Raw genomic sequence first — 115343 nt, forward strand, 5'->3', positions numbered from 1 at the left:
AACGCAATTCCGCCGATGCGACGGGCACGTCGGCCCGCAAAAGCGAAAGCTCGAGAACGTGCTCTCCAGCGCCCTGAAGAGGCAACGTGAGCGACAATTCCTTGCGGCGGCAGACCTCGATCGTGTCGCCGACCGGTTCGAGAGCGATCGTGTTTCCTTGTGGTGTGTGAAGCGTTCCTCGGACGGTGAGTGTGCACGTTTCGCCCGAATCATTGCGCGGTACGACGACCAGCCGGTTGCGCGGCGGTTCGGGACCGTCGAGGTAAAGCTCGGAAAACCCGAGCTCCCAAGACTTGGCGGAAATCTCGGCGAATTGGGTTTCGCCGAACAAAACGGCTTCGGGACCGTCGAATTCGGCCTGGAATGCCAGTCGATCGACTTGAAACGAAGCCGATTCGCCGACCGACGCAAGTCGCACGAAGACGGTCGTCGCGGGGAAGAGTTCCGCGGGCAACTCGGCCGTTCCCGAAGCGACCTCGCTCGTGTTGCCGACCACATGCCACGTGCGGCCGTCGGTACCGACCTCGACGCGGCAGGTACCGCGAACGTGATAGTTCACGTTCCACGCGAGAACGGCTTTTCGGAACGTGCGTTCCGGCAGCGCGAATACGTAGACGACTTCGTCGCCGACGCCGAACGTCCAACGGGTCGAATTGAACCCGGCCGTGCTGCGGACGAGTACCCGGTGAGCGTTCGTACCGGCCCAGTTGTACGTACCGTTGAAGCGATACGTGCGCCCCTCGATTTGTTCGCCTTCGCCCAACACCAGCGTGCCCGACCTCACGTATACCGGCTGAACGGGCACGAGCGAGACTTCGTCGAACCGGACGGGGCCTTTGTGCTCCCAGCAACCGAGTCGGAACGGTGTCTTGGGTGAAGCGTCGTCGGGGACGCGAAAGACGTGCGATACTTCGCGCCACTGATCGCCCAACTTGTAGTCCTTGTTGACGACGGTCGGTCCGCAAACGATGCAGCCGCCCGATCCGCCGGGCGCTTGAGCCTTCATGGTCAGTCGGTACATGCCGCCCGGTTCGAGGCGATAATCGGTCGTCGTCCATTGCTGCGAACCGGTTCCGGTCCCCTCGATTTCGAGAATGCTTCGGTCGATCCATCGTCCCCCGCCCTGGGCCTGCCAGCCGGTCGGCGCATCGGTGCCTTCGGTGAAATGCGGATTGGGCAACACGTTACGATTGTCGACAGTCGACAACCCATCGGCATCGCTCGCATCTTCCAGCGAGCAGGGGAAGGTAACGTGCGCGATTTCGCCGATCGACTGCGACGTTGCAATCGGTTGCAGGGAGGGATGCGCATCTGCCGGGGTGTCGAAAGCCGTCGGCAGGTCGCCGCTTGCGGGAAACACGTACAGGGCGGTTGCTCGCGGCGCCAGGTCGATCGTCCAGCCTTCGGCGGCGTTACCTTGTGCCGCGGTAATGTTTCCCGTTGCCGGATCGAGAACAAGCCCGGAGAACGCATCGCCCTCGCCGAGTTTGTCGGCATACGAAGATGCCACGTGCAAACGACCTTGGTACGGTTCCGAACCGACGTTCACCAGCAGGAGGATGTCGCGATCGTCGCGGTGAAAACGCCCTAGGCAGACCGTGTCGGCCTCGGGGGTTACAAACCAATCCGGCGAGAGCCGCGCCACGGCGTTATCTTTGCCGAGCGGTTTCTCGGGCGAGTCGAAAAGAACACGACCGCCGGCCTCGGTGAATGCTCGGATTTTTCGTGATGCGGCTTCCGGCAACCGACAACCGTCGGGAACGATCAAGCGATCAAACGTCGCATTGCCGACGCGAAGTTCGGGGCCGTGTTGTTCGGCCTGTTCGATAAACCGGTGATCGACCAGCACGAAGGGGATTTGTCGCCGCTGAAGACTTTGGCCGATCCGCAAGAAAGAGCCGACGATGCGCTGCATGCGCGGCGACTGCGATTCGAGCGTGAGCCGATCGGCCTGGGGTAAGTATTCCTCGGCCATGTCGAGTGCGGGGTAATACAAGGCGACTCGTCGGACGGGGAGAGCCTCTTTCAGAACCGCGTTCAAACGCCCCACGAAATCGCCGTAGCGGCGGTTGTCGTCGATCGAGCGATCTTCGACGCCGTAGTACAAAGTGAATTCGGTGACGCCCCAAGCCGCTTGCCAGGCGGCCGTGGCCTGCATCGCGTCGAGGCTCACCGGACCTTGGCCGCCCATCTTTTGCTGGAAGTCGCTGACCTCGGTCATCACGCGGCGTCCTCCTCGCAGCAAAGCAGCCGACGAAGGCATTGCCGCGGTCAGCCACCCGCTGTAGATCACCGCCCGCGGATCGGAAGAAAGCATATCCATCCCCGGAATATGCATTCCCGCGATGGCTTGCAACGCGTTGCCGTAGTGCGGGACGTGATGCAAGAGGGATTCTTCGGTGAGATTGTGGCCCGACGAGGCAAGCCCGTTTTTTTCGCACCACCGGGCCAGACGGCCGAAATAGCGATCCGCGATGAGATCGCCGACCAACGTCCAATAGCGACGGCGAACGAGTTTGTCTTGCGGTGTATTGCCGCCGAACAGACTTGCGAGATTCGGGGCGAGGTCTTCTCCGTAGCGATTGCGATACTGTGCTTCGAGATCGTAGGCCCACGGTACGACCGGCAACGGTCGGACGGTCGGATCGGGGCGGTCTTCGACGGGTACGCGGCTGCGGGCGGGTTCGGGAATCGGTCCCAGGTTGACGTCCATCAACGACGGTTCGTCGGTGAAGAACGCGCGAATCGTTTTCCCGAAATGTTTCCCCACGCGCTGCCGATAGGCTTCGTGGGTGACGCGGATGAACTTGTCGACGGCGCGATCGTCGAGCAGATTCACGTAACGGCGGACGGCGTGATAGTTGTTCGCCGCATGCATATGTTCAAACGCTGCACGCAGAAAGATGTGTTCGGGGCGATCGGGGGCGTACGCCCATACGCGGGCCTCGAATTCGGGATTTCCTCGCAAGACGAGCCCTCCTGCCGTCCCGCTGGGATAACCCTTTTCGTCGTAGATCCACACGACCATTCCCAACCGGGCGCAGGCATCGACGCCGTCGACGAACGTGTTCCAATGATCCTCGCTTTCCAGGTATTGATCGAAGGCGACATTGCACACGATGCCGCCGCGACCGCGTCGGAGGAAGTATCGCATTCCTTCGCCGGTTCGTCGTGCGGCAGCCTGCGGATCGAGAACGTCTTCGACGCCGTCTGCAAAGGCGAATTCGGGGCGAATCCCGTGGACGATTTGCAGCGGCCGATCGTCAAGCGGCGGATCGTTCCAGCGGGAAAGCCATTCTTCCGGCAGCGGTGGGGTGGATTGCCCGGCGGCGAATCCGGCAAGTGCGAAGCAGTTGCTCAGCAAAACCGCGATCGCAACGAAATTCGGGTGAGGGCGTCGAATCGCCGGCGAGCTGCAACGCGGGCGAAGCAGGGAAGGTTGGTGGAACATGGTAAGGCCTCCAAGTGTGTGGGAGTCGCTGGCAGACGGGGGCGTTTGCCTGCCGCGCTCGCATAGGATAGTAGGCTCGTCGGTGGATGTCACGCAGCAATCCGAAGAAGCGGAGTGACGACGACATTCGATCGGAAAACAATTCGGCACGACCGGCGGAATTCGGGGAACGGCCCTTGATCGGACCGGGCGAAGAAAGCGACAATCGAATCGCAACGACGGAACACGACTTGAGACCGCCTCGCGACGGTATTCGCCTCGTGGCGGAACACGGAAACGAAGGAGACCGGGCATGCGATTGGTCGTCTTGGGAACCGGCGGTTACCATCCGAACGAACGGCGGCACACGTTGTGTTGTGCCTTGCCCGAGGCAGGCATCGTGCTCGATGCGGGAACCTCGTTCTTTCGCTTGCCGAAAGAAATGACCGGCCCGATCGACATCTTCCTGACGCATGCCCACTTGGATCACGTGATCGGGCTGACCTACTATTGGAGTTTGTCGCGCGATCGCGACTTGGGCCCCATTACGGTGCACGGCGAAGCGGCAAAGCTGGAGGCTGTGCGGACGTGCATGTTTTCGGAACACTTGTTTCCGAAGTTGCCGCCGTATCGGTTTTGTCCGTTGCCCGCAGAAGGACGCTTGGAGACGGCCTCGGGAACGCGCGTGCGGTGGTTTCCGTTGAATCATCCCGGAGGAGCCGTCGGATATCGGCTCGATTGGCCGGATCGTGCCATGGCCTATGTGACGGATACCATCGGTGAGGATCAGCCCGGCTACCTCGACGCGATCGCCGGAGTCGACCTGCTGTTGCACGAGTGTTACTTGAGTGATGAACACGCTGAACTTGCGCGCACGGCGGGCCATACGTGCACGTCGCAGGCGTGCCGTATCGCCGCGCAGGCAGGCGTGAAGCGGCTGGTGTTGCTGCACATCAATCCGCAAGACGTCGGCGACGATCCGATCGACATCGCCCGCGCCCGCGAAATCTTTCCCGCTGCCGAGGTCGCCGAAGACGGCAGCGTCTACGAATTCTAGCCGAACAACCCCGGGCGAAGGGTTGTTCGTGTGCGGCATGCGCTTTGATCTTCTAGGGAAAACGCCCTATCTGGGCGATTCGGTTCGGCAGCATCGTTACGATCGGCACAATCCGCGCGATCGCCGCGGGCCTTTTTGACGATGCCTCGACCGTAACCTATAGCTTTGTAGATGGGATGCTATTGGGAGCCCGTCACGGACGGCCTGCCGCGCCGCGGGCGAAGTCGTGCGTCTCATCTTCTTCTTCACGAGACATCATCTGCGTATTCGGAAAACCGACGTGTCCAAGGACGAACACTCAAGCACGCTGGAACACGAACAGTGGAGCAGCGAATACGTCGATTCGCTGCGGGAACAGCGCGCGCGGCTGGCCGAGTTCCTCAAAGCCCAACGGGAACGCTTCGCCCGCTTCCAGCAAACCCTTACCGAGCAGACGGAACGCATTGCTACCGAGCTGGCACGTCACGAAACCGATCGGCGGCAAACCGAAGAAGAACTCGCCAGACGTCAGGCGGAACTCGATCGCAGGGCACAGACGCTCGCCGAACTCGAAGAAGAGATACGCCGACAACAGGAAAGCTGGCAGCGTCTGCAACGCGAATCGACTGAGCGGTTGGAAGCGTGGGAACGCCGCATCGACGAGAAGCAGCAAGCCCTCGACGCCAAGGCGGCCGCGCTCGAAGCGGTACGCGACGAAGTGCAGGCTGCGAAGGACGAAATCGCAGCCGAACAGGCCCGTTCGGCCGAAGCGGCGGCAACGCTCGAACGGGAACGCGCACAGTGGCTGGCCGAAAAGGAAGCCTGGGAAAAACGACTGGCTGAATGGGAGCGAGAGAAGGAATCGTTCACGCAGCTACGTGCCGAGCTGGAATCGCAGCAGGCTGAGCTGGAACGCGAGCGAGAGACGCTGGCCGAAGCGCGTCGCGCACTGGATGAGGAGCGAGAACGGCTGCGTACCGAAAAGACGCGCACCGAAGAACAACGGCGGCGCATCGCTGAACACTTCCGCACACAAAAAAAGTCGCTTCTGCAAGAGATCACCCGTCGCGAGGCCGAGTTGGCTTCCGGCGCTTCGGACGATACCCGCCGGCTTCAAGACCAGATTGCCGTCTTGGCGCGCGAGCGAGACCGTCTGCAAGAGCAAATCGCACATCGGGAACAGCAGTTAGAGGAACTCGGCAACGCACGGACACGCCTGGCGAGCGATTTGGCCGAGACGCGTTCGCAGCTCGAAACGCTGCAATCGCAAGTCGAATCGCTCTCGGCTCGGTACCGGGAAGCGACCGCTCGAAACGAAGAACTGGCAGCCGAAAAGACCGAGCTGGAAGCCCGCTGCCGGGCGATTCAAGATCGCTTCGCTACCTTGCAAAGCGACCGGGAAAAGGCCGAGGCCGAGTTGGCCGAGTGGCCCATCCGCCTGCAAAAGGCGCAAAGCGAGGCAGCCGAACGTATCGCTGAACTCGAGTCGTGTAAACAGCGTCTTGAAGCCGAGGCCGAACGGCTGCGCAAGCAATTGGAAGCGACTGAATCCAGGATCGCCGAACTCGAGTCGAACTTGCGGTCGGCGGCCGAAGAAAAACGCGTCCTCGACGAACGGATGTCGGCGGCACAGGCCGAGAACCATTCGTTGCGGGAAAAGGCCGATCGATTGTCGGCCGAATTACATGCCGCTCGGGATGAGTGTGAAGCGTTGCGCCGAGAACCGAAGGCCGACCCCGAGCTGATCGAAACGCTGCGCCGGCAGATCGCCGAAAAGGATGAAGAAGTCGTCCGGCTACAGGAACGCTGTCGGACCTTGGAGGAACAACTGGCCGACGGCGGTTCGGTCGACGAGGCGCTACGAGAGCAAAACGAGCGACTGAACGCTCGGCTCGAGGAAATCCAAGCGGCGTTACAGGAGCTGCGCAGTGAAAACGATTCGTTACGACTCCGGCGGGGAGAACTCGAAGAAGAAAACAATCGCCTGGCTGAGCAGCTCGCCGACGCCGAATCGGTACAACAGCGTTTGACGGCCCAACAGGACGACCAGCAAAGCCGCACCGCCGAGCTGATAGCCCGCATCTCACAATTGGAAGAGGAGCTCGAGACGGCTCGGGCGGGAACCCCGTCGGAAGGCGGTGACGAGGAATTGCGGCGCCGCTACGAAATGGCCATGGAAGATATCCGCGAACTCAAAGAGCGGAACGCCGAACTCGAACGAAAACTCGCCGAACGCGGAGGCGACACGGGCGAGACGTCCACCGGTGCGGGCGGCCTCGATTGGGAGGCCGAAAAACGCCGTATCCTCGCGATGCTCGAGGCCGAGGAAGAGGACGAAATTGACGAAGAACGCAAGGAAGAACGCTTGCGGATTCAGGAAGTCGTCAAACGCACGCAAGCCGCCATCAGCGAAAAAGAGCAAGAGATCGAAGAACTTCGCCGCTTGCTCGAGAATCAGTCGTCGAACATCGGTTCGGTCGCCGTCGGCGCGGCCGCGTTGGGGCAATTGCTCGATCAGGACGAAATCATTCGGGAACAACGCGAGCATCTGGCCGAGTTGCAGAAACAATGGGAGGAGAAGCTACGACAGGCCGAGTTGGAGATTTCGCTCGAGCGGGCGAAGATCACGCGCGAACGTATGCAACTCGAAGAAAAACTCCGCGAATTGGAGAATATCGTTGCCGAAAGCAATTCCTCAACGGCACCGCAAGACGGCGAAAAGGCGGTCAAGTCGACCCGTCGTTGGCTTGCGCAGCTCGGCTTGACGGACGACGACCGGGATTGAGGACGCAAGCGAAACTTCCGGGTGCGGTAAGCGGTTGCTCCCGCGCGAACTACTATTCTTGACCTCGCGTTTCGCTGATGTTGACCGGATCGGCTTGCACTTGCCGGTAGAATCGCTCGATCACGTCGGCGAGCAGGTCGGCCAGATCCGTTTCCATGACGACGGCGACTTTCTGTTGGAGTTCTCGCCGTCGATTCATCCGCTGCACGGCTTCGCTGATGCCGATCGTCGTCATCGGACCGCCCGTTCCGACACGGCTGACCAGCTCGTCGAACTCGGCCGGCGACCAATCCTTGAACCAGTCCGGATGAGTAGTGACGAACTCGGTAAGCAGCGGGTTCGTCTGTCGATCGAATCGCCGGAACAGCAGTTGCGACGGTTCCAAATAGAATTCATCGACGGCGACACCCAAGCCTTGGGCCAAGCGACCGATGGTTTTCGGATGCGGCTTCTTGCTTCCTTCCAGGATTCCCCGGATGGTGCGCTTGTCGAGGCCCGTTTTGCGAGACACCTCGGCAATCGTCAGTTCCATTTGCGACATCAGGCGTCGCAAGTTTTCCCCGACTTTGTTTTCCATGACGGAACCTCACTGGCCGGTGGGCCTGCCGCGGGGAAGATCGTTTCCCCTAACAAAGGCTAACATGCAAGCTCCTTGTGCTGCGCCCGATCGGTTCGATCCGAATGTATCCATCTTGCACCGCCAAGCCCGAGCTTGTCGGTCGCAACGAAAAGAAAGGCCTGTTTGGGGGGAACGGCTTTCGAGACCAGGGGGTCGGTGTCCCTGGCATTTCTCGTTTGTGTGCCGAACCCCGACAGCGTCTATGGAAACGCACGAAGCGGTTGAATTTCTGCTGAATTGGTCGAATCGCCCACGAAACGTGTATCCTCTGCATCAGGTTTTCGTTTCCGAGGCGACGCCTTTCGGCATCGAGTTCGCTAATCTTCCCACGGATCGGGCCAGTCGCCCCAGTGTTCGAGGTAGAGGGCGTAAGCTGCACATTGGTCTGCCCGCTCCTCGAGCCACCGCTTCGTATCGGCCACCAGTTGTTTTTCCTCCGCCCGCGTGAGGAGGCCGACCAGGACTCGCGTCCGCAGAAAGATGAAGTACGTATCCAGCACGTCGCAGCGGCAATAGTCGTTGATCTCGGCCAACCGCCCTTGGTCGTACATGTCTTGGACCATGTGGCCTTCAACATCCATTTTGCCGGGCTTGCCCAGCAGGTTGGCGGCGAGGTTCAACCCGCCGGTGAACCGCGTGGCTCCGAAGTTCGTCAGCAATTCGCACAAATCGAGGTGGAATTGCGTGTTGTAGCGTCCACGCGGCTGTTCGTACGACCGAGCCCCCGGCGCGAACCAACCGGGAACGGCAATTCCGTACCGAAAGGCCGCCAACTCCAGCAGGGGAACATCGAATCCCCGGCCGTTGAAGGTGACCAGCGTAGGATGGCCGTACCGCTCCCAGCCGCGCCAGAAGTTTTCGGTGATTACGTGCGGCCGAAACTCCGGCTCGTCAAGGACGACGACATCCAACAACCGGAAGTCGACATCGACCTTGCCGACGACGACCGAGATCGGAACTTGGTATGTATAGGGAATGAAGTCCGTCTCGTACCGTTCCATCAATTCGGCACGGTACCGCCGGACGGCATCTTCCGGATCGATTTCTTCTTTGGGGTAGCGAAGTTTGGCGACCAAGTCGGGATCGGCGACGCTCTCCACATCGAAGACGAAGTACCGAACATCGTTCGTGCTCATCGGTCGAATCCGTCGAAGTGCCCGTTCCGTGGAGCCCGTCGGCCGGGACGTTTCTCGCTCATCCCGCGGAAAAGCCGATCCGCGATTGCGCGGCTCGGTCTCGCGCGTCGATAGAGCATGAAAGGCATTGCCCGACTGACGTTATTGTATACGTTTCAACCAGAAAGGATTACCCATTTGATGGGCAAAAACACCATGTCCTGTAAGGATTGAACACCGAAACAACACTCCCGGTTGCCCTTTTATGGCTGGCAGTGCATGAATGTGGCTGTTTCGAGCGAATCCGAGAGCCGCAATCGCGCGGCAAGTTCGGTCGATCCCCCCAGATGAATGGCCGTTCGCGCACCGAACATTTTCCGCACAGGGTGGCCCGGCCGGGGTACGCGAGGGTTGCCTATCTTGTGACAAAAGGCCATCATGATGTCATTTTGCGGGATCTTCCCGACACGATGCCGACTGAGGCACGTGGGGCGAAGGCTCTTCGAATGTGGGCTCCGATTCTCGTCGCGAGTATTGCCGGTGACTGCGTTACGGCAGGATGGGGCATCATCGGGCGGTTCGTGTTCTCGCGGATCGGTTCGAGGCCGTCGCCTTGGGGGAGGAGTGAAGCGGGAGGGTGTCGATAGCCACTGGGAAAGGACGTTGAGGCCTCATGAATACGGAACGCCTGCTGGAACGTTTTCTGGAGTACGTGCAGATCGAAACTACGGCCCGTCCCGAGGCCGACACGTATCCGAGTTCGCCCGGCCAGCTCGTCCTGGGAAAGCGTGTTTGCGAGCATCTGGCCGAAGCCGGAATCGAAGCCCGGCAAGACGAGCACGGAATCGTCTGGGCCGATCTGCCGGCGAATATCGATCACGACGTTCCTCGCATCGCCTTTTGCGCCCACTTGGATACGTCGCCGGAGCTGCCCGGCGCGAATGTGCGTCCCCAGGTGATTCGAAACTATGCCGGCGGTGATATTCGGCTTCCCGGGGCGGCGGAGCGTGTGATTCGGTTCGACGAGACTCCCGCCCTCCGCCAGGCGCTGGGCTGCACGATCATCACCAGCGACGGCATGACGCTTTTGGGGGCCGACGACAAATCGGGCGTGGCAGCCATCGTCGAGGCGTTCACGTACTTGGCGGAGCATCCGGAGATTCCGCACGGACCGTTGCGGGCATGTTTCACCTGTGATGAAGAAATCGGCCACGGCGTCGACCACATCACGGCGTACAAGATGGATGCGGTGTGCTGTTACACGCTCGACGGTGTGGGGATCGACACGATCGACGTCGAGACGTTTTCGGCCGACGAGGCCAAGGTGGTCATCGAGGGGGTGAATGTCCATCCGGCGATGGGTAAGGGAAAGCTCGTCAGTGCCTTGAAGGCGATGGCGTCGTTGGTCAACCGGTTCCCGCGAAACCAACTTGCCCCCGAAGCCACCGAAGGTCGCGAGGGGTTCCTGCATCCGCATCGCATGGAAGGGACGGTCGAGCGGGCCGAGGTGCGCATTTTGCTTCGCGACTTCGAGACGGGGCAACTCGTGCGTCAGGCGGCGATGCTCGAACGAATGATCGGCGAGGTGCGCGAGGAGTTTCCCGGGATCAAGGTCGATTTCGAGGTGCGCAAGCAGTATCGAAACCTTCGCGACGGTCTGAAGGGCGATCCGCGAGTCGTCGCCTTTGCCGAGGAGGCCTTGCGCTCGCTCGGCCGCACGCCCCGCCGCGCGATCGTTCGCGGCGGGACGGACGGGTCGCTTCTTACTGAAAAGGGCGTGCCGACGCCGAACCTCAGCAGCGGCCAACACACCCCGCACGCCTTCACCGAATGGACCTGCTTGGAACACGTCGAACTGGCCGCCCGCTGGATCGCCGCCATCGCCCAACGGTGGTGCGAAAGCGAAGCGGCGCGCTGAAACACACGCGGTCAGCCGCCGACCAAGCGTTGGACCAGATGGTTTTCGTAGGCGCCCAGATCTTTCCAGCGCAGGGCACAGCGGACGGGCCGTCCCCGATCGGGATCGATGCGCGTGTAACCGTCGTCGGTGACTACCAGCGGGACGGTTTCCATCTCGCAGAGGGCTTCGGTGTAGCCGAGGTACACGGCAACCGTGTCGAACAACGTTGAACTTCGGTCGGGCGGAGGCAGCTTTTTCTTCTCTCCGGCTTCGCGCCAGGCCTGGTAGTTCGCCATCAGGGCTTGAATCACGGGATCCTGGCAGTTGTACACCTTGGCGAACTTTTCGCCCGTCAAGTGGATGATGCCGCAGGTGTCCAACGGCGTGAGCGTGATCTCCCAATCGGCCTGAAAGACTGCTTGCAATGCCTGCGGGGCGGCGCGAACGTTGTACTCGGGCGAAATCTTGTCGCTGTTCCCGTAGCCTTTGTAGACGCTTCCGTGCATGCCGACGAATCGAGCACGAGAGGCGATGTCCGGGGCACGCTTGAGTGCTTCGGCGATGTTGGGAACCGGACCGATGCAGATGAGCGTGACCGGTTCATCGCTCTTGCGAATCGTATCGATCAATGCGGCGACACCGTCTTCGTGCACCGTGCCGGGGTAATCTTCGAGACGGTAGTCACCCACCCAAGCGCTTTGGCGACCGGGATTGTCGCCGGGCCGACAGCCGATTCCGACGGGAATGTCCGTCCGCTTCGCGATTTCGAGCATCTTGGCGATGATCTTGGCCCGGTAGATGTCGTTGCCGGAATCGGAGACGATCAGCTTGATGTCGAATTCCGGCGAATTCAGCAGCATGACCAGTGCCCACGTATCGTCGATATCGCTGCCGATGTCGGTATCGAGAATGACGGGAATCTTCTTGCCGGAAGCGATTCGCTTCATCGCCTCGGTTGCCGTAAAGCGTTCGGCTGCTTCGGCACGTCCCATACGCGACGCCGCCAACGCGGCCAAACTTGCGGCAGTGAAAGTGCGGCGGGTGATGGAAATGCGATCCATGGAAGCCTCCTGGTGGGATGAACAACGAAACGGGCGCATCGTTCACCGATTGCGCAGTCTCGACTTAGGTTGCCATTCTGATTACACAAGCGGCAGTTTTCCAGCGCCGCAGTGTTGCGGCGGGTACGCGATCTCCTTCAGTCTCCCGACGATTGTAAACGCACCGGACCGAACAACCCCGAGGGCATCAGATCGGTATCGGCCGTCAGCTTGCGGACGTTCGTGTGCGTCCGTCGTTCGTCGGGCGGTAGCGCGGCGTCGCCGATGATCCGGTTCGGCCAAAAGTTGACCACTTCGACGGTCAGCTCGTTTTCCCCGGGCTTCAATGCTTTGGTCACGTCGACTCGAAACGGCGGCGCCCACACGATGCCGCAGGGCCGGCCGTTCAGTTTGACTTCGGCCAGCTCACGAACGGCACCTAGGTCAAGGTACAGGCGGTGCTGCGAGGCGAGCACGTCGGCGTCCACGTGAAACGACTTGCGATAAACGGCCGTTCCGGAGTAGTAGCGGATCCCCCTCTCGGGACGCGACGTCCAGTCGACCAATTTGTCGAAGACGACCGTACCGGGACCGCCCCAGTTTCGGGCGAACGTGACCTGCCAGGGGCCTTCGATCGATTGCCGATCGACGATGCGCGGGCCGTTTTTGCCTGCCGCGGGCGGATGCTGCGTCGTCGGCTCTCGAAAGACCACGAACCACGAACCGCAGGGGGACAAGTCGAGTTCGACTTCGGTGTGTGTTTCGGTTTCGTGATAGGTTGCCGCAAACTTTCTTTCACCGGTGACCGGGTTCCACAGTTCGGGGGCTTTACCATGAACGCGGAAGGCACACCGCAATCGCTGGGGCTGTTTGCCGCGGTCGGCCACGAAGTAGATATCGGCGTCCGGCGTACGGCGATGAATGTAGTCGATGTCGGCTTCCTCGCTTGCTCCGGTATACATGAAGTCGGGGGGAACACCGAGGCTTGCGAGAACCTCGCGTGCCGAGACCGTGCGAACGCGGCCGGTGTCCCAAAGTTCCGCGGCTATCGATCGGATCTCCTCGTCGTCGTCTTGCAATCCTTCTCCCGCGACGGGACGCGGTCCGACGACGACGGCGCCGTCGCGGACCAGTTCCGCAACCTTTCGCAACGCGGCAAGCGAAATGCGATCGCGCGGAGGCAGCACCAGAACGCGATAGGACATTCCGTCGGGCAGCACGATCCGGCCTTCGCGGACCGATGTCCGTGTGAGGAGTGCTTCTTCAGTAATCACGTCGTAGTCGTAGCCGGGCAGGATTCCGGCCGGATCCGTTCGCTTGTGTTGCGCGAAGTTCGGCACGTGATCGCCGTAGTAGTAGAGGACGTCGGCGACGAAAAGGCCCTGTTGCAGCATGAATTGGCAGCGGTTGATGTAATCGAAGAACGGCTTCGATTTTTCCCACCAGGTGACGTTCGGGTTCAAATGCGTTCCGGCAAAATATTGGATGCCGGGCAAGCCGCATTCTCGCGGAGAGCACACGAAAGCGTGCCAGAAAAGCATGTTGAACCCTTCGCAACACGCCTTGTCGAACGAGGGTTTGAGATTGTCCCAAAGAGTTTCTTGCCAATGCGGGCCGATTGTCGTGAACCCTTCGGCCGCCACGCGAATGCGTCCGTAGGTGTGCGCCGCCGAAGCCGGTTGTTTTACGAAAAAGCGGTTCGCATCACCGATGCGGTGTCGCCACGACCACGCCCAGAATTCCGACATCGGAATGTCGTTGAAGCCCAAGCAGCGTTGGGCGTCGATGGGGACTGCATGGGGGCCGCCCGATTCGGGGTGAATCTGCAGGCCGTGCCGATGGGCCCCTTCACGAAACGGCCGGTAATGATGATCGATCGCCAACTCGCCGATCGTTTTCCGAAAATCGTGAAGGAAACGATTCGACGCCTCACGGTTCTCGACGATCTTCCCCGCCAAGACCGGCATCCAGGGCAGCATCGAGTAGCCGCGGCGTCTGCGGAACTCGTCGGGCAAAGTCGGCGTCCAATTCAACGGCTCGACTTCCCAACTGTCGGTGTGCAAGTAACGCAACGACTTTCCCGCGTAAGGACCAGCTTCGTCGATCAGCTTTGCGACGACCGCGTCCCAGTAACGGCGGAAAGCACCTTCATCGAGCACGTCGATGGCGAATCCTTCCCAACCCTCACTGCACGTCGAGACGTACGCGCGATCGCTGACGGTGTAACCGAATCGGAGCACGTTCCACGTACCTTGGGGGACGTCCCATCGCAATACCCCGTTTTCGTCGACCCGTTCGCTCAAATCGACGACTTGTTCGGCGAGCGTGTCTTCTTCGTCGGGGGCGGCGGATTCCATCTCGAACAGTAACGACGTGTCGGGTGCCGAAAAGTGCAACGGCTTGTAGCCCGCCTTTTCGGCCCAGTGCCGAATCGGAGGTCGCCGGTTCGACGGAAACACCCCGTCGGGACCGGCCATCCGCAGCTCGGCGATCTGGACGTTTCGGGGAGCCTCGGTCGAGCCTCGATCGAAGGCGCCCATGATGACCAGACGAACCCGTTTTGCCTCGTGCGGTGCGAAGGTGATCTGCGTTTCTCCCGCTTTTCGGCAGGTGAACTCGGTCACGACTTGCTCTCGGTCGTGGGCGTCGACGAGCTCCAAGCGGCAGGCGTGCGGGCCGTAGTTTTCACGCGGCAGAACGATCACCTGCCCGATGCGGACCGGTTCGGCAAAACGGAATTCGATCCATTGCGGTCGGTCCGGAGCCGGCCCGGTCGCCGGTGAAGTGCTGTCGGAAACCCAAAACGTGCTTTCCTTCCCGTCGAGAATCAGCGACGCCGGATGGGAAGGTTGCGCCGATGACGCAACAACGTCGAACGCTTTCTCAGCCTGTTCGCGTTCGCCCAAAGGGTACGCCACCACGAAAGCATCGCGGTAGAAGTCTTCGCGCAAAGCAGGTTGCGGCAGGGTGACTTCGATCGTGCGCGGACCTTCGACACGGAATTCACTCCAGGTAAGCTTCTTGGCGGCGTCTTCGGCCGAAACCATCGGGCCGCCCAGATTCCAACCGCTTTGGATGTTGAGGCTGATTTCCAGCCCCAGTCGATCGGCCTCTTGCAGCGTGTGGCGGTAAAGCGCGAGCCACTGGTCGGAGAGGAAATCGGGACCGTGCGGTGCCCGCTCGTTGCCGTCTTGGGCCGAACCGTCCGCATCGCACAGCAACGCGCCGGCAAAGCCTTTGGCTTTCATTTCTTCCAAGTCGCGGGTGATTGCCTCTTTGGTGACGTAGCCGTTCAGCCACCACCAATACGCGCGGAGGCGTGCTTCCGGAGGCGGGGCATTCCACCCATCGACCAACGGGTCGGAGGCGTCGATCCGCCCGCTGCCCGCACACAAAAAGACGACGACCGACAGAGTAACTAAGAATCGCAAGATCATGGTCAGCCCTTGAAGAAACGATACGAAAGACGGCGACGGTTCGAGGAATCGATTCGTCGGTTTGCAATCACGAAACAAAGGCGACGAACCCCAACGTGGGATTCGCCGCCTTATTGTAATTGAACGCCGAGGCATTTGTGCACGCTCCGACGTTCAACGAAACGGGAGGGTGTGCCGTAGTTACCGGTCGACGAACTCGAGCCCGTGTCGCCACCGCATTTCGGTGGCGCGCCAGTAGTCGTAGAGTTCGCTCGTCAGGGTGCGAACGACGTCTTCGTATTCGGGTTTGCCGCTTACATTCACCGATTCCATGGGATCGACCGTATGATCATACAGCTCGACGGCGATCGGCGGGCCGAATCGATCCCGCACGTCGACCCACAAAACGAGGCGATAACGGTCCGTCCGCAGGGCATAACCGGTGACGTACGTTTCGTACAATTCCCGGGAAAAGCGGGGGGATTCCTCGGCCAACCGCTGTTCGATGTCGCGAATCAGGGGGCCGAACCATGTTTCCCGCATCTCCGGTGAGAGGGGACACGCCGCCCATTCTCGCAGTGCAGGGCAGGGGAATTGGCTCAGTGTCCATCGTCGGGCGGGTGATTGTGGATTGTCGACACACTGCGCAAAACTCTGCCCGTCCAATTGGTCGGGAAGCGGCAAGCCCGCCATCTCGCACAACGTGGGGTAGATGTCTTCCAGTTCGACGAGGGAGTCGCACGCGGCACCGGTGCGGCCGCCCGGCGGAGACACGATCAGCGGCACCCGCGTCGCCACTTCGTAATTGGTGGCTTTCCCCCAAATTCCATAATCGCCCAAGTGCCAACCGTGATCGCCCCACAGCACGATGATCGTGTTTTCTCGCAAACCCGAGCGATCCAGTTCGTCGAGAAGTTTTCCGATTTGTGCGTCGATGTAGCTGACGCAGGCCAGATATCCGTGTTTCAGATGACGAGCCAACGGTTCGTCGATGGGGCCGTACTTGGGGACGCCTTCGCGCGTTCGCAATTCGAACGAGGCGTGCAGGCCCAACGAAGGTGCGTTTTGGGGGGGCTCTTGAATTGCGGCCAAGGGAAGCTTGGCGGGCTCGTACAAATCCCAGTAACGCTTGGGAGCCACAAAGGGCAAATGCGGCTTATGGAAACCCACACCGAAGAAAAACGGCCGGTCGCTTTTCGCAAGTTCGCGCAGCGTGAGAACGGCACATTCGGCGTTGTAGCCGTCGGGGTAACCGGCGTCGGGAATGTCGGCGTCTTCGGTGACGGGCTTCGAAACCAGGCCCGTGCTTTTGATCTCGGGGCCGTACTTGGCCACCATCTTTTCGGTGTTTTCCGAAATGATCTTCCAGCTTGAAGGCAGTTGGTAACCGCGAACCGGGCAGTCGGGCAACTGCGGCGCCCGTTTCGGTGTGCGGCTCCACGAATTTTCTTCGTCGACGAAATTGCCGTGAAACACCTTTCCGATGTACAGCGTCTCGTAGCCGTGCAGCCGAAAGTGTTGCGGCAGCGTGATTACATCGGGCGAAGTTTCGCGGAAGTACTGGTAATTTTGCAGCACGCCCAGCGAATCGGGACGCATGCCGTTCATCAGGCTCGCCCGCGACGGACCGCAAATCGCTTGCTGGCAATAGGCTCGGCGAAAGACGACCCCTTGTGCTGCCAGTCGATCGATGTTCGGCGAGTGGACGTAGTCTCGGCCGTAGCAGCCCAGTTCCGGCCGCAAGTCGTCGACGGCGATGAACAGGACGTTCGGCCGCTTCGAAGGCGCCTTTTCAACAGCGGCAACCTGCCGTGCGACGATTACCGAAAGAATGGCGACAATCAGGCCGACGCCGGCTCTCGTGCGTGAACGGGACATCATGCGGTTTCCTCGTGGAGTCCAAGGGGGGTAGCGATTGCCGCGTTCAGTCCTCGTGAAGCCCCGACTTGGAGAGTGACCGCTCGCGGCGATATTGCCATATTATAATACAAATGTGCGCGACGCAAGCAAACGCACGGCCGAGCGCCATTTTGCTGCGTTTTCAGCGGTGGATCGGGAAGCAGCCGCATCGTCGTACCGTTTCCGATGCGGCGCGTTGCGTTCAGGGGCGGTCGAATTCGTCGGCGCCGATGTCCGTCGGATCGTCGCGTTCCGCGCCGTCGAAGTCGTCGAGGACGTCCTCTCGTCTTCGGCAACGGTCGAAAGCCTGCGACGCGGCGGCGGTCAGATGCAGATCACCTTCGACGGGATTGCGAAACCAGTGCGGTACGTCGGCGATGAGGTTGTCGTGAATCTGCACGGGCGAGTCCGACTCGACGACGATTCGCGGCCCGCAAAACAGGTTGCCCGCGACCTCGAGGCCGTCGTTTGCGTGCACGATGCGCAGTAGTCGCCCGTTCTTGCTATCGGGATCGAAGACCGCGTTGTGCAAGATTCGGCAGTCGCGGGTATGGTCGGCCAAGATGTTCGATTCGGAACATCGGACGACGAAGTTGTTGCGCACGATGCAGCCGTTCGCGTGACGCCGCTCGCCGCGTGCGCTCGAATTTCCCAGGCAGATGCCCGAGTCGCAATCGATCGCGAGATTGCCTTCGACCAGGCAATCCTGGGCGTTGTGCCACAAGAAGACGGCGCCGCGACCTTCGCCGCTTGCACCGCGGATGCCGCGGAAGACGTTGTGCCGGATCATCCAGCCGCGCGCGTTCATCGCATCGATGCCGCCCACGTAGTTGAACCGAAACTGCTCGGGGTGTTCGTCTTCGTACGGCTCGTCGCCGGGGCGTTTCGGTCTGTCGTTGACGAACAGGCAGTACTCGATCGTGCAGTTCTCGACGAAATCGGGTTTGCCGTCGCGGTCGGGAACGCCCGGCCCTTTCACATGCCGTTGCCACACGTTGTGTGAAATCACGTTGTGGATCAGCACGTGATCGACATCGAGATTCGAATTGATCTTGATCCCGTTTTGGCGGACGTTTTCGATCGTCAGGTCGGCCAGCACCACGTCGCGGCAATTCGTGAACGTAACCCCCTCGTGATGACTGCTCGCCGAGAAATCGAGGATCACGTCTTGGCGGTTGCCGGTTTCGCCCCGCAGTTGCAGGCCGTCGGTACGGACCTGAAGACTTCGCGGCAACAGGTAACGCCCGGGAGCGAGCAAGATGGTCGTTTCGGGGGTTGCCTCTTGAACGGCCTTCATCAGTTCGGCGGCGTGCTGCACGTGGACGACTCGCCCCCAGGGTGCGGGAAGCGCCGGTGCCTTCGGAAACCAGTCGGGTACGCGAAAGGGATCGTTTTCGACCGGCGCGGCGGCTTCTTCGGGAACTGTATTGCGGGAAAAGGGATCGGGGCCCAAGATCGCCTCGATGCGGGGATCGGGCGCCTTCCCGTCGAACACCGTGCGAATCACCTCGGCGCAGGCGAGTAGGGCCAGGTAGTTGCGCAACACGAATCCGCTGTGGCGTTGTCCTTCGGCGGTGTAGTCGTTGCGCCATGCCTGCGGGTTACTGGGGTGGACGCCGTCTTTGCAGATCAAGGTGGGCACTTCGTAAGTGTCGAAAGCGGCAAATTGAGGCAACGTGCCGTCCCAATCGTCGGGCCGGCGATGAATGACATGCGCATAGAAGTCGATCAAGGGTAGGTGGAATTCCTCGGCCAGCTTTCGCTGACGTTCAACCGCGAGGCGGACGGCGTCGTCGTGTCCGTGCATCGGCGGAATAGTGCTCAAGATGACGACCACGCCCCGATCGAGACAACGCCGGGTCAGCGTGCGCAGGTTCGCTTCGTGTTGCTCGACCGAACCGCGTCGGACGTCGTTGGTGCCGAACATGACGATCGCCAATTCGGGTTTGTGTCGTTCGAGCCATTCGTCGATGTGTTGAACCGCCCAAGCGGCTGTTTGGCCGCTCGCATTGCCGTATTCGCCGCCTTTCCAGCGGTAACACTCCTTGCGAATGTAGTTTTGCAGCACGGGCAGGGCATCGGCGGCTTCGGGAGGCAGCTTCGCCGTGGCGGCGTATTCCAAAGGAGCAAAGAACGCCATCGAGTCGGTGATCGAGTCGCCGATCTGGAGGATGACACCCGGGCGGCCTTCGCATCGGGCGTGGACCGCCCGCATCGCCTCGATCCAGTCGGCCGGAACGGACTGCTGCGATTGTCCCGAACACGGAACCGGGAGGAAAAGAACTCCGGCAAGTAAGCCTGCGATCGACAACCAGCGAGACGGCGAAATTCGAGAAACCATCGGCGTACCTCGGCAACCGGCTGGGAACTTACGAAACACGTCGCACCAAAATCGTTCGGCACGAGCCGTTATAGTCGGCGCGCACGCCGATCACAAGAAAAGAACGTGTGCCGCAAAGGCGGTGTTCGTCGGCAGGAGTACCGCGCGGTCGGTGGTCACATCGGCTTACCGTCGAGATAGATCGTGAATCCGCCGAAGGCAACCGTGAGGGCGACGTGATGCCGTTTCTTCGGCGTGAGCACGTCGGCGACGACTCTGCCGTTGTGTCCGATGATTGCCCGCAAGCTGTTGCCCGGCCAGGTATCGAACAAGAATCCGTCGGCGCCGCCGGGAGTCACCTTGTCGGCAATGCGTCCCGACTCCTTCTCACCGGGTTCAATGATCGCTTCGATCGTGAAGGGCTTGTGGAAGACCTCGTTGCGAATATCGAGAACCGCGCCGACTTTCGGCGCCACGTCCGAGGCGACAAGGCCCGAGATGCGCGGTTGTGCGTCGGCCGGCGATTCGGCCAATTGCCGAATCTCGTCGGCGGTCAGCAAACGCCCGAAGACGGACAGTCGCAAGATCTTGCCCGAAAACCGACTGCCGCCGGAGGCGTCCATGCCGATATGGAACGGATGCGCGTTGTCGGGAACCAGCGGCTGCTTCGGCTCGACCTGCGGTTCGTGTACGACGACGTCCTTACGACGTTCGGGCGGCGTGATCGACCAACGGACGAGCTTCCCGTTCTCGACGGTACCCTCGACGACCGTATTGCCTTCGGCGTGCAGCTTGAAATCGACATCCCATTGAGCCGGCCACGCCGGGAGCAAATGAATTTTTCCCGCATGTTCCTGGACGAGCATTTTTTCCAGCGCGACGGACCCCGAACCGAAGTGATCGAAATCGGGACACGAGTCGGGCCCCTCGCGGCCGTACAGCGGAAATCGGCACAGCGGCGAGGCCGTTCGGAAACGACGCACCAGCCCGGCGGCGGCTTCGTGCGCGTCGCCCGCACAGGCCCAGTGGATTTGGTCTTGCGTCCAACACGCGTTTCGGAAGCCGTCTTTGACCGTGCGAACCGTCATCGTTCGTGCAACGATGTCGGCGTTGCCCTGAGCGACGCCGAACAGCCGGAAAGGAAACGCCGGATACAGCTCGCCGTTTTCATGGTTGTGTTGCAGCTCCCACGAAGCGGCCGGTGCCAACGCCGGTTTCCCGTCGACTTGTTGCATGGGGACATCCGGCAGTTGCTCTCGAAGATGCATCCAGCGACGGCGATCGGCATCGGTGCCGACTCCCAAGGCGAGCAGCCGTTCGGTGCAATAATGCAACCCGGCGACATCCGGTGCGGGATTCACTGCGATCCACCACGTTTCGAGGACTTGGGCCGGATCGAGTCGCAGCCGTCCGTCGGGCTCGCGAGGGTAATGCGCTTCGTAGAATCGCAAGATTTCGCGGGCGAACGGCACGAGGACCGTATCGCGAAACGCCTCGTCGCCGGTGTGTGCGTAATAGTCGATCATCATGGCCGTCGTTTCGAGGCCCGAGGTGAAATAGTAGCTGTGGTAGTAGCCGCTGCCGTCGTTTTCTCCCGGCGGCGTTTTTCGCGGTTTGGCCTCCGATTGGTCGCCGCCGCGCTTGCCGCAATCCCGTTCGCCGCCGGTCGGCTCGATGTTTTCGCGGTAGTAGGCGCCCTCGTGGCCGAACCATGCTTTCGTGATCGCCTTGCGGATCGGCAACAGGCGGAAGTAGTACCGGAAAAACGGTTGCATCAAGTCGAAATCACCCGAGGCCAAGAGCGGCCAATAAAGAAGACGTTGATTCTGGAACGTAAAACGCCTTCCCCACAACCGGGCATCTTCGTGGCTGAGCCACGTGCCGTCGGGTTGCTGCACAGCGGGGATACGCGGTCGGCTCGCATAACGCAAGGGTTGCGTGAAGAGACCGCCGTTGAACTTCGTTTGCACGGATCCGCGACTTTGACAGGCCATCAGGTACCGGAAGACGTTGAATGCCTGCGATGCCAGCGCGGCGCCGTCGGGCTCGGTGCGATATGACGTGTATCCTTCGCCGTCGAATTTTTCCCGCAGCTCCCGCGGCAGCGTGTTGTCGCTCGCCATGATCCACGATCGACCCCAGAACGTTTCCCAGAAGCGGCAGTGCGATTTCCAATCGGCGGCGGTGTCGATCGGTCGCTTCGCTTGGGCCTCGATCGCGGCGATCCAGTCTTCGGCACGTGGCGCTTTCTTCGTCAGGGCGTGAATTCGAATATCGAAATCGGTGCCTTCGCCGTGCAACGCGTCGTTTTCGAGCGTCAGGTTCGGGCTTTCCAACAGATTGCCGAACGTGTTGAAACGGTAGGGATCGGGGACGACTTCGGCCATCTGCGGAACGTCGTAAAAGGCAAGTTCGGTCGGGTACACGCTTCGATCGCCGACCGCGTAGTACCACACGATGTGCCCGTCACGCTGCACGCAAACGTCTTGCGTGGGCGGATCGATCGGTTCCGAGGTGACGTTATACAGGCAACTGTCGAAGCGTTGCCAGAACTCGGGTTGTGCCCGCACGCGAAGCGGTTGCGGAGAATGAATTTCAACGTGGTAAACGGGCTTGTTCGCATCGGCCCACACGCGAAAGGTCACGCCGTCGGCTTCGATGCGAATCGAACCGGTCGGCAAATCGAGCGTTTGGATGAACGGTTTGCCTTTTTGGAAAGGGTTCGGTTCGAGGTCGATTCGGACACGTCCCGTTTTGAACAGGTCGCCGTTGTACGTGTAAGCGTCATTCTTGGAGAGGAGCAGGTACAGCGAACCGTCTTCGAGGGCATAGACGCCCGCTGCAATGTCGCCGTTGCCGATCGGCATCTGGCCCGAAGGATCGGTCGAGGGGGAATGCCATATCACGTTGTACCGGGCGACGGCGGATGAACTCGACTGCGGGCCGTTCGCCGACGAGACAACCGGCACGAGGCACAACACGAACGTCGAGATTGCAAGAAGGTAACGCATGGAAAGACGCTCCGTGGAATCGTCGGTGTGGGGAAGACGGCGAGCCGCTGAGGCGGGAACAGAAGACGGATCGTTCGCTGCGATTGTACTTCGCACCTTTACAACGGCAAACGTGAAGCCGCGGAGCCGACCCGTTTGCGTCGAAATCGAAAACCGCTAGCGGCTTTTTCCGCGTGACTGCCGAATCGCGTCGGCAACAAGGAAGGCAAACGCCGCTGATCGACCGGAAACGGCCGATCGACGTTCAACCGCGGCGCGATGCCAGCAGGTTTTTGAGAATCGGTTGTTGCGACCAGATATGTTCGGCCAGCACGTGCCGCGCTTCGTCCCATTGCTTGGCGATCAGTGCCCGCAAAATCGCCCGGTGTTGGCCCGCCACCATCGTGACCACGTCGGTTTCCGGGGCTGCGTAATCAAACACGGCCGTGTAGTAGGTCGCCGTGTACTGACGGAAAAAGTTGCGAATGTAGCGATTTTGCGATTTTTCGATCAGGTAGGCGTGCAGCCGGTTGTCGAGCGGTTGCGGTTCGCCGGGCGGTACCTCGCGGTTGCCTTCGAGCATCTCTTGAAGATCGGCCTCGATCAGGTGGGGACGGGCCAGGTCGAGCGCCTTCAATTCGAGCGATTCGCGGATTTCGAGGTACGCCCGAATGTCGTCCTCCTGCAACGGATGGACGACCCAACCTCGCCGCGGCATGTGCTCGATCAGTTGCGCCCCGGCAAGTCGGTTGAGTGTCTGCCGGATGACCGACCGGCCTGCCGAGTATTTGGCAGCCAGGGCTTCTTCACGCAGATACACCGGGTGCTGCTGGAGGCTGGCGAGCATGACCTCTTTGACCAGCACGCGGTCCCAGTCGGCCGAGGTCCGCGGGGGGGCCAACTCGGTGATCTCGGCAGCGTCGGCCGGTGGTTTGCCGGGCCGACACGTAAGCCGCCCGTTTGGTTGCTTGACGAGCAACCCTTCCTCAATCAGGTCGCACACCGCCGTGCGCACCGGAGTGACGCTGACGCCGTAATGGGCGGCCAGAGCGGGCAAAGTAAGCTTGCATGGAGGACCGTTTTCCGAGACGATACAGCGCCGGAGGTCTTCCCGAATGTAATCCGACAGACTCGAGGCATTCCCCGCTTGCGGCATGAAAAAACCTCCCTCCGGTTCCGGAACGCGGCCGCCGGGCACGTTCCCAACCCGTTACCGTTTCGTGAAAAGATGAGACATCCTCTGTATGTCACAATATTAGCATTGTCGACAATAGACAAGGCGCACGGCGGTCGGACACCGAAAAAAAGAGATGCACCGGTGCCGCTTTGAGGTCGCTGTGGAGCAGAAACCTTAACGCCTATCGTATCACGGGCATGCAGGTTTTCGGAAGGGGGATCGCTACATCTGGGGGGACAGGTCTGAGTTGTCTTGGGGGAGTTGTTTTCCCCGCATCGACCGAAGATGATGGCAGCGTGAAAAGATCGGCCCTCCGGAAGCGAAAAGCGCCGACGAGTCGGACGTTTATTCCCGCAAAGGGAGGAAATCGTCGATGAAAGTCGTTTGTCCCCGTTGTCATCAAACGGTCCCCTCGGAGGACGTGAGCCTCGACACCGGCTGGGCTCGTTGTCGTCCCTGTGACGAGGTGTTCGTCGTTCCCGAGTTGGCCTCCGTGGCGGCTGCGCACGCAAAGCCGGAATACGGCGACGAGGGGGACGAGGCCAAGACGCCGCCCGAGCGACCCTACGATGCGAGAATTCAGATTCAGCAGGACAACGAAAAACTCTTGTTGCGCGTGCCGGCGACCGGGGTATTCGGGCCGCAGATCGGCATCTTTTTGTTCTCGTTGTTCTGGCTGGGGTTTGTCACCTTTTGGACGTTGGGGGCCTTGGGAATCTTTTTCGGCGACGGCCTGAAACCCGAAAACATCGCATTTGCCTGTTTTTCAATTCCGTTTTGGCTGGTCGGGTTCGGTATGCTCGGCGGGGCGATCGTCGTTTCGTTCTTGAAGCGAGACATCTATTTCGATCCGGCGGTCGTCGTGATTCGAACGAGTGTGTTGCTTTTCCGCAGGACCAAGCGTGTTCCCCGCGAAAAGGTCCAAAAGGTGCGTCGCGTGTCGATGGCGCAGATGGTTCAGCAGGCTCACCGGAATGCCGCCCAGGCGATGAATGTGTTCACTCCCAATCTCGAGCTGGTGTACGAGGGCGGCACGGTCCGGATTCCGTGTCGAAACGAAGACGAACGCCGCTGGATCGAGGCGACGGTCAACGACTACTTGAAGAAGTACCCGGCCGATCCGCGATATTTCAGCGACGATACCTTCGGCGTGCCGAGGCGTGACGATGAATTCGCCCCGCGACGTGAACGAGACGATCCTCGAAGCTGGCGGCGGGATGATTTTTGACGTGCGACGTTCCTCTTGAAATTGCGCGGCGTGTTCGGGGGCCGCGTGGGCGCAAAGAAAAACTCGGACGCGAATCGTCCGAGTGAGAATTTCGAAAGGACTTCTCTTTCGTCGGGAAGCCGATCAGGTTGTCCGGACCGGTGACGGCGTTCCCGATCGCCAAAACGGGGGAGCGATCACGTCCGGTTGTGCTTGGACGGTTACGCCGCCTTTGGGATAGGGCGGACTGCCGTAATCGGCCGTTTCCAGGTACAGGAACACGCAGCCGATGATGATTGCGAACAAGGCGATTGCAAGCAATACGGCGTAAATGTCGGCCGCCCCTCTGCGGGTTCGCTTAGTTGAGTTTGCTCGCAACGCGATCTCCTTCTTCCATCTGACCACGGCTGAATTCCGGCAACACCTGGCACACGGCACGGTCGGCGGTCGTGCGGATGACTTCGACCCGTCCGAGATACTTGCTTTGGCCGTTTGCCATGCGGTACACCTCGAGGCGATGGCCCTTGATGAGGCCGTCGTCGGCACCGATCGAGATTTCGATCAGGCCGTTGCCGGGCGTGGCGACGACGACGCCGTCCACTCGCGGGGCAACCTCGTTGTACAGTTCAGGCTCGGGCTTCAGGTCGAACTTTTCGAGGACCGCCTTGGCCTTCGCGAAATCGGCTGCCAAGGTCGCCGATTTCTCTTTCAACAGACGCAGCTCGTTGGCCGTTTGATGCAATTCGTCGGTACGAACGACCAACGTATTGAACGCTTGAGCCTGGGCTTGCTGGGCCGCCTGAAGCTTGTTTCGCAGGTCGGTAACCTCGGCCGTTCGAGCGGCCAGCGTGTCGTGGGCTTGTTTCATGGCCGCGACGGCGTCGCGCTCTTGCTGAGTCAGCGTGGCCAATTCGGCCGTGCGCTGGTCGAGTTCGCGCTTCAGTTCGTCGCGTTCGGTTTGCAGCTTGGCGAGTTGTTGCCGCATGCTGTCGCCTTCGGCCTGAAGACGCTTCGTCAGCTTGTCGAGCTGCGCTTGCAGCTCTTGGACTTCCTTGCGGGCGTCCTGGAGCTGGTACTTCAGGCCCAACGGCTTGTCGGGAGAGACGTTGCCTGGTGCATTCTCGACGACGTCGCGCCAGTTCGTGTGCGCGGAATAGACCGCGACGGCAAACGACATGAACACCAAGCTCATCACGAAGATGAGAACGACAAAAATCTTGCCGATCAGGTTCATAGGATGGACCTTTTCCTGCGACTAGAAATCAACAGTCGACTTGAGTCGAAGACGATTCCGGCGAAGCTCCTCCGCCGGCGTTTCGGTCGACAAGTCGAACTGAGCGTCCGAAAAGACTCATCGGCCGAGAGCCGCCGCCCGAAAAAGCGGCAAACTCCCGAAGGTCATGGGCTTAGTATAATCTCTCCCAAATTGCCCTGTCAAACAGAAACACCATCTGCTGGAGAGGTTAGGAAGGCTAGGAAAACCTCCTCGCGTCGTGTTTCTCCGACTGGATCGTTCACACCGAACGTGTCGATTTTGACGCGCTCGGGCAGCCGGGGTCGCGCTCGCGCCACCATAGCGATTATCCCGCTATCAGGGGGCGTGGTTTCTCTTGTGGCGGGAAACCATGCCGAAGATTCCAATCCCGATTGCCATCGCGACGCAAAGCGCGGATTCTACCCACCCAAATGTAGCATACAGCGAATGGGATGTGTTTCGGCGGACGGTTGCTTGGATCACTTTTGGGGCCCGTCGGGGGCCCTCGGCCATGATGCGACCGGAAGGGGTCAGGGCGGCCGAAATGCCCGTATTGGCCGCGATCAAGAACGGTTTGCGAGTTTCGATGGCGCGGAAGACCCCGCATGCCAGATGAAGATCGAGTTCGCTCGAACCGAAGAACCAGCCGTCGTTGGTCAAATTCACCAGAACATCGGGGTCGCGATTCTTTCCGCGAAGTTCGGCCAGTTGGTCTCGAATGACCCTCGACAAGACGCTTTCGTAACAGATGTTCGGGGCGACCCGCAGCGGTGGCGATTCTTCATCGACGTCAGCCGGCGGCGGGAGCTCGAACGCCCTGGCGTGGGTGCCGGGCGTCGTGCTGGTGCTCAGCGGGCTGAAGTCCTGCAACCAGGGGAGGTGTTTGACCAGCGGAATGTATTCCCCGAACAATACGAGGTGGCGCTTGTCGTAGCGGCCGACGTAAGTCGCCGTGCCGTCCGGGTTGCGGCGAACGAAGGCCGCCGAGTTGAAAAACCGCATCCGACCGCCGTCGACATATACCGTCTCCAGTCCTAACAAAAGAGACGTCTCGGCCTGGTCGGCAAACTGCGTGAGGTCGCGTAGACTGCTGCGTTTGAGACCTCGGATGCGATCGGGAAACGATTCCGCGGGCTCGTTCCATTCCTGGGGCGGTGTCAGATCGTCGCCGTAGTCGTACAAGAAGTTGCCGTAGACCGTTTCGGGCCAAATGACCAGATCGGGCTGCGGCGAATGCGCGACGGCTTCGGCGGTCAGGTTCATATACTCGCGATGAATTTCCAGGCGTCGCCCGGGCGGCGGATCCAGCACGATATCGGCCGAACCTTGAATCAACGCGATGTGATACGTCGGGCCGGTGTCGGCCGATTCGACCGAGTTCATACGCGCCAAGCCGTAAGCTGCAAGAAGGGCGAACCCGGCGGACGTAGCGGCTAATGCGACGATCCGGCGTCGTCGCGATTCGCCCGGTCGCAGTGCCAGCGCCGACCCGGCGGCCAAGGCGACGATCACGCCTCCCAAGCCCTGTTCGCCGATCAAATCGGCCGTTTGGATCCACAACGGTTGCCGATAGAGGGCATGGGGCAAAGCTCCCATGCTGAATCCTGTCAGCAGATAGGCCCGGGCCACATCCAATGCCGTCCAAAGCACACCTGCGGCCGCCGGTACGGGAATTTGTGTGCGATCGACGACGACCCGCAACAGGGCGACGAACACCGGCAGGTAACAGGCGAGGTACGCCGAAAGCAGCACGCCGCCGAGTGCCGTGGCCCAGTGTGGAAACCGAAGCCAATGCAGCGTCGCCAGCCAAAACACGAACGATGCGGACCAAATCCCGATGTATTCGCGCCGCTTCGGCGCACGGCGCAAGGCAAGGACGATCCACGGAACGGGAGCCGCCCAAACCAGGTGCGCGAGATTCAACGGCGGCAAGGCCGCCCAATACAACAAACAACCGCCGGCGGCAAGCAAGATCGACGGAACCCGATTCCGCTGCGGCGCAACGTCGATTTCGACGCGGCGGGCGGCGGAGCCCGAGGGGGCGGCGGATTCGCGAGGCTTCGCAGGCGACGTCATCCGGTTGCGGCGGCGGGGGCCGATTGTTTGAGGAACTGTTCGAGGAGTTGATGTCCCACGTGCGTCAAGAAGCTTTCGGGATGGAACTGGAGCCCGAACAGCGGAAAGCGTTTGTGCCGAATGCCCATGATTTCCCGCTCGCCGTCCGGTGTCTCACTCCAGGCGTTGACGACGAAGTCTTCCGGCAGCGTGTCGGGCTGGACGATCAACGAATGATACCGCGTGGCCTGGAACGGGTTCTCGACGCCCTCGAAGAGGACTCGGCCGTCGTGATGGATCATGTCGGTCTTGCCGTGCATCAAACGCGACGCGCGCACGATCTTGGCGCCGAAGGCCTGTGCGATCGACTGGTGCCCGAGACACACGCCCAAAACGGGAATTTTTCCCGCAAAGCGGCGGGCGCATTCCATCGAGATGCCGGCATCGTCCGGCGTACACGGGCCCGGCGAAATGATCAAGTGCGTCGGCTGCTTGGCCTCGATCTCGTCGACGGAGATTTTGTCGTTGCGATGGACCTCGATTTCCAGCGCCGGATCGATCTCACCCAGACGTTGAACGAGGTTGTACGTGAACGAATCGTAGTTGTCGACGACCAGAATCATGGATCCATCGTACCCGATCGTGAAGGAAAATGAACGCCGTGCGGGCGGCAGCGGAGAGGGGCAAAGCCTACCTCGAATGCGAGGGGGTGCCATGCCGCCTAAAACCGCTAGTTTACATCCCACCTGTCGTGGCGAATAGACGGAAGCCCGGCAATGTCCAGCGGCCAGCCTGCGAAACCCGCGCTCACCGCGGTGCCGGGGTGATCGTGGCGGTCGTCTTCTTCCGTGGACGCAGCGAGATGAAACGCTCCTCGGGAAGGACGATCTCTTGAATGCGGAGTCCGAACTTGTCGCCGACCTTGACGGCTTCACCGCGGGCGATCGTGCGATTGCCGACTTGGAGATCCAACGGTTCTTCGCACGACTTCGAGAATTGCAAGATGGCTCCCGGGGCAAGTTGTAGGATCTGGGAGAGCGGTTGGCGAACCTCTGCCAGCGTTACCATGACGGGCACTTTCACCCGCAGCAGGCTTTGTGTGAACAACGGCAATTCGCGAACGGAGCCGATGCGACGTTGTCGGCCGCCGGTCGCTGGGGCGGGTTGCGGTTTCGGCGGTGCAGGCGACGGGCTTGTCGGGGCTGCGGCGGGAGCGGGTTTCGGGGACGCGCCCCAAAGGTTGCTCGGGGTGTTGGCGGGGACGAGGACGTACAGCGTGGTTTCTTTTCCGCCGGTTTGAACGACCAACGGCACCAGCCCGGCACCGTCGACGACCCCGGCCTTTTGGATCGCCGCGCGAAGGTCCTCGACGTAGACCGACTTGAAATCGGTCGCCATCAAGTCCGGGGGGAGAACCAGCAGGCCGAGTTCCTGGCCCAGGGTAGCCAACTTCGATTCGCCGGTCGGGTCTGGATGAGCCGCCCACTCCGGCAGAATACCGGAGGCTTGGGGGATGACGACCAAAGCGGCTGTGTCGCCGACCAGCAAGGCTACCACCAGAGCGGTACCCGCGAAGGCCTCCGCGTTGTCGGGCGAATACACCCCGGGTTCACCCGGGACGACCGAGGAGCACTCGGCATCCAACGCCCGACTCAAAGCACCGGCGATTTCTTCGGCACCTTCCGTGCACGCTTCGACGATCTTGGCAGCGGTATCGGCGGAAAGGCTCATCCTGGCTTGCCGTCATTGCTTAGGAAACACGGATATCGCGCAACGTCCGACTTCGTCATTCTCCCTTATCGGCCCCGGAGATCGGCAAACTTTATGTAATCCGAAATATTTGCGCAATCGTCTAACGCGCTGAGTTGGTGGTTTAGGTGGAGTGGGGTACGCAGAAAAAATGGGCGCCGTGCGCGACGCCCGTGGGTGAAGGCCGTGAAGGAAAAGTGCCGCTACGGCGAACCCGTCGCGTCGGACGAAACGCCTTCGGACAACTCTTTTTGCAGCTCCGGCAGGGTGGTTGCCAAGAAATCCTTAAGCGGGAAGTCCTCGGGCATCGGTTTGCCCAACCGAACCAGCAACATTTGATAGTGCTGAATCGTTTCGGCGATTTCGGCTGCCGCCAACCGGTCCGACAATCGCAGGAGGCTGGGGTATTCGTCCAACAACGCCCGCAGTTCGGTTACTGCGTTTTCCAATTGCTTGCGAGCTTCCGCCAGCGATTCCTCGGAATCGGATTGAACGAGGATACTGTTTGCCCGTACCTTGGCCAACTTGGCTTCGAGCATGTGCGGCGAATGGACGACTTGCGTGTGGATGAAGCTTTCCAGCTTGAACTCTTGCGGGAAGAATTGTCCCTCACGCGCCAGAATGTCGTCGTAGTGCTCGATGTAGCCGTTCAGTTCGTCGACGGTCACCGGATCGGCGAGCAGTTGCAACGCAGGAACGGCATCGAGTACTTCATACCAGCGGTCGAAGCCTTCTTCGTAAGCGGTCTTCGCCCGGGCGAAATCGTTCGCAGCGTAGGCGGTTTCGGCCTTGAGCATGACCTCGCGCGCGTCGCGGTAAAGCGGCATCCAAACGACCTTTTCCCGCAGGATCGGCGCCAGCGGATAATCGGGCGGGAAGACTTCGTCGATGGCTTCGAGAATCTTGACGCCGCGGTTGGTGAATTCGGCCATTTCGTCGGCCCAACTCGAGTCATGCAGCAGATCGGCGTCGGTGAAGTTGTCGATAACCGCCTTCCAGTGGTCGGCCGCCCGGAAGAAATGTTCCTTCGCACGATACGGTTCGTTGCCGATGTACGCTTGTCGGGCGAGATACAGTTCCTCTCGCGCGGCGATGGCGTCGTTGGTTTGTTCCACGGCCGCTTTGAGCTTCCACGAGTTGTACGCCACGATGCTGCGTTCCAACTCGATCAGCTCGGCGATTCGTTCCAGGTCCTGCGCCTTTTGGGCCAGTTCCAGGGCTTGTTCCCGCTTTTTCGCATCCTTGATGCGACGGGCGACCTGTTCGTGCGTCACTTTGATCTTGCGTTCGGCCTCGTAAGCGGCTTCGGCTTGCGCCTCGGTCCGCTGAGCAGGTGGGATCGACAAGGCGAGCTTTTCGGCGGGCGAAAGCTGTGCCTTACGTTCTTCGATCATCGACTCGCGGAGTCCCGGTTCCAACGCGTCGATTTGTGCCGCCAAATCGGCGATTTCGCGTAGGATGCGTTCTTTGTCGTCAAGGCGAATGGTTTCTTGCTCGCGTCCGGCGGTGAACTCGCGTCGGCCGTAGTCTTCGACCCAGTCGGAGTAGGCCGTTTTCCAGGCCCAGCGGGCCTTGTCGCCGAAGGTCCCTTCTTCTTCGATCACCTTGGCGTAGTTCATTTGGGCCATGGGGCGGTTCTTGTAGAACACCAGCGGTCCCGCCCGCAGGAAAGCGCCTTCGTCGACGATCTTCTCTGATTTGGCGAACCAATCTTTGCCCACCAGCCAATTGTCGCGCGGCGGTTCACCATGGTGGACGTTGTACGGGTCTTCGGGATCGGTGAACAACCGTCGAAATTCCTTCTTTTCGTCGGCGTTGCCGATCTTGTAGGCGTAGGTCCAGCCGACGTCTCGATAAATGAGCGGTTCCTTTTCGTTGTAGCGAATTCCTTCGCGCAAGAATTCGGCCCCGCGAATGACCCAACGGAACCGTTCGCGGTAGTCGTCGAATTCGACCGAGTAGTTGTACGAGATGTCCCAGCCCAAGAATCGCCAAACGGCCACGAAGTGCGGTTCCAAGAGCATCAACTGGTTGATCGTGGCCATCGCGTTGGCCCAGTCTTTTTTCTTCTTGAAGTTTTGGGCTTTCAGCCACAAGACATTCACGGCCACGCCGCGCAGACCGAAGGTAGCCAACTTGGCACCTTCGCTGGCCGGGTCGAGCTTGCCGAGTTGACTTTCGGAAAGCCCTTCCTTTGCCCGCATTTGCGTGATGAGACCGCCGGGCGAGCCCTTGTGCCCCGGACGTGCTTGGGTCGAGGGTAACGCCAAGAAAGCCACCAAGCCGAGCATCAGCCCGATCAACACGAGGTAAACGATAATGCGGCTGAATACCTGTTGGCGCGTCCTCATGCCGCCACCTCTCGCGTTCTCATGAAGAAGTAACCGACCAACAACAGCACGACGGAAAAGGCGACGATCGTGGTGATGTCGACGGCGATGATGTTGCCCGGGATGTTGTATCCGTAGGCGACGAAGTCACCGAGCCCGAACCGCGGCAAGGGGGGAATCACGTGCGAAAGCTGAAGTAACCACCACTCCAAGGCGCGGTCGAGCGCTTTGGCCAGGTTCACGCCGGGCGAGTCGGCCAGGTCGGAAACCATGTTGGCCTGAGTCACGATGCGGATCAGCGATTCGACCGGGCCGCCGCCGTATTTCGGGTGCATGCCGATTTCGACCAGGAAATCATGGAACAAACCGCCGATCATGACGCCGCTGGTCGCCAGGATGGCGATCGGCGCCGACAGGAACGTGCTGAACATCACGCCGAATCCGATGATCAACGTCATCTGGAACCAGATTCCGGCGTAGCCCTTGATGAAATTCAGCCAGAAGGGGCGATCGCCCACACGAAGGTACAAGTCGGCCTGCGCAGCACCGAAATACTGTCCCGATTCGAGACATCGCAACCAGATTTCGACCTTTCCGTCGGATGAGACGAGATCTTCCATCAGGTCGAATTCGGTCTTTTGCGCCGACGACAAGTCGACCGACTTCGGATCTTGGTACATTTGACCCGTTTTCGGATCGACACCCGTTCGCTGGATGACGCGGGCGCTGGTGAAGTTGCGTCCTTCGTCGTTTTGGACGAACTTCTTCGGGATGGCCGTTTCGTAGATTTGGAATTCTTTGGCCTCGAAGGCGGGCATTTCCACGGTCAAGCCGGTTTCGGGATTGCGGACCGCCAAGCTTCCCATCACCCCGCGATCGATCCGGCCTTTGTGCGTGCGGAAAATGCTGATGTTCATCTCCACCGGGATCGCGTCCCCGGGGAAGTTTCGACTCCGCATGTTGTCGAAGGTCCAGATGATGGCACCTTCGGTACCGCCTTCGATGTAGCTGCGGTATTCCCACTCTTCACCGACGCTGAGGCCCTTCTTTTGGTCGGTGCCTTGTCGGCCGCGGAAAGAAATGTCGCCGTACAAGGGGACGCGTGCAACGAGCTGGTTCCGCGGTCCGCTGACCACGTAACGTCCGTCGTCGGTGACCGTCACCACGTGGGTATGTCCCGCGGCCGAATCGACCACGGCGTTACCGTCGGCATCGATGTATACACGATGCTTGTGGCCTCGCGTTTCTTGCGTGTAACCTTCCAACGCCTGCGTGTCGCCGTCGACCGGATGGAGATCGTCGGCGGTCAAGACGTGCGTATGCTGTAGTCCCTGAAGGACGAAGAGGTAACTGACCGTGCCCATCAGGGCCAACAAGACCGTGCCGACCGCCACAAAACCGAGGAAGCGGCCGAGGACCAATTCCGACATCCGCAAGGGTTTCGTGACGACGGTATAAATCGTATGTCGCCGGATGTCGTTGGGGATGCTGAAGACGGTCAACAGCAGCATCAACAAGAGGATCAAGTACGATGTCGTCGAGAAGACGAAATTCAAATACAAGCGGGCGGGCTCACTGCTTTTGGGGTCCAAGAACCACCCGGCAAACAAGAGAATCGCCGCAAACAGTAAGAAAACGAGGAGAACCCAGTTGCGCAGCGATTCGAGGGCGACCAAGCGCACGACCGCTCCTACCCGTCGCGGCGAGATGAATGCCACATCCTCGACGGCATCGCGCAGGATCGACACGATGCGCATCGTTCCGGCTCGGACGTTCCCGGATCGGTACAACGTCGCCCAAATCCAGCCGGTGATCAGCATGAAGCCGAACACGGCCAGGATTGCGCCGCCGCAGTGGAGCAACGCTTGAGGCAACCACGGTAGAAAGTCGGGAATACTATGTTCGATCGGCATTTTCCGAGCTTCTCCCATGGACACGTCGACCGGGATGGGCCTCGCTTTCCCGGATGATCGTCAGGAACAACTCCTCGAGCGTGGTCGAGGGATTGCCCCACGCGAGGACCGGCACGTCGTGTTTTTCGAGGACCGCCTTGATTTCCGCTTCGACTTCGGGCGACAGTTGCGGCGTGCGAATCTCGGTGACGTCGCGTTGCGCCAAAAGACTGTCGACGCGGCCCAATTCTTTCAATTCGCCCTGGAACAGGATGCCGATGCGGTCGCAGACATCTTGCACATCGGCCAAAAGATGGCTGCACAAAATGATCGTTTTCCCTTGATCCCGCAGCTTGAGGATCAAGTCTTTCATCTTGCGCGTGCCGATGGGATCCAGCCCCGAAGTCGGCTCGTCGAGCAGGATCAATTCGGGATCGTTGATAAGCGCCTGGGCCAACCCGATACGGCGGGCCATCCCTTTGGAGTATTCTTTGAGCGCCCGTCGCTTGGCCCACGTGAGCTCGACCATCTCGATCAGGTCGGCCACCCGCTGGCGACGAACGGCATGCGGAATCTTGAACAATCGGCCGTAAAAGTCGAGGATCTCTTCCGCGTTCAGAAAGCGATATAGGTACGACTCTTCAGGCAAATAGCCGATCCGCTCGTTCTTGCGGACATCCGAAGCCGGCTTCCCGAAGACGAACACGTCGCCGCTGGTGGGGAACAACAGTCCCAAGAGCAATTTCATGGTGGTCGTCTTGCCCGAGCCGTTCGGCCCCAACAGCCCGAACACCTCCCCGCGGTAGATTTCGAGATCGAGAGCCTTCAATGCACGGACTTTTTGGCGGCCCCAAAAATCTCGGTAAACCTTCGTCAGGCCCCGAGTTTCGACGACCACTTCTTTCGCTTGAGCCGTTGCCATGCCGTAAACCTCGTGGACTTGGTTTGGTCGCGAAGTGCGCGGTTTCGATCACGTACTTTCGGCATCCCTCTGTTGAGGGGGTGACGCTTCGCGAATGTGCTCCGTGTGTGACTCGCTACGGGGATGACCGCGGATCGGTTCGAGAGGATCTGTGTCCTCTCAACTTGTCTGTACTGCGATACTTGCGCACATTCAAGTCACCCCGACACCGTCGAATACGACGTATCGGCAAGAGCAGCCGAAGCCGTCGCCGGCCGATGCACCACGGTCGTGCGGCACCAACGGCACCGCAGCAGCTCCCGAAGACGAGTTCTCCGACCGGTTCACCGAAAAGGCGGGATGCTGTGCGAGGAACCGGCAGCATCGACGCGCTAGCACGCGAACCGGTGGGAAACTTCATCCTACTCCCCCGTCGCGTGTGGTTCCAGCAGAATGCAACAGTGGGCAGACCTCTCGCACGAGAAAACGACGCGTGGGATGGCCGATTGGGCAAGATATGCGGATTAAAACGACGAAAAGCGCCCTCGGCAGGGCCGAATCCCGTTGTTTCCAAGCCGTGGATCCTGGCCACGCCGAGTCGGTCGCTTCCCCGATGTGCGTTGTCCTCGGTCGTGACCATGTAAAGGGCGTGCAACCGCCGGGGTTCCGAACTATCGTGTTCCTTTGGTCATGATCGGTCGGAAGCCTCGCGAAGGCTCCAAAGTCGCGGTTGTCAAAAGCGACGGCCGTAGGAAAGGGATGTGTTCACCGCCGCGCCGGGTGACGGAAACTCCGGTTCGGTGGTGTGTTTCGAAAGGAGAGTGACGATGCGATCGACGGTGCAACGACGGGTGATCTGGGCCCTTCTGACCGTGGTGATGTTGGGGGCGTGCGAAGCCGCGCGTGCGGAGGCACGTTTCCCCGTGGAGCGGCTGCAAGGGTTCGTCGTCCAATTGGGATACGACGGCGGTCGATCGGCGGCGGCTGCGGCTTCGCGGCCGGGCGTGCTGCTTCAGATCGTCGAGCAACCCGACGCGTGCGAAAAGGCAAGGCAAGATCTTCTCGCGAAAGGGTTGTACGGCCGAGTGACCGTCGTGGCGGGGGCGTCGAATCGGCTTCCCTATGCCGACGGCGTCGTCAACGTCGTGATGGCTTCGGCGTCGTGGAGCACGGCGGTTTCCCAAGCCGAGATCGAACGGATTCTCGCCCCGCGGGGCCTGTTGTTGAAAGAAAAGGCGGGCGATTGGGAGGTCGTTTTCGAAAAACCGGTTCCCCAAGCGATCGACGAATGGACTCACTACCTGCATGATCCGACCAATCGCAAGGTGGCCCAAGATCACGTGGTCGATTCGCCTCGGACGCTGAAATGGAAAGCGGGGCCGGAAAAATCCCGTCACCACGATCATTTGACCAGCCTGAATGCAATGGTGACCGCCGGCGGCCGGTTGTTCTACATCTTCGACGAGGGTTCCCGGGCATCCATTCTCCTGCCCCCGGATTGGAAATTGATCGCCCGCGATGCCTTCAGCGGTGTGCGATTGTGGGAACGCAAGATCGACCAATGGGCGCCGAATCTATGGCCGCTGAAAAGCATGCCGGCAACGTTGCCGCGGCGATTGGTTGCCGTCGGTGACGCAGTTTATGTCACGTTGGGGATCGAGGCGCCGGTCGAACAACTCGATGCGGCAAGCGGTGAGACGGTCCGTACCTTCGTCGGCTCGGAGCGGACGGAAGAGATCCTCGTCGAGGGCGACACTTTGCTGGCGATCCGGTTGACGGGGAAGAGTCCCTACGAAGACACCGACGAAGAAAAATGGGAATTCGTCGATTACCGCGTCACGAAGTTCCCCTATTTGGCGAAACTCGCCGACAGCGTCATGTCGCCGTTGTGGCTGCACGCGGACCGGCGGCTGGTGGTCTACGATCGCGATTCGGGGGAGGAACGCTGGCATCTCGACGGACATTTTGCACCGTTGAGCCTGGCGACCGACGGCAAGCGAGTCTACTTCCACGACGGCGAGTGCATCGTGGCTTGCGACCTGGCTACCGGGAAACAACTGTGGCGAAGCGAGCCTGTGCCCGTTTGGCAAGAGTTTCACGGTTGGTTCGGCGCATCGTTGGTCGTGTACGACGACGTCGTCGTGTTTGCCGGGGGCGAAAACATGGATTGGGCGGCGCCCGGGATCAAGACGGGGGCCGACGATACGATGACGGCGTTTTCGGCGATCGACGGTCGAAAACTGTGGACGGCGGCCCATCCGCCTTCCGGCTATCGGAGTCCCGAAGACTTGATCATCGCCCAAGGCTTGGTGTGGGCCCCGCACTCGACGAAGACGTCGGCTGCCATCCTGCGCGGCTTGGATTTGCACACCGGCGAGGTCGTGCGGGAATTTCCCGTCGATTACCAGCACGGGTTCCATCATCGTTGTTATCCCGGTAAAGCGACCGAAGATTATCTGTTGCTTTCCAAGGTGGGGATCAACGTCATCAGCTATACCGGCGACAAGATCGACAACAACCATTGGATCCGCAGCGCGTGCGGGTACGGCTTCATGCCCGCCAACGGCATGATTTATATCGCCCCCGACCCGTGCAATTGCTTCCCCGAGGCCAAGCCGAACGGCTTCGCAGCGTTGGCACCGGCGGTCGACCGCACGAAGCTCGTGTTCCGAGACGATTTCGAACCGGGGCCGGCATACGAGGCCGTCCGTGGTGCCGAGGTGCAAGGCGTGCCTGCCGAGGAATGGGCTACCTTCCGGCACGATGCGGAACGCAGCGGTGCGACCGAGAGCACGCTCGGCGATGCCCCGAAAACTGTTTGGCGGACGCCGTTGGGCAAGAAATTGTCGACGCCCGTCGTCGCCGGAGGACGCGTGTTTACTGCCGTGCTCGATCGCTGCGCGGTGGCGGCGCTCGATGCGCAAAGCGGTAAACTGTTGTGGGAAAAGGCGGTCGGCGGATGCGTCGATTCGTCGCCGACCATCGTCCGCCTCGCCAAGGACGGAAAAACGATCGACCTGGCGATCTTCGGGGCGACCGACGGCTGGTTGTACTGCCTGATTGCCGAAGACGGGACGCTCGTGTGGCGGCGGCGTTTGGCACCGACCGACGAACAGATCGTTGCTTATGACCGGCCTGAGTCCGTCTGGCCGGTGCACGGCGCTGTCTTGGTGCACGACGGTTTGGTGTACGCCGCGGCGGGCCGGACGGCCTTCATCGACGACGGCGTGTTCTTGTACGCCGTCGATCCGGTTTCGGGCGATGTGCGCGTGCGGGAGAACCGCGACAGCGACGATCAGGCGTTGTCGGGCTTGAACACCAAAGCGGCAAAGCCCGAGATCTTCTCGGCCAAGGGGGACCGATTGTACATGCGGTCGCTGACCTTGGATACCTCGCTGCGGGAAGCCGACGGCGCGCAGCGGCATATCTTCGCGCCCAACGGCTTGCTCGACGACAGTTGGTTCCATCGGGCCTTTTGGGTGTACGGAACCGGATTCGCCGGAGGTCCCGGCGGTTTTGGTTCCACCGGCAATCAGAATCCTTCCGGCCGCATCATGGTCGTCGACGACGATATCGTCTACGGTTTCGGACGAACGCAATACGGATGGGGATCGGCGTTCCTGTACCGCCTGTATGCCGTCAAGGTGGTCGAGGCGAATGAGGCTTCGTCCGGAAAACGCGGCAAGAAGCCCCAAGACAAGTTCGAACAGCTGTGGGCGGTCGATTCGCCGATCTTCGTGCGGGCGATGGTCAAGGCCGGCGATACGATTCTGATTGCCGGTCCGAAACGGCTGTACGACGATCCGGCCGTGTTCGAACAATTGCCGTCGTCGGTTGCCGGGGAAAAGATCAAGGAGCAATTTGAGCTTCTGCACGGCGGTGCCGAATTGTACGCCGTCTCGGCGGCCGACGGTTCGGTGCTGTGGAGTCAAACGCTCGATTGGAGACCGGCCTGGGACGGTCTGATCGTTTCCGGAAACCGTGCATTCGTCGCTTGTGAAGACGGCACGATCCGCTGCCTTCAGTAGCGAAGGCTCGTGACGGAGCAACGCTTCTTGCGGCGACAAAAGCGGCTGATGAGCGGCAAAGACGCTTCGGAATCGGCGATCCGCGGGGCATGGCGAAGACGGCCGAACCCGGTAAAATGAAGGTTTGGCTCGTTCGAAGCGGGAAGCCCTGGGGACCACGATTCCGGAGATTTGTCGCATGGCCGTGCCGCAAGTCGTCATCGTCGGCCGACCGAATGTCGGCAAATCGAGCATCTTGAATTGGTTGGCGGGCGAACGATTGTCGGTCGTCGATGCCAAAGCCGGCGTTACGCGCGACCGGGTCACCAGCCTCGTTCAGATCGGAAAGCGATACGTCGAGTTGGTCGATACGGGCGGTATCGGGATCGTCGACGCCGATAATTTGAGCGAACACGTCGAGCGGCAAATCGAAATCGCCTTGCACACGGCCGACGTGTTGTTGTTCGTCGTCGATACGAAGACCGGCGTCACCCCGCTGGACGAACAAGTCGCGCAAAAGTTGCGGCGGTTGAAATGCCCCATCTTATGCGTGGCGAACAAGACGGACGCACCTTCATGGGATCCTGCTGCAGCCGAGTTCGAACGATTCGGTTGGCCGGTGGTGGGGGTCAGTGCGCAGCAGAGACGCGGCGAGTACGAGTTGCTCCAAGAAATCGTCGAGCGTCTACCACCGGTCGATGACGAAGCGGCGCCCGAAGATCCCGTCATGAAGGTGGCGATTGTGGGACGGCGCAATGCCGGTAAGAGCACCTTCATCAACACCTTGGCACAAGAGGAACGGATGATCGTTTCCGAAGTGCCGGGTACGACTCGCGACAGCGTCGACGTGCGGTTCGAACTCGACGGTGTTCCCCTGATCGCCATCGACACGCCGGGGTTGCGACGGCGAAAGAGCATTCAGGATTCGGCCGAATTCTACAGCATGCAGCGGGCGGAACGCAGTATCCGCCGGGCCGACGTCGTCTTGCACTTCTTCGATGCGTCGCAAGAAATCAGTCGTGTCGACAAGCAGTTGGCCACGATGGTGCACAAACAGTTCAAGCCCTGTATTTTCGTGGTCAACAAATGGGACTTGGTGGCCGACAAGGCCGACACGATCGACTGGGCCGACTACCTGCACGATACGTTTCGAAACATGCGCCATGCCCCGGTGGCGATCATCACGGGAAAGACCGGAAAAAACGTCAAACGGCTGATCAACCATGCCCAGATGTTGTTCAAGCAGGCGCGCAGCCGCATGGCGACCGGGCCGTTGAACCGCGCCGTTCGAGAGGCGCTGCGTCGGAATCCGCCGCCGTTGTATTACCACCGGCGAGTGAAGATCTACTACACCGTGCAAGTCGCCGTGGCGCCGCCGACGTTGGTATTCTTCTGCAACAACGCGGACGCGATCTCACCGACGTATCAACGTTACCTCGCGAATTTCCTGAGAGATTTCGTGCCGTATCCCGAGGTGCCCATCCGGATGTTCTTCCGCAAACGCGACAGCGAATCCGGATACCGCAAGGATCGATCCCTCGAGGAATTGGACGAGGCCGAAGTGGACGCGATCGGCGAGGAATGAGTCTCGATATCGACAGGCCTGAGGCTCGAGTACGATCGACTATTCGCGGAAGCGGTAGCCCACGCCGCGGACCGTTTCAACGTATTTTCCGGCCTCTCCCAATTTGCGACGCAAACCGACGATCTGTACGTCGACCGAGCGGTCGGTGACGACGTTTTCTTCACCGTGGACCGCATCGGCGATTTGGCTGCGGGTGAACACCCAGCCGGGACGCCGCGCCAAGAAATGCAGGACGCGAAACTCGGTGGGGGTGAGCGCGACCGGCTTTCCTGCGACGGTGACTTCATGTCGCCCCGGATGGATCACGATGTCGTGAACGCTCAACGGCCCCTCGCCGTCGGTCGGTTCACTGTGGACGCGTCGCAGTACCGATCGGATGCGGGCAATGAGGACCCGCAGACTGAACGGCTTGGGCACGTAGTCGTCGGCGCCCAACTCCAAGCCGGCTACGATGTCGGCTTCTTCCCCCTTGGCGGTCAGCATGATCACCGGAGCCGATTGCGTGTCGGGATCGGCCTTGAGACGCCGACAAACGGTCAAGCCGTCGATTCCCGGCAACATTAGGTCGAGCAAGATCAGGTCGACGACGTGTTCCCGCAATAAGCGAAAGGCCTCTTCGCCCGATCCGGCGACCAACGGTTGGTAGCCCTCTTTGGCCAGGTTGTAACGCAAGAGTTCCTGGATTTCGACTTCGTCTTCGACCAGCAAGATCGTTTCGCGTGCCATTGTTCCGGACGAATTTGGTGAAAAGAAGGGTCACACGCGACCCCGTTCGGACCATTGCGACCGAACGTTGCGTGCCCTGAACCGGTCGCTCGCATGTGCGCGCCCCGGCTTACCGCACCCGGTGAAACAGGGGCACAGGCTGAACGATTCGTAATCGTGTGGATGTCACTAACGGCCGAAGACGATCAGTCGCCGATCTCGAACACCGCCTCGATCTCGACCGCAGCGTTCAACGGCAGTGTGCCGACCCCGAAGGCGCTGCGGGCGGCGATTCCCGCCTCGGGACCGAAGACCTCGGCGAACAAGCTGCTGCATCCGTTGATGACCGCCGGTTGCGCGTGAAAGTCGGGAGCCGATTGGACGAGGCCCAACGTCTTGACCAGGCGAACGACACGATCGAGGCTACCCAGTGCGCTCCGCACGGACGCCAAGATTCCCAACCCGGCTCGAACGGCTGCTTCGACGCCTTCGGCTTCCGACAATTCCGCTCCGACGCGCCCGGTGATCAACGTGCCGTCGGCGGCCATAGGCAAATGTCCCGCGGTGAACAACAGGTTGCCCGAGATCGTCACGGGACGATACAGGCCTTTCGGTTCGGCTGCGGGAGGTAGTTCCAGCCCGCGCTTTTGCAGTACCGCATGCAGGTCGGCTTCGAAACCCATGTGACTTCCTGTTCGAATGCGATCGGGAACGGACGAGGCTCAGTCGATAATCTTCGACACCGGAATCTCGACGATGCCGCGTGCGCCGGCCGCCTTCAGCTTTGGGATGATGTGCCGGACGGTCGATTCGTCGATGATCGTCGTGACCGAGGCCCACTTGCCGTCGGCGAGATCGGCCACCGTGGGATTTTGCAGGGCGGGCAAGATTCGGACGACGTCGTCCAACTTGTCCTTGGGAACGTTCATCATGATGCTCACTTTGCCCTCGGCGGCCATCGCCCCGTTGAGCATCAACGCGATGTCGTCGATCTTGGATTTTTTCCACGCATCTTGGTACGCCTGCTTGTTGGCGATAAAGCGTGGTGTACTCGTGAGCACCTCGGCCAAGATCCGCAAGTTGTTCGCCCGCAAGGAACTTCCCGTCTCGGTGACCTCGACGATCGCATCGGCGAGCTTCGGCGGCTTGACTTCGGTCGCCCCCCAACTGAATTCGACTTTGGCCTCGACACCGTGTTCCCGCAAGAAGCGAGTCGTGATGCCGACGGCTTCGGTCGCGATCCGCTTGCCTTGCAAGTCTTGGACCGACTGGATTTCGGAACCTTCGGGCACGCACAATACCCAGCGCACCGGACGGCGACTGACCTTCGAGAAGACCAGCTCGGTAACTTCGATCACGTCGGCGCCGGTTTCGACGATCCAGTCGTAACCGGTCAGACCGGCATCGAGAACGCCGTCCTCGACATAGCGGGCCATCTCTTGCGCCCGAATGAGCATGCACTCGATCTCATCGTCGTCGATCGATGGATAGTAACTTCGCGATGCGTACGTGATCTTGTATCCGGCGCGGCGGAACAATTCGGCGGTGGCTTCTTGGAGACTTCCGGCCGGGATTCCCAAACGCAAGACATTTCCCATGGGACTCGATTCTCCCGATTGTGAACTCGAGGTTGGTTCGCTGTGGTTGGACCTATTGCATGCGGATCGGCGGGCGGTTGCCGCTCATTTCTTTCCGTACACCTGGTCCGGATCGAATACGCGTGTGCCGACGGTTTCAAGGCCATCGGGCGTTACCTTGCGGTAGAAGCAGGAACGGAAGCCGGTATGGCATGCGGCGTCGCCGATCTGTTCGACCTTGAGCAGGATCGTGTCGGCATCGCAATCCAGGTAGATTTCGTGAACTTTTTGGACATTGCCGCTTTCTTCACCTTTGCGCCACAGCTTGTTGCGGCTACGGCTGTAATAGACGGCACGACCGGTTTCGAGCGTTTCGCGGTAGCTCTCGGGGTTCATGTAGGCCATCATGAGGACCTCGCCGGTCTTGTAATCTTGCGCGATCGCCGGCAAGAGGCCGCCGCCCTTTTCAAAGTTGGGTCCCTGCGACTGATTCTCACTACTCACTTGCGATTGTCTCCTGCAGCATCGTTCCGGTCGGCTGTTCCGACGCGTGTGTACCCAAGGATCATCTCTTTACTGATTGGAAAGGTATTATTTTACGCCCCCGGCCGACCGGACCATAGTGGGGCGTGATGGCGGCGTGCCGAGGGCAATCGACCGCTGTTCCGGCGGGGCGTATTTCTTACCGGGGCCGACACCCGCCGAGGAAAAAAAGTTCGCTCCCGTGCGTTTCTTTCGGGTCGTTCCTCCTGCTTATCGTGAGGCAACAGCTGCCCGACGGCAACCCGCGGGCTGTTTGTTTTCGGTTAGCGACGTGATCGCCGAAAGAAGGGGGGCACTTAGTGCTTCCGGCAGGGGGGCAGCGGATTGAAAGCACGGCGTTTCGCGCGTCCTTCCCGTTACGAGCGGCGCAACCGTCCTTCGGCACGGCGGAATGGAGCCGTCCCCTTTGTTTCGACGAACAATCAGATGGGGCAGGGTGTGGTCCCTGTGGCGGTCGTTGAACGGCTGTGGTTCTCAAAGGATGTTTCCGCGGTTCGGTGATTCGCGGATCCACATAAACGTGTCTTCGGCGAAAGTGTCCAGTCCGGGATGACGCCGCTTTCGGCGGTGCATCGCGTCGGGACGGGTAGTCGGAGATCAAGACGATTCTGACTCGGGAGCAAGTCCCGATCCGGACGTTTGGCGGAAAAGGAGCGGTTCCTTGGAACGTTCGCTTTCGGTGTTGTTGGTGGTGCGCAATTGTCAACGGACACTTGCGCAGGACGTCGCTGCCTTGACGGAAGTGTTGCCCGATCTGACGGACCGCTGGGAAGTGATCTTGGTCGACGACGGGTCGACCGACGCTACCTGCGAAATCGTCGACGAGTTGTCGCACCGGTATCCGCAGATTCGTTGCTTCCGCTATCGGGAGGAGCACGGTCGGGTGGAGGCGATTCGGGCCGCATTGAGTCGAAGCAGGGGCAAGATCCTGTGTATTCCCGATCCACGCTGTCGCCTTTCGCCCAGCATGCTGGCCCGGATGTGGAAGGCGACGGAGGAATACGATGTCGTCTTGGCCGGTATTCCGAAACAGGAACGCCGCACAGGGACGCCGAGTTTCGGTTACGTGATGATCTATCGTCGTGCGATCGATCCGTTGTTGCCGTACTTGGGCAGCTTGGATCGCTTGCCCACGGCGCTCGACCGACTGGGTTACTCGTGGCGCGATATTGAGGCGACGCTTGCGGCTGCGAAGTCGGGTGAGCCGATCAAACGTCCGCATCTTCTCACGCGCGATTCCCGGCGTGACGTGTCGCAGGGCGATCTTCGGTTGCGTTCCATGCATTGATTGGGCACCAACGGCGCAGGACGACGCTTGCAACCTGGTCGTGGGTGCGTGGTTCAATGCCGCAAAAAGGGGCGGGTGAAAACACTATTGACGCATGTTGCAACCCGCTTTCGGCCGAATATAATGAATGTGCGGTCGGGAGCAGGCTTGTTCGCTCCGGATCGCCGAGCCGTCCGCATTTGCGGCGTGCGGGCGGCGAACCTCATCGAGCCGCAATCGTTCATCGCATTCGGTGATCAGCACCATGCAGCGTCCAGTCGCTCGACCGAGACGAATTTCCCAATCGAGGGAATTGTTCTACACGGTCCCGAACGAGCGGAAAACGGCTGCCCGACAACACATGAGATGATCGACCGGCCCCGTGTTCGGCACGCGGGCCGTTTTTATATGCGTTGCTGGATCAACAGGACGGGGCAGCGTTCGATCCGGCAGGTTTGCCGACAAACGACGTGATTGTCCGTAAAAGGAGACGCGACGCATCGCACCGCAACGAGTTCGGTCATTCCCGGCGAGATCAATGGTAGAACGGTCCGGTACGGCCGTTGGAAGATGCCTGCTCTGATGATTGCTTCTTGAATCTCGGTGGAATGCAAGTAAGTTTGCGGGACGAGAAGGCGACCGAAGAGGGGAAATGTTATCTGAATTGCAATTTTTTGTTTCCCTTCCCTTTTTATGGTTCGGCTCTCTTTCGGTCGATCGGCCTTTTCGAGTCTCCCTCCGACACGCGTCGCCGGCACACGAGGACGTGTCGTCACAAGGCGTGAGCGCATTGGTTTTCAAATCATGGGAGCAGCTCACTCCGATCCGGCAACACGCCGATCGTGTGCGCCGAAGCCGGTGTTCCGACCGTTGGTCGGGTTTTTCGGCTGCGGCGGCCTGCGGATGTCGCGCCCGTCCGGCGATTTCTTTCGGTAGTCTTTGTCGCTTGCGCTCTTGTGGAATCGCCGTTTCGCGCGTGCGCCGACGACAAGACGGCCTGTGAAGAAATCGCGCCGTGTTCCATCACGGTCCTTGCGAAACGTTTCGCAAGGGAAGGAGGCATCCGCCATGAGTATCGTCGATCGTCCCACCGCTCATGTCGACGTGTCGGTCGTGAACCGCACCGCGGGAGTGCAGCGGGGCAAATCGCTTCATCGCTTGGCGAAGGTACGCGAGCTGCAAGGGGTGTCGATTCGGACAATGTCGCGACGTATGGGCGTCGATGCCCGCACCGTTCGTCGCGAGGAAGATCCCGAAAACGATATTCCTTTGAGCGTGCTGTACCGCTGGCAGAAGGCATTGGGGGTGCCGCTGATCGAGCTGTTGGAAGAAACCGATGAGCCGCTCTCGGCGCCCGTCCTCAAACGGGCGAGGATGGTGCGTCTTATGAAGACGGCGATGGCCATCCTCGAACAATCGCGGCAACCGGGGGTCCAACGCCTGGCGCAGAATCTCGTCCAACAATTGGTCGAGATGATGCCCGAGTTGGAGGGCGTCGGTCCTTGGCACAGTGTCGGTCAGCGGCGTTCCCAAAAGGAACTCGGCCGTGCGGCACTTCGTCGGTTCTCGATGAACGGTCGCTGAATTCGGACGGCCGAATTCCGAGCACGCGGTTTTCGACGTAACGACGGTTTCGGGCTGCAAGGGGAGCACGATGCCTGGACTCCCGTTGCGCGATGTCGCACTTGTGAGGGGGGTGATTTGACAGAGGTGCCGACTCCGATCACGATAAAATAAGAATTCCGCAGGACTTCTTTCCCATCTCCCGAGTCGATCGGACGGTCGCAGGACCAGCCGCGATTTTTTCTCGTCGCGCGGGTATCGGGTTTCGGAACACCCGATCTTCCGGCATCCTTGGCGGACGGCCGGATTTTTGTTTGCACGTTTTCGTCAACAGATGGCATCTTGCGCGCACGCGATCGGGGGACCTTTCCTTCGCCGGTGCGTAGTGGGACAATGGGCACCCGGCGGGGGAGCCCACGGGTGCATGTCTGGTTTGGGGGATAGGCGTCATGCGCGTTTGCCGGTTGGTCAAGCGCGCGACTGCAAGTATCGAGGTCGGTTTCCAACGAGGTTACTCATGCCGGTCGATGCCACGCAAGCAAGAGAGTTGTATCGGGAACATCGGGGCGGAACGCCCGCCTGTATCGTGCGCGCTCCCGGACGGGTCAACTTGATCGGAGAGCACACCGACTACAACGACGGTTTTGTATTGCCGATGGCGATCGATCGGGCTGTTTGGATCGCCCTGACGCCGCGGCACGATCGGAAGGTCGTCGCCTACTCGTGCGACTTTTCCCAAGAAGCCGAATTCGACCTCGATGCGATCGAAAAGTCGTCGGTCGGTTGGCTGGAGTACATCAAAGGTGTGGCCTCGGTCTTGCAAGAAGAGGGCTTGTCACTGCAAGGCTGGGAAGGCATCGTTCGTGGTGATGTGCCGGTGGGCGCCGGATTGTCGTCGTCGGCGGCGCTCGAAGTTGCGACGGCTCGGGCATTCGCGGCAATTGGTGATATCGAGTGGGATCCCGTCCGAATGGCGCTTTTGGCGCAGCGGGCCGAAAACCGCTGGGTGGGCGTCAATTGCGGGATCATGGACCAATTGATTTCCGCGGCGGGACGCGAAAATCATGCTCTTTTGATCGATTGCCGTTCGCTCGACTGCCGCCCTGTGCCGCTGTCGCCGGAGGTGCGCGTCGTAATCCTCGACACGGGCACGCGCCGGGGGTTGGCCGATTCGGCGTACAACGAGCGTCGCGATGCGTGTGAACAGGCGGCCGCCCATTTTCAGGTCAAGGCGTTGCGCGACGTGTCCCCGGAAACCTTTGCGGCGCGCGCGAGTGAACTCGATCCGGTCATTCGGCGTCGCGCCCGACACGTGATCTCGGAAAACGATCGCACGCTCCAGGCCGTAGCCGCCATGGAAGCCGGCGACATGGCAACGTTGGGGCGACTGATGTACGAAAGCCACGTCAGCCTGCGCGACGATTACGAGGTCTCCAGTGATGCACTCAACGCGATGGTCGAAATCGCGCGAAAGCAGGCGGCGTGTATCGGCGCCCGCATGACCGGGGCTGGGTTCGGAGGATGCGCCGTCGCCTTAGTCGAGGCCGCCGGAGCCGACGACTTCGCGGAAACCGTGGCGACCGCCTACCGACAAGAGACGGGCAATGAACCGGCCGTATACGTGTGCCGCGCGACGGCCGGCGCCGACGTGGTGACCGACTAGACGCGGAAGAAACATGTCTCTTTTGTGTTCCTGCCGGCCCGTATTCGCAACGCCGACGGTTCGGCGACGCGGCTGCATGCTGCTTTCCTGCCCTCTATCGGGCTGCAATCCCATTGGGGAGGGCCTAAGGTAAAACGTATCCAGCACTGTTTCCCCCAAAACGGCTGGTGCTTGCCCGACTTTCGTTCCTTAAAAATGCGCACATTGAGCAAAGTTTTTGCTTGGAGTGCAGCCTTCTTCGCGTTTTCTGATGTAAAGTTTCTACGTGTCCGTCGCGGCATGGTGTAATTGCATTGCCCCTAAAGAGGGGGCGTGGCGGACGCGTCGCCCGACTGGGCGGCATCTTGGGGTTTTTGGGATTGCATCAGGGGCTTCGGCTGCTTCACCCCAAGGGATGTGGTGGTGAACGGCCTTTAAATCACAGAAAACGCATTCGATGACAGGTCGTAACGTTTCACAACGGAGGGGATTTCCTGCACACTTGGGCGTTCTGATCGGAACGCTGGCGGTCGCGGTTTCGACGTGGGCGGTTTTGCGATTCAGCAGGCAGCAAGAATACCGCAGCGCTTTCTTGCATCGTGCCGAGCGGGTCGCGGCACGCATCGAGCGGCAACTGCCGATGTTGCAGGACGTCGTCGAGTCGGCGTCGTTGGTCTTTTCGGCCAGCCATGAGGTGGAAGCCGACGAATGGGAGATCATGCTTTCACACCTCCACAGCCGGATGGAGCCGGGTATTACCGGGTTGATGTACTGCACCGTCGATCCCGATACCGATGATGTCGAGGTCGTGTATTCGCATCCCGCTCTCGGTCCGCAGGCGCGTCGCCGGTTGGAAAGCTTCTTGGCGGCGAACCGCGAAGCGATCGCTCTTCAGCACCGGCAAGACGACTATCGCGCCGCGATCTTGGAACCGACGGAAGACTGCGGATTTTCGCCCGAAATTCTCACGATCGTGCGTTGTTTGGATCACGCCGATCGAAAGGTGGAAACGCCCCGAGGCGAGTGCCGCCGTTATATCGTCGCCACGCTGGATATGGGGCGAGCCGTCGGTGAGTTGGCCGTGTCGTCGCACGGTTGCTTGATCGACGTTTACGCCGGATCGCCCGACGGGGAGCATCATCGGCTTTGGCCGCCGGCGTTTTCGGATTCACAACAAAGTGGAATTCGGGCGGCCGCGGGGGACGACGACTTGGTTGCCCGCGTGCGGTCGACGTTCGAGGGACATCCCTTCTTTGTGGTTGTTCGTCCCGACGGCATGCTCGACGTGGCGTACCGAACGCCGCAGCCGGAACTCGTCTTTCTGACGATCATGCTCGTGGGGTGCATGTTGGCGGCGACCGTGGAAGGCGTCTATCGCCTGCGGGAAGAGGCTCGCGTGATTCGCGACGATATGTCCAAGACGATCCGCGAGAAAGAAGGGCTGTATCGTGCGGTGTTCGATTCGGCCATGGATGGGATCGTGATCTTGGACAAGCGGCACCGGATCGTCGATATCAATCCGGCGGCGGCTGCCGTCCATGGATACGAGCGCGAAGAGTTGCTCGGACGCCCCATCCGCTGCTTCGTGTCGTCGGCGGTGTATCGCGGATTGGAGCAGGTCGAACGCCGGTTGCAACGTCGGAAAGCCCTCAGGGCACGCATCCAGTCTTGCACGAAAGACGGCCGTTTACGCGATCTGCGCGTCGATGTTTCGCGACTCATACTCGAAGGGACGAACTGCTACTTGATCAATTTCAGCGATTGTACGGCCGAACGGGCCGGCCAGCGACAACTGCGGCGATACACGCAAGCCTTGCGAAAAGCCAACATCGAGTTGACCAAGTCGGCGGCCGAAATCCGCCGTGCAGCGGAAGAGAAGAGCAACTTCCTCGCGCATATCAGCCACGAGTTGCGGTCGCCGCTGACGGCCATCATCGGATACGCTGAAATGATCGACGAGACGCTTTCCGAGGGAGACACTCTCGAAACCTCGGAGTCGATGCCGAAGACGGCCGAGGCCGCGAAGATCATCTATCGCAACGGTGAATACTTGTTGCAATTGATCAACGACTTCCTCGATTTGTCGAAACTCGAAGCGGGACGGCTGAGCGTCGAGCGGATCGCCGTTTCGCCCACGGCCTTGGCCGCCGAGGTGTGCGATTTGTTGCGGGCGCGGGCGGAACGCCGAGGTTTGAAGGTCGAGTTGGACGTAGACGGCCCGATTCCCCGCACGATTCAGACCGACCCGCTACGGTTGCGGCAGATCTTGATCAATCTGGTTGATAATGCGATCAAATTCACCCATCACGGCGGCGTGACGATCACGTTGGCCGTCGAAAACTCGGCGGGCGGCAATCCGCGCATGATGTTCCGCGTAACCGACACCGGGATCGGAATCGCGTCCGAGCAGTTGAAGACGCTGTTTCGTCCCTTCGCCCAAGCCGCCGTTTCGACTTCTCGCAGGTTCGGCGGTACCGGCCTGGGCTTGGCGATCAGTCGTCGTCTGGCAGAGTTGTTGGGCGGCACGATCGAGGTCGAAAGCGAACCGGGGCGGGGATCGACGTTCACCGTCATCGTGGCGACGGGGAGTTTGGACGATGTGCGGTTTCTCTCCCCTGAAGAGGCGTTGGCGACTCGCGGCGGCCTGGTCGGTAACGAGTCGAAAAAACGCTTTGCCCGGCTCAAGGGCCGTGTGCTGCTGGCGGAGGACTCGCCCGACAATCGACGGCTTATTCGCACCGTGCTGCAAAAGGCCGGGCTGGAGGTGGTCGAAGCGACCGACGGACGCAAGGCCGTTGCCTTGGTGGCCGAGAACCGACAGAACCCATTCGATCTGGTGTTGATGGACTTGCAGATGCCGCACTTGAGCGGCATCGAGGCCACGCAACGTATCCGTGCGTTGGCCTACGACATGCCGATCGTGGCCTTGACCGCGACGACCACCGGCGAAATCCGAAGACGTTGTTTCGATGTCGGCTGCAACGATTTCTTGACCAAGCCCATCCGACGTGAGTACCTCTTGGAAAAGGTGGCGCGTTATCTTACGATCGGGAACGGCGAGCCGGTGGCCGGCAGCTTGGGTTGAGCCGGGAGAGGGCGAATCGACGTCGGTCGTATCGAGAGTCGATCGCGATCCGGCGGAACGAAAGCAAGCGGAGTGAATCGAACGTGTCGCAGATCAAACGCATCTTGGTGACGGGCGGCGCCGGATTTCTGGGCTCGCACTTGTGTGAGCGGTTGGTCGAGGCGGGCCACGATGTAATATGCCTCGACAACTTTTTCACCAGTCAAAAGTCGAACGTCGAGCATTTGCTCCAACGGCCCAACTTCGAGTTGATCCGACACGACATCACGCTGCCGATCTTCCTGGAAGTCGACGAAATCTACAACTTGGCTTGCCCTGCGGCGCCGGGCCATTACCAGTACAACCCCATCAAGACGATGAAAACCTCGTTGATGGGCGCCATCAACGTGCTGGGGATGGCCAAACGCTGTCGGGCCCGTGTGCTTCAGGCGTCGACCAGCGAGATTTACGGTGATCCCGAAGTCCATCCGCAACCGGAGTCGTACCGCGGAAACGTCAACCCGATCGGCGTTCGCGCCTGTTACGACGAGGGCAAGCGGGCGGCCGAGACGCTGTTTATGGACTATCATCGTATGAACGGCGTCGAAGTCCGCATCGTGCGAATTTTCAACACGTACGGCCCGCGAATGCATCCGTTCGACGGCCGCGTCGTCTCGAATTTCATTCGCCAAGCGCTCGCCGGGGAAGACATCACGATTTACGGCGACGGCAGCCAGACTCGATCGTTTTGTTACCGGGACGATCTGGTCGAGGGCATCATCCGTATGATGGAGAACGAAAAGGATTTCGTCGGCCCCGTCAATCTGGGAAATCCGGGAGAGTTTACGATCCTCGAGCTGGCCGAACTGGTGATCGAGCTGACCGGTTCGAAATCGAAAATCGTGCACAAGCCGTTGCCGCCGGACGATCCGACCCGGCGCAAGCCCGATATCTCTCTTGCGAAAGACAAGCTCTCGTGGGAACCGAAAACGCCGCTGCGTGAAGGGCTGAGGAAGACGATCGAATGGTTCCGCTCGATCGACATCAGCCATTATCGCCCGCCGACGCCGCGTTACTGAACGCACGAGCAAGCCGTCGTTCAACCGTGCCTACCGGTGTGCGGGGGCTGAAAAAGAAAATCACGGCGAGAACTCCCCCTGGCGGACGGCTTGTGCTATCCTGCTAGGACGTGTTGTCGGACTCCTCCTGATGGTGCGGGCACGTGTCCCTTTTGTGCGCGTGAGGTACCCGTGCCGGAATCGTGCGCTGCGGAGGCAATATCCTATGGCGTCGTGGTACTACGCCAAGAATCAACAGCGTTTCGGGCCGGTGAGCGAGGAAGAGATTCGGCGGATGGTCGCCGACGGCACGCTCTCGGGTACCGATCTGGTGTGGCGCGAGGGAATGCCCCAATGGCAGCCGGTGGCCAGTTTCTCGTTTACGCCGGAACGGCCCACCGGTGCCGCACCGTTTGCGGCCGGACCGCCCAGGTTCGCCGAAGGGAAGACGCCCGCAGAGGATGCGGCAGGGGGCGATGTCGAGGGGCACGGATCGACCCGATCGCCTGCCCCGGAGCAAACCGCGTCGAAGAAATCATCCGGCCTGGGCGATGTTTCGTGGAACGGCGTCGGCGAGAAAGAGCTGCCCATCGTTCGCCGGATGCACGAGGTGTTCGAACAATTGACGACGCAAATTCGGCGTCTGTTCGTGGGGCAGGATGAGCTTGTCGTAGGCACGCTGACGGCGCTCTTTTCGGGCGGTCACGTACTGATCGAAAGTGTTCCCGGCCTGGGGAAGACGTTGTTCGTGCGGACGTTGGGACGCGTGTTGGGATGTCGCTTCGCCCGCATTCAGTTTACGGCCGATTTGATGCCTTCCGACATTACCGGGGCGCCGGTCTTCAACATGAAGACGCAAGAGTTCGAATTTCGCCCCGGCCCGGTCTTCACGAATATCTTGCTGGCCGACGAGATCAACCGATCGCCGGCGAAAACACACGCCGCGCTGTTGGAAGTCATGCAAGAGTACTGCGTGACGGTCGAGGGCCGGACGCATCGGCTCGACCGGCCCTTCGTCGTACTGGCCACGCAGAACCCGATCGAGTCGGAAGGCACCTACAGCTTGCCCGAAGCCCAGCTCGACCGTTTCATGCTGAAGTTGGCCATCGAGTATCCCGACGAAGCCGAAGAAGCGCGCATCTTGATGATGCACGGCGTTCGCGAAGAACTCGACAAACGGCTCGAATCGTTGGAAGTCGTGACCTCACCGGAAGAGATCGTGTCGTTGACCGAGGCGATCGGCGAGGTGTTCGTCGACGCCAAGCTCGTCGACTACATCAACACGCTCGTGCGCAAAACACGCAATTGGCCGACGATTTACATGGGGGCTTCGCCCCGGGCAGGATTGGCCTTGTTGCAAGGTGCGAAGACGTTGGCCGCCTTTCGCGGGCGCAGTTTCGTCGTGCCCGACGACGTCGTCGATCTCGCGTTGCCTGCGCTGCGGCACCGCGTCATTCTCACGCCGGAAGCCGAAGTCGAAGGGTATTCGACCGACGAAGTGTTGAACCGCCTGATTCAGTCGGTGGAGGTGCCGCGGTTGTGACGCCGTTTCTTGCGACGCTGTTGCAGTTGTCGGTGGTCGTCGTGCCGCTCGCGGCGGCGGCGTGGATTTGGCGGATTTATCCGGCCCGCGCTGGCGTGATCGCGGCTTTGTTACCGGCGACGGCCTCGTTTGCGCTGCTGGCGGGCGAGACATGGTGGCCGGTCGTGTGGGCGTGCGACGGGGTGTGGGCCGCGGTCATGCTCGCGAGCCTGTTCGCGCTGCGGGCGACGCCCGGTCCCGAAGTGGAACGTGAGGTCGTGCGAGTCGCCTCGCTGGGAAAACGACACGATGTTCGTCTGGTACTGCTCAACCGATCGCGGCGACGCTTGTCGGTGCAGGTACGCGACGGAGTCGACGCCGTATTGAAGCCGGACATCGACGACTTCAACGAAATCCTGCCGCCGCGATCGCGAGTGATCTTGGAGTACGTGTTGCGACCGGAACGTCGCGGGGCATTCACGCTGGGCCCCGTGCATCTACGGATCCAAGGGCTTGCCGGATTGTGGTTTCGGCAACTCGAATTGCCGGTCGTGAGCGAACTGCACGTGTACCCCGATCTCAAGCAGATCGGCGAATACGCCATTCTGGCCAGACGCGATCGGCTGAACCTGTTGGGCGTGCGTCGGCATCGTCGCGTGGGGCAAGATCACGAATTCGAGCGACTCCGCGACTATACGATCGACGACGATTACCGGCACATCGAATGGAAAGCCACCGCCCGGCGTCGCAAGTTGACCGTCAAAGACTTTCAGAGCAGCCAAAGCCAACAAGTCGTTTTCTTGGTCGACTGCGGACGCATGATGACGAACGAGGACGGCGGGTTGACGCTGCTCGACCATGCATTCAACGCGATGTTGATGCTTTCTTACGTGGCGCTCAACCGACACGACAAGGTCGGGCTGATGTGTTTCTCGGACGAGGTGCACAGTTTCGTGCCGCCCCGATCGGGAATGAAGCAACTGAACCGCTTGTTGCACGCCTCGTTCGATCGCTTTCCTCGAATGGTCGAATCGCGATACGACTTGGCCTTCCAGCAGTTGAATTACCGGGTGCGGAAACGTTCCTTGGTCGTTTTGATTACCAACGTAATCGACGAAGTGAATGCCGAGGCCGTCAAGACGCACCTGAAGCACGTGCACGGCCGACATCTGCCTTTGGGGGTGTTGTTGCGCAATCGCACGCTGTTTGCGCCCGTAGAGCGTTATGTCGAGGAAGGCCGCGACTTGTGGGCGGCAGCCGCTGCGGGCTGGATGTTGGCCTGGCGTGACCAGGTGCTCGTCGATCTCCAGCACCAAGGTGCGCTGGTACTCGACGTCTTCCCGGATGACCTGACGACGGCGCTGGTCAACCGCTATCTCGACATCAAGGCACGCCACCTGTTGTAAGGCGGGAACGAACCGTTCGCATCGAGGGGGCGTTGTGGCGGTCGCTTGGATCGAACACAATCGACGCAAGGTGCATCGTCCAAATAACTCTCACCGGGGAGGATCATCACATGGAATGCAAGAAAGATCGGAACAAGTCGCTCTGCAATTGCTCGTATGATCCCTGTGCCCGCAAGGGGATCTGCTGCGATTGTTTGCAGTACCACTTGCGTTCACGCCAGTTGCCCGCCTGCTGCTTTCCGGCCGAAGCCGAGGCGACTTACGATCGTTCGTTCGAACATTTCGCGCGATTGGTGGGCGAGGGCAAAGTGTGAGAGGGGGCGTGCCCAAAGTACCGCGCAGAGCGCGCCGTGCCCGCTCGTTCAACGATTGGTTCCTGCGCTGCGATCGTGGTAGTTGGTCGGCCGAGCGGTCGGCGCGAGTCGCGCGTTCCCTGGCCCGGCCTCCTATGATTCGATCAGGAGAATGGGCGATGCTGACCACTAAAACGGGAGGTGCGACATGGCACGGCGCGAACTGACTTTTTCGTCGGTCGACGAGATGATCGCCGACGTCGAGACCTTGCTTGCCCGCGGATACCGGCGTGAAGGGAACTGGACGTTGGCTCAAGTGTGCGATCACTTGGCCATCTTTTTTCGGGGGCCGGTCGAAGGATACCCCTCGGGTAAGGCCCCGTGGTTCATGCGGCTTGTGGCACCGCTCATATTGAGACGCATTCTCAAAACAGGCAAGCTGGCCGAGGGCGTTCGCGTGCCGGAGAGCCTGCTGCCCGGCGATCCGCGGGACGACGCGGAAGCCGTGCAGAACCTGATCGACGCCGCCACACGCTATCGTGATCATCAGGGCGAGTTGCATCCGAACCCGTTTTTCGGCAAGCTCGACCGGGCGACCTCGGACCGGCTCCAACTGATCCACGCAGCCCATCATTTGAGTTTCCTCGTTCCCGAAGAACCTGAAGCGGCGTAGTCCGACGACCGATCCGGGAAGATTGCCGGCGTTTCTGCCGTGAATGCCGGTGGCCTTCCCCTGGAGATCTCCGAAAGGGGCGGAATCGGGAAGAAACAGAGGAACCAAGAAACGCAAAAACCCCGGTCTATCCGGGGTTTGCGAGGGCTTGTCGTCTGGCGTTTTGCCCTAGTGGGCGATGCGGGACTCGAACCTGCGACCCCCAGCTTGTCGAGCTGGTGCTCTAACCAACTGAGCTAATCGCCCAACCTTTATGAAATCGCCTTGCCGCCACGTGAGGGAACCCCTCAAACAGCGGCAATCGCGGTTGTGCCGCTTACCTTTGAATATCGGCTCGCCACAGTTTCGGCATCAAAATGAATCGAGAGATTCCCGAAACCTTGATGCCGAACCTAAGCTCTTCGGCCGCAAACAGTTACGAACGAATCCAATACTTTACGGCCGACGATGATGCTGTTTATTTTACCGCGGTTACCGTAGGCTTCAATCCCCCCGCAAACAGTGCAAAGCGGAAAATCACCGCCCGACAGGCCGTTCGATCGCCGGGAGGTATCAGATGTAGTTCCCGGTCGTTTGGGGGTTAGGGTAAAGCGATGTCCGACTTCGCGGCGCGGCCGCCCTTGATCGATTCGACGCGCACCGTGATGGGACCGTCGGCGTCGAGGAACCAACGCACGTAGACGGCTTCCATGCCGGGGATATTCGCGATCCGCATGGTGTCGGGATCGTAGCGCTGCTCCTCGGCGTTTCGGAAGGTCGGGTCGGACGTCCGCAGACCGGAGAAGACCCGCAGTCCGGGGCCCGACACCTTCACCAAATCGGGCGGTGTGATGTGGTGTTGCACGTCGACGGCGGCGTGCGTGGGCGTGACCCGTCGGTTCGCGACGGTGACGGTCACCTGATACAGGTCGTTGTCGAGTTTGACGACGTCGACGCAATCGATCTCGACCAGTGGCATCTGCTCGGCGTGGTACAGGGTGAACGCCATGTTTCGATGGCACTCTTCTTCGAGCAGGAAAGAGGGCGGTTGGCGTCCCCACGATTTGACCGGGCCGCCGACTTCGACCTTGCCGAATTGCGGATGATCCACTTCGTGCCAGGCGACGTATCCGGCCCGACCGAGCAGGAAACGATCGAATTCGGCCATCGTTTCTTCACGGCTTTTCGGACCGCCGCCGTCGTCGCCGGATCGGAAATAATTGTAGGCGGTGAACAACTCGTTGCTGAATGTGAAGATGCCGCGCATGTTGTGCAGCCAGTCGATTTCGCCGCCGTACACGCCGTACAGCTCGCGGCCGACCACGATATAGCGATAACCGGGCAGGATTTTCTCGCCCTTTTCGGCGATGACGTCGTACACCCGTCGATCGGCTGCGGGGAAAGTTTCCTCGGGAACGCCGGGCCCCCGAAGCAGCAAGCCGCCGAAGTTGTGGTACGACTGGGCACCGGCGATGTTCGGGTGCGCGGTGATGAAGTCGGCGGCCATGCGGTTTTCCAGGATCGAGAAGGGGTAACGATAGGCTCCGCGCTGGACGTACGACGGCTGCCAGTTCCAGCCCCAATCGCGGTTGGGATCGTAATAGCCGTCACCGTCTTCGTTGATGCGGCCGTCATCGTCATTGTCGAATCCTTCGGCGCCCAATAGTCGGTACACACCCGGTTCATCCGGTTCGGCCGGAATCATGATCTGCGGGTAATCGGGGTGCGGTTTGTACCGGCCGGCCGGATCGCGCACGCGCATCATCGTGATGTTCCCGTCGCCGTCGAGATCGTCGGGGCCGTCCTCGTCGACAAGACCGTCGTGGTCGTCGTCGACCGGTCGTTGACCGCTGCGAGGCGAATGCCGGTTGTTGGGTCGATACATGTGGGCGTCGCGGCTGTCGGGGCTGAGCATCGGCAAGATGTAGAACGCCGTGCGATCGAGCAGTTCGGTGGATTGCGGGACGCGGCCGTAGGTTTCCAGCAGATACCAGGCCGTGTATGCGGCTACCTCGGGGCCTTGCAACTCGTTCGCATGAATGCCGCCGTCGATCCAGAAGGCGGGTTTTTCGGCGTCGGAGCCGGTTGCCGTATTTGTAATCGTGAGCACCCACATCTCACGTCCGCCGTACGACTTGCCCAGGCTTTGTAGTTTTGCGAGCTTGGGGTGCGCCTTCGCGAGACGTTTCAGGATATCGGTGAGCTCTGCGTAGTCGTGGTACCGGTTCCAGCGGACGTCGACCTTCGGATTCGAAGGGGCCCCCATCACGGGATAGTCGCGATGATCGTCGGAGGTCGCTTTCGCGGCTTCGCCGGGAGCCGCCGAGGCGATCGCAACCGGCACCACCGAGCACAAGCACATTCCGGCAATCAGGATTCCGGTTTTGATTCGGCACATGGTATCGCTCGCTTGGTAACAGGCAGATTGTTTCGGGAAAACGGCTTCACTTCGCGCGTCACGGCGTCAGGTCGACGGCGGCTTGGGCCCTGCCGACACTCGGCGAGACGGCTTCGACCGTGACCTTCGTGCGGCCTGCGCCGGCGGCGGACGGCGTTCGAAGCAGCCATTCGAGTTTTTCGCGGCCGCCGCGGGCGGGAATGGGGGGCAGCAATTCACGGCGATGGCCTTGCACGAGCGAAACGTGTTCCGGCAGGTTCAGGACGACGCGAACCGGATACGGCCGACCGCTCGTTTCGCCCATTTCGCTCATCGTCGGCAGCTCGCCGGAATTGACGATTTCGACTGTTAGACGGAACAAGCCGCCCCCGAGCGATTCCGCCCGAGCGGAGGCAATTGTGATCCGCGGATACAACGCGACGATGCCTTCGATAAAGTCGATGTGTTGCCGCACGATCGGATCGAGTTCGTCGGCCGGCGGGGTCGTTGCGACAAAGGGAACGAAACCGCCGATCTCGACGCGGCGTCCCGGGAAGTCGGGGTGCCGATACGGCTTCCACGGCACGAACCCGGCCAACCGTTGAGACCGAAGCCAGGCGAACAGGTTTCGTTCGGCTTCGCCGCGAGAATCGGTTTCGCTGTTTTCTTGGTTGTCGCCATCATCGGCGTTTTGGGCGTCTTCCTGTGTTTCGGCTTCTGCTTCAGGCGTGGCTTCGTCGTCGCTTGTCTCGGACGCGTCGCCGTCCGATTCGGCGGCGGATTGCTCCGATTTTGCGTCGTCGGCTTGTGGAGGCCACCAGACGCGGGAACCGACCGCCCACACACCGTAATGGAAGTAAGCCCACGGTAGAAACGCGCCGTCCCATCCTTGCGAGTCGGGCGCGTTCTCGGGGGCGACGAGGTCTTCGTACACATCGACGATCCGGCGATACGGGGCTTCGTCGTCGGGAAGGAGCTTCGACTTGATCCGCTTGTCGTCCGATTCGGCCTTCCAAGGGTGCGCCAGATTTTCGGTCAACGACAAGGCAACCACGGCCGCGATGTTCGGGTGATCGAATGCGAAATCGACCAAGGCCCTGGTTTCCGGTTCCGAGACGGCGTTCGGCCCGGCGCCCGCGGCATAGTGCGGGTAGGCGAACGTGAAATTCTTATTCGGATTCGTGCCGCCGGGCGGATCTTCGTCGATCCGTTCGTCGCCGTCGTCGTCACGCCCTTCGGTGAGCAGCTTCCAACGTCCCGCCTCGCCTTTTTGGGGATCGGCTTCGACGAGTATGCGATTGTCGTCGGGATGAAGGATATATTCGCCCGTCGTATCGAGAACGCGCATCTGGGTGATGACGCCGTTCCCGTCGAGGTCGTTGGGGCCGTCTTCATCGATGCGGCCGTCGCCGTCGTCGTCGATCGGGCGGGCGTTTCGCGAGTTTTCGAAGTACGGCGCCGTGAAGCACGCTTCGGTCGCGTCGGGAGAAAGCCGCGGCACGATGTAAATGGTGTAGCGTTGCAACAACGCGCGAACCTTCTTGTCGGTTTCGGCCGCGGCCGCAAACGATTCGGCGATTCGCAAAGCGACCTCGGGTGCCGCGATCTGCGCCGGATCGACACCTCCCACGAGCAGCAACGCGGGCTTGTCGTCGGCCGAGACGCCGCCCAATGTGATCAGCCACACCTTGCGGTTGCCTTCGGTGGTCGCCAAGACCTCGACGGCGGCCCAGCGGGAATCGGCCAGCGCCTCGACGGCGGTATCGAACGCCTCGCCGTGCCGATAGCCTGCCAGCAAGCGTTCGACGCTGCGCCGGTACGGCGATGTTCCCGTCGGTTCGGCAGATGCGGCCGAGACTCCCCAGCACAGTGCAAGGCAGAGACACCATCCGACAGCGAGGTGCCGAACGCCCCCGGAACGCGGGCTTGTGTCCCATTTCGTCGGCCAACGACCTTTGCGGATTTGCCCGATCGGCATGATTGTTCGACTCCACAGAATCCTAAGAATCGGGGTAGTTGTTTTTTCTGTAATCAGATTTGCCATCTTACCATGTTGGATGCAGCGATGCCTTTGACAAGCGTAGCTTTTCAGGAATGGGTAGGCCCCTCTCCGGGCCGCCGCTTGGGCGAAAAGACCATTATTGTTTGTGTTGTGTGCAATAACAAATTTGCGTCTCGGGTTTGTCGTGTTCAGCGATCGCGTGGGGGGAGGCGCGGAAGGTAGGGGAGGTCGAGCCATTCGCCCCCACAAGTGGTGACCTATATTATTGCGACAAATAGGCCCATGCCGTTGGCAACGGTGGCGCAAGGGATTCTACAGGAAGGACAGGCACATGTTGGGACTGTTGGCCGAAGCGGCGACGCATCCCGCCGTCTCGCACGTGTATGCAGCGGCCGGTCAGGCGGCCGAAGCCGTCGGCGAGATGTACATCGACCCGGTTACCGATCTGAGCGACGTTTTCCGGCGGTTGGGGTTGGGCTTGTTGCTGGGCGGATTGGTGGGGCTTCAACGCGAGCATTCCGAGTCGGACATGCCGGGGTTGCGGACCTTTCCCCTGTTGACGTTGCTCGGTTCCGTGTCGGCCTTGCTGGCGTTGACATTCGGCGGCTGGGTACTGTTCGGCGGATTCGCGGGCCTGGCGTTCTTGTTGTTCTTTCCGAATTGGGTTCGTGTGCACCGCGAATCTCCCGATCCCGGTTTGACCACCAGCGTCGCCGTGTTGGTGATGTTCGGTGTCGGGGCGTTGGTGATGATCGCCCGCATCGAGATTGCCATCGCGATCGGGGCCGGCGTGGCCGTGTTGCTGCAATTCAAACCCGAGATGCATCGGTTTGCCGAGCGATTGGGCAATGAAGACATCAAGGCGATCATGCAGTTTGCCTTGATCAGCGGGATCATCTTGCCGATTTTGCCGAATCGCACGTTCGGCCCGTACGACGTGCTGAATCCGTTCAACATCTGGCTGATGGTCGTGTTGATCGTCGGCATGAGTCTGGCCGGGTACATCATCTACAAGTTTTGGGGTGCCGATGCGGGAATCTTGCTCGGCGGTGTCTTGGGCGGGGCGATCTCGAGCACGGCGACGACGGTCAGTTACGCGCAACGCACGAAAAGTACACCGCGGTTGGCCGAACCTGCGGCCGTCATCGTGATGGTGGCGTCGACGGTTCTGTTTGCCCGCGTATTCCTCGAAATTTCGCTGGTCAACGCCGAGATGCTGAAAAACGGATGGCTGCCGTTGACGCTGCTTGCAGCGATGACGTTGCTTCCGGCGTTGGTGATTTGGCGCCGCGTGCATCAGGAAGCCGAGCCGATGCCCGAGCAGAAGAACCCGACGCATCTTCGACCGGCGATCATCTTCGCGTTGGTATATGCCGTGATGCTGGTGTTGTTGGCGGCAGTCAAGGAGTTGATCGGTCCGGCGGGGTTGTACCCTGTTGCGGCCATTTCGGGGTTGACCGAGATGGACGCCATCACCCTTTCGGTCGCCCGCATGGCGCTGAAAGATGAAAACCTGCTTCATGAAGGGTGGCGATTGATTGCCGTCGCCGCGGTGAGCAACATGGTGTCGAAGGCGTTTTTGGCGGGCGTGTTGGGGTCGCGCGAGTTTCAGCGGAAGCTGATCGTGCTGTTCGCCATTCCGGGGATCGGGGGGTTGGCCTTGGCGTTCTTGTGGCCGTAGTCCGGCGCGGTGGGCGATTGCGAAACAGCCGGGTGTCGACTACGATGCATCGAAGAGCGGCGGCGAGATTGTCGTTTGTCGACAATCGCCCGATAGAGCTTTTCGACGAACTCGGTCGCATACTCGGTTTTTCTGCATGGCACGCTCCCGACCCAGCGAGCAACTTCTTATCCGCGAGATTCGTTCCGGCAATCGGCAGGCTTGGGACGATTTGATTCGGCAGTACGAAGGACGTCTGTCGGCCTTCGTCATGAACCGGGTGCGCAACCGCCACGAAGCCGAGGACATCGTGCAAGATACGTTCATCGGTTTTCTGACCAGCTTGCCCAACTACGACGGGCGAAGGCCGCTGGAGAGTTACCTGTTCAAGATCGCCTCGAACAAACTGACAGACTATCTTCGGCGTCGCGGCCGGCGCCCCATGTTGTCGCTGGAGTCCCAGTTCAGCGAGAGCCAGGGCTGGGAAGTGAGCGGTTCGGCGCGAGCTGCCAGCGCTTTGTATCGCAGCCGAGAACGTCGCGAGTTGGAAGAGGATGCGTTGGCCGACGTGCTCAGCCAGGTAATCGATCATTGGCGTAACCGAGGCGATTGGCAGAAAATCAAGGCGGTCGAATTGCTGTTCGTGCGTGGTTGGGCCAATAAGGAAGCGGCCGAGTTCCTCGGCGTCGGAGAACAGGCGATCGCCAACTGGAAATTCGATTTTGCGGCGAAACTCAAAGCGGCCGTCAAAGCGAAGAACCTTCCGGCCGATGTGTTTCCCGAGCTGAGCCGGACCTAGCCTCCTTGTCCGACCACTCGGCGAGTATCCCAACAACGGACGAGCGAATCATGCGGCACTCGTTTCGGCAACACGATCTCGAAGGGTATCTCGACGAGGCCCTGCCCGCCGATGAAATGGCGCGCATCGAAGAGGCCCTGCGTAACGATCCGCAATTGCGCGAACAACTGGCCGAGATCAATGCGCGACGCGATGCCGGTGTCCATTCGCTGGGGGAAATCTGGCGACGTCACCGAATCAGTTGTCCCCAGCGCACGCAGTTGGGGGCCTACTTGTTGGGAACCTTGGACGAAGCGGTCGCCGATTACATTCGCTTCCACATCGAGGTGGTCGGCTGCCGGTACTGCGAGGCGAATCTGCGCGATCTGAAGGAACAAGCCGAGGCGGACGAGGCGGCCGCATCGCGACGGCGCAAATTCTTTCAATCGAGCGTCGGTTACCTGCCGGATGGGAAAAACGCGTGAAGGTGAGTGCCCGTCGCGGCGGTGCGGCGCAGCGAACGTACGAAATCTTTCGACTTGTGATCGACCGGCGAGTCGCCGACTATTTCCCGTCGTCCGAAGGCGGGATGCACGGCAATTTGACTTCGACGAACGTGCCTCGGTTCGGTGCGGTGTGCAGATGGAATTCGCCGCCGAGTAGTTCCGTACGTTGCTTCAAGAGCATCAGATCGACGCCGGCTTCCAGCCCCATCTGGGCGTCGAATCCGCAGCCTCCATCTTGGACCGAGAGGACGACCCACGGCTCTTGATGTTTCAATTCGAGCCGTACCCACGGGCTGCGACTGTGTTCGCACGCATTGTTCAACAACACCTTGGCTCCGCGGTAGAGGACGTTTTCAAGCAGCGATGCCAAGGGAGGAATGTCGTCTGCGATGGCGAGTTGTAGATCGGGGAGCGGGGCGGGCGAGGCCAGGCTTGCTTCGTAGTCGCGCCGGTAGTTCTGCTCAAATTCCCGCAACGCGGGAATCAGGCCGAAACGGTCGAGTACAGGGGTTTGTAACGTATCGGCGAACCGGCGGCACAAGTTGATGGCCTCGTTGATCGTTTTTCGGCAGGTGCCTACCTGTTCGACGGTTTTGGGACTATCGTCGTGGCCTTCGAGCGTCAATTGCAGGCCCTCGAGCGTCATGCAGGCGGTGGTGAGCAATTGGGCCATTTGATTGTGGACGACGTCGGCGAACAGGCGGCGTTCGGCCTCGTCGGCTTCGAGGGCCCGCTTTAGTAATTCCCGGTGCTTGCGGAGCAACTCTTGCATGTGAATTTGGTCGGTGATGTCGCTGACGATCCCCATCACCGCGGCGTCGCCCGATTCCGGTAGCGGCACGAGTCGGTTTTCCCACCAGCAACCGAATATGTCACGATCGACGAATCGTTGCGGCTTGCCCGTTTCGACGGCCCGGCGAAAGTGTTCTTCGAACAACTCGCAATCATCGGGATGAACCCACGTCGTGCAACGCTTCCCGATCACATCGTCCATCGTCAGCTCGTCGACGGTGATCTTGTTGACGTACAGCAGGCGTGCATCGGCGTCGGCAAGGAAAAACAGGTCGGGTGCATTGTCGAGAAGCTTGTTCCAGCGGATCTCCATTTCGCCCAGCTTCCCGGCGACGTCCTTTTCCGTCGTGATGTCCTCGACCATTGCGAAGCCGAGCCCGCGCTTGTCGCTGTAGCGTTCGAGGATCAACACGTGGAGGCGGCCCCACAACATTCGGCCGTCCTTGTGCCGGTAGCGTTTTTCGAAGACGATACTGTCTTTTTCACCGGTGACCAACGTCGTGAATTCTTTGATTTCGCGGACGACGTCATCCGGATGAGAGAACTCGGCGATCTGGCGTCCTTCCAATTCTTCGGGCGTGTAGCCGAGCCACTCGGCGAACGTCCGGTTGACACGGACGAAGCGTCCGTCGAAATCGGCCAAGACCAAACCGATGGCGGCTCGCTCGAAGATCGTCTGGAACAGCGATTCACGATTATGAAAGAAACGGGATTCGACGTGAATCATACCGCGGCCGTTTCCATCGTCCGGCGACGTGGGAACGTCGTCCTCCGAGACGGCCGTTTTGGGCGAAAGATTCCCGGGGGCTTCGTCGCTTTCGGACCGGCTTTTCGGGGAAATCTCTGCGGCGAGCTGTTGCGGCGCACTGCCGGTTCGGAAAGAGGGCGCGGATACGCTCTCGTTCAAATGTTTTTCGATGGCCGTCAGCCGTGCGGACACCAAACGACAATTGAGCGGTTCGATCAAGAAGTCGTAGGCACCGCGGTCGAGCCATTCGTGGGCGACTTCCCAACCTTGCGGTGGGCAAACGACCAATACCGGCGGAATCTTGTCGGGCCACAGCGATTCGAATTCAGAGAAAAGCGCGTCGGCCGTCGCGCCCAGACGAAAGACATCCAAAAGGATGAGTTGTGGGGCGCACGCTACCCACAAGCGCCGCGCCCTGGAGTCTTGATACTCGGCGAAGAGAACGGAATGATCTGGGCACTCGCTCAGCGGCGTGTAGTATTCGGGTTCCGAGGTGAACGCAAGAATCCGCACGCACTACTTCCACTGTGGGGGTCTCGCCGTCGTCCCGGACGAGCGTGACCGGTTTTGGGGGCGGTGGTGCCATCCTGATCGATCTGCCCCACGGCTGGCTGGCCATCACGTATTGGACGTGCAGCTCCCATCGACGCGTATGGTTGAATTGCCCCAACACCGAGGCGTGCAATTGCAACTGTTTCTATTATGAAATGTGCCCGGGAAGTCACAAGCATGTCTTGCAAAAAACGTGCCAAAACAGTAATTATGGGCGGTGATTGTTCCCCTTCGACGGGGTGGGGATCGGAAGGGGGATCGCACGAAGCGAGTCGGTGCAGCGACTTTCGCCTGATCGCGTAAGGCCGTAGGATATACTTTTTGCCCCCCGGAATGGCGACGTGCGCGGCAATTTCAGAACGCTTGGGTAGCTCGGCAAACCACGAGGATCGGCGGCTCAATGCGATTGGTCATGATCGGTACGGGACCGTTCGGCGTCCCCACATTTCGGTCGCTCTACGAGACGTATCACACGATCGTGGCCTTGGTGACGTCTCCGATTGTTCCCGACCGCAAAGGGCGAAAGATCCCGCCGAGCGAGCTACGCGAAATCGCCTTGGAACATCAGACTCCCATCTATGAACCGGAGGACATCAATTCCCCGGAGTCCCAAGCGTTGTTGAGATCGTTCGAGGCCGACTTGCTGGTCGTCTGCGATTACGGGCAAATCCTTTCGGGAATAACGCTTGCCACGGCCCGATTGGGAGGGATCAATCTGCACGCGTCGCTGTTGCCCAAGTATCGCGGCGCCGCGCCGATCAACTGGGCGATCTATCACGGCGAGACGGAAACCGGCGTGAGCGTCATCCATATGACTCCCAAAGTCGATGCCGGGCCGATCATCGCCCAAGGCAGGGTGAGCATCGACCCTGACGAAACGGCCGAGGAGTTGGAACGACGATTGGCCGAGATTGGGGCGTGGTTCGTTCGGCGATCGATCGATTCGCTCGAAGCCGGATTGCTCGAAGCGCTCCCGCAAGATCCCTCACTGGCTTCGAAGGCGCCGCGGCTGAAGAAGTCCGACGGCTTGATTCGCTGGGAACGTCCGGCGGAAGCGATCCGCAATCATATTCGCGCGATGGTTCCGTGGCCGCGAACCTTTACCTATTGGCACCAATCGGGAAAACCGCCTGTGCGACTGATCGTCGGTAAGTCGGTCGTCGATGTGTTGCGGGAAGACGAAAAGCCGGCGCCGCCGGGCACGGTACTGTCGGCGGGAAAAGAAGGGATTCGCGTGATGACCGGCGAAGGTGTCTTGCGAATTCTCGAAGTGCAACCGGCCGGGCGTCGGATGATGCGGGCAGAGGAATTCATCCGCGGTTATCGAATCGAGGCGGGGCACCGGTTGGGGCCTGAAGCCGAAGTGTCGGCCGCTACGTGAGGTTACTTGCCGGTCGTCTGTACGCCGATTTGTACGTGCCGCTACGCGGTATGTCCTGCTGGGGCCGTCGACTTTCGGTAAAATAGGCTGAGAACGCGGGCAGTTCGAGCAAGGAGGTGGCCGTGGCCGGGTTCGATACGTGGGATTACGTCATTCTGATCGTTACCGGCTTTCTGGCGACGATGATCCTCGTCCGGCTGATGTTGCGCCGTCGAGACGAATTGGTGCAGGACGTGAAGGAAAAGATCACCGCCGCCATGTGGCAGCAAATGGGTGAAAAATCCCGACGCGAAAAGGAAAAGGCCGATCGCGCCGCTCGCGAAAAAGAACAACAAAAGGCCGGAACGGGTACCGAGTGACCCACGGCTCCTCAGACGGCACGGGAGAATGGCGTATCGAACGGCCCGCATGCAAATTCGACCACAACGCATCGGTTGACGGTTGCGAGACTCCATGACCAAACATTTTTACATCGAAACGCTTGGTTGCCAGATGAACGTCCTCGACAGCGAGCTGGCTGCGGCCGGATTGCTGGAACTGGGGTATCGGCCGACCGAGGATCGTCGCAAGGCGGATTTGATCATTTTCAACACTTGCAGCGTGCGACAACATGCCGAAGACAAGGTTTACAGCGCCTTGGGACGGTTGAAGCATCTCAAGACGCAAAAGCCCGGGAAGATGATCGCCGTGCTCGGATGCATGGCGCAAAAGGATCGCGAACTCGTCTTCCGTCGCGCGCCGCACGTGGACATCGTGTTGGGACCGGGGCAATTGGCGCAATTGCCTGACATCGTGCGTCGGATCGAGGCCGGCGAGGGGCCGATTTGCGAGGTCAGCATGGACCGCAAGCAGGGGGCCCGCCGCGAGATTGCGGCCAGCTTCCAGCCGTTCGATCCGATGCGTCGAAGCGAAGTGCGCCGCCAGCGGCATCAGGCGATGTTGCGGATCATGTTCGGCTGCGACAAGTTTTGCACGTATTGCATCGTGCCCAGTGTGCGCGGTCCTGAGCAAAGCCGTCCTCCCGCCGAGATCGTCGCCGAGGCGCGGCAACTCGCCGAGCAAGGCGTCGTCGAAATCACGTTGGTGGGACAAACCGTCAACAGCTATCGATACAAAGACAGCGATCGAACGCATCGCTTGTCGGACTTGCTGTACGCCATTCACGACATCGACGGGCTCCAGCGGTTGCGGTTCGTGACGAACTATCCGCTGCACATGACGCAGGATTTGCTCGAGGCGGTGCGCGATCTGCCGAAGGTGTGTCCCTATTTGCACGTGCCCGCGCAGAGCGGCTCGAACCGCATTTTGGATCGCATGAAGCGCCGGTACACGGTCGAAGAGTATCGCGACATGCTTGCCCGCATCCGCGAGACCGTTCCCGAGGCCGCGGTGACCAGCGATTTCATCGTGGGATTTTGCGGCGAGACGGACGACGATTTCGAAGCGACGGTGACCTTGGTTCGCGAGGCACGATTCAAGAACAGCTTCATTTTCAAGTACAGTCCCCGGGAGGGAACGAAGGCGTTCGATCTGTATCCCGACGACGTTCCCGAAGCGGTCAAGCGAGCGCGGAACAACCATCTGTTGGCGGTCCAAAACGAAATCAGCTTGGAGGAGAATCGTCGCTTCGTCGGGCGGACCGTCGAGATCCTCGTCGAAGGGGCCAGCAAGGCGTCGCGAAAGTCGGGAGATCCGCAAGAGGGGCAATTGAGCGGACGGACGATGTGCGATCGCATCGTCGTGTTCGACGGCGACCCGTCTTTGATCGGCCGAATCGTTCCGGTTACGATTACCGACGCGACGGCCGTCACGCTCTTCGGGACGACGGCCTCGGCACACGCCGAAACGTCGTACGACACGGGCAGTGCTGCGCGGCGCTGAAATAGCGACCGAAGCTATCGACCGGACGATCAGGCGCGTATTTCCATGGAAATCGAACAGGTTCGTTTGATATTGTCGGACGTTGCGGCGGCCGCACCGTTGCTTTTGTCATGGGGCCTGATGGATGCACGCCGTGCGCACGCGTGTCTGCTCGATATCGCCAAGCAGGGCGTATCACTGGATTTGATGGCGGTCATCTGCCGTCAGTTGCGGGATTACCTTCCGCGTTGCGCCGATCCGGATATGGCACTGACGAACCTGAGTCGCTTCTTCGCTCGGGTCCGCAGTCCGTTGGGAATGGCCGCGCTTTTCGAACGCGACGCTTCGGCCCTGCCGATTTTGCTCCAGATCTTCGCTACCAGTCAGTACCTCAGCGACCTGATCGTGCGGGACCCCGACAGCTACGACTTGCTGCGGATGACCGGCGGCAAACCGGCCCCGCGGCAGGCGTTGGTCGACGAGCTGACCGCCGAGGTTCGCACGGCCAGGCATGAAGAAGCCGTCTACCAGACGCTGCGCCGGTTCAAGCAGCGGGAGATGTTGCGAATCGCGTACGGCGACATCGTCGAGTCGCAACCCATCCGAGTCGTCACGCAGCAGATTTCGTACGTCGCCGATGCGCTGATCGAAGCGGCTTACCAGGCGGCCCGGGCGAAGCTTGTGGAGAAACGCGGAATACCACACGATCGCGAGGGGAACCCGGCGCGATTTTTCGTCATCGCCATGGGAAAGTTGGGGGGGCTGGAACTCAACTATTCCAGCGATATCGACTTGATCTTGGTGTACGACGGCGAAGGGCAGACCGACGGCCGACGCCCCATTTCGAACGCCGAATTCTACACGCTCCTCGCCCGCGAAATGATCGCCCTCCTCTCGAAACAAACCGATCTGGGCGCGCCGTATCGCGTCGACATGCGATTGCGCCCCGAGGGTAGCCGCGGACCGTTGGTGGCTTCCAAGGACGCGGCGTTGCGGTATTACGACTTCCGCGGCCGAACCTGGGAACGTCAGGCGTTCATCAAGGCACGCGTGGTCGCCGGTGATTTGGAAGCCGGTAACGCCTTCTTACGCAGCCTGGAAGAGTGGATTTACCGAAAGTACCTCAGCCGCGACGATATTTCGGGAATTCGCGCATTGCGCCGTTGGATCGATAAACGCGCTCGCGAAAAGGGGGCCGAAGTCCGCGACGTCAAAGGCGGGTGGGGCGGCATCCGCGACGTTGAGTTCGTCGTGCAATTCCTTCAATTGTTGCACGGCGGCCATCTGCCTGAAATTCGTACCGGCAATACGCTCGAGGCGATTCGGCGTTTGGAGCAAACCGGCTGTCTCCAGCACGAGGAAAGCTTTCGCCTGGCCCAAAGTTACGAATTTTTGCGCCGTGTCGAGCACCGTTTGCAAATCATGTTCGATTTGCAGACGCACTTGGTGCCGGCCGATCGGGCCGAAGTTCGCAAGCTGGCACTGCGGATGGGCTACTTGGACCAGCCCGACAGAGCGGTGGAAACGCAATTCGAGATCGACTACGGGCGGCATACGACCAACAATCGCACGGTGATGGAGCACGTGCTGCACTCGGCCTTCGAAGACGAGGGGGAGACGGCCGAAGAAATCGACTTGGTGCTTCATCCGGAGCCCGATCCCGAATGGATCGAACGCGTTCTTTCGCGGCACGGGTTTCGAAAGCCGAGCGAGGCCTACAAGAACCTGGTGGCATTGGGCGAGGAACGCATTCCGTTTTTGTCGACGCGGCGGTGCCGGCAGTTCTTGGCGACGATTGCGCCGCGACTGTTGGCCGCGATTGCGGAAACGCCCGACCCCGACGCCACCTTGGTGAACCTCGGCATGGTCAGCGATTCGTTGGGCGGAAAAGGCCTGTTGTGGGAGTTGTTCAGTACGAACCCGGCGACGCTCGAGTTGTACGTCGAGTTGTGCGCCTACAGCCCGTTCTTGTCGAACCTGTTGACGAGCAATCCGGGCATGATCGACAGCTTGATGGACAGCCTCGTGCTGAACAAGCTGCCCAGCCGCGACTTCTTGGATCGCACGTTGGCCGAGTTGTGTCATGGGGCGGAAGAAATCGAAGGCATTTTGCACGCCTTCAAGAACGATCAAATGCTGCGGATCGGTGTGCGGGACTTGCTGCGGAAGGAGACGATCCGCGACGTGACCGACGCTCTTTCGGCGGTGGCCGAGACCTGTCTGCGAGAGATCGCCGCCAGAGAATATCGCACGCTGGCCTTGAAGCTGGGGCAGCCGGTCGCCAAGTCGGGCAAGCGGCAGGGAAAACCGGCTGAAATGGCCATTCTAGGAATGGGCAAACTCGGCGGTGCCGAGCTGAACTACCACAGCGACTTGGATATCGTCTTCATATACGACGAAGAGGGCGAGACCGTGCCCGTCTTGGAAGGCGGCTACGGCCGCAGCCAAGCCGGGACGACAAACCAGCATTTCTTCTCGGAATTGGGCCAGCGCATCATCCGCACCATCAGTCGTTTGGGACCGCAAGGACGACTGTACGAGGTCGATGCCCGTCTGCGACCGACCGGCAAGAGCGGCCCGCTGGCGGTGTCGTTGTCCGAGTTCGCCCGCTACTATCGCGAGGGCGATGCGTGGCTTTGGGAACGCCAAGCCCTTTGCCGGGCGCGGGTGGTCGTCGGTTCGCCGCGGCTGACGAAACAGGTGAACGCCGTCGTCGGCAAGTCGGCGTTCGATCATGCGTGGAGTCCGCGCTTTGCCGATGAAATCAACAAGATGCGCCGTCGCATGGAAGAGACCTCTGCCGGCATCGATTTGAAGCGCGGGCCCGGCGGCCTGGTCGACATCGAGTTTCTGGTGCAAATGCTTCAGCTTCGGCACGGCAGGCGAAACGCGGCGATTCGCCATCCGAATACGCTCGAAGGGCTGCACCGACTTCACAAGGCGGGCTACCTGAACGACGACGATTTTCGCCTTTGCGAAGAAGGGTATTGCTTTCTGCGGACACTGGAGGGTGCGCTCCGGCTGACCAGTGCGACTGCCCGCGATCGTCTGCCCGACGACGAAATCGAAATGGCCCGGCTCGTGCATCTGATGCGAGCGCCGAGTCGTGAGGCCTTGTTGGAGCGATACGAAACCGTCTCGCGATCGATTCGCGATTGCTTCGATCGGTACACGGCCGATCTTGCCGCGGGGAAGTAGTCCGAATCCACGACGCGTCGCGTGATCGGCAACCGGAGCACACGGACGAGGCACATTCGTGCGGACGCCGGGGCTGCCGGCGGTTCTCGTTCGCATCAATCGTTCTTGCCGTGCCGGTGTGCGGCAGTCGGACTTCTTATCTGTCTTGCCCAACACATTGTTGTTGGGGCTGTGAAATTTTTCCCAAAAAACGCTTGACGTGTCGCGTCGGATTGTATACTGTACTAGGTGGCTAGTACAGGAGTATGCTCGATGCTCTTTCATATCGATCCGCAGGACGAGTTGCCCATCTACGATCAGATCGTGCGCCAGCTCAAGTTTGCCGTGGCCGCCGAGATCCTTCGCCCCGGCGAGCTGATCCCGTCGGTACGCGAAACCGCGAAGCAGGTGGCCGTCAACCCGAACACGGTGGCGAGAGCCTATCGGTGCCTCCAGGACGAGGGGGTTCTCGTTTCGGTTCGGGGAACCGGGTTGGCGGTTGCCGACGACGCCGTCGAAAAGTGTCGTGCCGATCGAATCGTGTTACTCCGTCAGCGGCTGCGCGGCGTCTTTCAAGAGGCGGGCCGTAGTGGTCTCGAGCCGCACGTCTTGAAGCAACTCGTCGACGACGAGCTTGCCAGAGTGACCGCGACAAACGCAACGCTTCAAGGCGAAACCCCGGCGAACAGCGACGCAACCGGTTCGGTAAATTCCTCGACAGGAGATACGTGATGCAACAGGTCGTTCGTGTCGAGAACGTGACCAAGCGGTTCGGGGCGGTGACTGCTTTGGAGGGAGTCTCGTTCGACGTGCCGCCGGGGATCGTCTTCGGATTGCTCGGCGAAAACGGGGCGGGGAAGACGACCTTGATCCGGATCCTCTTGGGCATGATCGAGGCGGATGAAGGGCGGACCTCCGTCTTGGGCCTCGACAGTCGCCGCGATGCGAAGGCCGTCCGCCGCAGGGTCGGCTACGTGCCCGAGCAGGTCGCCTTGTACGACTGGATGACCGTCGAAGAGATCGGTTGGTTCACCGCTCCGTTTTACACGGCGGGATTCGAATCCGAATACCGACGATTGATTACGGCGTTTCGACTGGACCCGAAGGCCAAGATCGGCGCGTTGTCGAAGGGGATGCGGGCGAAGACGGCGCTCTCGCTGGCGTTGGCGGCCGACCCCGAGTTGTTGATCCTCGATGAACCGACTTCGGGCTTGGACGCGATCGTCCGGCGGGAATTCTTGGAGAGCATGGTCGACCGCGCTGCGGCCGGTAAGACGGTATTCCTGTCGAGCCATCAAATCCACGAGATGGAGCGCGTGGCCGACGTGATCGCGATCCTCAAGCAAGGCAAGCTGTTGTTGGTCGAACCACTCGACCGCCTGAAGCGCGAGATTCACCGCGTCGTCCTCACGTTGGAAAACGACGCCGTTCCTACCGGTTCGCACGAGGTGGAGATCCTTTCCCGTTGCGGCCGGGGGAGGGTGCGCGAATGGATCGTACGGTCGCCCGACCCGGCACGCGTCGAGCAACTTGCCCGCTTGTCGGGGGTTGTCGATGTCGAAATACACACACCGTCGCTGGAAGAAATCTTCGTTGCGTACATGCAGCAGGAAGAGGCTCCGAATACACCCCGTTCCCCGTCGTCCGCCGACGATCGGGACAAGGTAGCCGGTTGACCGGGCGGACGAGTCGCCGGGAAGCCGCATGAAAACGCATGTCGTGGAGACGAGAACCGATGAACCGTCCGATGATGCGACTGGCGTGGAAAGAGTACCGCCAGCTTCGGCTGGTGTGGGGCGTGCTGTTGATCCTCGGCGCTTTGTTGACCGGAATCGGCGCCGTGGGAAGCGGCGTCGCCTGGGGACAGGACGCCGCGTTGATCGTCGCCGGGTTGTTCGCACTAGCCGGCGGTGCGCTGGTCGCAGCGGGCGAACGCGAGGCGGGGACCCACGTGTTTCTCGATATGCTGCCGATCTCGCCCCTGCGGGTGTTGATTGCCAAAGTGTGCATCATCGTCGTCGGCTGCGTGACGCTGGCGTTCGCGTTACTCGGTTTCGCCTCGTTCGTGCCGTGGCTGGTTGTTCGTTTGTTTGAAAACGTTGCGGCAATTCCCGCTGCCAAGCCGCTGGGGACCGCCTTTGCCGCCTGGGGGCCGTGGGCGTTTTCCGTCTTCGCCTGGACCCTGTTGGTATCGACGTATCGAAAACGCGTGGCCGAAACCGCGTTGATCGGCGGTGCATGTGCGGCGGTGAGCGACTACTACCTGAGTAGTTTGTTCGCGCCGTATCCGGCCGTCGATTTGTTCTATTCGGTTGAAAACATGGCCGAGCGGTGGTGGCTCCGATTGGTCGTAGCGCTGGTCGTGGCTGCCGCGGCTGTGTATCGCATCGTCGCGGTACCTTCGATTTGGACGGTCGAGCCTTCGACCCGGTCGAAAAAACAGCCGTGCCACGGCGTCGGAAGATCGTGGTGGGGTGTCGACCAAATAATGGCATTGCCGATGAGGTTCTTGCCTCGGTCGCTGTTTCCGCTCGGTTCGCCCGAACGTGCGCTCGTGTGGCAGCAATGCCGCTTGTCGTGGCGGACCTATCTTGCCGCCTTGACCGTTCCGATCGTGTTGGCCGGGTTGTCGGTTTGGGCGGGAATACATCACGATCCGAACCTCGTCGTCCGTTCGAACCTGCCTCTTGTGATCTTCTATGCCTTGGCGACGGCCACAATGTTGGGGGTGGATGTTTTTCGTCACGACAATGCAGGTGATTCCGCCCGATTCTTGAGGGAACGTGGTGTAGAGGGACGAACCGTTTTCTGGTCACGCTTGTTGCCGAACGCGACCGTGTTGACGGGAGTCGTCCTTCTCTCGCTGGGTGTCTTGATCCTGTTCGGCGACGCTCTCTTGCCTCGGCCGGATGCACGAATCGGCATGACTGTTTTGGGGTTATCGGTTGTTTCGGCGGTGATTCCGTTTGTGGCCGGCATGCTGTTCGCCCAGTGGTTGCGAAGCCCCTTGTTGGCGGTGACTGCCGGTGTGCTTGCCGGTGTGATCATGACATCTTTTGCCTGGGTGATCTGGGAAGCCGCGGCAGCCCGGCAAGAGTCGGCCCTTTGGTTATATGCGTATCCGGTGATCGTCGCCGCAGCGATGATGCTGGAGGCCTGGATGTACGCCGATGCCTGGCTCGAACGGCGTCGCCTGGGACGCTTTTGGCGATGGGCGGCAAGTCCGACGTTATGGGCTCTGTTGCTTGTTCCCATCGCCGGAATTCAATACGAGATCACCAAGTGGCCGCCCTGTTCTCTGAACGGGAGTCGTCGGCAGCGGCCCTCGGATGTCGATTGGAACGCCGTCTGGGCCGATGAGTTGTACCGGAGCGAATCGTCCGCCGATACCGAGGAAGCCTTCGAGACGTATTTGGCCTACGTCGAGACGGTGCGGGCGATCGTTCCCCGCGAAACGTTCGTACGGCAATTGACTGAAGAGGGCATCCGTCGGCCGGAACAAACCCCCGGAAACGACGATGCTCCCGAATACCGGCGACAGGCCGAGGCCTACCAGAAGGAATTGGATCGGCGTTGGCTGGCCGGTAACCGTGAAGTCGTTGAACGGCTTGCTGCATTGGCGAACAGGCCGTACATGGATATCTTGCCGCTGGTGGCCGAATGGGTTTCCCGAGGCACAATCGAGCCGACCGTGGGCAATCGCACGTTGCGTCTGCCCGATCTTTCCGACGAAGCGGCCGTGGCCGTGTTTCGCGCTCGTATCACGTGGAACGACTACGATAGTCGCCGTCTCGTGAAGTTGGTGTGTTTGGACGCCGATCGGTTGATCGAGCGGGGTGAACTGGACGAGGCATGGGAGAGGATTCTAGCAGCTAAGAAGACGGCGGAACGGATCCGAACAACGTGTCCACGAAGCGTGTACCCCGGGGGCGGCGAAATGGTCCCGGTTGCCGCCACGGTCGATCATTGGATCAGTGCCGAAGGGCAGACGCCGAGTCGGCTGCGCAAGGCCCTTGCGACATGGACGATATCTGCCGTTCCCTACCGGAAGATGGCGGCGTACAGGGCGTTCATTGCGGCAAACATGCGCTATCGACGCGACGCGGCAAAATGCGTGTTCGGCGCCGCCGATGTATCGAAACCGCTCGACGTCGTTCTCCGCCTCACTCGCGTTCGCGAATGGGAAGACCGGATCGTCGGCCGTCTCGCCGAACGCGATTTGGCGATGGCCGAGTACTTGGAAAATTGGGAGCGCGGTCGGCGCGGCGTACCGCCTTCGGAGGTGATGCAGCTTTCGCGATGGGAAGATCGCATTCGGTTTTCAACGGTTATCTACGGTGATGATTTTTGGTCGTGGCCGCTCGAAAAAGACCAATGGTTTTCGTACGTCACGGAACGGATGACGTCGCTCAAACTGGCGTTGGCCGTCTATTTCGCCGAGTACGGTACGTGGCCTTCGCGGCTACAAGATCTGCAAGGCGACATCCTCGAAGAATTTCCACCACCGGTGTATCCGTATACCGAATACCACTATTATCCGCACGGCCTTCCCCCCGTTCCAGGAAAGGCGGTGCCGGAATCACAAAAGGATGTTCCCTGTCTTAGCTTGGGACAGCCGTGGGTATTCGCCGAGGGGCGGTTCTACGCGTTGGGTACCGACGGTCGTTGGAGCGAAGCGACGTCAATGCGCATCGAACAAGCCGTGTTCGCCGTAAGACCCGGTTGCGCCGCGCAAGCCGAACCGTCGGCCAAAGAATCGTCCGATCGTTCAGCTCCCGAGGAATAGTTCCGCGGCGGAACTCGGCCCGGCGTCGTCTCGTCACCTTTCGAGGAAACGGCCCCCGGCCGCGGTGCGGTGGGGCTTGGGGAGAAGAGGATTTCGCCGTAAACTTGAGAAAAGTTCGTGCGCATTTGCGGCTTGCCCGTGCGCACGGCGCGTTCCGATTCACGGGGACCGGCGCTTGCCGTGTCCCGTTTTTCGTTTGTCCCCCCGGTCGGTCCGGCGATCGTACGCGATCATGCGGACCACGTCTTGTCGAGGAGTCGTTGCCATGGGTGCCGAGCTGTTGGTCACTCCCATCCACGAACGTCATCGTGCATTGGAGGCGAGGATGACCGACTTCGGCGGCTGGGACATGCCGCTACAGTACTCCGGAATCATCAACGAGCATTTGGCCGTGCGGAAAGCGGCCGGGGTGTTCGATGTGTCGCACATGGGGCGGATTCGAATCGGCGGCCCCGATCGCATACCGTTCCTGCAACGGGTGTTGACGAACGATGCCGCATCGTTGCCGGCAGGTAAAGCACACTACACCCTGTTGCCCACTTTCGAGGGCAGCACGATCGACGACGCCTTCTTGTATCACTTGCCCGACGATGAATACCTGTTGGTTGTGAACGCGGCGAACCGCGAGGCCGACTTGTCCTATTTGGAATCGCATCGAGGCTCGTTCGATGTGACGATCGACGATTGGACGGCTCGTTGGGCGATGGTCGCGTTGCAGGGGCCGATGAGCGACGAGATCTACAGCCGGGTCGTCGGCGCCGCGTCGTTGCCGCCGTCGCAGCGCAACGCGATTACCGCCGGAATCTTCGAAGGCTGCACAGTCTTCGCCGCCCGGACCGGGTACACGGGCGAACCGATCGCGTTGGAGATCATCGTCCCTGCCGAAAAAGCGGCGGCTTTTTGGGATGCCTTGTTGGAAGCGGGGAAGCCGAAAGGGCTCGTGCCGGTCGGACTGGGTGCGCGCGACACCTTGCGGCTCGAAGCCGGATTGCCTCTGTTCGGACACGAAGGCGGCATCGATCCCGACGGCAACCCGTATCCGGCTTACGCCGTGCCCGCCACGGGAATTGCCGTGAAGTTTTCGCCGGAAAGAGGCACATTCCTCGGTCAGGATGCCTTTCGTAAGCAGGCCGATGCCGTCCGCGCGTTGCGCGAAGGAAGACCGTTCGACCGCGGCGTGTTGCCGCGGCGGATTCGACCGGTGGCGATTCGCGATCGCGGGATTGCCCGGGCAGGCGACCGCGTATTCTGCGGTGAGGCGCAAGTCGGTACCGTGACCAGCGGTACGATGGTGCCGTACTGGGTTTTCGAGGGCGAAGGCGACGACGCCGTTCCCGGCAACGAGCAATCGCGTCGTGCGATTGCGTTGGCCTATCTCGACATCGAATTGCAAACGGGCGCGGAATTGACCGTCGAGGTGCGCGGCAAGCAGTTGAATGCCGTGATCGTGTCGGCGTTCGGCGATTCGCGACGACCGCCTTATTTCCGGCCGATCTTGCTCGATTGACGATTCAAGCCGGAAGATGCGTCAAACGAGAAAGTCGTTTCTCCCGGATCGGCGAAGCTGCGCCGGGGCGTACGAAACCGATGGCGGCCGGCCTTCTGAAACGCCACAATAAGTCTTGAATAGTCTTTGCGAATCGCAAGGGGGGCTTCTTGTTGCGCTGGAAGCCGCGTTCATGAGGGCGATCGCGAGAGGCAATCGGAACGCTGAAGTCTGCTCAATGGGATTACCGAGGTGCAAGATGGTGTGGTGCGCGAAGCCGGGGCACGTGGGCGAGCATAGGATGTCGGGGATGCCGGTTCTGGTCGCGGTGATGCTTTTGCTTTTCGCGACGGGATGCCCCAAGCCGCAAACGCAAGAAGCCGCCGACGAGACGCAGGAGAACGAATCTCCCGCCGTCGTCGAGGATGCACCGTCGCACGAAGCCGATTGGCTGGAAGCGATCCGCGCCGGAGACGTGACCCCGGAATCGCCCGGCGATGTACCACCGGCGTTCATCGAGGCCGTGCTGGCCGTCGACCGGCAACACGGCAAAATCGAGATCGACGAAGCGGGCAACGTGACCGCCGTCGATCTAGCCGCCGAGCGGGGCTCCGGAACCGATGCCGAGTTGAAGTTGTTGCCGGGATTTCCGCATTTGAGAAAAGTGAGAGTGTACGGTGTGGGGGTGACCTCCGAAGGTGTTGCCGCGCTGGCCGCGTGCAAGGAACTGGTCGAGATCGACTTGCAGAGCACGATGGTCGACAACCGCGGAATCGAAGCCTTGACGAACCTGCCGAAGTTGGAAGCGTTGGGCTTGCGCCGCTCGGCCCAATTGACCGACGAGGTGATTCCGATACTCTTGCGGTTTCCGGCGTTGTCGCGGCTGGCGTTGCTGGAGAACGACTTCTCGGCCGAGGCGTTGGCACGCTTGGGTGAAATGAAGCGGCTGCGCGTTCTCGATTTGCGGCAATGTGCAAACGCTCCCGCCGCTTTGTCGAGCATTGCCGCCTTGCCGGAACTGGTGGCGTTGAAATTGGGAGGTTACGCAGTCGATGACAGTTGTCTTGCGCCTTTGGCCGATTGCGAGAATCTGCGCGACGTGACCATCGACGAGGCTTCGATCACCCAAGCGGGGTTGGAGCATCTTCGAAAGCGAAATCTCACGTCGCTGACGCTCTCGAAATGTTATTCGCTGAACGATACGGCCCTCGAAATTCTCGAAGCGTGGCCGGAATTGCGACAGTTGACGTTGCGCGACATTCCGATCTCGGGGAGTTGCCTGGCCAAGTTGGCGAACGCCCGAAACCTGGCCGTCTTACGGCTTAGTCAAACGATGGTCGGCGACGAAGCAATGGAGGCTGTCGGACGACTGACTTCGCTTGAGCATCTCGAGCTTGCCCAAACGATGGTCGGTGACGCGGGAGTGGAAAAATTGCAAGGTCTCGAGAAGCTCACCTATTTGGACCTTTCGGGGACGCAGCTTACCCGAAACGGCCTGACGGCGCTTTGTGCGCTAAAATCACTTCGTTACTTGCATCTCAACGATCTATCGGATATCACAGATGACAGTATTCTACAGAGGGAGTGCTGGCCCCATTTAGAGGGGTTGAGCGTCGGGCCGTCTATCGGAACCTACTGATCGGCGCATGATGTCCCCGCGAGAAATTGGGGGTGGTACTTCCCTACCTTCGACGCTTCAAATCGCGGGAGACTGCCCATGCCTATCCCGTTTCGGTGTCCGTACTGCGGACATGAAACGCTCGTCGAAGACCAGTACGCCGGCCGCTCGGGACCGTGCGTGCAATGCGGGCAGACGATCACCGTGCCCTATCCGCAGCAAACCTCGCCCCCGATGGCCGGGTCTTCTCCACAGCAGGCTGGGATGGGGGGAGCGGTCGGGACGGGGCCGATGTTCGGTCCGAGTTCCGGCCCGACTGCTCCTGCACGACGCAGCAAGTCATCCGTTTCGCCCACGGCGATCGCGATCATTATCGGGTCGTCCGTTTTGCTGATCGTGGCGCTTGCGCTGTTGATCGGCGGTTTGTCGGGCGGCGGGACGCCGCAAGAGAATCGAGAAACCGCGCGACCCGACGTCGCCGTACCCACACCGGTGGGAAAAGCCGTGCCGTCGGGTTCGAGTGAGCCGGCTGCGACCGGCAGTGTGCCCGGCGCACACAATAGAAAAGGCGGGGGCGGGTTTACTTTTGCGCCGAGGTCGATTTTCGATCGCCGAGCGATTCAAGCGAGCGGCCCCGAAATGCAGGCGCAATGTTGCAACAATCTGAAACGTATCGGATTGGCCCTGCATGCCTTCTACGATCGGTACCATTTCTTTCCCCCGAGCCGCTACGAAGACCCGAATCAGCCCAGCTGGCGGACGGCGATTTTGCCCTACCTCGACGAGCAGTCCATTGCCCGGCGCTACGAGCGCGAGGGCTTGACTGTGCCCTGGGACGATCCCCGGCACGCCCAAACAGTGGCCTTGGAGATCGACGTTTTTCGCTGTCCGGCCGCGACCGAATTGCCTGCCAACGGCACGTCCTACGTGCGTGTCGTCGGACCGGGGACGATGGGAGAGATAGGTAAAAAGATTACATTCGGCGATATTCGCGACGGGACATCGAATACGATCTTCGTGGTCGAGTGGCCGTACTCGCGGATTCCTTGGGCAAAACCGGAAGACATCACGGTCGACGAATTCGTCAGTTTGTTCGGTGGTTCGGAGTCCGATGAAGGAATCAACGTCTTGCTGGTCGACGGCTCATTTCTTTTCTTGCCGTTCAGCACGCCACGAGAAAAGGTACAAGCGGCCTTGACCATTGCGGGAGGGGAACCTTCTCCGTTGGCTGGATTGTGACGGTGATACGTTTCCAACCTGACGGAGCGCGAACACGTTACTCCAAATCGTTTACAGGAGAGAAACGTCATGCCATTTCCGTTTCGCTGTCCTCACTGCGGTAATGAGACGCTTGTCGACGAGTCGTACGCCGGACAATCCGGGCCGTGTGCCAAGTGCGGAAAAGTCATCACCGTACCGTTTCCGAGCGGCGCGGGGACCGCGGCACCGGCGAAATCGTCGGGGACGGCGGTGTGGGTGATCGTTCTGGTCGCCGTTTTGGGGGGGCTCGTCGTGTGCGGCGGAATCTTGGCGGCCCTGTTGCTGCCGGCTGTGTCATCCGCACAGGAGGCGGCCCGACGTGCCCAATGCACGAATAATTTGAAGCAGATCGGCTTGGCATTTCATAACTATCATGATGTGTATGGGCACTTTCCGGTTAGTGCCTATGATGACCCGAACACGCGGAGTTGGCGAACGGCGCTTTTGCCGTTTCTTGAACAAAACGTGCTGTACGAGCAGTACGAGGCGGTCGGTTGGGATGTCCCCTGGGACGATCCGGCGCACGCGGGTGTCGTGAATACGTCTCTCGACGTCTATCGGTGTCCTTCGAACATCTCGCCGTTGCCGAACGGGACCTCGTACGTGATGGTCGTCGGTCCGGGGACTGTGGGTGAGGTCGGGAAAGAGATCTCCTTTGCCGATATTACCGACGGCACCTCGAATACGATTCTCGTCGTCGAATGGCCTAAACAGATTCCCTGGGCCAAGCCGCAGGATATCAGTGTCGAGGAGTTCTTGAGCTTGTTTGGACAGGGAAGTGCTACGGCGAACCATCCCGGCGGAGTTAATGTGTTGTTGTGTGACGGCTCCGTGCGATTCGTGCCGTTTACCATGTCTCGAGAGACTGTCCGAGCGTTGCTTACGCGCGATGGCGGAGAGCCCGTGAGTCCGGATATGTTTTGAACTTTTCGGGGCTCCACCGGCCTACTGGGCAGGCGGGGGCGCTTGCGGTATCCTAGGTCTTCTGAAACGAAAGCCATCCGGCACGCCGCCGAGCGACGGCCGGATGGCTTGGTTCTTGGGGACGACGGCGGTTTCGCCGACGGTGCCGTGAGGCCGGAACGGGACCGGCCGAGTTGAACGACTGTGAGGTGATCATGCCCTGGTTTTCGAAAAAGGCCGATCGAATCGATTGGAACGAACTGGAAGCGTTGATGTGGCAAACCGCCGACGAAGCACGACGGCGGATTTGTGCCAAGCCCAAGCGAGTTTTGTTGTTGCCGCCGGATATCACGCGAATGCACTCCGGGGCCGGTCGTTTGACCGAAATCCTGTACAACATTTTCTCGGACGAGGCCGACGTCCACGTCATTCCGACCTTGGGCCAGCACGAACCGCACACGCCCGAACAAAACCGGCAGATGTTCGGTTCGATCCCGAACGAGCGAATTCACGCGCACCATTGGATCGACACGGTCGTGAAAGTCGGGGAAATCTCGGCCGATTTTGTCAAGGAGAAGACCAACGGGGCGGCGGATTGGCCGATACCCGTCGTCTTGAACAGCATGTTGATGCAGGAGAAGTGGGACCTGATCATCAACATCGGCCACGTCGTGCCGCATGAAGTGTTGGGCTTCGCCAATCACAACAAGAACTACTTCATCGGTTTGGCGGGCAAAGACATGATCTGCGCCGCACACATGGCGGCGGCCTGCTGCGGGATCGAGAACAACTTGGGGACGTTGACGACGCCCGTCCGCGCCTGCTTCAACAAGGCCGAAGAGGAGTATCTCGGCGACTTGCCCGACCTGTATGTGCAGGTGGTGATGGCCCGCGACGAAGAAGACAACCTCGTGCACACGGGCGTTTACGTGGGCGACGACTTGGATACCTATCTCGAGGCGGCGAAACAGTCGCGCGAGCAAAACATCAAGGTGTTCGACGAGCCGCTCAAAAAGGTCGTCTGCGTGATGCAGGGCGACGAATTCTTCAGCACGTGGGTGGCCAACAAGGCCATCTACCGCACCCGCATGGTCATGGCCGACGGCGGCGAGCTGCTCATCATCGCACCGGGGCTGAAACGTTTCGGCGAGCAAGAAGCCGTCGACAAGCTGATTCGCAAATACGGTTACGTGGGCACGCCGCGGGTGATGGAACTGTATCGGCAGAATGCCGACATGCAAGATTTGGCGCATGCAACGGCGCACTTGATCCACGGTTCGTCGGAAGGCCGGTTCACCATCACCTACGCTCCGGGACACCTGACCCGCGAGGAGATCGAAGGCGTCAATTTCCAGTACGCCGATCTGGAGGAGACCCTGAAACGTTATCCGCCGGATCAACTGCGAGAAGGCTTCAACACGATGCCCGACGGGGAAGAAATCTACTTCATTCCCACCCCTTCGGCCGGTTTGTGGTCGACCCGCGAGAAGTTGTACAACCGTCCCACCGGTTTCGAATGCTGAACGGGCTTCGCCGCAGCCGGTGCCTGTCGCAAAAAACATCGCCGTCGAACTCGACGTTCGGCGGCGATTCGCGTAAGGGACCGGCACGCCAGACGCTTACAGCGACTCGACAGCCGCGGGTAGGCCGCTGGGCGTGTGCTTTCGTAGAAGTTCCAACAAACGCGCGGAGTCGGGGCGAAGGTCTTCGCTCTCTTCGGGCGGCACGTTCGAATGCGACCATTCCTCCAGCCGCGATTCGATCGGGTCGATCTCCAAGCCGAAGTCCAGCAGCACCAATGCCGCCGTGGGGCGGTAGGTCACGTCTTTGAACTCTTTCAAAACGATTTCGACTTGCGGCGGTTTGCCGGTGATTTTCCACAGTGCCCACACGGGAGCCGAATGCGGATAGATGTCGCCGTCTTCGATCGCCTTTTCGAGGCGAACAGCGGCATCGGCGGCGTCCTTTCCGAGATATCCTAACGACCAGCAGGCCTGTTCCCGCACCGGTTGCATCGGGTCGTCGAGGGCGGCAATGAGCGGCGGAACGACCTTTCCGGAGTCTTTCGTGCCCACGCGTCCCAATGCGATGGCGGCGTTGCGTCGCACCGAAACGGCGCCGTTTTCGAGCCGGTCGATCAAGTCGGGGATCGTGTCGGCGGCTTCGGGGCCGATTTTGGCGAGCACGCGACAGGCCCAGTATTGGGCGTGAAAGTTTTCGGCGTACAGGGCCTGTCGGACCGACTCTTTTGCCGGCAAAGCGTTCTTGCCCAACCGCACGAGAACGGCCAATGCCGCGACTTGCGACTTCAGGCCGCCGCGGGCGACGGTTTTTCCGAGTGCCTTTGCCGCGTCGGAGTCGTTCGGGGCCGCTTCGTACAGCAACGTACACAGCCGCATCGCGCGTTCGTCGTCGAAGGTGCCGGTCGCGTCGTCGCTGATGCGCGACAGTTCGGTAACCGCCTTGTCGACGCCGGGACCGCCGGACCACCCAAGCAGCATGGCCGCAGGCACCCAAAGCGGTATTTCGGCGACTTCGACCGTTTCACCGAGACACGCATAGAGCGCCTCTTGCGTTGCAGCTTCGTAGGGACGAGGCATCGTACGCAGGGCCTCCATGGCCGCGTATCGGACGGCCGGATCGGAATCGTCCAGCAGGTCCGCCACGGCCGCCTCGGCGGGTTTGCCGTAGGAAGCCAATTTTCCGGCGATCGCTACCCGTTCCTCGGGCGTCTTCGCGGCGTCGAGTCGGCTCACGAGCGTTTCCAGCGAAACCGGCGCCGATGAATCGGGACGCGATTCCTCGGCACGTGCGATTCCGTGAAAAACGACGGAAAGGAGGACGGCGACGAAACAGGCCGAGACAATCGGCCACGGTTCCGCGAAGTTTCGCGGATGAGAGCATCCGAACGCTGGGAACATGGGAAAACCTTTTCGCAAGAAACGACACGGCTGCCGGCAAGCCACGTCTTACCGGCGCGTTTTTCTATTCTATCGCTTCGTGCCGCTGCGGTGAGCGAAAAAAGAGGACGAATCTATTCCTCCGGACCGTCCTTGGACGTGCCGTTTCTCGCCAGTTCCAGCGTTTCACGAATGATCGTGGCGCGGATGATCATACCTAGATTGAGCGGGTGATGCACGGTCCGCTCTTCGTAGACCGATGTGATCTTTTCGTCGAAGCGAACATAGCCCATCGTCAAGCCCAACAGCAGGGGATGCTCGCTCGACGCATCGGAAGCGACGAACACCGGGCCGCCGCTGTCGCCTTCGAACGTGTGAAAATCGACCTGGATTATCGGGTGTTCCGAGGCGGGAAAGATGGGGTAGCCCGCGACAATCCCGCTGCGAACGATCGGAAATCCGGCGCCGTTCGATTCGACCCGCGAGGGATAGCCGATCACGTAGACGCGACAAGCGACATCGACTCCCGCGGCTTGCAAGGTGTCGTCGTCGGCCAAAACGTCGACCGGCAGCGCGGCGACGGGGAAGTCCGGCAGCGACTCCAACTTCAACACGGCCGTGTCGAATTTCGGATGCTTGGTCCAAAGCGGCTCGCCGTCGCGGCGAATGGTGATCGGATGATCGCGTCGCTCGTACGTGTAAGGGCCGACTTTTTCTCGCAACACGAGGACGGCCGATTCGCCCTCGGTCTTTTTCAAGACGTGCGCCGCGGTGACCAGCCACACAGTTTCAGGCGACGATCCCGAATCGTCGGCGGCACCGTCCGCATGCTCGCGCAAGAGGAAGCATGTGGCGGTCGACTTGGGATGAAACAGCTTGTACGTTGCCTCGACCGTCGTCGGTCCCAAAGTCGCGGCATGCGCGGGAAGGGGGGCGCTGAACGTTCCCACAACGACAGTCGAGAAACAACAGAACGCTATTGCAACGCGGTTTGTCATCATGCGGCTCATTGTCGACCAGGATGTGTTACTGAACGAGGTGCACTGCGTAACGCCGGTGCGCAACGGGGCGAAAGGATGGCGCATCGCACCGTCTTGCGCCGGGCACGAATCCCCCGGATCACCCTTCGATCCACGAATCGATGCGCTCGATCGACCAGGGATCGCGTTGCGGGCGGCTGAGCATCCGATTCGCTTCGTCGTCGTCGACGAAGGTCTCCGTTTCGGGGTTCCATCGGAGCTTGCGGCCCAACTGCATGGCGATGTTTCCGATGTGCGGGATGGTAATCGTGCGGTGACCGATTTCGGCGGGCGCGTAGCACGGCTTTCGTGACTTGACGCAGTCGAAGAAGTTCCGATGCTCGCCGCCCTTGCCGGTATCGGTACGGGCAACGACTTCGCCGGGCACGTACAGGCCCAATTGCCGGGGATCGGCCTCGACGTCGAGCATTTCGCGGTCGGAAGCCTTTAGCGAACCACGCCATTTGTGCGATTCGATCCAACCGTCGGTGCCTTCGAAGCGAATGCCCGGTTGCGGTGTGCGGCCGACGACGGGAATCTCGTACGACTTGTTCGGATCCAAGTCGCCGCGACCGGCCGAAACCGTGAGCGTGACGCCGTCTGCGTAGCGATATTGCACGCGGAACGTCGGGGCGGCGTTGTAGACCGCGTCGCGCGGCGGGAAGTCGCCTTGGCCTTCGACTTCGACGGGGCCGCTGTGCTCGGAATTGTGGCCCCACTGGGCGAGATCGCACATGTGGGCGCCCCAGTCGGTGATCACGCCGCCGGAGAAAGCCAAGTTCCAGCGGAAGTTGTAATGCACGTAGGCGGGAATGTAGGGCATCTTCGGGGCCTGGCCGAGCCACATGTCGAAGTCCAATTCGGGAGGCGGATCGGTCGGCTCGGTAGGAGAACCGCCGCGTGAGATTCCGACCGCCCTGGCCGTCGAATTGCCCATCGGAAGCCGAACTTCGATGTGTTTCAGTTTGCCGATTACGCCCGATCGGACCAACGAAATCAGCCGAATGTACGTTTCGATCGAGCGATTTTCGGAGGCCGTTTGGAAGACGCGATTCGTTTCACGAATCACACGGCAAAGGATTTTGCCCTCATCGATGAACAACGTCAGCGGTTTCTCGCAGCACACGTCTTTGCCGCATTTGGCGGCCATGATCGCCGGGATGACGTGCCAGTGGTCCGGCGTTACGTTGACGATGGCATCAATATCTTTGCGATTGATCAACTTGCGGAAATCACCGTAAGGGGTGCACGGTTCGGCCGATTCGCCGAGTGTTTGCCGATAGTGATCGTCGACCTTCTTCTTGGCCGCAGCCAGGCGATTCTTGTCGACATCGCAAACCGCCACGACTTGCGCGTCGCCATGACGGAAGATTTGCGACAGGTTCCAGCCCGCCCCATGGCCGCCGCAGCCGATCAACCCGACACGAATTCGCTCGCTCGGCGCACTGCCTTGGGTCAGTCCCAACGCGGAACCGGGGATGACCGACGGAACGCCGGCGGCAAGACCGAACGCCAGGTTGCCCAGAAAGCGACGTCGCGAAACAGAAAACCGGAAAGAACGGCCGTGGAAAGACGCGGGGCGCAGAGATGCCATCATTCAACCTCGTGTGTGGGCTCAGGTGGGAAGCACAACCATTATCCGCATGTTCCCAAAGCTAATTGAGCGGCGGTGGTCGTGCAACTACACGCCGAAGAACGCCGAGCGCGTGCGTTCGTTTGAAACGCCGAGTGAATGAGGTCGAGACGTCGGCGGACGCCGTCAGAGGTTTTCAACCGTTTGCAGAATGTAGCCTTCCAGGCCCGTCAACGCCAGGATCAGCCGCCCTTGCGGATCGACGAAATATGTCGTCGGTACCACTCCGAAGCCGAGTTGATCGTAACAGGTGAATCGGGCATCACCCAAATCGAGCGTTGTGTCGAATGTTTCCCGATATTGCAAGCGATGATGCGGCTTGTATTCGTCGAAATGGTCGATCAACGCGAATTCAGTGACGGGGGTATCGGCACCGGGCAGCCGCGTGACCAGATCGAACAGGCTCCAATTCAACGCGAACGGCCCCTCGACGGGCAGGGTGGCGGTGCCGTGGTCGTCTTGGATTCGAATTTCGTTTTTTTCGACGGTTGCCCGCTTGCGAAGGGTGGTGTCGTCGATCGGCTTGTTTTCACCGTCGATGACGGCACGATGGAACGACCACGATCGCGGAACGACGAATTCGCCCGGACGATGCGGCGGCAGAACGATTCGCCCTTCGAGATGCATCTTGCCGCCGACGTGCGTCTTTTCGAAAACCACCTCGAGCACCGCAGCGCCGCTTGCCTGAACGCGTCGCGTGATGGTGACGCTGCCGGTTTGCTGTACACCGGAGGCCAGTGCCACTTGGCTCCAGGTTTTCTTCCACGAACCGGCGGGGGCGAAATCGCCGGTAAAGATCGGCAACCGCTTGGCGGCTCCGGCGATGGTGGACAACGGGAATTCGCTCGTGCTTCGGCGGACGATGGTTTCCTGAGACATGGTCGTTCTCGCGATCGGCAATGCAACAGCCCTGTTCGAGGGGGAATCTGATCTCAACTGCGCACCCGGCGCGGTTTCGGCGGTGCTTTCTTCGGCGGTTTGGCCGGTTTCTCGGTGGAAACCGTGGGTTCGACGGGACGCAGCGTGGCCGTGTATTCGTCGAGCATCCGGCGGTGGTCGGCCAGCACGTCGGCATACCGGGGATCTCGGTACAGATTCTTCGTTTCCCAGGGATCTTCGCGCATGTCGAAAAGCTGCTCGACCGGATCGTCCGAGAAACGAACGTACTTCCAACGATCGGATCGAATAACGCGGCCGGTCTGCATGACCTCGAAGTAAACGAAGTCGCGCCACGAGGTGTTTCCACCTTCCGCCAGCGGACGCAGGCTGCGTCCTTGAACGTGCGCCGGAGGTGCAACGCCCGCGTAGTCGCACAAGGTTGGAACGATATCCACGCCGCTGACAAGGTGTTCTGTATCGCGATGGTTTGCCGCGATGTGGTCTTTCCAGGAAACGATCAACGGTACCTTGACGGCCTCTTCGTAAGGATACCACTTCGCAACGTGGGAGTGTCGTCCGCGTCCGTCGCCGTGGTCCGAGGTGAACACGACGACCGTATTCTTGTCGAGATCGGTTGATTCCAGCGCGTCGAGCAGGCGGCCGACATCGGCGTCGAGCATTTCGATCATCCGGCTGTATACGTACAAATAGTATCGCCACATGATGTCACTGTACTCGACGAAGCGGGAGGCGAGCTTGGCCGGCGCCTCGGGACGCACCCGCAAGTTCGGCGGAAGCGGCGGAAGTTCCGCTTCCTCCAATTCGGGGAAGGGAAGCGTCTCGGGCATGCGCTCTCCGGCGTGATTTCCCCAAAAGCAGATGTCGTGCGGTTGCAGGAACGAGGCGACCAACAAAAACGGCGTTTTGCTATTCGCCCGATTTTTGAGGAACGCCTCGCAGGTGTGCGAGATGCAGCAATCGTCGTGATCGGCCAGGCCGCCGCGTGCAGGAAGGACGCGAAAACCGTCTTGTGGTTTCGGCACCGGACCGGGCAGATGCCACTTTCCACAATAGGCGCTTTCGTATCCGTGCGACGATAAACAATGACCGATCGTCGGGCAGCTCGAATGGATCGGACGACCGTTGCTGATCACGCCCGTCTCGACGGGCATGCGGCCGGTCATCAACGAGCTGCGGGCGGGCGAGCAGACCGGGTTCGTACTGTGCGACTCGATGAAGGTCGTGCCGCCGGCGGCGAGCCGGTCCAAGTGCGGTGTCTCGACGTAGTCGCAGCCGTGGGCCGCGATCGCGTCGAGCCCCAATTGGTCACAAATGATGAAAAGAAAATTGGGCGACGACCCGACGACCGCAGGGGCGGCGAGACCTTGTTTCGCCGATTGCGTCATCAACGCTCCGGCCGAGGCGGCTCCGGCCGCTTGAAGAAACCGACGTCGGGGATACGTCGTTCGCGTCACCCCGTAACGAGAGTCCGCACGGCGCATGATTCGACCTTTCACGGGACGAGTCGAAGAAGCGTAAACTTGCTGGAAGACGGTGGTGTCGACGGCGCGACCGAACGCGAATCGATCGTTGGCCGGCAGATTTCACCAAGCACTATATTGCTGCGCTTTGCCATCGCGCACAAGCAAACGGCAGAATATGCGGCGTGGGGCGATACTGCCCCGGATTGGGGGGCGAGAACGGGGCGCCCCTCCGCCACCATGACTGCTTCACAGCAAGAGGTTCGGCAAAAGCGCGTCGGGGCGAGGCGTTGCACCCCCCGGTCGATTCGACCCGTCGGCGATTCGAAGGATTCGATCGACGAATCGGCGCACGACGAGCAGGCCGCCGGACCGGTGCCTTTGCGCGACGGTGGCCGATCCGGCTGCGACGTGCGTTGTACCAACAAAGGAGAGCGTAACTTGCCGCTCGGTACGTCGAACTTCTACCATTATGCTAATCGCGACCGGCTCAGGTGGGCCGTTGGAAAAAGTCGTTGGAATTGTGCAAACACGGGGAACGACATAGAAAGGAGCCTTGCCGATGTTGGCCAGTTGGGTGAAGAGCAGACGTGCGTTTTCGACGGCGGCAGCATGGGGCGTCGCTATGGTGTTGGTCGTCGGATTGGTGGGCTGTAACAACACGACCGATACGGCGGGGACGAGCGGCGGCGATCAGCCGGAAACGGTCATCTTGCGACCGTCGGAGCAAGGGACGCCTGCCGAGGCGACCGGTGAGGACGCGGATGCGTCGACTTCTGCCGTTGCGCAACCGGCCTCGCAAGCGGCGTCGGGCACGCTCGAGCTGCCCGGCGGGCTGACGATGAAGGCCCCCGAAGGGTGGGAAAGCGTCCGTCCCGCGATTTCGATGATTCAGTACGAGTTTCGGATTCCCGCGGTCGAGGGCGAGCCCCGGGACGGTCGCGCGACCTTCATGGCGGCCGGGGGCTCCGTCGATGCGAACATTCAACGCTGGATCGGTCAGTTCGCTCAACCCGACGGCAGTGATACCGCCGAGAAGACCAAGGTATCCGAAGAAACGATCGCCGATACGAAGGTCCACATCGTCGAGTTGTCGGGGACGTACAACGAAAGCATGGGGCCGATGGCTCCGCCTACCCCGCGGGAAAACTATCGGATGCTCGCGGCGATCGTGGAAACCGGCGAAGGGCTGTACTTCATCAAGTTTTACGGGCCCGACAAGACCGTCGCCGCCAATCGCGACGCCTTCCTGGCGATGTTGCACAGTCTCGAAAAACCATGATCCTTCGCGTCGTCACGACGTCGTTTCGGGCTTACTCTTGTCGGGGGGAATCGGCGCCCCGTCGAATTGTCCACCCGGGACGGCTAAAATGATCGTTTTGGGGCGGCGGTGAGTAGGCTGGTCAAGAACTGCCGGGGCGACGGGGCGTGGTCGGCGCTTCGTCGGTCGTCGTCCGTCCACCGGTTGCGACAACGGCCGTCGCGAGTCCGGTGCCGATTCTCGGCCGTATGAATAACCGTAGCGCATGAAGCTCCCTCCAGAAGGTGTCGTCTGGCTCGTGCGGGTGCGCTGGTTGGTCTGCGCGGCCGTCTTTTTCGTGGTATGGCTGGCCTCGTCGGTCTTGGGGGTCGTGACCTACCCGCTACCGCTCTACGTGTTGGCGAGCGTGCTCGTGCTGTACAACCTCGTCTTGTGGTGGTTGGTTCGCCAAGAAGGCCTGATTTCGAGCATGCGGCCGGAACAGCTCGTGTTTTGGCAGGTGGCGATTGATCTCACATTGCTGTTGCTGCTGTTGTACTTTTCCGATTTTTCGCGAAATCCCTTCTTGGTGTATTTTGTGTTTCATATGATCATCGGTGGGATGTACATTCGCGGGAACACGCCGTATGTGCTTACCACGCTGGCGACTGTTTTGATTGCAGCGGTCATGGCAGGTGAGTACTACGGAGTGATACCGCGGTTCCCGCTCCATTTTGGGATGCATGATCAGGCCGAGCTGGCAGGTTTGCAGCTTTTGGGCCAGTTTTTTGCGCTGGCAAGCACACTGTGGGCGGCGACGTATTTCACCGTGTCGATACGACGATATGTCGACCGCGCCCATGCCGAGCTGCGACAGAAAGAAAAGATGGTCGGGATCGGCCAGTTGGTCGCCGGTATCGCCCATCAGATTGCGAATCCTCTGGACGGTGCGCAGAATTGCGTCCGGCTGATCGGTGAACGGGTACGCGACGACCCCCATTTGATGAACTATGTTCATTTGATGACCGACGCCTTGCATCGCATCGAGCAGACGGCCAAGCGAGTCCAGGCGTTTTCGCAGCCGAAGGGAATCTCGCTTGAAAAAACCGATGTCAACGCTGCGATCGAGACGACATTGGCCATACTCGGCACGAAGGTCGGGCCGAACATCACCGTCAAGAAAGAGTTGGGCGATGTGCCGCCTGTATGGGGAGATCCATACACGCTGCAAGAGGTGATTTTCAACCTGTGCACGAACGCTTTGGCGGCCATGCCCGAGGGCGGCACTCTGACCTTGCGTTCGCGTCGGCTGGGGAAACACGACGATGATCAGATGGATTCCGTCGCGATCGAGGTGATCGATACGGGCGTCGGCATTCCCAGCGTAAACTTGGAAAAGATATTCGAGCCGTTCTTCACCACTCGGGCCGATTCGGGCGGCACGGGGTTGGGATTAGGGCTGTGCCGAATGTTGATCACCGAGATGGGCGGACGCATCGAAGTGCGTAGTACGCTCGGCCAGGGAACGAATTTTACAGTCGTCCTGAATCCGTACCAGGAACCGAAACAGCGCCAACGATGAAAATCCTCGTTGTCGACGACGAAAAGATCAAGCGCATTACGCTTGCCGACGACCTGCAATCGCAGGGATACGACGTCGTGACCGCCGAAGACGGCGAGCAGGCAATGGAGAAGCTTCGGGCCGAGCGTTTCGACGTCGTCATCACCGACGTCAAGATGCCCAAAGTCGACGGCATGGAGCTTCTCAAATTCATCAAGCAAGGCGACGCATCCGAGACGGCTGTGGTCATGATGACGGCCTACGGCAGCATTCAGTTGGCCGTCGAGTCGATGAAACTGGGGGCTTTCGACTTTGTGACCAAGCCGTTCCGCAACGATGAAATCTTTCCCCTGCTTGCGCGCATCGAACGGGAAAAAGACAAGCCTGCCGAACAAGCCGCTCCGGCTGCCCACGGAGAAGTGAAGAGCATCGACGACGCCGTCATTGGAACGTCGCGGGCCATGATGCGAGTCAAGCGGATGATCGAGATTTGCACCCGTACCGATGCAAATGTCCTGTTGTGGGGCGAAACAGGCGTCGGGAAAGACTTGATCGCCTCGGTCATTCACAAGCACTCGCATCGCAAAGATTTTCCGTTCGTGAAGGTCGGGTGTACCCTGTTTCCGTCGCACTTGATCGAGAGCGAGTTGTACGGACACGAAAAAGGATCGTTCACCGGTGCCGATCAGCAGCGGCCGGGGCGGTTCGAGTTGGCCGAGGGTGGATCGTTGTACTTGGACGATGTCGACGATATTCCGCTCGAACACCAGGCGAAGCTGTTGCGGGCGATCGAAGAAAAGGTCTTCGAGCGCGTCGGCGGTACGACGCCCATCAAGGCCGACGTACGAATCATCACTTCGACCAAATGCAATCTGCTGGACAAGGTCTCGGAAGGGACGTTCCGGCAAGACTTGTACTATCGACTCGACGTGTTGCGGGTCACGATTCCGCCGTTGCGCGAGCGGAAGGAAGACATCCCCCTGTTGGTCGAGCATCTGATGAAGCGAATCGCCGGCGAGCGGGAATACCGTATCGAACCGAAGGCGATCGAGGTGCTGCAACGGCACAATTGGCCCGGTAACGTCCGCGAACTCTATCACACCTTGGAACGCGCGTACCTGGTCGGCGGCGGTGAGATCACGGCCGCTTTGTTGTCGTCGGAAGTCATTCGCGAGGCGGCGGCCGAAGCCGACGACACGATCGAGGGAGATTACCAGGCCGTGATGGAAAAGACGGAACGGCGGTTACTCGAACGCGCGCTCCGCGAAGCGGGCGGCAACAAGACCGCCGCGGCCCAGGCGCTCGGCATGAAGCCCTCGACTTTCCGCGACAAACTGGCCAAGCACGGTTTGGGTTGATCGGCCCGAGAACACACGCGAGCCGATCGTGCAAGGGCGGCCGTTTTCGTCGTGGCGGTGCGAATCAGTCGTCGCCGGGCATCCACAACTTTCCGCCGCCTTGCGGCTTGGCCGAATCGGGCGTCCACAGGCCTCCGGCTTCTTGCGATGCGGAATTTGGGGGTTGCGGCGAAAGAGGATCGGCGCCGGGAGCGGTTTGCGGCGGTGCAACCGGCCGACCTTGCGCATCGATCAACCCCAATTGATACAGGATTTGCATCCATTGGGCCATCACGTTGCGCTCGCTGCGGTGGACGGTGCCGATGTGCTGAAGTTTCTCGGGGATTCCCTCCGTCTTGTCGTGTGACAGCGAATGAACGACATCGACGATGTCGAGCATCCCGTCGGAAACGCCCTTTTCGGCGGCGTACGCCATCCCTTCTTCCAATCGTGAGCGAACGACCGAGGAAAAGTCGCTCAACGGAGCAGCACCGGCGTACACTTGCACCAACTGATCGGGCGAAAGCGGAAGACGATCACGCCGTGCCGTGAATTCGGGAAACATGTGTCTTACCGCAACGACGTCGCGGGTCGAGATCGCTTGCGAAAACACGGCGAGGAAATTTTCGTCGGGAATCGTCTTCGGATCGACATGGTCCAGCCAAAGCGGATCGATTCGTCCTTCCTGCGCAACGTCGATCGTCATGGGCGTGGGGCAGCCCAGTTCTTCGCGGAGCGCCTCGACGACTTCCGCCGGGATTACCGAAGCAGACGAATAAGCCGCCAGTTGCCACAGGGCTTCCCGGCGGATTGCCAGCGAGTCGTCTTTCAACGCGTCGCGCAGCGTCTTGCCGCCGAGCACCGCTTGCGGTCGATCGAGCCAGATTTCACGCAAGTAAGTGAGAACGACGTCGGCAGGATCGAGGTCGCCGAATTCTGCGACCTGCTGCATGACCGCCATGCGATAAGCGAAGGTTACACGCAGGACTTCGGCCGCCGAACGCGACAACAGCGAGTCGAACTCGGTGGCGGTCGGTTCGGTTGCGTTGCCGAGCCATTCACCGACCAGAGCCGTGACGGCGTCTTTTTCGGACACGGCCACCGGTTGCGCGATCAGCCGCGCGTCGCGATCGGTTTCTTTGCCGAACAGTTGTACTGTGAAAAAGGGCGTGTTTGCGGTTTCTTCCAGCGAGGCCTTCGACAAATCCCGAAGCGGCAAGCCGAACTCGTATTGGACCAAAGGCGGCGGTGAATCGGGATCGCGCTCCTCGTAGGGGATCTCCAACCGGCGCAGACGACGATCCGACGCAAGGCGTTCCATGACGCCGTCGACATCAGTCACCGGAAATTCGAGGGTGCCGCTTGTCTCGGCGTCGCCGAAGGGAACCTCGAGACCCTCGCGTGCCGCTGCCAATTCGGCCGCCAATGCGTCTTCGTGACCGTTGATCGCTACGTCGCCGGGGGATTCCAGTAATTCGACCGCTTCGTCGTATCGGCCCATGAGGATCAGCAGACGGACGTGCAACCGGTACGCGACGTAGTCGGAGGGGTTGGCCCGCCGGTATTCCTCGAGCAAAGCCAGTGCCCGGTGCCAACACGTCATCAGGATGAACGCCCTCGCCAATTTCAATGGTTCGGGGAGCTCTTCCGTCGTGAGAACATCGGCGGGCAGGCTGTGGCAACGGCGCTGTATCACCGGGATGGCAGAATTCAAAAGCAGCTCTGAATACCGTTGCCGCCACTCCTGCTCTCCGGTCAGACGAACCAGATTGGCGATCAGCGTCAACCCGGCAGGGGCGTGTCCTTCCTGGAGCAAGATTTCGGCAACCACCGCCGCTGCCTGCACTTGGCGGCCGTACGTCTGAAATTTGCCGCTCACCACCGCCTCGAAAGAGTCGGGAAGCTCATTGCCCAGTGATTTCTCCAACCATTCGATCGCCGCAAAGCCCGAATCGGTGATGGCGGTCATGATCGCCTTCTCGGCCAGAGCGATCGGATTGTCGGGAAACCGGCGGAGGAATTCGTCGGCCGCCTCTTTCGCCTGTTCACCTTGGCCGGTTGCGCGCAACAACAAGGTCTGGTAAGCCCACAAGCACGCCCGATCGGGATTCTTGGCCAATTCCTGGTCGATCAGCGTCAACCCGGCGGCGAACTGGCCGCCTTCGATGGCTTGGTTCAACTTGTTGAGCTGGGGCAGCAGGTCTTTGCAGCAAAACTTGATCTTCTTTCCGGTTCCCCCGGGACAAAGCGAGTAGGCGTCCAAAGGCATGACGACTTTCCTGATTGTTTTTCTGCTGAATACGGGGCGATGGGAATTGCCGCTCGTGCGACGTACAACCGGGTTTCCGTTTCACGAGGGGGTTCGCCGGGTGCGCACGACGATCGGTGGAATCACGTATCGTACCAAACCGAGCGGCCTGTGGCGAGCATGCTCGCTCCGAGAGGGCCGCCGACGGGCAGCCCGGTATTTAAAACGGGAGGTGTGGGGTGACTGGGGTGTTGTTCGTGGGAAACTTTGCCGGTTTTGCGAAATATTCCTGTTGTAGCGGCGATTCTGGGCCGATTACCCATGTCGTGAGGAACCATCGTATGCGGGCATCGTCCGCCCGTCGGATCCCGCGTCGGCTCTGCACGGAGGTTTGCCGAGGTGCACCGGAAGAATTACCGCAATTGGATGCTGATCCTGGTCGCGACCGGGGTCGTGATGTGGGGCTCGCGATTCGCTACAGCCGCCGGTTTTCCTTTTTTCGATGCGAACATTTTGCCGGCTTCGTTCGAGGCCCCACCCGATCCCGCGGCGAATGACGTGCCGGACCAATGGGTCGAAGGGGAGTGGGATCAGATCGAAAAGGGGGCCGAACCCGTTCGCGAACCGGTGTCGCCGTTTTGCGAGATTTGCGGTGACAGTCTCCAATCACCTCCCCTGTGGACGTGGTACAACGGTTCCCGTATTTGGAGTCATTCGCGGCCCCGCCGCGCCACCTTGTCGTTCGACTATAACAACGACGACGTGCTGACGACGAAGATGTTCAATTTGGACGTGGCGGCCGGGTACGAAACCCGCGTGCGGCGGTATCTGGGAACCGACATCGGCAATCACAACCAGTACGTCGAGTTCGTGTACTGGGGGCTGAACGAATGGTCGGCGATGGAGACCGCCCAGGGAACCACCGTCAGCTACGATCTGAACGGAAACACCTTTACCGGCGGTTCTTTGTTTACCGAGTATCGTACCGATTTCGACTATGCGACGTGGCAACAGATGCGTTATCGGTCGAACATCCACAACTTCGAACTGAACCTCGTGATCGAGCCTCGCGGCGGGAAAGACCGCATGGCCATGTTGCCCAACGGCCGGTGGCAGCGTCGTTGCCGGGAAGGCGCTTACCTGACCTGGTTGTTCGGGTTCCGAGGAATGTCGCTGGACGAGGGGTACATTTTCACCAGTAGCGGCTTTCTGACGGACGTCAACGGGACGACGCCGTTGTGGGGTCAGGCTGCGATCCGCACACACAACGACATGTTCGGGCTTCAGGCCGGAGCGATCCTGACCGTGCGAAAACACCGCCTGCGCTGGGGCGCTTCCGTCAAGGCTGCACCGATGATCAACTGGTCCGACCAGTTCACCGACATTTACGAGCTCAACAACACCGGCTACCAGGGGTACGCGTCGAACGACGGCGCGGCGTTCATGGGCGAGGTCGGCATCTTCGCCGATTATCGGTTGACCGACTTCATCACGGTGCATGCCGGTTTCGACATGGGATGGTTGGTCGGCATGGCCTTGGCTCCCGAACAGGTCGACTACCGGCTGCCCGACACCCCCACAGTCAACGACAACGGGTACGTGTTTTTCCAAGGGCTGACCCTGGGCTTCGATACCCGCTGGTGACCGGCTGAGGAAAACCAAGCGAACATCATCGCGCAACGGCCGCCGAAAAGGCGGCCGTTTATCGATTGGGGCCGGTTTGATCCGTCCCGTCGGTCGAAAATCGTTTTGACCTCGGCTGCGAGTGTTGCCTTGCGGCAACGGTGCGGTGTTTCCTGTGGCCTTTTGCGAGCATGGCCGCAAGCGGAAAACAGCATTTCGTGCAGTGTGTTTCACACGACGGCACGATTCGGAGAACGCAACATTGGGCGTCGGCGAGGCCGAATGTTAAATGGGTTTTGCAATGCGCTAATCGTGTTGGGCGACATGTTAATTCGGTGAAACTGCAATTGGGGGGATTGCAATTCAAGGAGGCAAAATAGGTAATATACGATGTCGCAAGTTGTCGTCGCATAGGAACTTGGGAAGGCTGGCGAGCGCTTGCCGGAAATCCGGGGTGGTATGGCATGGCATTTGCTCAATACCCCCCGGTAATCGGTCTTTTCCTACGGCGAATGTCTCGTCCGTGGCTTCGCCTACATCCTTTCCCTTGTTTCTATTGGAGGGTTCCTCAGTGAGTCACCTGTTGCGTCGCGTCTGGAAGGAGGACGAAGGCGTCCTCACGTTCGAATGGATCCTGTTGATCACCGTGCTGGTGATCGGGATCGTCGGCGGCTTGAGCGCCGTGCGGGATGCGGTCATTACCGAGTTGGGCGACGTCGTCGAAGCGGTCATCTCGCTCGACCAGTCGTACACGATCGCGCATCCGTGGGATGTCCAGGTGCCCGACTGCGAGGTCGACGGTGCCAGCGACTCGGCCTACAACGACGCCGCCGGTATGGATCAAGGCCGCTTGGTGCCCGGCGACATCGGCCAAGACCAAGGCCCGATCGGCGATTGCGATCCGGACATCGAAAATCCGTTCCTGTAATGGAACGCGGCAGGCAAGGTCCGATTCGGACGGTGTAACGGCCTGCCGAGAACAACTCGCCCTGATCAGGGGCGCGTCGACAAACCAATCCCTCCTTGCCACCGCCTGTGGCTAGGAAACGAGGGTCCGTCGATGGGGTGAATGCCTCGTCGGCGGACTTCGTTTTGCGCACCGGACGAGACGGTTCCTCGATCACCGAGACGGCGGCGGAATCGTGTTTCGGTGTGCGCGTTTCGTTTCCTTAACGTCTTTGTGCGGGTCGTAACGACGTCACGTTGCGGCGTTCAACGGGCGAAACAACATCGGACCAGCGCTCGTGGATTCGTGTTGTTCTTCGGCAACATGTTGCCTCCGCACAACGGCTGGCCGCCGCTTTGCCAATCAATCGGGGATCCGTAACTCCTTGTAGTTTAGCAAGTTGCGACCAATTCTTGCCCGCCCGGGCGGAATGGCACGGTTTGTGCTCTCTATTTTGCCGAGCTTGTCTATCTTCTCGTCCTGTGCTCGGCGGTCGGCGGAGGCGCATTCTTCGGCTTCCGGCATCGCGAGCGATCGAGCGGACAAGTCTGCATCGTGGACCGGTCGCGGGATGGCCGGTCGTGGTTCCCTTTTCGTTGTCCTTCATAAAGGAGCGACGAAGTGAAGCGTGTGTTGTCTCGTGTTTGGCGGGAGGACGAAGGTGTCCTCACCTTCGAATGGATCCTCCTCATCACCGTGTTGGTGATCGGCATCGTCGGCGGTTTGAGTGCCGTGCGCGATGCGGTGATCACCGAGCTGGGTGACGTCGTTGAGGCCGTCGTGTCGCTCGACCAGTCGTACACCATCTCGCATCCGTGGGATGTCCAGGTGCCCGACTGCGTGGTCGACGGTGCCAGCGACTCGGCGTACAACGACGCCGCCGGTATGGATCAAGGTCGTTTGGTCGCCGGCGACATCGCCCAGGACCAAGGTCCGATCGGCGATTGCGGCGACGACGTCGAAGATCCCGGGCTTTGATGTTCCTCCCCGTCTTGGTTCGGAGACGTTCCGGACCGTCCAACGGAAGCAGCTCCGCGGCAGTCGCCATGCTGCTGCGGAGCCCGCCTTCCGACTTCGACGACACTCTCTTCGAGCGGAACCGATCGACGAGTCCATTTCACGGAAATCGAACGATGAAATCGCTTTGTAAACGCTGGCTGGTCAAAGCTGTCCGAGAGGACGCGGGCATGTTGAGCTTCGAATGGATCTTGCTGATCACGTTGCTGGTGATCGGTATCGTCGGCGGCATTTCGGCCGTCCGCGACGCCGTGATCAGCGAGATGGGCGACGTGGCTGAGGCCGTCATTCACATCGATCAGTCGTACGAGGTGAAAGCCGATGCGACCGGTTGGGGAAACGCCTTCGGCTTCGACGATCAAACCCCGAACGTGAAACAGAATCGACCCACCTCCGGGAAACCGGACCAAGGGCCGGTGGGCCATCCGTGATGTCGAACTTCGGCAACGGTAGAGGACGCTGACTGTGGGCTTTCGGCAACAAGTGAGACGAGCCTTGAACTACCTGAAACGCATTTGGACCGAAGACGGCGGGGCCTTGTCGTTTGAATGGATCGTACTGATCACGCTGCTGGTGATCGGTGTGATCGGTGGATACACGGCCGTTCGCGACGCCTTGGTCGACGAAATGGGCGACGTGGCCGGAGCCGTCATCTCAATCGACCAGAGTTTTCACACCGAACCGCCGGAAGGCCTACCCGAAGCCGGGTGCTACGGCAGTTGGCAAGACGACGATCCGGCACCTCAAGTGCAGCGAGGACGTCCCTGAACCGCGTTTTCCATCCGACGGCATCGCGTTTGCAACAGGAAACACAGGTAATGGTTCCCATGATCGTCCTTGGTATCGCCGTGATTCTGATGACTGCCGCTGCGGCCGTGACCGACTGGCGGATGCACCGCATCCCCAATTACATCACGGTGCCTGCGGCCGTTACCGGCGTGTTGTATCACGGCTTTTTTCCCACCGGCGAGGGCTGGTTGTTCGCCCTGGGCGGATTCGGCGTCGGTTTCGCCCTGTTGCTGTTGCCGTGGATTTTCGGCGGCGGCGGAATGGGCGACGTCAAGTTGCTGGCGGCCCTGGGAAGCTGGTTGGGACCGTTCTATGTACTGATCGCCTTTGCCGTGAGCGCGTTCGTCGGCAGCTTCTTGGCCTTGATGACGGTGCTGGCGGGCGGATTGACCGCGGTGAAACGAGAAACATCGGCGGCGGAAGTCGACGCATCGGCCAAGCCCCGCAAGGCCTTGCCGTTTGCGATTCCCTTGGCCTTGGGATCGTGGCTGGTCTTGGCGTGGTTGGCGCTCCGCGGGGGCTTTTGAACTTGTCGCTGCCCCACGGCACGGCAATTGCACGAAACACCTGGAAGGATCGCCCGTTCGGAACGGAATCGACACGAGAAACAGGATACCCACGAAATTCGATGTCGCGAGGGTTTCGGCGAGCTTCGGCCGTTTGAGAAGCGAGGCCGACCCGCCTTCCGAAAGCGAGGAGACGTTCTTCCATGAAACGTATCACGCCTGCAATGGTGACGTTTGTCGTGTTTGCCGTCCTGGTCGGATTGGCAGCCGCTTACGCCGTTCGTCATCTGAACCAGAAAGAAGTCGTCGCGGCGCCGCCGGAACCGCAACCCGAAACGGCGACCGTCGTCGTAGCCAAGATCAATCTGCCGAAGTACGCCCGCGTGCTCGACGATTACGTCGACGTCGTTCGCGTGCCCGTCGACAAGGTGCCCGAGGGGGCTTTGCAACTGAAGTCGCGGGCGCTGTTCCGCCTGGTGCGGGAAACGATTCTGGCCGGGCAGCCGATCCGCGACGCCGATTTGTACGCGGTCGGCGAAGTGCCGATGCTTTCCGAGCGGATTCCGCCCGGCTACCGGGCCGTCACGCTGGCGGTCGATGCCGGTTCGGCGCTCAACGGGATGATTCAGCCCGAAAGTCTCGTCGACGTGAACTTGACAGTGAAGAGCGATCGTCCCGAAATCGGCGGTTTGGCGACCATGACGTTGTTGCGTCGCGTGCGGGTCTTGGCGACCAGTGAAAATCGCTTTCCCGCCAGTGAAGACCGGCCGCGAAACCTGCGGAACGTGACGCTGGCCGTCACGCCGGAGCAAGCGAACAAGCTCATCCTCGCGCAAAAGTACGGTGACCTCAGCGTGACGCTGTGCAGCTCCCTGGAGAACCTGGCTGAAAGCGAAAACGAGGTGGTTCAGGCCGACTTGAGCGACGAGAAAGACCTGGTCAACACGTTTGACCTGTTGGGTATTTCGCCCATCGAGCCCGAGCCGCTTCCGCAGCCGAAGCAGGTCGTAACCCGCACGATCGAAGTGTGGCGAGGGAACTCGGTCGAGCAGGTGACCTTCGATTCGTCGAAGATCTTGGAGGCCGAGAATGCGACGCTCGTGTCGGAAGGGAAAGCCCCGACAGCCGTGATTCCGGTAATGAACGAGGAAGAGATTCCGACCTCGGATTGTCCGGCTTGCGAAAAGAAGAAGGCCAAAGAGGCGGCCGAGCAGCAACTGCGGTCGCAGCCGCAGCCTACGCCGGCCCCCGCAGCGTCGGCTTCGATTCCCGTCGAGGGGCGCGTTGTGAACGTTCGCATCGAGGCGGATACGGTCGCCGGCGAATGAGATCTTCGCTTCGACCTTGCGACATCGCTTCTCTCTTTCTCCTGTCACCAGATCAATAGACGGACGAGCACGATGAGTTTCCTTCGACGCAAACCTGACGCAGTTTCGACCCACGGCGGACATGCCGTCGCCGCTGAAGCTGCCGGCAGCGAACGCTACGAGACGGAATTCCAGCGGCTGAAGACCCGTATTCATCGCGAGGTCATCGAGTCGCTCGACCTGTCGCGGGTGGCAAAGCTCGACGAGGCACGATTGCGGAACCACATTCGCAACCTGGCCGAGAGCTTGTTCCGGGCGCGGCCGGAGATCTTGGCCAACATCGACGAAGATCGCTTGATCGACGAGTTGATGGCCGAATCGTTCGGCTTGGGACCGCTCGAACCGTACATGCAAGATCCCGACGTGACCGACATCTTGGTCAACGGCCCCGACGAGGTTTACGTCGAGCGACTGGGACGCCTCCAGGAAACGAACACCGTCTTCGCCGACGAAGACCACCTCATTCAAATCATTCAGCGGGTGGTGTCGCGGGTCGGTCGTCGGATCGACGAGCAGAACCCGATGGTCGACGCCCGGTTGCCCGACGGCTCCCGCGTGAACGCGATCATTCCGCCGTTGGCCCTGAACGGTCCCGTGTTGTCGATTCGCCGGTTCGGTCACGAACGGCTGAAAGTCGAGGACCTGCTGGCGTTCGGATCGATCGCTCCGGAGATGGTTCGTCTTCTCAAGGCGGCCGTCGAGGGACGCATCAACATTTTGATCAGCGGCGGAACCGGCTCCGGTAAGACCACGTTGCTGAACGTCCTTTCGGCGTTCGTGCCTGCCGAAGAACGTCTCGTGACGATCGAAGATTCGGCCGAGCTGCGATTGCAGCGCAAGCACGTGGTCAGCCTCGAAACGCGAATTGCGAACTCGGAAGGACGCGGAGAGATTCGACCGCGGGATTTGGTCCGCAACGCCTTGCGCATGCGACCCGACCGCATCATTCTCGGCGAGGTCCGCGGCGAAGAGGCCCTGGATATGCTTCAGGCGATGAACACCGGCCACGAGGGATCGTTGACGACGATTCACGCCAACGATACGCGTGACGCGCTTTCCCGCTTGGAAGTGATGGTCGGCATGACCGGTTTCGACCTGCCGGTTCCCGTCGTTCGCAAGTACATCGCCTCGGCGATCACGCTGGTCGTGCATTTGGCACGTCTGAAAGGCGGAGTGCGCCGCGTGATGCGAATCTCCGAGATCGTGGGCCTGGAGAACGGTGAATACCGCATGCAGGAGCTGTTCGGGTTCCGTCAGCGCGGTGTCGATGCCGAAGGCAAGGCCAAGGGTGAGTTCTACGTGACCGGAAACGTGCCCGAATTCAAGCGACGCTTAGACGAGCAGGGGATCGAGCTGGACGAATCCCTGTTTGCCGAGCGGATTCTTTCGGGGCCCCAGGCCGTGGCGCAGGAGGTATGAGGCTCATGACGACGTTGAACATCATCCTGACATTCGCGGCGGTGACGACGCTGTTACTGTCGCTGGCCACGTTCTTTTCCGGCGTGTTCGGCGGCCGCAAACGCGAAGACGATTCCGAGGACGATTTCGTCTACGTGCCGCCCGAAAAGGAGGCCAAAAGCCGCGTCGACGAAGCCTTCTACTTGCTGCTCGAGGCGGCCGGCTCGCAACTGGACCGTCAAACGGCGAGCCTGATCGTCGCCTGCGGCGCGCTGGTCGGTTGTGCCGTACCGCTGATCTTGTTCGAGAATCTTCCCGGGGCGATGGCGGGGACGATTCTGGGAGCGGGTTTGCCGATCTTATGGTGGAAGTTTCGCGCATGGCGTCGCGGACGGGCCTTGCGAAAGGTGCTCCCCGAGGCGCTCGAATACATGGCCGACAGTATTCGCGCCGGGCTGCCGTTGGAGCGTGCCGCACGCATGGTGGCGCAAGAAACCACCGGCCCGCTGAAGCTCGAATTCCAATGGTGCGCTTCGCAACTCGAGTTGGGGTATCCCCCGGTCAGCGTCATGCAGCGAATGGCCCGCCGAATCCCTATTCCTGAATTCCGGATTTTCGCCACGGCCGTGCTGGTGCATCGGAAGACCGGAGGCGATTTGGCCCTGCTGGCGCAGCGGCTGGCTCGATCGGCTCGGGACCGAGCCGAATTCCAAGGTCACGTCGCCGCGGTGACCGCCGGTAGCCGCCTGTCGGTGGTCGGATTGACGGTCGGCACCCTCGTCGCCTTGGGCGTGTTGGGATGGACCCGACCGGAATACCTGGAGCGGTTCCTGAGTCACCCGATCGGTCCCACGTTGTTGATCGTTGCCGCCTGCCTTCAGGTATTGGGCATCGTGTGGGTGTGGCGGATTCTGCAAGTCAAGTACTGAATCGATCGGAAAGCTGCGAGACTTCGACGGCGTCGACCGCTCTGTTACGTAGTCGAATGCCGAATCCATAAAACGTGAGCGAGAAGCGGCAATCATGGTAAACGCGATGAACTTGGCGATGATCGATTTGCAAACGCTTTCGGCTTTGTGGGCCGAATGGGGGCTGTCGATAGCAACCTTCGTCACGGTGGTGTGCGGGGCGTGGCTGGGTATGTGGATCTGGCTCCGCCGTCCGCAACCGAAGACCGAAGACCAAGAGCATCTCAGCCCCGTCCCCTTGGAAGATCCCGACATGGACGACCCGGGGGCGTTCGGACCTTTGACGCCCGCCCTGGCCGCGCAGATTCCCGAATCGGGGAAAGAAACGCGCGAATTCCAGCTCTTGCTGCGGCAGGCCGGTTTGTACCATCCGGCTGCCAAGAATACGATTTACGCCTTACGGTTCTTGCTGTTGTTCACGCCGTTGGTCATTGCCGGAATTTGCGCCGTGCTGGCCGACGATGCCTACACGTGGCACATTTTGATTGTCGGTGCGATCAGCGCGGCGGCGTTGTCGATCATCCCGCGTTTGTACGTGTTCTTCCGCAAACGCTCGCGAATGCAGCAAATTCGAGCCGGATTGCCCGACACGATCGACATGCTCAGCATGTGTGCCACCGGCGGCTTGAGCTTGCTGGAAAGCCTCGACCACGTTGCGGGGCAGCTCGACGCCTATCCGGCTCTGGCCGAAGAACTGCGGATCGTCAAACGCCAGACCGAGGTCGGTAGTCTGAAGATGGCCCTGGCCGATCTCACCCGCCGGGTCGATCTGCCCGAGATTCGACAATTGACGGCGCTTTTGCTTCGTGGGTCGCAGTTGGGTACCCAGTTGGCCGGAAACCTGAACGAACAGGCCGACCATCTGCGAACGGCGATGCGTCAAATGGCGAATACGCGGGCGAACAAGACGCCGGTGAAGCTCGTCTTCCCGATCTTGTTCTGTCTCGCACCGGCGGCATTGATCTTGTTGACGGCTCCGGCCATGCTCGAGCTGCGTGACTTCTTCGTTCCGTCGCCCACTTCGACGACCGCGCCTGCCGGTGCCACCTTCGGCACGAACTCGATTCTGGAGACGATGGACCTGCTCGATCAGCGGGCCGATATCGCTCCCGCCGCGTCGGACAACGCGATGTCCGACAACGCCGGTTGAGACGCTTGCTTCCCCGACTTTTTTCGGTGCGCCTGAACGAAACGGCCGACGGCTTCCCTCGCAATACGGGGAGCGGTCGGCCGTTGTCGGTTTGTCTTTCGAAGCGGTTCGGCGCTCTAGCGATGTCGGCAGCGAACGAGCGACATCAGGGCGAACGCCGTGCCATACGGCTGATGGTAATCGTAGAACGGGTAGTCCCACCATGAACCGTCGCTTTCCTGCTTGTCGAGCAGGATGGTGGCCAGATGGTCTTGGTAGAACGGTCGTTCTTTGGCCGGTAACGCGTCGATGCACAACGCCGCGTAGTAGTGCCCGAAGTAGTAAAAGTAGCCCGCCACCGCGAAATACGATTCGTGCGGCACGGGCCGCTTTCGTCCGATATCGAGCCACAAGTTGCGGGCGAAGAGACGATCCAGCCAGGTCTTCAACACGGCGTCGTTGACCGTCGTATCGCCCCACAACCGCATGGCGATGTTGCACGCCTGCGAGCGGCCGAGACTGCCGCCCGGCTGGTTGACCGGGTGTGCTCCGCTGAGCTTCAGGTACTCACCGTAGCAGTAGCTGTAATCGGGTCGGCGTTGGCGTAAGATCGACGCCGTCGCCCGCTCGACGAGGCGATCGGGGACGTCGACACCGACCTCCTCGGCTTCATGCAACGCGACCAACGCCGCGGCAGTCACGAAGCTGATCGTGGAACTGCCGGGCCGCTGGGTGCGCTGATCGAAATCGTAATACGCCCATCCACCCGACACACACTCGAATCGTTCGAGCATGCCGATTTGTTCCCGCAGCCGTTGCTTGAGGATCGCGATGCGGTTCGGTTCGCCTTCGTGCCGTCGAATCAGCCGGACGAGCGCCTGAATCGAATAGATGTGCGCCCAGTTGTTGTATACGGCGTCGGGGGCGTTGCGCCGTACCCGTGGTAGGAAGTCGACCAGCCACTCTTCTGCGCGGTTCAGCGCCTCGTCGACCTCGTCACGTGGATCGCCGCTTTCGATCAATGCCGAAATGCACAGGCTGGTGACGGCCGTACGGAAGGAGTAGTGCGCGCCCGGCACCGGGGCGAAGATGTTCAACCCCTTCGTCCGTCGCGCCGAGCCCCACGAACCTTCGGGGTTCTGATGCTCCAAAAGGAAATCGACCCCCCGGCGGATCGCCATGTCGATGGCTTTGCGGTCGGGGGCGGGAACCGGCTCGGGTTTCGGGCCTCTTAACGCGTACGGGTTGGCCGGACCGTCGGCCTCGTGCGGCGTGGCGGCGACATCGTCGTGTTTGTCGCCCGATCCGACCTTTTCCTTCTTGGCTGCCGCCTGCGAATAGCCGCATAGAACGAAGGTCAGTACGCCCGCAAATACCAGGCGGCACCAGGCCGAAACTTGCCGCTGCGTGCGGTAGGACACGGTCAGAGTCTCCTTGATAAACACCGGTCGAAACGGGGAGAAACCGGTACCGCCGTCTATTCCTACGGCTTACTGGTGAGAATCACCTCGCCTTCGCGCAGGCCGCGAAGGATTTCGATTTCTTCCCCGGATTGCTCGCCGACCTTGACGTCTCGACGCTGCGGCTTGCCGTCCTCACCGGCGACGTACACGTACTTGGCGCTCGGGTCCAAGTCTTCGCTGAAGACGGCCTTCGACGGAACGACGAGAGCGTCTTCGGCGTAATAGGGCACGAATCGCAGCGAGCACGTCATGGCGGGAACGACCGGCGACTTGAGCGGCAAATCGACCTCGGCCCGCGTTTCGAATTGTCCGGCGCTGATGGGCACATCGGCTGTTTCGGTTACCACGACCGGCAACACGGTGTGCGGATCGATCGTGAGTGTTGCCGTGCCTTCCAGGCCCTTTTCGATCCAGCGACGATCGGCTTCCGACACGGTGAACTGAACGACGTTCGAACGCTCGGGCACGATCGTCATGACGACATCGTTGGCCGTCAGCGTGCCGAGCGGAACCAGCTTGCTCTCCTTCGTCGACGCACCATCCCACTTGCCGTGGGAAAATCGGCCGTAGTACACGATTCCGTCGCACGGCGCGGTGACGACCATCAACTCCCGGTCGGCAACGAGTTCGTCAAGCTTCTTCTTGGCCCGTTCCAAGGCGATTTTCTGTTGTTCAACGGTAATGCGTTGCTGCTGGAGCAACACCGGAAGGCTGATTTGGGAACGTTGCAGCGATACGTCTTGGCGGAATTTGTCGCGTTCCCAGGCCTGATCGTTTCGCGGGAGGTCGAACTCTTGGAACAATTCGTGCCGGCGTTTTGCCAGTTCGTAGTAGAATCGCGCCCGTTCGACGGCCGCACGTTGCCGCTTGAGGATGATCTCCTCCGTTTCCTCGGTCAGGTCGTCGGCCTTGTACATGTTCTCCAATTGGCGGAGTTCTTCTTCTTCATACTCGAGCGATTCACGAGCCGACTTCAGGCTCATCTCGGCGCTACGGATGGACAGCTCGCGGTCCTTTTCCTGGTATTGTTGGTAGTCTTCGGTGAATTGCCGGTGGGCGATTTGGGCCGATTCGAGATCGAAGGGGACGGTGCGTTCCATGATCTTCAGCAGCTCGGTCGCCTCTTTCAGACTCAACTCTTGCGAGGCGAGCGCGAGCTTTTGGTCGGCGATGGCGCGATCGATGGCCTCGGTATCGAGTCGCAGGATGACCTCGCCTTTCCGGACGGAACGACCGTGCGGGACGGCCTCTTCGACCCGCAGCGTGCTCCAGGCCTTGGGGCGGAGCACGATTTCCTCGGCTTCCGCCGGAACGAACGTCGCTTTGTACGATTTGACGATCTTCAGCGTCTTGGACTTGACCGTGTACCGATTCGAACTCGACGAGCTGCTCGAACTCGTCGTGCCCGACGGCTTGCTCGGTTGGGTAGCTTTCTCAGCAGGCTGAGGTTGGGCCGGCTTCTCTTCGGCCGGCTTCTCTGCCTCGGGGGATTTGTCTTCGGCGGGCTTTGCCTCTGCCGTTTCCGGTTTCGCGTCGTCGGCCTGTTCGGCTGCGGGCGCCGAGACCTCCTTTTGGGCCTGCTTTTTCGGTTTGGCGATGGCGGACGTGCCGATCGACAGCACTCCGATCAACGTGGCGACGATCAAACCGTGAAAAACAACGCTACCCAGTCGTGTTGCCCTCTGAGCCATCGATCAGTTTCCTCCCAGGGATACAGAAACAACCGCGCCGACGGACGCGGTAAGACGCGAAAAAGGGTGTGTATTCAACAGTAGTTTGGATTGTGTGCAATGCCAACAAACGGCTCGGAAATGTCATTCCCGACGCCCAACGACACTCTTATGAACACACAAGAACATCGGGCGACGGTTACAACTTCTCCGGAAAAACTTTTCCGGGTTAGCCAATCATCATATCTTTCCTGGGCGTTAGAGTCACGAAATCCGGAATTCTTTTTTGGCGATATTCTGCGGGGATCGGGCCAATTGTCAGGGTTAGATTGGAGTGAATCGGGAAGATTTGCCGATTAGTGCGAGTGTAACGCACTGCGCCGCGTGTGCGCCGTTACGCCGTTTTTCGGCTATACCCGCCCGTGGTGGGGCGGAACGAAGCTGATGGCTCGAGATGAGGCTGGACGAAATGAGCAAATCCACCTCGAAGGGGGAGCAAAAAAGGCACGAACAGGAGCACGCAGGAGATGAACGCCCTGTTCCCGGGGCCCGGTTGGATGCCCCCCACCGCCCGGCGCGCGGGGCTCATCCGCATCAACCTGCGGCCGACGAAATCGAGCCGCCGGTCGAACCTTCAGAGGATGAATTGGAACCCCCCGCCGAATCGCCTGCCGTAGCAGCGCCCCCCGGGCACGAGAGCACGCAAGAGGAGTTTAGCTGGGAAGATCTCGAAGCCCTGACACTCGCCGAAGTCGGAGAAGCCGACGACGTGCGGGCACGGCGTATCCGTACGCAAGCGAAGCAACTTGCCGAATGGTTGCACCGCAGGCAACTGGAAATCGATCGTCGCGAGGCCGAACTGAACGCGCGACTGGCCGAATGGGAAAAGGAGGTCCGCCTCGCGCGAGGCGAACTGTTGCGGCGCGAAGAATCGCTTGCCGAGCGTGAAGAGGAGTTGGCCGGCCGGGAGAAAGAACTGACCGAAAAAGACGCGCAACTCACACGGCAAATCGAGCGACTCGCACTGGCTGAAAACGCCTTGAGCGAAAAATTGCGGGCAGTCGATCGCATGCTCGGCGAGGCCGACCGCCTGGCCGCTGAACAGACCCGCGAACAACGTGAGGAATTGGCGATTCTGCGAGACGAACTCGCCCAACGCGAACACGCTCTCGACACGCGGGAGAAAGCTCTGGCGACCGCCGAGCAAGAGATCGAACGGAAGCGGGCCGAGCTGACCGGCGAAGAGGAAACGGTTCGCAGCCGTCTTGCCGAGCGCGAAGCGCAACTTGCCGCACGCGAAAGGGAATTGGAGCGGCAACAAAATCGGCTCGCCTTCCAACGCCAGCAAATCGACGCGCATCGGGAGGCGTCCGCCGCGCTCGTGCGGAACATGATGCGAGGCGTGCAGACCTATCGCGAGGCGGTTGAACGCGAATTGGCGAAGAAACGGGAGGCGATCTGCGAAACACCGCCGGAACTCGTGAGTCGGGCGGCGGAATTGGAGGCGCGCGAGGCCGAGCTGCGTCGCCGTGAATATGCCTTGGCAAAGCAAGAACGCGAGATGGTCCAGGCCCGCACCCGCTTGGAAGAAAGCCGGCTTCACCTGGATCAATTGCGGCGCGAGCTGATGGAAGATCGCGAACGACAGGAAGAAACCTTGCGGAGCGAGCGACGAAAAATTGCCCTCCAACAGCATCGTGCCCTCGAGGAAATCGAAGCGGCCAAGCGGGAACTCTCACAACGCGCGGCGCAACTGGATCGCACACAGCAACGACTCGAGGCCTTACGCGGCGAATTGCTCGAAATGCATCGGCGCACGCTGGAAACTCAATTGGCCGTGGAAGAGGCCAAAGTGGAGTTGTCGGCTTCCGCGCCGCCTGCCGTGGTCGCACGCAAATTGGCGGCTATTCGGGCTCGCTTGAACGAGCAGTACCGCGCGATTCGGGAGAAGAGTGAAAGCGACTTGCAGAAGATGGCTTTGTTACGGGACGAGTTGCGGGAGCAACTCGAACAGGTGAGGACCGAACGGGCTCGGGCCGAAGAGGAACTCGCGATCCGCGAAGAAGAAATCCTTCGGCGAGCGGACTGGTTCGTGCGACGTGAAGCCGAGCTTGTCGACGAACTGCGCCGTCTGCGGGATCGATTGCAGGAGACCGAGGCCCGATGCCTCGAGTTGGAGGACGAAAAAAAGCGACTCGAGGCCCGGCTTCAGGGCGTCGAGTCGCTGCGTGCGGTCGGTACGTGATTCCGATCAGTCGGAGTCGCAGCAGGGATCAATTGCTGCTGAGAGAGTCGCTTTTCCCTGCCGGCTCAGTTTTTTGCCGCTCGAGGACCATGCGGTTGGCGACCATTACTGCCTGCATCGCTGCTTGCAGTTCGATCGGCGAGAAGTAAGGACGTCGGAGGCCGATCGCCGAACGGATTTCTTTGGCCGCCAGTTCCTGGAAGCTCATGTCGTTGTTCAGGTGCCACGCTGCGGCTTGAGCCACACGTTGCGGGATCTTGCCGGCCGCCATCAGCTTGAGGATCTCAGCCACCTCGGGTTTCTTGGCATAGTCTTCGATCGGGCGGATTTCGTACTTCATTTGGGGCGTCGGATCCGGTTTGCCGTGATCGAGGCAGACGACCGGCACTTTGACTTGGGTGATCTTTTCGGGCGGTACATTCATGAATCCGCCGAAACCGCCACCGCCGTATCCGCCGTAGCCGCCACCGCCGTAGCCGCCCATCCCGCCGAAACCGCCGCCGAATCCTTGTCCGCCGCGACCGCCGTAGCCCCCACCACCGTAGCCGCCACCGCCGTAGCCGCCGAGTTCACCGCCGAGGCCGCCCAGGCCCAACTGTGCCAGGACAGGAACGCCCGCAAAGGCTTGCGGCAAGCCGACGGTAAGCGGCTTGTCGGTCTTGTTCTTGACGATCACCCGGCATTCGGTCGAATCCTTGGGGATCAATTGGACCTCGATTTGGCCCGCCTCAATGGCCTTGAACATGTCGACCGCCGCTTCCGGGGCGGGCCGGTTCTTTTGAGCCGATTGGTCGGCGGCGAATGCCTGCATCCCCACCCCGACCATCAACGCGCTCACCATCAGGCCGATGTGCCGGTAGAACCGTTTCATTGTTTCCTCTCCAGAAAAGAGCAATCTCAGAATACCGCGCCGACCGCGCGAAGTTGGTACAGCGATCTTTGGGCAAACGCCGTGTCGCCCGAGGTATGTGTCGGAATTGCACCGAAAAGCCGCAAAACACACGTCGCCTCGCGCCTTTCCCGAAGGCGGAGGGCGAAGGACATTGTGTAGATTTAGTCTAATTGGGGAGTTTGGAAAAGCCAAGCGGTTTTGGCTGCCGATCGGAGTACCCGTCCCTCTTCCGCAAGGCCGACCGCCATCATGGTGCAGGTTGTTCCAATTATACCGCATTTGCCGGGATACGCGGCACAAAATGTGGTTGGAAATCCCCCATCACACAAGGTTCGACGTTGTCCGACAACCAAAAGTTCCACGGCTCTTCTGGGGGGTGGTCGCGGTGTCGCAAGTTTACCTGAGCGATGTAGCTTTTGGAGCTTACCGGCGTGCTATCATTGACAGACGGTTGCTGCATTCTGTAGACTGCTTCATTTTACGCTTTCACCTGATGGGGGTTTCTCGGGCATCCCGCGGCATGGCCCGCTGAAGCCGAGTAACCAGCTTCGATGCGTCTTGGAGAGGCTCGGAACGTCGGAGGAAACGAACAGAGAATTTCGGAACCGATTCCATCGGTTTCATCTTGCCGGTGAAGGAAATTGTGGTTCGGGAGGGACGAACCGCAACAGGTCGAACGCGTGTTCGAAAACAGGATGGACGAGCCGGGGCGCCGTGCTGCACAGGGGGAACATCGCTCGAGAGAACTTTTGCGACGGGTGAAGCGTACCTTATGCCTGTTGTGGCTGCGTGACGACACTTGCACCTCTTATTCCGGAGAAGGGTTGCCATGAAACTGGTGAACATGATGGAGAACGCGATGCGTCGGCCGCTTGTGCCGGCATCGGCGTTGGCCGTCGCTGCCTCGTTGGGGCTCGGCGGATGGGCGTGGGCCGAGGAATCCGGGGCGGCCGCTCAGGCGGCGACCGGTGGGAGCACGTGGTGGGTGTTCATCTACTGGTTCTTGGCCTTGGCCAGCTCGATCACGGCGCTCTATTTCGCGTGGAAATTCTTCCGCGACATGATGAAGGCGGACGAAGGTACGCCGGAAATGGTCGAGATTGCCGGCTATGTCCGTGAAGGCGCGAATGCTTACTTGTGGCAGCAATACAAGGTGGTGGCGATCTTCTTCGTCGTCATCGTCATACTTTTGGCAATCGCGGCGTTCGGTTTGCATGCGCAAAGCACCTGGGTACCGTTTGCCTTCCTCACAGGTGGCTTTTTCTCGGGCTTGGCGGGTTGGTGCGGCATGAAAACCGCCACCTGGGCAAGCAGCCGAACCGCCGCGGGTTGCCGGAAGTCGTTGAACCAGGGCTTGCAGGTGGCTTTCCGAAGCGGGGCCGTCATGGGGTTGACGGTCGTCGGCCTCGGGCTGTTGGACATCTGCCTTTGGTTTGCCATCCTTTACTGGGTCGTGAACATGTTCGGCGTGACGATGTCGCTCGAACAGATCACGGTGACCATGCTTTGCTTCGGGATGGGGGCGAGTAGCCAAGCGTTGTTCGCGCGTGTCGGCGGCGGTATCTTCACCAAGGCGGCCGACGTCGGTGCCGACCTCGTCGGTAAGGTGGAAGCCGGGATTCCCGAAGACGACAAGCGGAACCCCGCCACGATCGCCGACAACGTGGGCGACAACGTGGGCGACGTCGCCGGAATGGGGGCCGACCTGTACGAATCGTATTGCGGTTCCGTGTTGGCCACCGCCGCGTTGGGCGTGGCGGCATTTGCTTCCGGTGAACTGATTCCGCAGTCGGTTCTCGAAACGATCAAGTCGCCCGAAGCGCTGGCAAGCGTCAAGATCAACTACCAGTTGGCGGCGATGTTCCTGCCGATCGTGTTGGCGGGCATCGGTATCCTGCTGTCGATCGTGGGAATCTATGCCGTCCGCACTGAAGAAGATGCCACCCAAGGCGCGCTGTTGAAGGCGCTCGGCCGCGGGATCAACCTGTCGACGATCCTGGTCGTATTGGCTTCGTTCGTGTTCACCTATTTCCTGATGCCGGCCTTCATGTCGGTGTCGGTCAGCGTGATCGTGGGTTTGGTGGCTGGTTGGTTGATCGGTAAGTGGACCGAGTACGCCACCAGCGACGAATACACGCCCACCAAGAAGCTGGCCGATCAAGCGTTGACCGGTCCGGCGACGGTAATCATCGGCGGTATTGCCGACGGTATGAAGAGCACGTGGGTGCCGGTGTTGGTCGTGTGCGTCGCGACGTTGGCGGCCTTCGGCTTCGCAACGCAAGGTCACTTCAATGACGTGAGTTGGTTCGCGATGGGCCTTTACGGGGTCGGTATCGCCGCCGTCGGTATGCTCAGCACGCTGGGCATCACGCTGGCGACCGACGCTTATGGTCCGATTGCCGACAACGCCGGTGGAAATGCCGAGATGGCCGGGCTCGAACCGGAGGTTCGGGAAAAGACCGATGCCCTCGACAGCTTGGGGAATACGACCGCGGCGACCGGAAAGGGATTCGCCATCGGTTCGGCGGCGTTGACTGCGTTGGCTCTGTTGGCCGCCTATGTCGAAGAAGTCCGGATGGGCTTCGAGCGTTGGGGCCATTCGGCGATGGAATCGGTCGACGAGGCCGGTTTCTACAAGCTCAGCGACAAGTTCGTCGCCGAAGTTCGCACCGAGGGCGAAGGCGAAGACATCAAGAAAGAGATCTTCGGTTACCTCGTCTTCCCGAGCTTCGTGGCGAATCCTGAGATTGCCGACGATTGGGCGAAGATCGATGCGACCGCCGGGCCGGCGAAGCTTCCCGAAGATATGTTCGAGAAAGTCGTCGTCGGCGAAGGCGCGTTGCAGAAGGATCGCGTTCAGTTCACGAAGACGAAAGATGCTTTGGTGCGGGTGGATCGCGCCACGATGCCCGATTTCGCCAATTACTATGAAGCCCACTTGATGAACCCGAAGGTTCTTGTGGGCGTGTTGCTCGGGGCGATGGCGGCGTTCGTCTTCTGTGCCATGACGATGAAGGCCGTCGGTCGTGCCGCCAACAAGATGGTCGAAGAAGTCCGGCGCCAGTTCCGCGAGAAGCCCGGCATCATGGAAGGAACCGAAAAGCCGGATTACGCGACGCCGGTGAAGATCAGCACGCAGGCGGCTC

General features: G+C 60.5%; 79 protein-coding genes and 1 tRNA gene (2 of these 80 only partly in view). 46 read left to right on the forward strand and 34 right to left on the reverse strand.

From position 1 onward, the window contains the following. Positions 1–3451, reverse strand: partial view of a DUF4091 domain-containing protein gene (locus tag ACYQ2I_RS04955; RefSeq protein ID WP_460165889.1) — the 5' portion only. It extends 1784 nt beyond the left edge of the window; 3451 of the gene's 5235 nt are visible here — the first part of the coding sequence; its start codon is at positions 3449–3451; its stop codon lies off the left edge, out of view. A 292-nt stretch (positions 3452–3743) separates the two neighbouring features. On the opposite strand from ACYQ2I_RS04955, the gene ACYQ2I_RS04960 reads away from it, so the two are divergent. Together ACYQ2I_RS04960 and ACYQ2I_RS04965 are read left to right on the forward strand one after the other, a co-directional pair. After that, the gene (locus tag ACYQ2I_RS04960) at positions 3744–4487 is read left to right on the forward strand and encodes an MBL fold metallo-hydrolase (RefSeq protein WP_460165890.1); all 744 of its coding nucleotides are present in this window, start codon (positions 3744–3746) and stop codon (positions 4485–4487) included. A 280-nt stretch (positions 4488–4767) separates the two neighbouring features. Continuing rightward, on the forward strand, positions 4768–7251 hold the full coding sequence (locus tag ACYQ2I_RS04965; RefSeq protein ID WP_460165891.1) for a coiled-coil domain-containing protein: 2484 nt from the start codon (positions 4768–4770) through the stop codon (positions 7249–7251). A 52-nt stretch (positions 7252–7303) separates the two neighbouring features. On the opposite strand, the gene ACYQ2I_RS04970 is transcribed toward ACYQ2I_RS04965, so the two are convergent. Together ACYQ2I_RS04970 and ACYQ2I_RS04975 are read right to left on the reverse strand one after the other, a co-directional pair. Continuing rightward, positions 7304–7828 (reverse strand): helix-turn-helix domain-containing protein, encoded by a 525-nt coding sequence (locus ACYQ2I_RS04970; RefSeq protein WP_460165892.1) that lies wholly within the window; start codon positions 7826–7828, stop codon positions 7304–7306. 359 nt (positions 7829–8187) lie between these two features. Further along, a complete protein-coding gene (locus ACYQ2I_RS04975) occupies positions 8188–9006 on the reverse strand; it encodes a 3'-5' exonuclease (RefSeq protein WP_460165893.1) in 819 nt (272 codons plus the stop codon). 652 nt (positions 9007–9658) lie between these two features. On the opposite strand from ACYQ2I_RS04975, the gene pepT reads away from it, so the two are divergent. Next, the gene (gene pepT, locus ACYQ2I_RS04980; protein ID WP_460165894.1) at positions 9659–10903 is read left to right on the forward strand and encodes a peptidase T; all 1245 of its coding nucleotides are present in this window, start codon (positions 9659–9661) and stop codon (positions 10901–10903) included. 11 nt (positions 10904–10914) lie between these two features. Here pepT and ACYQ2I_RS04985 read toward each other — a convergent pair whose 3' ends face one another. The 6 genes from ACYQ2I_RS04985 to ACYQ2I_RS05010 form a co-directional block, all read right to left on the reverse strand. Then, positions 10915–11946, reverse strand: coding sequence for a nucleoside hydrolase (locus ACYQ2I_RS04985; protein WP_460165895.1), 1032 nt, complete (start codon positions 11944–11946; stop codon positions 10915–10917). Between the two features lie 137 nt (positions 11947–12083). After that, positions 12084–15362, reverse strand: coding sequence for a glycosyl hydrolase (locus ACYQ2I_RS04990; RefSeq protein WP_460165896.1), 3279 nt, complete (start codon positions 15360–15362; stop codon positions 12084–12086). A 180-nt stretch (positions 15363–15542) separates the two neighbouring features. Next, the gene (locus ACYQ2I_RS04995; RefSeq protein ID WP_460165897.1) at positions 15543–17222 is read right to left on the reverse strand and encodes a sulfatase; all 1680 of its coding nucleotides are present in this window, start codon (positions 17220–17222) and stop codon (positions 15543–15545) included. Positions 17223–17442: 220 nt separating this feature from the next. Then, positions 17443–19581, reverse strand: a complete 2139-nt coding sequence (locus ACYQ2I_RS05000) for a GDSL-type esterase/lipase family protein (RefSeq protein WP_460165898.1) — start codon at positions 19579–19581, stop codon at positions 17443–17445. Positions 19582–19736: 155 nt separating this feature from the next. Then, complete coding sequence (locus ACYQ2I_RS05005; protein WP_460165899.1) at positions 19737–22571, reverse strand: DUF5703 domain-containing protein; 2835 nt, start codon at positions 22569–22571, stop codon at positions 19737–19739. Between the two features lie 244 nt (positions 22572–22815). Next, positions 22816–23706, reverse strand: a complete 891-nt coding sequence (locus ACYQ2I_RS05010; protein ID WP_460165900.1) for a GntR family transcriptional regulator — start codon at positions 23704–23706, stop codon at positions 22816–22818. A gap of 394 nt (positions 23707–24100) precedes the next feature. On the opposite strand from ACYQ2I_RS05010, the gene ACYQ2I_RS05015 reads away from it, so the two are divergent. After that, positions 24101–24955, forward strand: coding sequence for a zinc ribbon domain-containing protein (locus ACYQ2I_RS05015; RefSeq protein ID WP_460165901.1), 855 nt, complete (start codon positions 24101–24103; stop codon positions 24953–24955). 123 nt (positions 24956–25078) lie between these two features. On the opposite strand, the gene ACYQ2I_RS05020 is transcribed toward ACYQ2I_RS05015, so the two are convergent. The 8 genes from ACYQ2I_RS05020 to ACYQ2I_RS05055 all read right to left on the reverse strand — a co-directional run bounded on the left by ACYQ2I_RS05020 (position 25079) and on the right by ACYQ2I_RS05055 (position 35137). Then, the gene (locus tag ACYQ2I_RS05020; protein ID WP_460165902.1) at positions 25079–25312 is read right to left on the reverse strand and encodes a hypothetical protein; all 234 of its coding nucleotides are present in this window, start codon (positions 25310–25312) and stop codon (positions 25079–25081) included. Continuing rightward, the gene (locus tag ACYQ2I_RS05025) at positions 25293–26168 is read right to left on the reverse strand and encodes a hypothetical protein (protein WP_460165903.1); all 876 of its coding nucleotides are present in this window, start codon (positions 26166–26168) and stop codon (positions 25293–25295) included. The genes ACYQ2I_RS05020 and ACYQ2I_RS05025 overlap by 20 nt, the downstream gene beginning before the upstream one ends. A gap of 357 nt (positions 26169–26525) precedes the next feature. Then, positions 26526–28265 (reverse strand): apolipoprotein N-acyltransferase, encoded by a 1740-nt coding sequence (lnt, locus tag ACYQ2I_RS05030; protein WP_460165904.1) that lies wholly within the window; start codon positions 28263–28265, stop codon positions 26526–26528. After that, a complete protein-coding gene (locus ACYQ2I_RS05035) occupies positions 28262–28867 on the reverse strand; it encodes an anthranilate synthase component II (RefSeq protein ID WP_460165905.1) in 606 nt (201 codons plus the stop codon). Before ACYQ2I_RS05035 ends, lnt begins: the two co-directional genes overlap by 4 nt. A gap of 184 nt (positions 28868–29051) precedes the next feature. Further along, positions 29052–29975 carry a FliM/FliN family flagellar motor switch protein gene (locus ACYQ2I_RS05040; RefSeq protein WP_460165906.1) on the reverse strand — a complete coding sequence of 308 codons (924 nt, stop codon included), beginning with the start codon at positions 29973–29975 and terminating at the stop codon, positions 29052–29054. A 221-nt stretch (positions 29976–30196) separates the two neighbouring features. Beyond that, positions 30197–32344, reverse strand: a complete 2148-nt coding sequence (locus ACYQ2I_RS05045; RefSeq protein ID WP_460165907.1) for a hypothetical protein — start codon at positions 32342–32344, stop codon at positions 30197–30199. Beyond that, positions 32341–34236, reverse strand: a complete 1896-nt coding sequence (locus ACYQ2I_RS05050; protein ID WP_460165908.1) for an ABC transporter permease — start codon at positions 34234–34236, stop codon at positions 32341–32343. Before ACYQ2I_RS05050 ends, ACYQ2I_RS05045 begins: the two co-directional genes overlap by 4 nt. Continuing rightward, positions 34220–35137, reverse strand: coding sequence for an ABC transporter ATP-binding protein (locus ACYQ2I_RS05055; RefSeq protein ID WP_460165909.1), 918 nt, complete (start codon positions 35135–35137; stop codon positions 34220–34222). The genes ACYQ2I_RS05050 and ACYQ2I_RS05055 overlap by 17 nt, the downstream gene beginning before the upstream one ends. Positions 35138–35943: 806 nt before the next feature. Between ACYQ2I_RS05055 and ACYQ2I_RS05060 the strand changes: the two genes are divergently transcribed. After that, on the forward strand, positions 35944–39144 hold the full coding sequence (locus tag ACYQ2I_RS05060) for an outer membrane protein assembly factor BamB family protein (RefSeq protein WP_460165910.1): 3201 nt from the start codon (positions 35944–35946) through the stop codon (positions 39142–39144). A 178-nt stretch (positions 39145–39322) separates the two neighbouring features. Further along, entirely contained in the window at positions 39323–40708 is a 1386-nt protein-coding gene (gene der / locus ACYQ2I_RS05065; RefSeq protein WP_460165911.1) for a ribosome biogenesis GTPase Der, read from the forward strand. A 39-nt stretch (positions 40709–40747) separates the two neighbouring features. On the opposite strand, the gene ACYQ2I_RS05070 is transcribed toward der, so the two are convergent. The 4 genes from ACYQ2I_RS05070 to hisI form a co-directional block, all read right to left on the reverse strand. Then, positions 40748–41434 (reverse strand): response regulator, encoded by a 687-nt coding sequence (locus tag ACYQ2I_RS05070; protein WP_460165912.1) that lies wholly within the window; start codon positions 41432–41434, stop codon positions 40748–40750. Positions 41435–41619: 185 nt separating this feature from the next. Then, entirely contained in the window at positions 41620–42096 is a 477-nt protein-coding gene (locus ACYQ2I_RS05075; protein ID WP_460165913.1) for a RidA family protein, read from the reverse strand. A gap of 39 nt (positions 42097–42135) precedes the next feature. Continuing rightward, on the reverse strand, positions 42136–43011 hold the full coding sequence (gene hisG, locus ACYQ2I_RS05080) for an ATP phosphoribosyltransferase (protein WP_460165914.1): 876 nt from the start codon (positions 43009–43011) through the stop codon (positions 42136–42138). Between the two features lie 84 nt (positions 43012–43095). Beyond that, complete coding sequence (gene hisI, locus ACYQ2I_RS05085; protein WP_460165915.1) at positions 43096–43494, reverse strand: phosphoribosyl-AMP cyclohydrolase; 399 nt, start codon at positions 43492–43494, stop codon at positions 43096–43098. 700 nt (positions 43495–44194) lie between these two features. Here hisI and ACYQ2I_RS05090 point away from each other — a divergent pair. The 9 genes from ACYQ2I_RS05090 to ACYQ2I_RS05130 all read left to right on the forward strand — a co-directional run bounded on the left by ACYQ2I_RS05090 (position 44195) and on the right by ACYQ2I_RS05130 (position 56021). After that, on the forward strand, positions 44195–44821 hold the full coding sequence (locus tag ACYQ2I_RS05090) for a glycosyltransferase family 2 protein (protein ID WP_460165916.1): 627 nt from the start codon (positions 44195–44197) through the stop codon (positions 44819–44821). A 1047-nt stretch (positions 44822–45868) separates the two neighbouring features. Further along, a complete protein-coding gene (locus tag ACYQ2I_RS05095; protein WP_460165917.1) occupies positions 45869–46384 on the forward strand; it encodes a helix-turn-helix domain-containing protein in 516 nt (171 codons plus the stop codon). A gap of 496 nt (positions 46385–46880) precedes the next feature. After that, on the forward strand, positions 46881–48026 hold the full coding sequence (gene galK, locus ACYQ2I_RS05100) for a galactokinase (protein WP_460165918.1): 1146 nt from the start codon (positions 46881–46883) through the stop codon (positions 48024–48026). A 481-nt stretch (positions 48027–48507) separates the two neighbouring features. Next, a complete protein-coding gene (locus ACYQ2I_RS05105) occupies positions 48508–51090 on the forward strand; it encodes a hybrid sensor histidine kinase/response regulator (protein WP_460165919.1) in 2583 nt (860 codons plus the stop codon). A gap of 83 nt (positions 51091–51173) precedes the next feature. After that, a complete protein-coding gene (locus ACYQ2I_RS05110; RefSeq protein ID WP_460165920.1) occupies positions 51174–52148 on the forward strand; it encodes a UDP-glucuronic acid decarboxylase family protein in 975 nt (324 codons plus the stop codon). A gap of 205 nt (positions 52149–52353) precedes the next feature. Continuing rightward, positions 52354–53670 (forward strand): AAA family ATPase, encoded by a 1317-nt coding sequence (locus ACYQ2I_RS05115; RefSeq protein ID WP_460165921.1) that lies wholly within the window; start codon positions 52354–52356, stop codon positions 53668–53670. After that, on the forward strand, positions 53667–55055 hold the full coding sequence (locus tag ACYQ2I_RS05120; RefSeq protein WP_460165922.1) for a DUF58 domain-containing protein: 1389 nt from the start codon (positions 53667–53669) through the stop codon (positions 55053–55055). Before ACYQ2I_RS05115 ends, ACYQ2I_RS05120 begins: the two co-directional genes overlap by 4 nt. Positions 55056–55165: 110 nt before the next feature. Continuing rightward, positions 55166–55369, forward strand: coding sequence for a DUF6485 family protein (locus ACYQ2I_RS05125; protein WP_460165923.1), 204 nt, complete (start codon positions 55166–55168; stop codon positions 55367–55369). Positions 55370–55556: 187 nt separating this feature from the next. Then, positions 55557–56021, forward strand: coding sequence for a DUF1569 domain-containing protein (locus tag ACYQ2I_RS05130; protein ID WP_460165924.1), 465 nt, complete (start codon positions 55557–55559; stop codon positions 56019–56021). Positions 56022–56193: 172 nt separating this feature from the next. Here the strand turns inward: ACYQ2I_RS05130 and ACYQ2I_RS05135 are convergent. The 3 genes from ACYQ2I_RS05135 to ACYQ2I_RS05145 all read right to left on the reverse strand — a co-directional run bounded on the left by ACYQ2I_RS05135 (position 56194) and on the right by ACYQ2I_RS05145 (position 60355). After that, positions 56194–56267: transfer RNA gene (locus tag ACYQ2I_RS05135), tRNA-Val, on the reverse strand. 334 nt (positions 56268–56601) lie between these two features. Then, positions 56602–58398, reverse strand: coding sequence for a M14 family zinc carboxypeptidase (locus tag ACYQ2I_RS05140; protein WP_460165925.1), 1797 nt, complete (start codon positions 58396–58398; stop codon positions 56602–56604). A 58-nt stretch (positions 58399–58456) separates the two neighbouring features. After that, positions 58457–60355, reverse strand: a complete 1899-nt coding sequence (locus tag ACYQ2I_RS05145) for a M14 family metallopeptidase (protein ID WP_460165926.1) — start codon at positions 60353–60355, stop codon at positions 58457–58459. Between the two features lie 355 nt (positions 60356–60710). On the opposite strand from ACYQ2I_RS05145, the gene ACYQ2I_RS05150 reads away from it, so the two are divergent. The 3 genes from ACYQ2I_RS05150 (at position 60711) to ACYQ2I_RS05160 (ending at position 63302) form a co-directional block, all read left to right on the forward strand. Beyond that, the gene (locus ACYQ2I_RS05150) at positions 60711–62060 is read left to right on the forward strand and encodes an MgtC/SapB family protein (RefSeq protein WP_460165927.1); all 1350 of its coding nucleotides are present in this window, start codon (positions 60711–60713) and stop codon (positions 62058–62060) included. A gap of 136 nt (positions 62061–62196) precedes the next feature. Then, entirely contained in the window at positions 62197–62838 is a 642-nt protein-coding gene (locus ACYQ2I_RS05155) for an RNA polymerase sigma factor (RefSeq protein ID WP_460165928.1), read from the forward strand. Positions 62839–62888: 50 nt separating this feature from the next. Continuing rightward, complete coding sequence (locus ACYQ2I_RS05160) at positions 62889–63302, forward strand: hypothetical protein (RefSeq protein WP_460165929.1); 414 nt, start codon at positions 62889–62891, stop codon at positions 63300–63302. A gap of 79 nt (positions 63303–63381) precedes the next feature. On the opposite strand, the gene ACYQ2I_RS05165 is transcribed toward ACYQ2I_RS05160, so the two are convergent. Beyond that, positions 63382–65376: a PAS domain-containing sensor histidine kinase gene (locus ACYQ2I_RS05165; RefSeq protein ID WP_460165930.1), complete on the reverse strand. Its 1995-nt coding sequence runs from the start codon at positions 65374–65376 to the stop codon at positions 63382–63384. Positions 65377–65815: 439 nt separating this feature from the next. Between ACYQ2I_RS05165 and fmt the strand changes: the two genes are divergently transcribed. The 12 genes from fmt (at position 65816) to ACYQ2I_RS05225 (ending at position 83409) form a co-directional block, all read left to right on the forward strand. Continuing rightward, the gene (gene fmt, locus ACYQ2I_RS05170) at positions 65816–66796 is read left to right on the forward strand and encodes a methionyl-tRNA formyltransferase (RefSeq protein WP_460165931.1); all 981 of its coding nucleotides are present in this window, start codon (positions 65816–65818) and stop codon (positions 66794–66796) included. Positions 66797–66918: 122 nt separating this feature from the next. Further along, positions 66919–67155 carry a hypothetical protein gene (locus tag ACYQ2I_RS05175; RefSeq protein ID WP_460165932.1) on the forward strand — a complete coding sequence of 79 codons (237 nt, stop codon included), beginning with the start codon at positions 66919–66921 and terminating at the stop codon, positions 67153–67155. Between the two features lie 94 nt (positions 67156–67249). Continuing rightward, positions 67250–68677 carry a tRNA (N6-isopentenyl adenosine(37)-C2)-methylthiotransferase MiaB gene (gene miaB / locus ACYQ2I_RS05180; protein ID WP_460165933.1) on the forward strand — a complete coding sequence of 476 codons (1428 nt, stop codon included), beginning with the start codon at positions 67250–67252 and terminating at the stop codon, positions 68675–68677. Positions 68678–68722: 45 nt separating this feature from the next. Then, positions 68723–71854, forward strand: a complete 3132-nt coding sequence (gene glnE, locus ACYQ2I_RS05185; RefSeq protein WP_460165934.1) for a bifunctional [glutamate--ammonia ligase]-adenylyl-L-tyrosine phosphorylase/[glutamate--ammonia-ligase] adenylyltransferase — start codon at positions 68723–68725, stop codon at positions 71852–71854. 252 nt (positions 71855–72106) lie between these two features. Then, the gene (locus ACYQ2I_RS05190; RefSeq protein WP_460165935.1) at positions 72107–72565 is read left to right on the forward strand and encodes a GntR family transcriptional regulator; all 459 of its coding nucleotides are present in this window, start codon (positions 72107–72109) and stop codon (positions 72563–72565) included. Continuing rightward, positions 72565–73509: an ABC transporter ATP-binding protein gene (locus ACYQ2I_RS05195; RefSeq protein WP_460165936.1), complete on the forward strand. Its 945-nt coding sequence runs from the start codon at positions 72565–72567 to the stop codon at positions 73507–73509. The genes ACYQ2I_RS05190 and ACYQ2I_RS05195 overlap by 1 nt, the downstream gene beginning before the upstream one ends. Positions 73510–73568: 59 nt before the next feature. Then, on the forward strand, positions 73569–76619 hold the full coding sequence (locus tag ACYQ2I_RS05200; protein WP_460165937.1) for a hypothetical protein: 3051 nt from the start codon (positions 73569–73571) through the stop codon (positions 76617–76619). Between the two features lie 265 nt (positions 76620–76884). Then, positions 76885–78126 (forward strand): glycine cleavage system aminomethyltransferase GcvT, encoded by a 1242-nt coding sequence (gcvT, locus tag ACYQ2I_RS05205; protein ID WP_460165938.1) that lies wholly within the window; start codon positions 76885–76887, stop codon positions 78124–78126. Positions 78127–78415: 289 nt separating this feature from the next. After that, the gene (locus ACYQ2I_RS05210; protein ID WP_460165939.1) at positions 78416–79744 is read left to right on the forward strand and encodes a leucine-rich repeat domain-containing protein; all 1329 of its coding nucleotides are present in this window, start codon (positions 78416–78418) and stop codon (positions 79742–79744) included. Positions 79745–79822: 78 nt separating this feature from the next. After that, complete coding sequence (locus ACYQ2I_RS05215; RefSeq protein WP_460165940.1) at positions 79823–80962, forward strand: DUF1559 family PulG-like putative transporter; 1140 nt, start codon at positions 79823–79825, stop codon at positions 80960–80962. Positions 80963–81031: 69 nt separating this feature from the next. Then, complete coding sequence (locus tag ACYQ2I_RS05220) at positions 81032–81907, forward strand: DUF1559 domain-containing protein (RefSeq protein WP_460165941.1); 876 nt, start codon at positions 81032–81034, stop codon at positions 81905–81907. A gap of 194 nt (positions 81908–82101) precedes the next feature. Next, positions 82102–83409: a nickel-dependent putative hexonate epimerase gene (locus ACYQ2I_RS05225; RefSeq protein WP_460165942.1), complete on the forward strand. Its 1308-nt coding sequence runs from the start codon at positions 82102–82104 to the stop codon at positions 83407–83409. A 96-nt stretch (positions 83410–83505) separates the two neighbouring features. Here the strand turns inward: ACYQ2I_RS05225 and ACYQ2I_RS05230 are convergent, their stop codons facing one another. The 5 genes from ACYQ2I_RS05230 to ACYQ2I_RS05250 form a co-directional block, all read right to left on the reverse strand. Next, entirely contained in the window at positions 83506–84807 is a 1302-nt protein-coding gene (locus ACYQ2I_RS05230; protein ID WP_460165943.1) for a HEAT repeat domain-containing protein, read from the reverse strand. 113 nt (positions 84808–84920) lie between these two features. Beyond that, the gene (locus ACYQ2I_RS05235; protein ID WP_460165944.1) at positions 84921–85736 is read right to left on the reverse strand and encodes a S1 family peptidase; all 816 of its coding nucleotides are present in this window, start codon (positions 85734–85736) and stop codon (positions 84921–84923) included. 169 nt (positions 85737–85905) lie between these two features. Next, a complete protein-coding gene (locus tag ACYQ2I_RS05240) occupies positions 85906–87402 on the reverse strand; it encodes a Gfo/Idh/MocA family protein (RefSeq protein ID WP_460165945.1) in 1497 nt (498 codons plus the stop codon). Between the two features lie 162 nt (positions 87403–87564). Further along, a complete protein-coding gene (locus ACYQ2I_RS05245; protein ID WP_460165946.1) occupies positions 87565–88317 on the reverse strand; it encodes a thioredoxin domain-containing protein in 753 nt (250 codons plus the stop codon). A gap of 53 nt (positions 88318–88370) precedes the next feature. Further along, on the reverse strand, positions 88371–89819 hold the full coding sequence (locus ACYQ2I_RS05250; RefSeq protein WP_460165947.1) for a sulfatase family protein: 1449 nt from the start codon (positions 89817–89819) through the stop codon (positions 88371–88373). Positions 89820–89858: 39 nt separating this feature from the next. Between ACYQ2I_RS05250 and ACYQ2I_RS05255 the strand changes: the two genes are divergently transcribed. The 4 genes from ACYQ2I_RS05255 to ACYQ2I_RS05270 all read left to right on the forward strand — a co-directional run bounded on the left by ACYQ2I_RS05255 (position 89859) and on the right by ACYQ2I_RS05270 (position 93957). Further along, positions 89859–90455, forward strand: a complete 597-nt coding sequence (locus ACYQ2I_RS05255; RefSeq protein ID WP_460165948.1) for a hypothetical protein — start codon at positions 89859–89861, stop codon at positions 90453–90455. Continuing rightward, a complete protein-coding gene (locus tag ACYQ2I_RS05260; RefSeq protein ID WP_460165949.1) occupies positions 90361–91080 on the forward strand; it encodes a hypothetical protein in 720 nt (239 codons plus the stop codon). The genes ACYQ2I_RS05255 and ACYQ2I_RS05260 overlap by 95 nt, the downstream gene beginning before the upstream one ends. A 244-nt stretch (positions 91081–91324) precedes the next feature. Then, entirely contained in the window at positions 91325–92620 is a 1296-nt protein-coding gene (locus ACYQ2I_RS05265; protein ID WP_460165950.1) for a sensor histidine kinase, read from the forward strand. After that, positions 92617–93957 (forward strand): sigma-54-dependent transcriptional regulator, encoded by a 1341-nt coding sequence (locus ACYQ2I_RS05270; protein ID WP_460165951.1) that lies wholly within the window; start codon positions 92617–92619, stop codon positions 93955–93957. Before ACYQ2I_RS05265 ends, ACYQ2I_RS05270 begins: the two co-directional genes overlap by 4 nt. 64 nt (positions 93958–94021) lie before the next feature. Here ACYQ2I_RS05270 and ACYQ2I_RS05275 read toward each other — a convergent pair whose 3' ends face one another. Continuing rightward, complete coding sequence (locus ACYQ2I_RS05275; protein ID WP_460165952.1) at positions 94022–96205, reverse strand: tetratricopeptide repeat protein; 2184 nt, start codon at positions 96203–96205, stop codon at positions 94022–94024. Between the two features lie 378 nt (positions 96206–96583). On the opposite strand from ACYQ2I_RS05275, the gene ACYQ2I_RS05280 reads away from it, so the two are divergent. From ACYQ2I_RS05280 to ACYQ2I_RS05325, 10 genes are all read left to right on the forward strand, one after another. Beyond that, positions 96584–97828 (forward strand): hypothetical protein, encoded by a 1245-nt coding sequence (locus tag ACYQ2I_RS05280; RefSeq protein WP_460165953.1) that lies wholly within the window; start codon positions 96584–96586, stop codon positions 97826–97828. Positions 97829–98378: 550 nt separating this feature from the next. After that, positions 98379–98735 (forward strand): hypothetical protein, encoded by a 357-nt coding sequence (locus ACYQ2I_RS05285; protein WP_460165954.1) that lies wholly within the window; start codon positions 98379–98381, stop codon positions 98733–98735. Between the two features lie 639 nt (positions 98736–99374). Beyond that, entirely contained in the window at positions 99375–99731 is a 357-nt protein-coding gene (locus ACYQ2I_RS05290; protein WP_460165955.1) for a hypothetical protein, read from the forward strand. 155 nt (positions 99732–99886) lie between these two features. Further along, entirely contained in the window at positions 99887–100201 is a 315-nt protein-coding gene (locus tag ACYQ2I_RS05295) for a hypothetical protein (RefSeq protein ID WP_460165956.1), read from the forward strand. A gap of 64 nt (positions 100202–100265) precedes the next feature. Beyond that, positions 100266–100538, forward strand: coding sequence for a hypothetical protein (locus tag ACYQ2I_RS05300; protein ID WP_460165957.1), 273 nt, complete (start codon positions 100266–100268; stop codon positions 100536–100538). Positions 100539–100588: 50 nt separating this feature from the next. Then, complete coding sequence (locus ACYQ2I_RS05305) at positions 100589–101086, forward strand: A24 family peptidase (protein ID WP_460165958.1); 498 nt, start codon at positions 100589–100591, stop codon at positions 101084–101086. A gap of 182 nt (positions 101087–101268) precedes the next feature. Continuing rightward, positions 101269–102393 carry a Flp pilus assembly protein CpaB gene (cpaB, locus tag ACYQ2I_RS05310; protein WP_460165959.1) on the forward strand — a complete coding sequence of 375 codons (1125 nt, stop codon included), beginning with the start codon at positions 101269–101271 and terminating at the stop codon, positions 102391–102393. 72 nt (positions 102394–102465) lie between these two features. Beyond that, positions 102466–103851, forward strand: a complete 1386-nt coding sequence (locus ACYQ2I_RS05315; protein ID WP_460165960.1) for a TadA family conjugal transfer-associated ATPase — start codon at positions 102466–102468, stop codon at positions 103849–103851. A gap of 5 nt (positions 103852–103856) precedes the next feature. Continuing rightward, on the forward strand, positions 103857–104759 hold the full coding sequence (locus tag ACYQ2I_RS05320; protein ID WP_460165961.1) for a type II secretion system F family protein: 903 nt from the start codon (positions 103857–103859) through the stop codon (positions 104757–104759). Positions 104760–104853: 94 nt separating this feature from the next. Next, entirely contained in the window at positions 104854–105948 is a 1095-nt protein-coding gene (locus ACYQ2I_RS05325; protein ID WP_460165962.1) for a type II secretion system F family protein, read from the forward strand. A gap of 116 nt (positions 105949–106064) precedes the next feature. Here ACYQ2I_RS05325 and ACYQ2I_RS05330 read toward each other — a convergent pair whose 3' ends face one another. Further along, positions 106065–107348: a prenyltransferase/squalene oxidase repeat-containing protein gene (locus ACYQ2I_RS05330; RefSeq protein WP_460165963.1), complete on the reverse strand. Its 1284-nt coding sequence runs from the start codon at positions 107346–107348 to the stop codon at positions 106065–106067. Positions 107349–107410: 62 nt separating this feature from the next. Beyond that, a complete protein-coding gene (locus tag ACYQ2I_RS05335) occupies positions 107411–109081 on the reverse strand; it encodes an efflux RND transporter periplasmic adaptor subunit (protein WP_460165964.1) in 1671 nt (556 codons plus the stop codon). Between the two features lie 448 nt (positions 109082–109529). On the opposite strand from ACYQ2I_RS05335, the gene ACYQ2I_RS05340 reads away from it, so the two are divergent. Next, complete coding sequence (locus tag ACYQ2I_RS05340; protein WP_460165965.1) at positions 109530–111305, forward strand: coiled-coil domain-containing protein; 1776 nt, start codon at positions 109530–109532, stop codon at positions 111303–111305. A gap of 28 nt (positions 111306–111333) precedes the next feature. Here ACYQ2I_RS05340 and ACYQ2I_RS05345 read toward each other — a convergent pair whose 3' ends face one another. Beyond that, positions 111334–112176, reverse strand: a complete 843-nt coding sequence (locus tag ACYQ2I_RS05345; protein WP_460165966.1) for a hypothetical protein — start codon at positions 112174–112176, stop codon at positions 111334–111336. A gap of 850 nt (positions 112177–113026) precedes the next feature. Here ACYQ2I_RS05345 and ACYQ2I_RS05350 point away from each other — a divergent pair. Next, positions 113027–115343, forward strand: the 5' portion of a protein-coding gene (locus tag ACYQ2I_RS05350) for a sodium-translocating pyrophosphatase (protein ID WP_460165967.1). It continues 368 nt past the right edge of the window; only the first 2317 of its 2685 coding nucleotides appear in the window; the start codon lies at positions 113027–113029; its stop codon lies off the right edge, out of view.

This window comes from Thermostilla marina, assembly GCF_054657455.1.

Coding starts and splice junctions, on each gene's coding strand:
- ACYQ2I_RS05050 (WP_460165908.1), bottom strand. CDS start 34,236: ATGCCGATCGAACATAGTATTCCCGACTTTCTACCGTGGTTGCCTCAA.
- ACYQ2I_RS05265 (WP_460165950.1), top strand. CDS start 91,325: ATGAAGCTCCCTCCAGAAGGTGTCGTCTGGCTCGTGCGGGTGCGCTGG.
- ACYQ2I_RS05070 (WP_460165912.1), bottom strand. CDS start 41,434: ATGGCACGCGAAACGATCTTGCTGGTCGAAGACGAAGTCGAAATCCAG.
- ACYQ2I_RS05005 (WP_460165899.1), bottom strand. CDS start 22,571: ATGCGTTACCTTCTTGCAATCTCGACGTTCGTGTTGTGCCTCGTGCCG.
- ACYQ2I_RS05230 (WP_460165943.1), bottom strand. CDS start 84,807: ATGTTCCCAGCGTTCGGATGCTCTCATCCGCGAAACTTCGCGGAACCG.
- ACYQ2I_RS05155 (WP_460165928.1), top strand. CDS start 62,197: ATGGCACGCTCCCGACCCAGCGAGCAACTTCTTATCCGCGAGATTCGT.
- ACYQ2I_RS05015 (WP_460165901.1), top strand. CDS start 24,101: ATGAAAGTCGTTTGTCCCCGTTGTCATCAAACGGTCCCCTCGGAGGAC.
- ACYQ2I_RS05150 (WP_460165927.1), top strand. CDS start 60,711: ATGTTGGGACTGTTGGCCGAAGCGGCGACGCATCCCGCCGTCTCGCAC.
- ACYQ2I_RS04970 (WP_460165892.1), bottom strand. CDS start 7,828: ATGGAAAACAAAGTCGGGGAAAACTTGCGACGCCTGATGTCGCAAATG.
- ACYQ2I_RS05240 (WP_460165945.1), bottom strand. CDS start 87,402: ATGATGGCATCTCTGCGCCCCGCGTCTTTCCACGGCCGTTCTTTCCGG.
- ACYQ2I_RS04990 (WP_460165896.1), bottom strand. CDS start 15,362: ATGATCTTGCGATTCTTAGTTACTCTGTCGGTCGTCGTCTTTTTGTGT.
- pepT (WP_460165894.1), top strand. CDS start 9,659: ATGAATACGGAACGCCTGCTGGAACGTTTTCTGGAGTACGTGCAGATC.
- miaB (WP_460165933.1), top strand. CDS start 67,250: ATGACCAAACATTTTTACATCGAAACGCTTGGTTGCCAGATGAACGTC.
- ACYQ2I_RS05060 (WP_460165910.1), top strand. CDS start 35,944: ATGCGATCGACGGTGCAACGACGGGTGATCTGGGCCCTTCTGACCGTG.
- ACYQ2I_RS05195 (WP_460165936.1), top strand. CDS start 72,565: ATGCAACAGGTCGTTCGTGTCGAGAACGTGACCAAGCGGTTCGGGGCG.
- cpaB (WP_460165959.1), top strand. CDS start 101,269: ATGAAACGTATCACGCCTGCAATGGTGACGTTTGTCGTGTTTGCCGTC.
- ACYQ2I_RS05315 (WP_460165960.1), top strand. CDS start 102,466: ATGAGTTTCCTTCGACGCAAACCTGACGCAGTTTCGACCCACGGCGGA.
- ACYQ2I_RS05035 (WP_460165905.1), bottom strand. CDS start 28,867: ATGATTCTGGTCGTCGACAACTACGATTCGTTCACGTACAACCTCGTT.
- ACYQ2I_RS05200 (WP_460165937.1), top strand. CDS start 73,569: ATGAACCGTCCGATGATGCGACTGGCGTGGAAAGAGTACCGCCAGCTT.
- ACYQ2I_RS05140 (WP_460165925.1), bottom strand. CDS start 58,398: ATGTGCCGAATCAAAACCGGAATCCTGATTGCCGGAATGTGCTTGTGC.
- ACYQ2I_RS05055 (WP_460165909.1), bottom strand. CDS start 35,137: ATGGCAACGGCTCAAGCGAAAGAAGTGGTCGTCGAAACTCGGGGCCTG.
- ACYQ2I_RS05275 (WP_460165952.1), bottom strand. CDS start 96,205: ATGCCTTTGGACGCCTACTCGCTTTGTCCCGGGGGAACCGGAAAGAAG.
- galK (WP_460165918.1), top strand. CDS start 46,881: ATGCCGGTCGATGCCACGCAAGCAAGAGAGTTGTATCGGGAACATCGG.
- ACYQ2I_RS05345 (WP_460165966.1), bottom strand. CDS start 112,176: ATGAAACGGTTCTACCGGCACATCGGCCTGATGGTGAGCGCGTTGATG.
- ACYQ2I_RS05075 (WP_460165913.1), bottom strand. CDS start 42,096: ATGGGTTTCGAAGCCGACCTGCATGCGGTACTGCAAAAGCGCGGGCTG.
- hisG (WP_460165914.1), bottom strand. CDS start 43,011: ATGGGAAATGTCTTGCGTTTGGGAATCCCGGCCGGAAGTCTCCAAGAA.
- ACYQ2I_RS04985 (WP_460165895.1), bottom strand. CDS start 11,946: ATGGATCGCATTTCCATCACCCGCCGCACTTTCACTGCCGCAAGTTTG.
- ACYQ2I_RS05215 (WP_460165940.1), top strand. CDS start 79,823: ATGCCTATCCCGTTTCGGTGTCCGTACTGCGGACATGAAACGCTCGTC.
- ACYQ2I_RS05160 (WP_460165929.1), top strand. CDS start 62,889: ATGCGGCACTCGTTTCGGCAACACGATCTCGAAGGGTATCTCGACGAG.
- ACYQ2I_RS05335 (WP_460165964.1), bottom strand. CDS start 109,081: ATGGCTCAGAGGGCAACACGACTGGGTAGCGTTGTTTTTCACGGTTTG.
- der (WP_460165911.1), top strand. CDS start 39,323: ATGGCCGTGCCGCAAGTCGTCATCGTCGGCCGACCGAATGTCGGCAAA.
- ACYQ2I_RS05220 (WP_460165941.1), top strand. CDS start 81,032: ATGCCATTTCCGTTTCGCTGTCCTCACTGCGGTAATGAGACGCTTGTC.
- ACYQ2I_RS05270 (WP_460165951.1), top strand. CDS start 92,617: ATGAAAATCCTCGTTGTCGACGACGAAAAGATCAAGCGCATTACGCTT.
- ACYQ2I_RS05025 (WP_460165903.1), bottom strand. CDS start 26,168: ATGAACCTGATCGGCAAGATTTTTGTCGTTCTCATCTTCGTGATGAGC.
- lnt (WP_460165904.1), bottom strand. CDS start 28,265: ATGACGTCGCCTGCGAAGCCTCGCGAATCCGCCGCCCCCTCGGGCTCC.
- ACYQ2I_RS05210 (WP_460165939.1), top strand. CDS start 78,416: ATGCCGGTTCTGGTCGCGGTGATGCTTTTGCTTTTCGCGACGGGATGC.
- ACYQ2I_RS05340 (WP_460165965.1), top strand. CDS start 109,530: ATGAGCAAATCCACCTCGAAGGGGGAGCAAAAAAGGCACGAACAGGAG.
- ACYQ2I_RS05260 (WP_460165949.1), top strand. CDS start 90,361: ATGTTGGCCAGTTGGGTGAAGAGCAGACGTGCGTTTTCGACGGCGGCA.
- ACYQ2I_RS05305 (WP_460165958.1), top strand. CDS start 100,589: ATGGTTCCCATGATCGTCCTTGGTATCGCCGTGATTCTGATGACTGCC.
- ACYQ2I_RS05325 (WP_460165962.1), top strand. CDS start 104,854: ATGGTAAACGCGATGAACTTGGCGATGATCGATTTGCAAACGCTTTCG.
- ACYQ2I_RS05320 (WP_460165961.1), top strand. CDS start 103,857: ATGACGACGTTGAACATCATCCTGACATTCGCGGCGGTGACGACGCTG.
- ACYQ2I_RS05010 (WP_460165900.1), bottom strand. CDS start 23,706: ATGCCGCAAGCGGGGAATGCCTCGAGTCTGTCGGATTACATTCGGGAA.
- ACYQ2I_RS05095 (WP_460165917.1), top strand. CDS start 45,869: ATGAGTATCGTCGATCGTCCCACCGCTCATGTCGACGTGTCGGTCGTG.
- ACYQ2I_RS05295 (WP_460165956.1), top strand. CDS start 99,887: ATGAAATCGCTTTGTAAACGCTGGCTGGTCAAAGCTGTCCGAGAGGAC.
- ACYQ2I_RS05190 (WP_460165935.1), top strand. CDS start 72,107: ATGCTCTTTCATATCGATCCGCAGGACGAGTTGCCCATCTACGATCAG.
- ACYQ2I_RS05000 (WP_460165898.1), bottom strand. CDS start 19,581: ATGGTTTCTCGAATTTCGCCGTCTCGCTGGTTGTCGATCGCAGGCTTA.
- ACYQ2I_RS05225 (WP_460165942.1), top strand. CDS start 82,102: ATGCCCTGGTTTTCGAAAAAGGCCGATCGAATCGATTGGAACGAACTG.
- fmt (WP_460165931.1), top strand. CDS start 65,816: ATGCGATTGGTCATGATCGGTACGGGACCGTTCGGCGTCCCCACATTT.
- ACYQ2I_RS04995 (WP_460165897.1), bottom strand. CDS start 17,222: ATGATGTCCCGTTCACGCACGAGAGCCGGCGTCGGCCTGATTGTCGCC.
- gcvT (WP_460165938.1), top strand. CDS start 76,885: ATGGGTGCCGAGCTGTTGGTCACTCCCATCCACGAACGTCATCGTGCA.
- ACYQ2I_RS04975 (WP_460165893.1), bottom strand. CDS start 9,006: ATGAGCACGAACGATGTTCGGTACTTCGTCTTCGATGTGGAGAGCGTC.
- ACYQ2I_RS05125 (WP_460165923.1), top strand. CDS start 55,166: ATGGAATGCAAGAAAGATCGGAACAAGTCGCTCTGCAATTGCTCGTAT.
- ACYQ2I_RS04960 (WP_460165890.1), top strand. CDS start 3,744: ATGCGATTGGTCGTCTTGGGAACCGGCGGTTACCATCCGAACGAACGG.
- ACYQ2I_RS05250 (WP_460165947.1), bottom strand. CDS start 89,819: ATGCGCCGTGCGGACTCTCGTTACGGGGTGACGCGAACGACGTATCCC.
- ACYQ2I_RS05040 (WP_460165906.1), bottom strand. CDS start 29,975: ATGAGCCTTTCCGCCGATACCGCTGCCAAGATCGTCGAAGCGTGCACG.
- glnE (WP_460165934.1), top strand. CDS start 68,723: ATGGAAATCGAACAGGTTCGTTTGATATTGTCGGACGTTGCGGCGGCC.
- ACYQ2I_RS05045 (WP_460165907.1), bottom strand. CDS start 32,344: ATGAGGACGCGCCAACAGGTATTCAGCCGCATTATCGTTTACCTCGTG.
- ACYQ2I_RS05245 (WP_460165946.1), bottom strand. CDS start 88,317: ATGTCTCAGGAAACCATCGTCCGCCGAAGCACGAGCGAATTCCCGTTG.
- ACYQ2I_RS05145 (WP_460165926.1), bottom strand. CDS start 60,355: ATGCCGATCGGGCAAATCCGCAAAGGTCGTTGGCCGACGAAATGGGAC.
- ACYQ2I_RS05130 (WP_460165924.1), top strand. CDS start 55,557: ATGGCACGGCGCGAACTGACTTTTTCGTCGGTCGACGAGATGATCGCC.
- ACYQ2I_RS05115 (WP_460165921.1), top strand. CDS start 52,354: ATGGCGTCGTGGTACTACGCCAAGAATCAACAGCGTTTCGGGCCGGTG.